Raw genomic sequence first — 115,343 nt, forward strand, 5'->3', positions numbered from 1 at the left:
GCAAAAAGCTTTTGTTTATACTCCTCGTCAATCGTAGTTGGCATGTCTTTTAATGGAACAAATGTATTTTCATTAACCCAACCTGGTGACAAAGCCTTATCAATTGCTTCTACGCTTATATCTAGCAAATCAGCAATTTGTTGTTTTTCTTCCTCTTTTTGTTCAAATCGACCAGGTTGCACACCAACAGAATAGATTGTCGCATTGATTGCAAGTCCATTTTGATTACGATCATAAATTTCCCCACGTTCTGGTGCAGTGGTTTGCACTCCCACTTCTGCTCCATCTTTTAATGACGGAAAAATAAATCCTGGATGCCACTTAATATACCATTTGGTTTCATCTTCTACTTTTTTTTCTGTTAACGCCATTTCTGCTTCGAAGTTAACTTCTCCAGCAATGGTATTCATGCTTACTTCAAGCGGAAAGCTATTCGGTTCTTCCTCTTCTGTAGTCTCTGGTACACGATAAGTAATGGAAATATCTGTTACTTCTAAATCGTTGTATATTTTTTGATAGCGGTCAACAAATACTTCTTTAGGGTACGCTTCTTTATCCCCAATCATTTTGTACATCTCACTGAAGTTTTTTTCTGTCCAATAATCAACATAGTCTTGAATTCGGTCTTCTGCTGTTTCCTCTTCATTAGAACAAGCAACAAGTCCGATAAGTAAGCACAATAAACTTCCTAGTAAAAAAAAGCGCTTCAAACAGTCGTCCCCCTAGTTATCAGAATCAATTGGTTTTGCGTAAATAATGTATCGATCGGGTGCATTTCCAATATAAGAAAATGGATAACAGGTTGTGATGACAAGTTCTTCATCGGGTGCGGTAGATTTAATAATCGACGTATCATCCGCATCCACTATTTTTGATTCGACCATTTCATACGTATAATCTCCATGTGGCAGCTTCATCGTAAAGGTGTCACCAATCTTTACATCACCTAAAGAACGAAATACTGTATCACGATGTCCAGATAAAACAATTTGATCATTTTGCTCTGGATAAGCCGAATCACTATAGTGACCAACCCCTTTTTCTAAATCATCAGGATTTGTTCCTTCGACAATCGCTAACTCGGCATCAATACTAGGAATCTCTAATAAACCAACTGTTTCATTCGTGCTAGGATTAAAATCAATGGGATCAATTGCGGCCTGTTCATTTTTTTTCTCTAACAGTTCGTGTGCTTCAGCTAGACTTTCCTTTTCTGCTGCTTGTGTTTTGAAAAATTGATACCCACCTATAGCTGAAAATACAACACCAACGAGCATAAACAACAAAGCAATTTTTTTCATAATCATCCTCCAAAGACCTAGATTGTATTGTTAACGCTTACTATCATAATAAAAACAAGTTAACATTTGTATATATATAGTTAGATTAACATAAATTATGAAATTGTAATAGCTATTCGATTTGTCTAATTCAAAAAAATATTGGCTTATGCTAATGTTCGAATAAGGTCCTTCTATTTATTAATATATGTGAGTTACAATAGAATAAGCTAATCTATATTACGTGGTAATTGTAATGTGAATACATATTTATCAGCACGGTAGGCTGATGTAACATATTCAAATGGTTTTCCATTGGATAAGTATGTTGTCCGTCTCATATATAAAACAGGATCTCCTTTATTCAAACCAAGGTGTTTTCGTTCATAGGTTGTGGCTAATCCTGATTCAATTTCTTGTGTGCCATGTCCAATTGTAAGCCCCAGTTGTTTTTCAACGTATTGATAAAAAGATACATTTATACTAGTAAACTTTAGTTTGTCAACAAAGGTAGTTGGTGTATAAACGGTTTCTAATGAAATAGGTGCATCATCTGCTAGTCGTAAACGTTCAATCATTAAGACAGGATCGTCTACATGGAGCATAAGCTTTGATGCGATCGTAGGATTTGCATTCGTTTCCTCAAGCTTAATAATTCGATTGGATGGCTGCAACCCACGGGCAAGCATGTCTTCCGTAAAACCGGTTAATCCTTGTAATGTTTGTTCAAACTTTTTTTCTGCAATAAAGGTACCTTTTCCTTTTTTGCGAATAATTAGTCCTTCATTAGCCAGGTTGTTAATTGCCTGTCTGACTGTCATTCGACTGATATCATAAGCTTCTGCGTATGCTCTTTCAGAAGGTAATGCATCACCAGGTAATAATTCTCCTTGATCAATTTGCTCTCGTATTAAATTTTCTAACTGATAATAGATCGGTATTCTAGCATTTTTATTAATCATAAATTTTCCTCTTTCTTTCGTGCTGGTATTTCAATATATTTTTCCCCATCTAAATCAAAGACAACTTGATTACTTGTCATATTAATTATCCATGCTTGAAAATCAGCGACACGTGACATCGTGACTAATACGTGAAAAGTCACATGAGCTAAGTAATCAATCGTTTCAATTCGATATGCTGCATTTCGTAACTCATTTTCTACTTTTCCTAGTAAGGCATAATCAACAGTTAACTTAATTTTTTGCATAAGCTTTCGTTGTACAATACCTGTTTCATTTAATGCGATGGATGTTGTACTCGAATAAGCGCGAATTAAACCACCTGCTCCAAGTTTGATCCCACCAAAATAGCGGGTAACAACAACTGCAGTGTCCTTTAAATCTTTTTTCTTCAATACTTCTAACATAGGAACACCAGCGGTACCACTTGGTTCACCATCGTCATTAGCTTTTTGTATTTGATTTTGTTCTCCAATCATATAAGCAGAACAATTATGTGTTGCATCATGATGTTTTTTCTTTATCTCTTGAATAAACGTCTGTGCTTGTTCTTCGGTTTCTACACGACGTACATAGCCGATAAATCGGGACTTTTGAATAAGTTGTTCTCCCTGACCATGTAGGTTTACTGTAAAGTACTGATCTTTCATAAAAAAACCACCTTCATTCCTATTATATAGATAGCAGACAAAAACGCAATCCATAGTTAAATATGCTATGATAAGAAGACGAAAGGAAACACATCTAGGATGTTTTTATCTATGATAGATAAAGTCCATCATTATAATACAACACCGACAGAAAAACGGCAGATTAACGAACAGATATTAATAGGTGGGATAGAAATGGAATCAGAAAAAAATTTAGATCAAATTATCGATGAAATGATAGAAGCTGTAGAAAATAGTAAAGATGATATCTATTCAATTAGCGAGGAATCACGTCAAGAATACCAAACACTTTCAGATCAGTTAAGTCAATTGCAACAAGAGGTTGTCAGTAATATAAATGAATCAGATCAATTAGAAATCAAAGTAAAACTTTCAAGGAAAAGATTAGCAGAAGTAAGTAACCATTTTGATAAATATAGTGAAGTAGAAATAAAAGAAGCGTATGAGCAAGCACACCAGTTACAAAGTGAACTAAAAATGATGCGAGAAAAGGAAAAGACTTTACGACAGAGACGAGATGATATTGAACGGCGTCTAAAAAAACTTGATCAAACAATAGATAAGGCGAATGGGCTCGTGAGTAAGGTAACGGTTATCTTAAATTATTTAAACGAAGATTTTAAACAAGTAGGGGAAATCATACAAGATGCCAATGAAAAGCAAGCATTTGGGTTGCGTATTATCGAAGCACAAGAGAAAGAACGTCGACGTTTATCAAGAGAAATTCATGATGGTCCTGCTCAAATGTTGGCTAATATTTTACTTCGTTCTGAATTGGTTGACAAAACCTTTAAAGAACTTGGACGAGCAGAAGCATTGAAAGAAATGAAGAGTATGCGTTCCTTAGTCCGCTCTTCGCTTTATGAAGTGAGGAGAATTATTTATGACTTAAGACCGATGGCTTTGGATGATCTTGGATTAGTTCCAACAATAAAAAAGTATGTAGATAACATGGCTGATTACAATCAAATGAATATAGTGTTCTCTTCTGAGGGGCCTTCTGATCGACTACCTTCGAAATATGAAGTAGCTTTATTTCGCTTAATACAAGAAGCAGTGCAAAATGCGGTGAAACATGCCGAAGCAACAACGATCCATGTGAAGCTAGAAGTCAAGCCAATGTGTGTTACTACTAGGATTCAAGACAATGGGAAAGGCTTTGATACAGATGAAAAGAAAAAAAACTCGTTTGGTTTAATAGGAATGCGAGAAAGAGTAGAAATGCTCGATGGGGAACTTTCTATTCAGTCTAAAGAAGAAGAAGGTACAAAGGTGCAGATTCGAATCCCATTAAATGATTAAAAAGTTGTACTACAAATCGACAAGAATCATGTATAATTAGAAAATATACAAATTACTTATAAACTAAACTTTTTTTGTCGATTTATAGGTATTTTTTTCAATGAAATAATTCCATATATTTGTATTTTATGGCTTTATAAAGGAATAACTGATGGAATAGAGAAATAAATGGGAGGAACAAGTATGGCAAAGAAGATCGTTTTAATCGATGACCACATTTTATTTCGTGAAGGAGTTAGGCGAATATTAGAGTTTGAAGAAGAATTTCAGGTGGTAGCTGAAGGAAATGATGGAAATGAAGTGGTACAATTAGTGGAAGAACACAGACCGAACGTGGTTTTAATGGATATCAATATGCCACATACAAACGGGGTAGAAGCAACGCAATCTTTAATCAGTAAATACCCAGATTTAAAAGTAATTATTTTATCGATACATGATGATGAAAATTATGTCACACATGCTTTGAAATCAGGGGCGCAAGGATACTTATTAAAAGAAATGGATTCTGATACATTAATTAATGCTATTAAAATTGTAAGTGAGGGTGGATCTTACTTACATCCTAAAATTACACATAATTTAGTGAAAGAATTTCGTCGTTTAAGTGACTCGCAATCTGGCAAGATAGAACAGATTGAGTATCGAAAGCCATTGCATTTGTTAACTCGTCGAGAATGTGAGGTACTTCAATTACTTGCAGATGGAAAAAGTAATCGTGGGGTTTCTGAAGCATTATTTATTAGTGAAAAAACAGTGAAAAATCATGTAAGTAACATTTTGCAAAAAATGAATGTAAATGATCGAACACAAGCAGTGGTAACAGCAATACGCAATGGTTGGGTTGAAGTAATATTCAAGTCTAAATAATAAAGGGATGCAGCTTGGTTATTTTTTTGGCGAAAAAAGTCAAACATAAATGGTCAAGCTGTATTTTTGAATTACTTTTATCTTGTTTGTGTTTCATTTGTGATATTTCTTCTTTTCTTCTATTTACTACTATGATTTTGTTTGTTTTTTGGTTAGAATAGAAAAGAATATGTAATCATAGGTTTTTGAAAGCTGCATTATTAGATGGTGAAGAAAGGTAAGATAACACTTATGAGAGTAGTTGTAATGACAGATAGTACGGCATATATTCCCGCCGATGTACGAAATAAATTAAATATAGAAATGCTTCCGCTTAACGTTTTAATTGATCAAGCTTCTTATCAAGAAGAAATAGATTTGACTGCTGATGATTTTTACCCCTTAGTGAGAAAGGCGAAAGAACTACCAAAAACCTCACAACCCTCGATTGGTTATATTAAAGATAAATTAGAAAACTTAGCAAATGATTACGATGCCGTAATTTCTATTCATCTTTCAAGTGGCATTAGTGGCACCTATCAAGCATTAATTACCGCTAGTAATATGGTCAAGGGCATTACTGTCTACCCGTTTGATTCAGAAATTAGTTGTATGGCACAAGGTTTTTATGTGCTTGAAGCAGCTGAAATGGTAAAGACAGGAGCAGCCCCAGAGACGATCATGACACGGCTAAATCAGATGCAGAAAGCCATGCGTGGTTACTTTGTAGTCGATGACTTAACGCATCTTCATCGTGGTGGTCGTTTAAATGGTGCACAAGCGATTGTAGGGAGTATGCTTCAAGTCAAACCAGTACTTCATTTTGTGGATAAAAAAATTGTTCCTTTTGAAAAGATTCGCACACAAAAAAAAGCACTTAAAAGAATCGTTTCTTTATTTGACGAAGATGCAAAGACAGGAAAATCAATACGAGCAGCTGTTATTCATGCAAATCGACCACAAGAAGCAGAATCACTAAAAGAAGAACTGGCAGAAAAGTATAATAATGTTGAAATCACAACTAGCTATTTCGGAGCAGTCATCGGCACCCATTTAGGTGAAGGAGCTCTAGGTTTAGTGTGGTATATCAAGTAAATGGGACAGGGGGTCAGACGCCTTGTCCCACTTTTATAAAAAAAGGAGTGTGTTGCTCATTGTTAAAAAACCTTTTTCCACCTGGATCATATAAAATAAAATATGATTTTTCATTTTTACCATCATCGGTGCGGACACCTACACAACACGTAATTGAAGCATCCAATCTCCCATTGCTTTGTCACCAATTAGCTGGAAAGCTACTACTTCGTGAAGAATTACCATTTGATCACCAACAACTTCAGGTTTTGCAACAAAATCACCTCATCCAAGCGATTCCTTCCATTACAACAAAACCAACGCTTTGTAGACGATGTGGAAATACGAAAGCTTCTTTATTTGGTAAGCTTCCTTGTGCGCGATGTCATACCAATCATTTATATTGTCGGAATTGTATTGAAATGGGCCGAGTGTTACAGTGTGCAAATTTATATTATTGGATTGGTCCGAAACCAACTTATATCATTCCAGACAAAGTTTGTACTTGGGAAGGAGAACTAACGGTTGCCCAACAACATGCAGCTGATCGGATGAGTCATATGGTTGAAAAAGGGAATGCAGAATTACTTTGCTGGGCAGTCTGTGGAGCTGGAAAAACTGAAATGCTTTTCCCGGCCATAACAAAAGCAATTCTAGCAGGCAAACGCATTTGTTTAGCTACCCCTCGAGCGGATGTGGTAAGAGAATTACTTCCTCGATTTCAACAAGCTTTTCCCAACATAGAAGTGACTGGACTATATGGAGGAGCTGAAAAAAGTGAAACTCCTTCACAATTAACTATAGCAACCACACACCAACTAATTCGCTTTGCTCGTGCATTTGATGTGGTTATAATAGATGAAATAGATGCCTTTCCATTTCATGCCGACCCACAACTACCATATGTAACTAAAAGAGCTGCCACAGAAAACGCTGCTTTCATTTATCTCACAGCTACACCAAGAAAGGATTTAAAGCGCAGATCCCACAATCGATCCCTACCAACAGTTTTTGTTCCTATCCGTTTCCATGGCCATCCTTTACCTGAACCAAGACTTGTCTTATCCCTTACATTAAAAACAGCATTAGAAAAAAATCAGTTACCGAAAACATTTTGGAGCTGGTATCACCAACGAACGAATCCAGAAAGACAATTGTTGCTCTTTGTTCCAGTTATAAAGCAATTAGAAGCATTACGTTGCATACTACAAGCACAACTACCAATGCAAACAATTGAAGCGGTGTATGCTAATGATTCCGATCGGGAGCTAAAAATAGAATCTTTTCGTAACAGACAATTGTCCATCTTACTCTCCACGACCATTTTAGAGAGAGGGGTAACGTTTCCCTCTGTTGATGTGGTTGTTATTGATGCAGGACATGCTGTGTTTGATCAAGCGGCATTAGTACAAATGGCCGGACGAGCTGGGAGAAGTTCAGCAGACCCAACAGGAGAAGTGATTTTTTTACATGATGGAAAAACAAACGCTATGATTCAAGCAAAGCGAATGATTCAACAAATGAACCGAAAAGCGAGGGATAAGCAATGGAATGTATATGGTGCCAGCAACTAATCTATCCAGAAGTGACATGGTCTACGCTATTTATTCCCGAAAAAATAACCCCACTATGTAAAAATTGTCAAGCAGAATTACAACCCATCGAACGAATAGACTGCTTTGATTGTGGTAGGCAATACAATGAAAAAGCAACAAAAGGGGATGTTCGATGCACTGATTGTCAACGATGGCACCAAGAAAACAAGCATTATTTAACAAGAAACCGCTCCGTTTTTCAGTATAATAAACAAATACAAGCTATGATTACAAAATGGAAATATCGAGGAGACTATAGTCTGATTGAGGCATTCGCTGACCAAATACAGCAATACTTTCAAACGTATTACAACGATTTGGATGAAAATACAATCATTGTCCCCATTCCATTAAGTGATCAACGCCTGCATGAACGTGCTTTCAATCAAGCGGAGGTAATTGCAGAACAACTCCCTTTACCGATCCACCACTTACTTCGTCGCATACATGGAGAAAAACAAGCAAAAAGATCACGGAAAGAACGACTTGCAATCTCTAATCCTTTTCAATTATATCAACCAACCAATCAACCTGTCCTACTTATTGATGATATATACACAACAGGGACAACCCTTCACCATGCAGCACAGATATTAAAACAAGGAGGTTGTCCGACTGTTTACGCTTATACTCTAGCAAGATAATTTCCTACCATCTGCCTATTCACATCAGGCAAAATAAACCGATAGATATGATATAATACACAAATTAGAGGGTAAAGGTGGGAGTACCCATGGGCGAATTAGATAATTGCAAAAACTGTGAGAAATTATTTGTACGAACAACTAGCAGGGTTTGCCCAGATTGTCTTAAAGAAGAAGAAAAAAAGTTTCAAATTGTATATGATTTTTTGAGAAAACGAGTAAATCGTCAAGCAACAGTTCAACAAATAGTCGCAAGTACAGGCGTGGAAGAGGCGTTGATTTTAAAATTTGTTAAGGAAAAACGACTTCGTGCTTCGCAATTTCCTAACTTGGCTTATCCATGTGAAAAATGCGGAAAGCCAATTCAAGACGGAAAATTGTGTGTAGACTGTTCGAAACAGATTACTGACGAATTGGCTTATCAAGAAAATATTGACAAAATTCAAGCACGTAATGAAGAAGAAGAGAGAGCTAAAGCACGTACGTATTTTGCACTTGATCGAATGGATAAAAGGAACTAAACTTTCTAAGAAAAATGACGATATAATAATATAGAGAATATAATCAAATTACCAAACGTAACATGCACATTTGTTTATAGGAAGAACAAAAGAAAGCGGGTGACTGATTGTGAGAATTCAAGGTGCGAATCATTCCAATTTCAATCCCTATCAAAAACAATTTAATAAACAAGCAGAGATCACAACGAAAAGACCTCATTCAGATAAACTCCAGATTTCAGAACAAGCAAAGAAAATGCAAGAGAGTGAACAAATCCAATCACAACGAGAAGCACGTGTGAATGAGATTAAACAGGCAGTTGAAAATGGAACGTATGAAATAGCACCAAAAGAGACAGCAAAAAAAATGCTCAACTTTTGGAACAAAGAATAATGGGTTCGAGAAACAAATAACCCATTTGCTTGCGTGGTAATAAAGCACTGAGAGACATGAAATTGTTACATTTTTTATCGTGGATAAGTTATCGCTTAGCGAAGGAAATACATGTAGACTCCTAGGGGAACAGCACGAGGTGAAGATCCACTCGGTAAAGTGTTTTTTTCTTTACCGAGTTAGCTGCACCCGTGCCCCTGGAAAGCGAAATGTATTTCCGAAGCGAAGATATAGTAACTTCATATCACTACTTTCAACAAGGGGAAGGGAGCATTTTTTGTGCTACTCCAAACAATCCAACGTACATTAGAGCAATTAGTACAACTACATCAAAGCTTGCATGCTGTATCTGTTCAAAAAACAGAAGCATTAAAAGCTGGTGAGATAGATCAGTTACAAGAATTATTAAAGAAAGAAAAAAAACATATAAATGCAATCAACCAAACAGAACAACAACGAATGGAACAGACAAACAAATGGGCTATAGCAAATGGATTAGCAGACGAACCAATAACCGTCACAACGATGCTGGAACACTTACACGGTACAGAAGACGGACAGTCATTAGAGCAAATAACGACAACATTAACGGAAACCTTAGTGAAGCTAAAGCAACAAGAAGCATTAAACCAACAGCTAACACAACAATCACTACAATTCGTTCAGTTATCTATGGATATGATTGCACCAACGATTAATACATTTAATTACGGTAACAAACAACAAGCATCAAACCGATCGGTATTTGATTCAAAAGCATAGGAGGCACACACATGACATCGACGTTTCATGGGTTAGAAGTTGCAAAGCGCGCACTTAGCACACAACAAGCTGCTTTGTATACCACATCACATAATATTTCTAATGCCAATACAGAAGGATATACAAGACAACGCGTGAATTTTGAGCAAGTTACCACATTAACTGGCTCTCGATATACCGAAGGGGTAAAATCTAACATTGGTAAAGGGGTACAAGCTGGCTCAATTCAACGTGTGCGTGATAGTTTTCTAGATGTGCAATATCGAAATGAACATGGCAAACTCGGGTATTACGAGCAAAGAGCAAATGCAATGGATCAAATGGAGACGATCATGAATGAACCATCAGAAGAAGGACTTTCTTTTGCGATGGATCAATTTTATAATGCACTCCAAGATTTATCAGTTAATCCAGAAGATTCAGGTGCGCGCTCCGTTGTTAGTCAACGCGGACAGGCGGTTGCAGATACATTTACATACATATCGAATTCTTTAGAGCAAGTTCGTGGTGACTTGCAAAGTCAATTAGACGTTACTGAGACGGAATTTAACTCACTTGTCGATCAGATAAATAATGTGAACCAACAAATTGGAGAAGTAGAGCCCCATGGTCATGTTCCAAATAATTTGTATGATGAACGTGATCGATTAATTGATCGTTTGTCTTCGATTGCGAATGTTAGTGTGAACTATGTAAAAAGTAGTGGGCAACCAAGTGAAATTGCGGAAGGGAAAGCAACGATCACCTTAAATGGAACTGGTGGGCAGGAAGTGACCTTAGTGGATGGTGAAACACGTGAAGTGAACCATGTAACCATTGGTTATGACGATAATAACAATGTGAAAACATTTTCCTTTTCTGATCCAGATGATGCTACAGGTACGCCAACTGAAATTAACGCGGAAGATTTTACTTCAAAAGGTGAATTGCTTGGATTGGTTGAAATGAATGGTTATGTTAAAAATGATGGTGAAGTAGCTGGAGAGTATACGGACATGTTAAGTGATTTAGATAAAATGGCAGTAGCTTTTGTCAATGAATTTAATCGGGTCCATCAAAATGGCTCCAATATTGCAGATGGCAACAGCTATGATTTCTTTAAAATAGATGAAACTGCTGATCGACCAGCAGCAACCATTAAAGTAACAGATGACATTTTAAATGATAAAAATAAAATTGCTGCTAGCTCAGATGGTTCAAGTGGAGATGGAAGTAATGCCATTGCGTTATCAAATGTTTTCTCTAAACGACAAGAAGATTATCTTGATCCAACTGAAGGTCTTGGAAATAAAGCCTCTGTACAAAGCTTCTATCAATCTATGATTGGTGATATGGGTGTTGTAACCCAGGAAGCAAACCGGATGGTAGATAACGCCACTGTTCTTAGTCAACAAGTACAAGAAAATCGTGATTCGGTTAGTGCGGTATCACTGGATGAAGAAATGACCAATATGATTAAGTTTCAACATGCCTATAACGCCGCGGCACGCAGTATGACTACGGTTGATGAAATGCTTGATCGAATTATTAATAATATGGGACTAGTAGGAAGGTAGTGATGTGATATGCGCGTGACTCAAAGTATGTTGAGTAACAATATGTTACGGAATCTAAGTAATAGTTACAGTAATTTAGATAAGTATATGGATCAACTATCAACCGGTAAGAAAATTAATCGACCATCAGATGATCCCGTTATTGCAATGAAAGGGATGAATTACCGTTCACAAGTATCCTCTGTTGAACAATATGAACGAAATTTAAGTGAAGTCCATAACTGGATGGATAATTCAGATGCTGCATTAGATGAAACCACGCAAGCATTACAACGACTTCGTGAATTAGCTGTACAAGCTAGTAATGGTACCTATGAAGAGGGTCAAAGAAAAAATATTGCCGAAGAGGTAGACCAATTAAAAAACCATCTTGTTGAGATTGCCAATACGAAAGTAAATAACAAGTATATTTTTAATGGAACAAATACCACTGGAACAGAAGACGCGTCTGGAGAAGTTCATCCTCCTGTTAGGACAGATGATAACGGTAATGTAACGACTGTTGCATCTAACAATGATTCCGTAATGATTGAAGTCATTAGCGGAACAAAAATAAAAACAAATATTACACCAGAAAATGTGTTTAATCAGGATTTATTTGATGATATTCAAGCCTTCTCTAATGCATTGAAATCAGATGCATCCGATGAAGCATTAGGTGATCATATTGGAGTGATTGACACTCATATTGATCAAACAGTAAATGAACGAGCTGATTTAGGTGCTAGAATGAACCGAGTAGAATTAATTGAAGACCGACTAGAAAATCAGTCCATTTCTGCGAATAAAATGATGTCTGATAATGAAGATGCAGATTTGGAAGAAGTAATTATTAAGCTAACAACCCAAGAGAGCGTCCATCGTGCAGCTTTAAGTGCTGGTTCACGCGTTATTCAACCCACCTTGTTAGACTTTTTACGTTAATAGTGTTGAAAGAAAGCTTTGTCGTATTTTATCTAGACGACAAGCTTTTTCTCTATGGAAAATAACAGTCATAGAAAGGAGAACAAGCATGCGTTTTCCGCAAATTAGATTACAATCACAAGCTGCCCAATTAGCGATTAAACAAACAGCCGCACAACAAACCATTCGTCAACCGAAAGCGGAGCAAACGATCCAGCAACCGAAAGCGAAGCTAAACATTGAAACGAAGCCATCTAAACTAACAATAGATCAATCAGAAGCATGGGCTGATCTTGGTTTCAAATCAGTAAGACGCGTCACAGCAGAAGCCTTTCAACAAGGAAAAGAAGCTGCAATGGAAGCAACAGCGAGACGGATTCGTCAGGGAGAAGAAATGATGAAAATTGAAAACGGGGGAAATCCGATCGCTTCTCAAGCAATAGAAAATGGTTTTGATCAAATGAAGCGATTTAACATTGGTTGGATTCCATCCTCAGGTTCTGTAAAAGTCAATTATCGACCTGCTGAAGTGGTGATTGATATACAAGCTCAAAAACCAATAATAGAAACAAAAACCAAAGATCCAATGACAACGTATGAGCCTGGTAAAGTAGATGTCACTTTAGCACAGAAAAATAATTTACAGATTGATTTTGATGCTTTAACCTATCGTGGAATAGGTGGTTTTGAAATCCAAATTTAGAAAGGTGAAAAAATGCAAATACAAACGAAATATCATAATATGATTACTGTTAAAGAATCCGATATTCTACATTTTGATCAAGGTGTTCCTGGTTTTTTAGATGAGAAACAATTTGTACTTGTTCCATTAGCGGACACCCTTTTTTTTGTTCTGCAATCGATACAAACAGAAGCACTTGCCTTTATTGTCGTTAACCCGTTTCATTTTACCAAAGCATATGACTTCACTATTGATGAAAACACAATTGAAACATTAGAAATTAAAAAGGCAACCGATGTGCAAGTTTTTGTGATTGTCTCATTAAAAGAAACTTTAGAAGACAGTACTGCAAATCTTCAAGCACCTATAGTCATTCATACAAAGAACAACAAAGCAAAACAATATATTATGAATAGCAAGCAATTCAAGACGAAAGAGAAGATCTTTCTAGCACCATCAACCTCCCAAGCAAAGGAGGATAACCATGCTTGTACTAACACGAAAAATAAATGAAGCGATTCAAATAGGCAATGATATTGAAGTGAAGATCGTTGCGATTGATGGTGACCAGATCAAGTTAGGTATTGATGCACCAAAGCATGTAGATATCCATCGGAAAGAAGTTTTCCTAGAGATCCAACAACAAAACAATGAAGCGGCAACCAGTTCGACAAATGTAATGGATTTATTAAAAAAAATGCCAAAAAAAGATTAAACATTATATTAAATTAGTCGATATTAGTAATGTAACGCTACATAGACCGGAAGGCGGCCGACTTTCGTATATGTAGCAACCCACAAGGATGTGGAAAACTTAATTATTCAAGGAGGAACAAACAAATGAGAATTAATCATAATATTGCTGCATTGAATACGCATCGCCAATTAGGTGCAGCAAATAATGCACAGTCAAATTCTATGGAGAAGTTAGCTTCGGGTCTTCGTATTAATCGTGCTGGAGATGATGCTGCTGGTTTAGCTATTTCTGAAAAAATGCGTGGGCAAATTCGTGGGCTAGATCAAGCTCAAAGTAATGCGCAGGACGGTATTTCTATGATTCAAACTGCTGAAGGTGCTCTAAATGAAACGCACAGTATCTTACAACGTATGCGTGAATTAGCTGTTCAATCTTCCAATGATACTACTACAGGTGATGATAGAAAAGAAATCCAAAAAGAATTTAACCAGTTAGTGGATGAAGTTGATAGAATAGCTGAAAATACTGAATTTAATACTCAAAGTTTGTTAGATGGTACTTTTTCAAATAAGAAAATTCAAATTGGCTCCAATGCAGGTCAGGATATGACTATTGGTATAGCTAACATGAAATCAGATGGCATGGGAACAGCAGGTGCAACTGCTGTCACTAGTACAACAACAACTCTTGATTTTAGTACTAATGGTGTTGATGTAACCATCGGGGATACAACTGTAACTCTTGATCAAGATTATACCGGTAATATTGATGATTTAGCTTCAAAACTAAACACCACTTTTTCTAATACAGAAGGAGTAAGCGTTGAATCAAGTGGGACTGCTGATTTAGTTTTCACTGGAAATGCGTCGTTTACAGTAGCTGCTGCAGATAACGGGGGAACTGGCGGTGCTACAGCTTTTGGTGGAGCGTCACAAGCTTCTAGTGGTTCCACAACTGGATCCACAATTAAATCGTTACAAGACAATTCATTAGATGGCTCAACAGGATTACAATCTCAAGCAAATGCTTCAAGTGCAATAACATCAATTGATAATGCGATAAAAACAGTGTCATCTGAACGTTCTAAGTTAGGTGCATATCAAAACCGTCTAGATCACACTATCAATAATCTTGGTACATCTTCTGAAAACCTAACTGCTGCGGAATCTCGTATCCGTGACGTTGATTATGCTTTAGCTGCTTAGGCAGTGACAAGCACAGTCGTCCTAGCTGGTAACGGCTAGAGATAATTATCGGGTGAATTGCTGGAAACCCCTGAAAGCTTTTCTTGCCACAACGTAGTTGGAAACAGCAAGCGTGATGGTTTAAAAAAAGAGAAGATTGGGCAATCAGCAGCCAAGCTCCTGTGAGGAAACTCTGGAGAAGGTTCAACGACTAGGATAGACCATCTAAGGGCTAAGCTAAAGATGATGAAATCCATAGGGGAAACAATATATCATCAGTATTGTGGATCCGAAGTGCCCGACCCCTTTTAAAATAGATAAGGGTGAAGATATAGTCTGGTCATTTATGAAAGTAAATGTTCGCACGATGGCGAAAGAAATGATGAATCAAACGAAGAATTCAATTCTTGGACAAGCAGCACAAGCAATGTTGGCTCAATCAAATCAAATGCCTCAAGGCGTATTACAACTCTTGAGATAGTTTGGTAGAGGGCGTCTAGCTAGGTAACGAGCTAGAGGATAACTGGGTGAATTGCTGGAACTTCCTAAAGCTTGATCAACCACAACGTAACTGCAAACGGTAGGCGTGATGGTTTGAAAATGATGAAGATGAAACAATGGATAATCAGCAGCCAAGCTCCTGTGAGGAAACTCTGGAGAAGGTTCAACGACTAGAGAATACGGTCTAAGGTGAAAGCTATGACTATGAATCTCGTAGGGCAGCAGAAAGCTGTTCGAAGTGCCCAGCTCCATGATAAATCATGGATGAAGATATAGTCTATTCTATGTTCGAAAGGCATAGCGGCAAAGCAAGCCAACCAACAACCACAAGGAGTTCTACAACTTCTTCGTTAATAACACTTTAAAAAGGACTCTAGCAATTGCTAGAGTCCTTTTAAGTTCATCTTATTTGTTTGAATTATGTTTAGTCAAATAGTCATCTACGTTTATTTTTTATTTTCAGATTCATTGAATAGTTTAAAGCAAAGACTCGTAAGCTGACTAAATGTTAATCCAGTATTCACTTTTAAAAGATGTAATAGATACAATTGTTTTTTTTGTATTACAATCTGATAAGGTGTTTTAACTATATCAGAATGAATATAACTTTTGTTTGACTTATATATTTGTTCGTAAAATAACTCGCATCTAAATAAGCGCCATATTATCTCTAAATTTGTAAGTATACAGTTAATTTCTTTTGTTGGACTAGTTATTATAATTTCATTAGGTAAGTAAATAGTTGATCGTTTAGATGAAGTTGATTTTAACTGAAATGTACGATTTTGAATTATTTTTCTTGTCATTGAAGGTTGTATATATTGTTCTATTAATGATAAAAAGTAAAAGATAGAACTGGCGTCATACAAAATCATGCGGTTTTGTTTATCTTGTTTAAATAGAAGGTTAAATTTTTCTAGAAGTAACATTTGTAAGAATTGTCTTTCCTTTTTTGTAAAGCATTCGGTTGATAGTATAATTTTTCTGGGGAAGTTATTTTCTTGTTTTAACGAACCATCATCTTGATACCACCATGCAAGACTTACTGCATTAAAGTATTTTGAAATATAATCAAGAGGAAGAACCTTCTTTCTATGTTCATACCAAAGTTCTTCAAGGGTATCAATGATAGGTGACGTATGGGATTGAACCATATAAGATTCAGAATAACCTGCTTCTAGCCGTTGGTCTATTGTTTTACGATAAATGGGTTTGCTGAGAGAAAAAAAAGAAACGATTTGTTGGTAGCAATAGAATGTCCAATCTTTATCTTTTGCAGTGTGTGAAAATTGAAATCTTGCCTTACGACCAAATTGTTTTGTAATTGTACCATCCCCTAGTAATTTTCCTATCATTTTCGCATGAAAGTCAGGAGGAAACTGATTCAATAAATACTCATTATTCATTTTGCCTTCACCTCATTCCTATTATAGCAAATGTACGTTCGTATAGGTGTTAAATAGTAATATTATTTATATTAAAGTCATAACAACCTATTAAGTATAAATTTTAATTATTTTTAATCAAGGATCTGTATATCGTAGATTTATTGTGCCTTTGTTACATTTTTCCTCCTAAAGTTATTGGTTCCAATACCATATATACCAGTACAGAAAGATAGAATATTATTATGTTAGACAAATCACGACGTAAATTGGTCACGTCTCTTTTCTATGTTACACTTAATCTATCTATATCATATAAGCGAGGTGAACGGGATGGACATTGCAGCGTTATCCACTGTGATCAGTCAAACAAAGCTCCAACAACAAGCATCTATTCAAGTAATGGATAAGGCGATGGATCAATCGCAAGTGAAAAGTGAAGGCCTCATCAAGATGATGGAGCAGTCTGTATCACCACACTTAGGAAGTAATATTGATACAAAAGCATAATCGAATATGAACACTATCAATTTGGGATAGTGTTTTTTTGTTTTTATCATGGTCCTTATGCCCTATTTCTAGCATGTCAGTTAAAAACCTACTGTTTTTTCTTAAGATCATCACATATGTTTCCGATATTAATAGAAACTACATAATAAAAAGGGGATGGCATGTGCCATGAACGTTGGGGAAATAAAAACAAGTTCCCAATTCCTGCAAAGAAATGAGAACATCACGTTTTCGGCAGCTGCAAGAAATAGGGAAGACACAAACGCTTCTATTGCCTTGTATCAAACTATTAAAGAAAACAGTGAAGGTCAACCAAATCCAGAACAAACAAAGCAGTTAGTTGAACAATTAAATGAATTATTAGATCCGTCATTCACCGATGTGAAATTTGAATTTCATGATAAACTCGAACGTTACTATGTAACGGTCGTTGATCAGAATACCAAAGAAGTAATAAAAGAAATACCACCAAAAAAAATGCTTGATTTATATGCATCGATTGCTGAATCGATCGGTTTAATTGTGGATGAGAAAGCTTAATTTTTGGTAAAGAAAGGAGTAAAAAGATGGCATACAGTGTAAATACCTCGAACAGAATTACGGGCCTAGCTTCTGGGATTGATACGGAATCGATGGTTAAAGAGCTAATGGCAGCTGAACGAAAACCCTTAGACAAAATGGAACAAGATCAGATTTGGACGTCCTGGAGACGGGATGCATACCGCGATATGAATAAATTGTTTTATGATTTAGATCAACAGATTTTAGATATGAAATTACAACGTACATACAATGGCAAAAGCGTTACATCAACTAATGATACGCTTGTGACTGCAACAGCATCAGCTAGCTCTAGTAGTATCTCTCATACGATTGAGGATGTAACGATTGCAACTGCTGCAAGAAATGTTAGTCAGAGTTCCTTGTCTACTGATGCTGGGGACAAAATTGATCCTAGCCAGAGCTTATGGATGAATCAAGGTAAATTTAGTAATGGGATCACTTGGGAAACCGAAACATATACCAATGAAGATATAACAGTAAGTCAAGAGACTGCAACATTTAAGTTGGCTAAAGGAGCATTAAATGAGGCTTCTTTAGGTGGGAAGACCATCGATGTAGCAGATAGTGATGGGAATCTTACCTCCTATGATATTGTTGCTGGTTCTACTGCTGACCTTGATACTGCTACAATTGGTGCGAATCAAGTGTTTGTAAATGTAGACGACGGGACACTCAAATTTGGTTCGAAATTATCCGCAGGTAGCACCATTAAAGGACAGGATTACGACCATCAAGTGATTAATTTTTCTATCACTACGTTTGATCAAGATGGTAATCCAATCAATGATTCTAGTAATGCTGATGGCGATTTTGATTTTTCGTTTGATGGGACAACAACAATGAACCAAATGTTAAACAAAATAACTAATTCTAATGTCGGGGTTTCTGCATTTTATGATGAACATAATGATGTAGTTAGTTTACAGCGAACGGAAACCGGTGATTTAAACAACGGTAATGCAGGCATGGCGTTTAGTGGTTCTTTTTTAACAGATACATTGCAGCTAAATGAAGCCAATGAAATAAAAGGCACAGATGCAACGTTTACGATTGATGGATTAACTACCAAGCGGCATTCTAATACTTTTACGATAAGTGATGTAACCTACACATTAAATAAAAGTTTTAATTCTGAACCGGTTCAAGTTAATGTTCAAAATGATGTGGAGACTTCGTTTGATAAGATAAAATCGTTTGTTGAGAATTATAATACAATGATTGAAAAGGTAAATGAGGCTGTACAAGAAACACGCTATCGTGATTATAAACCATTGACGGATACTCAAAAAAAGGAATTATCCGAAAAGGAAATTGAGTTATGGGAAGAAAAATCAAAAAGTGGCTTACTGAAGGGTGACTCTATTTTAAGCAATGGATTATCTAATATGCGTTCGAATTGGTACGCAAATGTTGATAATAGTAGTAACTTTTCAAGTTTAATAGAAGTTGGCATTACTACTTCTTCCGATTACACTGATCGTGGAAAACTTGAGATAGACGAGGATAAGTTAAAAGCCGCTTTACGTGAAGATCCAGACTCTGTGCATAAACTGTTTTCTAATAATGTAGAAGGATCTGGTCGTGGAATTATGAATCGATTAGAGGATTCGATCGAGGGAACGATTAATCGAGTAGAGGAACGAGCAGGTAAAGCAAGTTCTACCCCACAGCAATATACACTTGGCCGACAATTAGATCAGATGGATGATCAGATATCTGATTTTGAAGACAGGTTGGTGCAGACAGAAAATCGTTATTGGCGTCAGTTTACGCAAATGGAAAAAATGATCCAACAAATGAATTCACAATCAAACTACCTAATGCAACAATTCAGTGGCTAGTAAAATAAGTCTAAAGGAGTGTTTGGTAAGGATGACTTATCAACAATATCAGCAAGCATATAAGAATAATTCTGTTAATACAGCTTCACCTGGTGAATTAACGTTAATGCTGTACAATGGCTGTTTAAAATTTATTAAATATGCTAAAAAGGGAATCGAAGAGAATAATTATGAATTTAAAAATACAAATATCCAGAAAGCACAAAACATTATACGTGAATTAATGGTGACATTAGATCCTAAGGCGGATATTACGGATCAATTAATGCCGTTATATGATTATATTATTCGTATTTTAATGGAAGCAAATATTGAAAATAGGGTTGATCTATTAGATGAAGCCTATGACCTTGTACAAGAATTTCGTGATACATGGAAAGAAGTTTTAAAGCAAACGCGCAAACAAAGTTACGGTCAAGGTGCTCAAGTCTAATGGAACGTATGCAACAGTTATACCGTTTGACGGTTGAATTACTTCAAGTCGTTGATCAAGCAACAAAAGTTAAAAATAGAGAAGAAGAAATGAAAAAAGTGACAGATTTACTAGATCAACGAGAAATACTCTTACAAACAATTAAACACCCGTACACGGAAGAAGAATTAGCTATTGGTAAAAAAATTCTTCCGATGGAGCAAGAAATCGGGCAAAAAATGCAGGCGCTATTTACTCATTTAAAAATAGATATGCGTACAGTAAAAAAGCAAAAGACAACAAATCAGAAATATTCAAATCCATATAAGAATTTGGCGAGTTTTGATGGAACATTCTTAGACAAAAGGAAATAGGTGATGATTTGGTACAATTGAGGGAAGCAGACTATCAGCTGTTACATGAGTATAAGGAAATGCTACTTGTGATAGAAGAAGGTTTTACTTATGTAACAACAAATTTGCGAGAAGAAGCACCGCCGCAAGTACAAGACGTATTTAATGATCTATTAGCAGCATTTCAACGAATTAACACAACACATACTACATTATCAAAGTGTTTTGAAGAAGACGAAGAGTTAGATAGGCTATTGGATGATTACAAAGTGCTTATTACTAACTTAACTGGCTGGTTTGAAATGCATACAAATGTGAAGAAGAAAGAATTACTCGACAAACAAATCATTCCGCAGTTTGTGCAATGGAGAGATAACATGCTAACTTTTATTGAACCATATACGATCCAATAAAGTAGGAAGTGGTTTTCTTACGAATAAAAAGCTCTAACTACATGTATTTGTAATTAGAGCTTTTATTTACATAGTAAAAAAGGCTAAACCAAGGATAGTAAATAAAATCATTAATCCATAAAGTGCGATAGCAATAATCCCGGTTGTAAGCCCAGCAACAGCCATTCCACGACCGCCAAGTTGATGTTGCTTCACTTCTTTAAAAGCTTTGTTAGCTAAAACAATAGCGATAATCCCTAGAATAAAACCAATCCAAGGTACAAGAATAGACAAGATACCTAGAACCATAGAAGCGATTGCTTTTCCACTTGTCTGTGGTGCTTGTTGGAATTGTTGTGGCTCTTCCATAATATACATCCTTTCTATCTCACACGTATTTTACAGTATACCCTTTTAATGGAAACGTGTGTGCTTTAATTTATTTTAAAAAAGAACAAACACTAACATGGATGTTAGCGTTTGTTTATTCTTAATAATACATGCCATTAAAAGTAGCTATGCCAATAATAAATAATAATAGCATAAGGCCATAAATAGCAGTTCCAACAATACCAGTTGTCAATCCTGCTACCGCCATGCCGCGTCCGCCTAGCTGATAGTGAGCAATTTCTTTAAAAGCTTTATTTGCTAAAACAATAGCAATAATACCTAAGACAAATCCAATCCAAGGAATAATAATAGATAAGATACCTAAAACCAAAGAGGCAATTGCTTTTCCACTAGCCTGAGGTGTTGAATTGAAATGTTGTTCTTCCATGAAAACGCCCTTTCTGCAGTAAATATTTTATTCATACCAAGTAATTATTTAGCAATGTACTTACAAATAAAACATAGTCTAAACAAATTCATTTTTTTATTATAACATGTCATTCTTATGTCTATGAATTATAAAATAATTATTTTATCTGCTAAACGTTTAAAAATGTTGGTATGATTGTGTTTTGCTATGAATAAGATTTAACATACATTAGTTATCTATAATTTCGACAAAATTTTTATGTGTTTAAGCAGGAATAAGTACGGGTATTATAGAAATATAGATATAGAAAGGAGGACACTTTTATGAAATATAACATTCGAGGAGAAAATGTTGAGGTTACAGGGGCGATAAAACAATACATCGAGAAAAAAGTAAGTAAGCTAGAACGCTATTTTGATACACCCCCAACATCAGATGTCAATGTAAATTTAAGTGTCTATAATGAGGAGCAACAAATTGAAATAACAATTCCGATGACAAATCTATTACTACGCGCGGAGGAGCAACATGCGGATTTATATGCCGCAATTGATTTAGTAGTAGATAAATTAGAAAGACAGATTCGAAAATATAAAACAAAAGTAAACCGCAAAGCACGTCAACAAGGTGCACCTAAACATATTTTTGCGGAAATGGAAAAAGAAGCAATTCGAGAAAATGAAGAGGACGAGGACAACTTTGAAATTGTAAGAACCAAGCGTTTTGATTTAAAACCAATGGATTCAGAAGAAGCAATTTTACAGATGGACATGTTAGGACATACTTTTTACGTATTTACAAACGCTGAGTCTGGTGACACAAACGTTGTGTACCGTCGCCGCGATGGAAAATACGGTTTGATTGAACCAAGTTAATACATGAATAAAAAGTAGAAGGGTTCCGTTTTGAAACGGAACCTTTTTTATGGAAAGAATGGGTGAATGATTTTTTTGTCAAAAAATCGATCATCGACGACCTTTGGAGATGATCGGCGCTCAAGCAAAAATATCGGCGCTCAAGCAAAAATATCGGCGCTCAAGCAAAAATATCGGCGCTCAAGCAAAAATATCGGCGCTCAAGCAAAAATATCAGCGCTCATTCAAAAATATCGGCGCTCATGTCGCACTAATTCCTTCAAATGATATTCTCTAGCTTTATTTTCACCACGATACTCGAGCTTTAATCCAGTTAGTATTCTCTTAACGGTAGAGGGCGACTGGATGACCAAAAAACGCCTTGCTTCTTCATTCTTTATCGATTCTTTAAATAGCAGTGCATACTCCACGAGTGCTTGTTTATGTGCCATTTTATCCTTTCCCCCGCAGCTTGGACATAGCCATGTTCGCTTCTCGCGCTTCATCATATCTTTTTTACAGATTGTACACCAAACACCGTTACGAATGTGGTGATTTGGTAAAGAATACTTTTCATGTAAATGTAATCGATAGTCGGTGTGATGACTATTTAAAAAATCCGCTAATTTTTTTAGCTCTGCATGCGTGTATTTGTTCTGTTTAACTTGTTTGGTAAGTTGCCTTATATGATTTGGAAGTTGTTCACTTGTGATGATGTTATTATACGATTGGTTAAATTGAAGAATTACTCTTGGATGGGTAAAACAAATGATAGGATGTATAGGAACTTCTGGAAACCCGTGTTGGCGGAGAAAATGTTTCAAATGGAGCATTTGCTCATTAATTTGAAGTTGGGGATTTTGAAATGTTTCACTGATTCCGTCAACAGAACGAATCATTTGTCCAGCTTGATTAAATGTAATACTTCCTTTCATGTTTTTTGCTTCAATAACATAATGTGCGTTGGGTGTTAATAAAAGTGCATCAAGTTGAAATGCGTTATTCGCTGCAGGGAGTCGGAGGCCATATAGTAGAATAGATTCAGAGATTTCAATTAAATGAAAAAAATAATTCAGACTTAATTCACCTTGATAACCAGATTGTTCTTTCCTCAATATATCAGACAAAAATACATGTTGTTCATTTTTTAAAGATAATCTTGGAAGAAGTGCTTCTAATTGCAACAATTTTAAAGGCTTTTTTACTGGTCTGCCTATTTGCATGTATCTACCTCTTTTCTTATTTGAAGATAGCTTTAGTATACATTTTTTGTAAGAGGTAGACAAGACACTGGTGATAAAGATATAACCCCCATCCGAAGCTAATTAATCCCTCAAACAGTAAATAGCCGTTGATCTTAAAGCATATTTAATTGAATGATCTTCACATCAGGCTATTAACCGACTATTCAATCAATTTCTTCACTTGTTCAATTGGTTGTTTGTGACGTGCTTCATGGTATGCTGAAAAAGGACAGCCATTGTTCCAAACACGTTCTAAAACATTTTCTATCGTAAATAAATCTGGTGATAAATTGTTTGTTAGTTCCTCCCAGAACAGAGGAGTAGCAACAGTAGCTTGCTCCGTTTTCCGTGGGGAGTAGGGAGCAATTAAAGTTTTATTTTGACCATGTTGTACGTAATCAAGATAAAGCCGTTTCTTTCTATTTTTCTTTAATCGTTCGGTTGTAAACAAGTCTGGATATTTTCCCTCTAGCAATTGAGCAATTACCTTTGTAAATGCACCTGTTTCTTCACATGTGGTTTTTGTTTTTGAAGATGAGAATTCCATGATGACACAACCTTTACCTGATAGATCAATACAGGGTGAGGATGCAATACCATTCGTTTATGTTACGCACATGGACCAAGACAGTGACTTCTTTTTTACTCATTACCAAGATACTTCGTTTAAGAATCGGTATAAGGAAGTTGATTATGAAGAGGAGTTAAATAGAATGGCTGACTAATATAGTCATTTTGTAATTCACATACGTCATATTTTGAATCTTTTGTGAAGGAAGATTCTTAAATTTCAAGGTAGAAAAATGGAAGAGAAAGTATATCATTAGATGTGGTCAACGGTGCCATCTGCTGCAGAAGATTGATGGCAACTTAAGTATCCAGTAACTTACTATACTTGTTCTTTTTTAATTTTAAGTCTATTACTCCACCTCTTAGTTTAGCGTAAATTTCGATGCAAGAAGATAATTCATCATATCGGTGTGACCGCTTGATAGAATGCAACACTTCCCTTTTTTATGGACGAGGGTATGATGATCTTAACAGGCATTCAATCACTGTTTGTCTTTGCGTTATCGATGCTCATGAAAAATGTATACTTACTAATAATTATATACATTAACGAAGTTGTACTTGCTGCACTAACGGGGTAGAAGATGGGGTAAATTTGATGATGTCCGTAAAGTAATTGGAAGTATCAATAGGTTAACCTATGTTAGCATTCTGATATTTTTAGAATGAACAATATGAAACTATTATAGGAGAGTCTTAAAATGAAAAAGAAAATGAACTATTTAATCTTACTTGTAACGACCATTTTTATAGTGGGTTGTACCAACGTAGAAGATACATCCAATACAGATGGAGAAACAGCTCCACAAGAAGAAACCACATCTAATACAAATGAAAATAGTGAAAAGGAAGAAGATGCCACTACAGTTGTTGATGAACCAGTAGTAGAGGAAACACCAACCGAAACAAATGATGACCTGATTTCAGGATACGAACTAATAGAGCTAGATGGTGGTGATTTAAGCGGGGATCGAGAATCAGGTGTTGTAGTAGACGTAGGGTATGGTGACAGGGAGTACTGGGCATTCACTAATGAGTATGGTCAGTTAGTGAGAGTCGTTGCTGAAGAAATTATTCTGCAAGACGATAGTACAGAAGCAGTCCTATCAACTGGTAGATACTTCTCTGACGAAGCTAAAGTTCCAGGTGTCGAAAGTGATATATTAGATGAGGGTCATGTTATTGCTGACTCTTTAGGAGGGGTATCAAATGCTTATAATATTACACCTCAAGAAAATACACTTAACCGACATGGTGACCAAGCGTACATGGAGAATGCGATACGTAAGGCAGGTGGTGCAACTAATTTTGAAGCAGTCATTTCTTACTCGAATACGGAAACCGTAATCATAGGTCATATCGTCCAATACGAAACGTGAAAGAAAAGATAAATATTAAAATAATCAGTCTAGAAAGTAGAAGATCAACACAGCAACTTGAATTACTTATATAGCAATGAATGCTAAACAAAAAACAGGTTGCTTATTCTACAAGGAAATAGCCAACCTGTTTTGTTTACATGTTCTTTCTAATAATTTTTATTAAACCTAGCAACTAGGTATTAGGACTGGCTGTCTTAATAGTTGGCTATATAAACATTATAAGCAGCAGCATTACACAATTGATCCCACGAACGAGAATCGCCTGTTGTGCGTAAGTCAATCCATTCGGTCGTTGAATTTTCGCGATTGTGATTTGTAATTTCTGCATCCACATCTGTTTGTTCCGTTACTATTCCTAATTCACCTTGAGAATAGCCTCTTAGAGAATATTCTCTAAAACGGGCATATGCAGAACCATCAATCAACTCCGTAATTGAATCGCCTAAAATTGCACTACCCAAAGCTGATACTATAATTCCAACACCTAAGCTAGATGTTACCAAACCAAATAATGCACCTACTATAACTGATACCTTAGTCCCTGTATCAAATTCAATATTATGAGTGTTTCCGTAGGTAGTGGAAGTAATTTCACCATATAAGTAACCATACTCGCCTATACCTGAATTATAGTTGCTATTAAGTAAATCTGATCCTCCCCCAGGATCAACATAATAATTTGGTGAAATTAAATTCATATCATTGTTCTCATCTAAATTATCATCTGTTTTTTTGCTCGACTCAGTAGTAACATAATCTGATACATTGGATTCCGTTACTTCATTATTTGAAATTGTAACCATTTTACCAGAGTTCTTATATTTCGTTGTTTTACTTGTTTCTTCCCCATTTAGGAATGTGGTAACCTCGACAGTATCTTCTTTTTCTACAATTTCAACATCAAGTGGATTTTCGCTATCAGCATTCATTTCATAGTCATAGACATTTTCACCTTCATTATTCTTATATTCTTTTTGTAATTCTAATTCTAAGTTCTTTGGCACATTATCTTCTAAAGAATTCGCGCTAACAGTGAAAGGATGTAATGAAGTAGATAATGTACCTACTACTAGCAATAACGTTAATCCAAATACTTTAAAATTTTTTCTAAAATTAATAGTTTGCATTGTTATTCAACTCCTTTTTTATTTGGTTTTAAACTATCACAAAGTTGGAAATACAAAAACAAAGATTAATAGTAATAGAACTTAATAGATTAGATATATATAGAATCCCCTACTAAAAACTTAACTAATTGAGGAAATTATGCAATTATGCATAAAAAGGAATTAATGTATATAGTCTATTGTTTTATTAAAACCCTTCTGTTACCATTCTTAATATATGGGATGAGCCAGTGTCTTAAGAGAGAATTTTCTAATTTGGAGGGAGATAGATGTGAAAAAAATATTTTTTATTCTTACTGTTACTACTATCTTAGAAATGGTTTTGTTGTTTAGTGTTGGTAATGATTATGAAAACGTCAATAACAATATTGGCTACCTTTTGGCTCTAATTATAGCGTTATTTCTAACACTCTATAACCTTTTCAATTTTAAGAATGTAAAAAAGAAGTTAAAACTAACAAATTTATTTCTAACTACTATTATTGTGTTACTAATCCCTATACTTTTCTTTTTTACTTTACCTGATTTCACCTATACAGAAGCAAAAGAATTAGTTGAAAAAGAGGAGAATGTTCAAGTCATAAATAATGAAGATAATAGGGTTCCTGATACCAGAATTGAAGGTCCGAATGAACAAAGGCATTATATAATACATGCGAAGAATGATGAGGAAATAGTACGATTTATTTTCAATCCTTATGATGGTTCATATCGAACAATTATTTTTGAGGATTAAGATTGCAAACCATTTTCACAAAATGGTTAAACCTTTGTTTAACAAATACAATCTAATTTTTTATTTTACATAAAAATCCTCCATTTCATCTTGGAGGATTTATTAACTGCATGTGAAGTATTTGACGCTTACCTTTATAGTTCTCCTTTAGCTTTGTAATGATCTATCTCCATTTTGGTTTTTTCTGCAAGTTTTTTAAAACCCTGTAAGTTAAAGATGCTATGGGCTTGTTCCCAATACTCAATTCCATCATCTCTCCCCAATATAATACAGTTTCTTCCAAATTGATAATGGAATTCGCCAAATAAAAAAAGAGTTTCATTTTTTTTGCACTTATTAATTCCTTTTAAACAAACTTTGTTAGAATCATTTGCTTGATTTAGGTCAGTTAATACTTTGGCATAGTTATAGAATAATTTTAATTCAATTCTAGGGTTGATAAGATCTTCATCATTACGTGAAACTATATCTATAGCTTGTTTTATGTATTTTTTTGCGTTTTCCAGATCTTTATCAAACCTATACATAATCCCAAGACTGTTCAATATATTTATATCAAGTTCAGAATAAAGTGAGTTATTCACTTCAGACGATAGGTTTGTTTTTAGTGTATTTATAGCTAATTCAGCGTTTTGTAACTTGTGATATTGAACTATACCTTTATGCCACATTAAATATTTTTTATTTTCCCCAGAATTAAACAGTGTATTGTTTTCTTCAATTCTTACTAAATCATATATTGCATCATAATCTCTATTACGTCTTGCAATATCTAGTTGATCTTTAACCTCTTTAATATAATTATAAGTTAGTGTTGTATTCTCGCCTAAAAGATACTCAATATCTACCATTAATTTTTGACTCAATTTCAATAGAATATATGAAGAAGGGATAAATTCATTATTTTCAATTCTACTAATAACGGACTGATCACATATATTATAAGAAAGTGCATGTTGAGACAGCCCTAGCTTCTTTCTATAGTGTTTTATCTTATGACCCAATTGATCCATAATCACACTTCCCTATACATATTATTAATTCTTATTAGCTTTGTATTATGCACAAATGCATAAAAATAGTAAAAAAAACAGATATTTATAAGTATATTAATCTATTTTATGATAGCACACAATTACTTCTTATAATTCAATTTTACAAGATTTATCAAAATGTACATAATGCGATTAAAGGAGCTGAAATGATGATAAAAAAAATTATAATCACACTTACAGTTGCATTATCTATAGTAAGTATAAGTTCAGATGTAATTGTAAAAAGCAAGGACGGAAATGTTTCTTCTAGTCCAGTAACTACATATGATTTACCTGAACAGCATTAAGCAAGTGCTAAGAGATTGAAAACAAAGGACTTATGGGGAGTTGCATAGGTATGTAGTATTTGACACTTACTAATTTAATTATTTCTCTAAAAAAGGTTTAAGCTTTTTTCTTAATCTAGTCAACTGGAAATATATCATTTTATGGTAATTTTAAAAATAATGGAGGGTTTGTTTGTGAAAGAAAATTTTGTTTTATATACAAGGAAATTAGTATTAGCGTTTGCTTTTTCGATTATATTTTTATTAATTGGTACACAAAGTGTCTTTGCCTCTGACATAAGTACAAACGTAGTAGTAGATCCAGGTGGTGGTATGCCGGTTTATCAAGGTACCAGTACCGCAGCAAAGTCTGGTGATATTCTATATACTAATAAATTAACAACCACTTGGTTTACTGGTCATGTTGCTATAGTTGCACCTGACGGATATGTGTATCACACTCCTGGTGCAGGAAATCCTGGAATTAAAAAAATGTCTGTTTATGATTTCATTACTACATATGATGATGTACAGGTTTGGAGAGCAAAGTCTAGCACAAGAGGACAAAATGCAGGTTTTAAAGCTCAATCATTATATGGTAGTTACCGATATGCTGATTATAGTGTTTATACTACTTTGACAGGAGATTTCTATGATCAGTATTGTACTAAATTTGTTTGGCAATCTTACTACTATGGTGCTAATACTAATTTAGATAGTTTATCATTAACAAAGCTTACCGTACCTCCGCATTGGATACTAGACGGATATTATTTAACAAAAATCCACGGTGGTTTATAAGAAACAGAAAAAAGTTTGCAATATTAAGTAACAAGAGGGATACTTATAAATAAGGTTTCAATTCGGAGGTAATTTAATGAAGAAATTAATAATTTGTATCCTATTATTAATTATAACAGTAACTTCAATTGTTTTTATTTCTTCAAGCGATGTACTGTTTCATGATAAAGAGTATCACCAAGAGATTGTCAAAAAAGTTAAGACAAAAATCACAGAAAAATATCCCAATAAAGAAATTATAGAAATTGAACCTGTATTTATGGATAAATTAAAAGGAAAAGATAAGAAATATCAAGTAGCGGTTAAATATGCTGAAAGTAATGAATGGTTTGTTTCTTATTATTTAAAGGATGGAGACTTAATCAAATCTCATTCTTTTAAGTAAAAGATTATATATTAAAAACAGAAAAGTATAATAACCATCTCGAATATGAGGTGGTTTTTTGCTACTATATAAATTCGCAGAACTTGCTTGGTCTTGAACAAAGGTTATGGTCTTTCATTTAAAAAGACAAAGTAAAAATGCGAAGGTCTAGTACCGAAAGCTAGATAAACACGCCTAATTGATGTGTTACTTAGCACGGCTTTTAGTAGATACATAACATCAGTAACTACACTCATACTACCCAACTATCACAGTTTCTACTCCAAATCGATTCGCACTTTTCTGGCTCTGTTTTAAATATACAGAACAATTATTTTTATTATTATCACATAATAAAATTTGATAAAAAATACAGTGAATTCATTAACATATACACGTTGTATCAACGATGAACTATCACTTTTGACTCAAACTATCACACTTTCGGTTCTTAACGATCGCTAACAGCTGTAGAAAACCAGATAGGGGTAACCCCAATCTGGTTAACCCTCTTAGTAATACAAATAATTATAAAGGCCTTTACCTTGCCATTTTCGTTATTAACTATCACACTTTCGACTCCAAATTGATTCGCACTTTTTTGGCTCTGTTTTCTAACTATCTAATATTACATATTATAAGTAAATACCCCGGTTCAATCATTGCATCGGGGGGGAATCCACGTTCTTGTGTGTCAATCATTTAATCGCCCATCTGTCATAATTTCTTTCCTAACTATCACACTTTCGGTCCCAACTATCACAGTTTCGGTGTCTACATATATATATTTCTTCTTTAACTATCACACTTTCTACTCCGATACATCTATCAAAATCTTGGCTCTGTAACATGATAAGTGTATAAATGCTGATAAACTTCCTACTGTAATCGGTATATGCACTTGCAGTCCTTTGCTTCCAGATGTTTTTACAAATGAAATAAGTCCTAATTGATCAAACAATGCTTTTAACAATTGTGCCGCATAAACGGATGTGCTGAAAGCGTCGATACTTGGTGGATCGAGATCAAATACAATTTCATTAGGAAGTTTTTGATCAATATACTGAAAAGGAATGTGATACTCGATCGTTCCATGATTCGCAAGCCAGATTAATCCTTCCACCGAATGACAATGAATGATTGTTCCATTCCCAGTAATAAACGAAGGAGCATAATCTGGGGCGTTTTTTTGGAAAAAAGCCTCGGCATCAACACCATCTGGACAACGGATAATGGTTAACGCCCGGTGTTGTAAAAAAGGGAGCATGTAGGGTGCGATCAAACGAATATAGCGAAGTAGATCTACTTTTTCTAGTCTTGGTTTGGACCATAAACGTTTATGCCGATTGGTTAAATCAACAGTGTGAGGAATCATCACTATGTCTAATTGACTTTTTTCATACGTACATGCTTCAGGTTTTATATCGAAGCGGAATTGACTGAACATTGGCTCACGTAGTGCATCATCTAATACTCCTAAACAATGAATATCGACACATATTGCTGGTGGAAGTAACACAATATCTTTTTCCTTTTTTCCATTTTCTTTAACAAATTGAAGCAGTATGTCAGATTGTTGATCAGTCATTCCATGTTTCCATTTTCCAACAACAAACACACTCTTTTTTCTATAAATCGCTAATGAAAAGTATCCATTTTTTATATTATATTCTGTAATAAATCCGGTAATTGTACGCCAATTTTTTATTTTAAACCAATCATGGTGGTTTTTCCCTGCTTGATAGGTACTATTTGCCTGTTTTGCCAGTATCTACATAAAATAAATGTACATTAACATAGATAAATTATCCAAAAAGCTTTAAATTTACGGTATTTTACAGTTATAGTAAAGTGTACATAAATAAAATGTGTACAAAACTCTCTACCTTATGTACTTTTAATATTGATTTTTCCTTCTAAAGAACCAATAATATCAATTAAATTAGAGTTATCCTGTTCAAAAAAATCATTAAATGGGCATTCGTGAGTTGTAAGACGTTTAAGAACAAATGGTATATCATATTTTTCAACTTTTAAGTTTTTGTTAACTTCATCCCAATATAGTGGAGCAGCCACAGTCGGCCTATCTCGGCCTCTAGTCGAGTATGGGCATATTATTGTTTTTCCTTGTGCGTGTTGAACATAATCAATATAAAGTTTATTTCCCCTGTTTTTCTTTAGTCGTTCTATTGTAAAATCATGAGGGTGTCTTTCTACTAGATATCTTGCAATGAACTCCGTAAATATCCTAGTTTTATCATATGTTAATGATGAATCTTTAATAGGTATATGGATTTGAATACCTTTATTACCAGAAAGTTTCGGATAACTTGCTAGTTTAAATTTATTAAATATTTTTTTCATTTCCATGGCAGCTTTAACCGCTAAATGAAACTCATCTCTATTAGGTGGATCTAAGTCAAAAACGATTTCTAAGGGGTTTTCGCTATTGATTGTTTGAAAAGGAACATGATATTCAATTGCTAGTTGGTTTCCTAACCACAGCAAAGTTGATAAGTCATTACAAATAATATAATTTATATCGTCTTTCTCTACTGTTCTAATAAAATTCGGAGCATAATCAGGACAGTTTTTTTGATAAAATGATCCACCGTAGATTCCATTTGGGTAACGTATTGTCGTTAAGGATCTATCCTCTAAGAATGGCAAAATAAAAGGCGAAACTTGAATTAAGTAAGAAATAAAGTTTTCTTTATTTATAGTCGGACTATCCCATATGATTTTATCCGGATGCGTAATTTGGACTTGAGTATTGTCTAATATTAATCTATCCCAAGTACATTCCTCCCAATTTAATTTCAAATGAAAAGAATGAAATGTTGGATCAATTAGTTGATTCTCTTCTATTGTTTTAAAGTGAATTTCTACACAGATTCCTGGTTCTGTTAGTTTGGTTTTGTTACTAGTTTTAGTATTATGTTTTTTAATAGCCTCAATTAGGGATTCTTTCTCGCTCTTATTAAGTCCTTTAGAAAAAGTACCCATTTGAACAATCGCGTTTTTTCTGATAACACCTACCAAAAAATGCTCACTTTGAGTTTCCATTCCTAAGATAAAGAACAAGCCTCTGTATTTTGTCTTGTTTTTAGGGAATAATTTGTTTAAGTTTTTATCCTTCTGCATACACATCCATCCTTTTTATTCACTCAGTCTGCAATTTTCCGGATCGTGGTCTACAAACGCTTGAATACTAGGTTGTCTTATTGAATGACCTTTAGGCCATTCAATATATTGCACTTTTACTGTTAAAAGAGGTTGAAGCCATTGTATTTTATTTACTCTTTCAGGTTGGTTTGCAAACGGTTTATGATTTGTCCTTAATGGTTCAATTAATTTAGTGAAATTTTGCCATTCAGCTCTTGTAAGCTTCCCTGTTCCAACATGCCCAATGTACAAGAACTGATTATTGTTATCATAAAGTCCAAGTAACATTGAATTTACAATTCCGCCCCGATAAGTAACTCCCCCAATTACCGCAATAAGATCCTTGTAATTTTTTATTTTTCTCCAATCTGAATTTTTACCTTTTATAATATATCGACTATTGAGGTTTTTACTTAAAATCCCTTCTAAGTCGTGTTTTTTTGCAACCTCCAATAAACTGTCGCCATCGCTATTAGAGGGTGCAATTTGTACATGTTCATTGGATTCTATACTATTTAAAAGTAAATCAAGTCTATCCTTTAGTGAATATGAATCGGTTACACTTGGTTGGACAAGTTAGTTAAGGTCAGTTAGACTTGGTTCAAATAAAAAGCCAAGGAGTTTTATAAATGACCAGAAGAACGAGACGAAGCTTTTCAAAAGAATTCAAAGAGCAGATGGTACAATTGCACGCATCTGGTAAACCCCGTACCGAAATTATTAAAGATTATGAATTGACGCCTTCTTCCTTTGATAAGTGGGTTCGTCAGTATCATGATAGTGGGTCGTTTCAGGAAAAAGACAATCGGACACCGGAACAAGAAGAGTTAATCAAACTTCGAAAAGAAAATCAAAAACTGGCCATGGAAAATGATATTTTAAAGCAGGCCGCGCTGATCATGGGACGAAAGTAGATGTGATTCGAAATAACAGTCACAAATACTCGGTATCAGCAATGTGCTCTCGTCTGAAATTGCCCGAAGCACCTACTACTATGAAGCAAAAATTCGTGATAACCAAGAAGAAGAATTAACAACTTTGATTATTGATATCTTTAAACAAAGTCGTAATAATTATGGTCAGAGAAAGATAAAAGTTGAGTTAAAAAAGCATGGTTGGATTGTCTCACGACGTCGAATTGGACGAATTATGAAGGCGCAAGGACTTGTCTCAAAATATACGGTCGCTCAATTTAAACCGTCCAAACCCTCATGTAATGAATCAGAAGTAGGGAATTCACTCAATCGAGCGTTTGACCAGGATCAAGAACTAAAAGTAATTGTAAGTGACTTAACGTATGTGAGAGTCGGACAAAAATGGCATTACATCTGCGTTTTAGTAGATTTATATAATCGTGAAATTATTGGTCACAGTGCAGGACCTCATAAAAGTGCTGCTTTAGTTCAACGTGCCTTTGCATCCGTTCCATACAATCTTCATCACCTTGAATTATTCCACACGGATAGAGGTAGTGAGTTTAAAAACCAACTGATTGACCAAGCGTTAGAAACGTTTGGTATTGAGCGTTCTTTGAGCGAGAAAGGAACGCCGTATGACAACGCCGTTGCAGAAGCTACATTCAAGGCTATCAAAACAGAGTTTGTCAAAGGGGCTTATTTTACTAACCAAGACGAACTTGACCTTGAACTGTTTGATTATGTTCATTGGTTTAATCATATTCGAATTCATGGATCCCTAGATTATTTAACACCTACTGAATACAAGTCGGTTAACCTTTAAAAATGTGTCCAATTTAGTGTTGACATACCAATATTCGTTAATCCATTCATCATTTAAAAAAATAATATCAAAAATCATATAGTAAATTGGAACTTCTTTAGCAATATCATTTACCCGATCCATACGACGTATTCCGTCACGTCTCATTACTTCATGAAAAGATGGTTTACCTTCACTATCAAGTGCGATTACTTCACCATCAAAGATAAACGACTTAGCAGAAGTAAGCGAACTAATATTTTTAAATTCTGGATAAGTATTTGTACGCTCGTTAAGTTTTCTATTGTAAAGTTTAATATCTTGTCCATTAAAGTAAGTTAGAATTCTAACCCCATCCCATTTTATTTGTGAAATCCATTCCGATCCCTGTGGTACTTCTTCTGAAGCAATAGGTTCAAAAGGGATAATAGGGTCTAAATTCATAATAAGAACTCCTTTTTTATGATTTTTAATTCCTTAAAAGACTGTCTAAAAAAGAATCAATATATAATATACCTATATTTATTTTGCCATTTCAATGAACATAAATACGAGTTATTTAGCTTTTTCAAGATTTTTATAACTTAATTTGGTTCTCCATTACTTCGTTTAAAGCAATAAAACTAACCAGATATTTTATGAATTTCTTCTGTATTTAAGGTAATCCTAATTACAGAAGAAATTTATTTTATATACTTTCAGAACCAATCAATCGGAAACTAGAAAGGAGCAAAAAATGAGAAGAATACCCGTATTACTCTTTACGTTTATACTTGTTTTAACAGCTTGTGGAACACAAGAAACTTTAGATAAATCAGAAGTGCTAAATAATGCAAGCAAAGCAGTAGAGACGTTAGACAGTTATACCTTGGATATGGTGCTAAATATCGATGTAATGGGAATGGAAACTACTATGGATCAGGTCAAGTGGATGAATATAGTGAATTGGTAGATGAGCTAATTAAATCGTCGATGGGGGATTTCCCTTTTGATCCCATGATGGAAGAACAAATTCAGAATATTACAGTAAACCATTTAGATCTTGAAGTACGTTTCGATAAAGAAACATTTATTATGGTGTCACAAAATATTAGTGCCGATATTGAAATGGATGGAGAACCTATGAAACTCGATTGAGACTTTGAAATCTTCAATGAAAATGAAGTAGAACCTATTGTCATCCCTGATGAAGTGAAGGAAAATGCGGTCGAAGATTTTACAGGAGATTTATTCGGTTTACAAGATTTAATGACAATTGAAGAAATTCAGGAACAAGTTGAATTTACCATCCCGCAAGTAACCTGACTACCTGAGGGTTGTACTATAGTCGAAAGTTTATATGATGAGAGCATAGGAATGGTGATACCAAATTACGAGGGACACTGAAAATAGTTTTATGTTAAACATCTATCCTTCCGAAGAAGACTATGGGGAAATGTCACCTGATGAAACAACAGAAACTGTTACCATTAATGAAAGTGAAGGTACGTTATCCGATATGGATGATTTTATAATTCTTACTTAGGAACAAAATGGATTATTTGAAATAGTAGGTGGGGGGCCTGACATAAACAGAGATACTTTTATCGGAATAGCTGAAAGTATTCAGTAATTTGACTGTAATGCTTTGGCCCCCTTAATGGTGGCAATTTTCTACTTGGAAAGGAAAGAGTAAAAGTTGTTACTGCAAATAAAACAAAAATAGCCCCTCACCTACTGAAAAATCAGGGTGAGGGGGATATTCTTTGAAGCCTTACCTAGTTGGGGGGAACAGAGGTATCTCCGCCTGAACTCCTTATCGATTAGGACAAGATTGTGTCCAGCATTCTTATTTTTAATGCAACTATATGTTTGTAAATCAAGTATTAGACTCTCTTTTTCTTGCTTACTATATTTATTAAACTAAATGAAAAGATTTGTGTCTTATAGAAAGAACCTATAAGTAGTCATTCTTTACAACTTCTTCATTATAGAGTAATAAAAAATTCACGATAAGAACCAAATATGGTTATTTTTCTTTTTTTATATTACTTATAAAATACTCCAGCTTTGTACATTTTCGGAGCTTCTAAAATTTCACTAGGATATATCCAAGCTTGAGTGTAGTGTCCATAACCATTTTCGGTTATATCTGTCCAAGAACTATAATAGTATGCTTGCCAGACGTATTTCGAACAGTAATTGTTCTCGAAATCATTTAAATCTATATCAAAATCATAAGTTTGAATGTTATTAAAAATACTTTCGGCCGTCTGAGCTGCATCATTAGCACTTAAAGTTCTAGGTCTTAAAATAGTAAACTTATCCCCACTATTATATAAGTTGAAATAAGTCGATATAGAATCTTTTCTTTTTCCATCAGAATCAGGGTAAGAGTGATATATGTAATAGTCTGTGCCTACAATTGCGGTGTGACCAGCAAACCATGTAGACTTACTTTTAGGGGAATGAATGATATCACCTGGTTTAACATCTATATTTGTACCCGGATATTGTGGTGTTACTGGACCCATAGCGAAAACGTTACTTGAGAACACCGTAAAAAGCATTGCGAAGGAAATTGATAACACTGCAAATATTTTTTTCATTAAAACAACTCCTTTTTGAATTTGATGAACTTGTGATATTATTTTTACATAAGCTCTACGTATTTAGGTCAATATTTAATCATCTCTTTTTCCTAAACTTGAACAAGTCATTTTCTGATTAGTAAACTATATGTAATTTTCAAACAAATATTCATAAAAATATTATTAATATATTACTTATCTTAGTGAAAACTTTATGATGAGGAATCTTACAATCTCACCGAAAAGCGGTGAAGATCTTGGGTAAGTTGAAAAATGAAGGATTTATTTTTTGGTCAACTCATTTGTTGTTGTATTATGTGATACTACAACTTAGATAATATTTTCCGAAAATTTGACTAAAATCTAAAGAAACAAGGGAAGGAGTGTGTGTCCATAGAAAAAATTTCGAGTAATATAGTATAGTGAAGTCTGGATAAATCAAGCTATTAATATAATATATTAGTTGATTAGGCATATCATAATACAATTAAAAAGGTTTCATATGTTTATATAAATCTCTCTATCAAGGAGGAAGCAATGAAAAAAATAAGTATTATAGTGGTTATTATCTCATTTACAGTTGTCGCTATTCCGTTTGGAAGCTATTTATATGTTCAATATAAGCTAAATAATTTAGAGGATGACACATATGATTATCTATTAGAGAAGGGATATACAAAAAATGACATTGTAAGTGTTGAGAGCAAAATCAAAAAATTATCCTTATTTACGGCAGAGGTTATTTTTGCAGATGAAACTTATGTTATATATGATTATAAGAAAAATAGTAGTGGAAAAGTAATTCAAATAGGAGTTTCAGAAGATCCGTATGATGGTGATTATCAACAATTTAAACACCTTGAATAAAAATAGTAGTCATACCAAACAATGAGCATCCTCGCTATTTAGTGTTTAGTCTAATGTTTCATAAAACTGTCTATATTAGGTAAAAAAGCTATTAAAATGCCTAAGAGATGATTGAGTGATGATAGATTTTGCAGAGAAGTATAATGTATTCCAATCTGCACTTGAAATACATGAGCCATGGTACGTTTTCTATTATGAACTGGCTAAAGAAGAAAATATATACATTGAATATAGGTCAGGTGCCGAATTTTCAGTCCCAATTGTGGCAAGTCAGGATGTAAAGTTCATGAACTGGAGTTGTTGAAACTTGGAGATCTGAATATAGATCTGACTCTATAAAAAATTAAAAAGAGTTATTTGATCAGTAATTAGTTAGGGCGGTAACAATATGTCTAAGCTTTCCTAGACCCTGGTCATGGAGGCTCTATTCAGGTGCTACTGGTAATGTGATTACAGCCTTTTGATTGAACCAGTTGTGCCATCTTTTTGATCCACCTCTGCCATGGATTTGATCCACATAAGACATAGCTGATCCTCCCTCCTATATAATGAAGGAGCACATGAGTGCAAATTCATTTATAGGAGGTTTTTTTGTGATTAAGTATCGAGAAATCTTAAGGCTTCATTCACAGGAAGTCACGCAAAGGGGGATAGCTTCAAGTAGTGGTCATTCCAGGAATACGATTAGAGATGTACTTCAACGGGCAGAAGAGAAAGATATTCGTTGGCCATTGGAAAGCGACATCACAGATCTAGATTTACAAATGATCTTGTTTCCTGAGAAAAAGATATCGTCCGATCATCGTCGAAAACCGGACGGTGAGTATATTCATAAAGAATTAGCAAAATCAGGGATAACATTGTCTCTCCTATGGGATGAGTATTCCTTACAGTGCAGGGCGAATGATGAAATTCCATACAGCTATCGCCAATTTTGTAGGTTTTACAACGAGTATGCAAGAAAGACAAAAGCAACTATGCGCATTAAAAGAAAACCCGGAGAACAATTGGAAGTGGACTGGGCAGGACAAACCATGTATCTTACAAATAATTTAACAGGGGAAGATATTCCGGTTTATATTTTTGTTTCTGCATTGCCATGTAGTCAATATGCGTATGTGGAAGGATTCTTATCTATGAATGTTGAGAGTTGGATTACAGCACATATTCATGCCTTTGAATTTTATGGGGGAGTTGCAAGGGTTATCGTTCCAGATAATTTAAAGACTGGTGTGACAAGACCTTCACGTACTGATCCAATTATAAATCAAAGCTATCAAGAAATGGCCGAACATTATCAAACTACTATTATTCCGGCACGCGTTTCCAGCCCTAAGGATAAGGCCAGCGTAGAAGGAAATGTCGGTCATATATCAACGTGGATTATTGCTTCTCTTCGCAACGAGAAATTCTTTTCTCTATCAGAGTTAAATAAAGCAATAAAAGAAAAGCTAGATATCGTCAATACAAAACCTTTTCAGAAAAAGAGCGGAAATAGACAGGAAGCATATTTAAATGAAGAAAAGTTCGCATTGATGCCCCTGCCTAATTCACCATATGAGATTGCAAGTTGGGCAAAGACAGTTGTCCAACCTGACTATCATATAAAAGTTGATGGGAATTTTTATTCAGTTCCTTATGATTATATCAAATGCACAGTAGACGTACGAGTAACGAGAAATATAATTGAAGCCTTTTATAAGAATATACGGATTGCTTCTCATAAAAGGTCTACCAAGACAGGTGGAGATCTCATTACCCTTCCTGATCATATGCCTAGAGATCACAGGAAGTATGCAGAATTCGATAAGGAATTTATTCTAGAGTGGGGTGCGACTGCAGGGCCATCTACCTTATTAACAATTGAGAGAATCATAGAATCTTATCCAACAGAAAAACAGGGGCTAAAGTCCACATATGGATTGATGAAGCTTGCGGATAAATTCTCCATCGAACGCATAGAGAAGGCATGTGAAAGAGTATTGTCTTATACGCCAAGACCAAAGCTGAAAAGCATACAGACTGTCTTGAAAACAGGACATGATAAATTACCATTAGAAACAACAAAAACAGAATCTAGCACACGAAGTAACGAGAACGCTTATGGATTCACTCGTGGAGCTAATTATTATGGAGGAAACGATAATGACAACAGATAATACGCTAACGAAGTTAAATGAAATGAGAATGTCTGCGATGGCAGAAACATTTAGAGAGCAGTTAAGGAATACAGATTACCAAGAACTATCTTTTGAGGATCGTTTTGGATTACTGGTCGATATTGAATGGTCAAGAAGACAAAACAATAAGCTCGATCGCCTAATCAAATCAGCTGAATTACGTGACACACAGGCGTGTATCGAAGATATTCAATATCACACGGATAGAAAGCTAGATAAGGCACAAATTTTGCGGTTAGCAACTGGTAATTATATTGAAGAGCATCACAACATTATATTAATGGGTGCCTCAGGAAATTGCAAGACATACTTAGCTTGTGCATTCGGCATAGCTGCGTGTCGTCAATTTTATAAAGTGAAATATATTCGATTACCTGACCTCCTGGATGAATTGGCAATCGCAAGAGGAGAAGGAACATACAGAAAGATAATGAAAAAGTATAAGAATGTAAACTTACTCATCTTAGATGAGTGGCTATTAACTCCGTTAAAAGAGACGGAAGCAAGAGATCTTCTTGAGATCGTAGAAGCACGCCATCAGCATGGTTCCACCATATTTTGTTCTCAATTCGATCCTAGAGGATGGCATGATAAAATTGGCGAAGGTACGCTGGCAGACGCCATTCTAGACAGAATTGTACATAATTCCTATAACATACTGATTGACGGTACAGTCTCCATGAGAGAACGTAACGGATTGGCGGCAACAAAATGATTCCCAAGGAAGTAGAACTTCGTATAGCAAGGTATTTCTTTCACACGTATTTACCTGATGACGTAATGAGGGGTCTGGAAGCGAAGCTATTACCTCCATGTATTTGGATGGATGAAGAGGAATTAGACCATGATGAACTCGTTCGCTGGGCGCTTGAGATTATTGATAAACAACTAGAAGGAAAACGCTTTAAATAAGTTAAACAACCATTGAAATGTTTTAGGTTTCAATGGTTGTTTATAAATATACTCAAACGGAACGGATTGCATCAATAATAATCAATCAATAATACTTTTGGAGTCACTATCTTTATGGTAGTGGCTCACTTCTGTCATTAGTGGATCAATATCTTGTCCGGAGTGGGTCAAAAAGATGGCAGAGGTGGGGCTAACCTATGTCCTTCTTCATAATGGGCTAATAAAAAAATCACACCTTAGATATTGCGTTAATTATTCGGAATATCTTGGTTAATGAATATCAGGATATAGAAGTGAAAATGAGCAGGACAAGTGATGTTAGCAGAAGCTTAAAAGAGCGAACGGACGAAGCTAACGCTTGGGGTGCAGATTTTTATTTATCCTTTCATATTAATTCTTACAATCAATCCGCACATGGATATGAGGATTATATTTTTAATATTTTGCCTGATTCCTCTCGAACAGCGCAATATCGTGACATCATTCATGAAGAAGTTGTAAAAGTAATTAACCTTAAGAACCGTGGAAAGAAGAAGGCTAATTTTCATGTACTAAGAGAATCCCAGATGCCTGCCCTTTTAACTGAAAATGGATCTATTGATAATGATAAGAATGCAGCAAAACTGTCCGAACCCAAATGGCGTCAAGCAGTTGCTCGTGACCATGTGAATGGGCTGCAAAAAGCATTTAATTTGAAGAAAACGATCAAACCCAGATCCATCGGATAATTGTCGATGGTGTTCAAGTTGGAGCATACCAAAAAGAGCAAAATGTATGAATGTAGTAAATCGTTACCTAAATAAAGAAGCGAAAGAAATTGTGGTGGAAAAAGTATGAGCAGAAACCCTATCTAAGTTTCTAAAATTCTAAAAAGGTGATTCCACACAATTTTTCGACTTATGATTAGAAAAACATTAATCAGATAACAACGATTTCCTCTGATAATCGGAATACCCTGCTATTTAATAAAATTAACTCTATGTCACCCAATACCCATGAATGGTATTGGGTGTATTTAATAGGTTAAGTTATTCCACAAGTAATGTTTAAACGGATTGACTACTGTTCTTTAATAAATTGATCCATATATAATCAGACAACTTAGTTATTCATCATTAAATAAATTAGGAAACTCCTTAGAAAGTCCTTGGATTGATTTTTCTTTTGATTTCTTGTTAACATGAGAAAACATTTCTTTAAATTCATTATCGTTTAATGTGATATGTTGATTCGATTTACTATGGAATTCCAACAGGTTATCTTTAATCCCTTTTTCCTCTCGAAGATGTGAAAACCCGCTGGTAATAACTAGGTTTTTATATGAACTTTCGTAGTGTTCAGCACTTTTAGAAACTAACTTTAATTCTTCCTTTTGTCTCTCAACAAGGTCAGGTAGTTCTTCTAAAGAAGCCACCTTTTTCTTTAAGGTCGATAATTCTTGTAATAGTTTACGAAACATTTGTTCAAAGTGATAAAGTTCGTTAACAATCTTTTCTTTGTTATTTTTATGCCGTTCAAATAATTCTTCAATATTAGGAAGATAAACATCCTCTAAAGTTTCATTTGAAGGAAGAATTACAGGCTTATTTAATTCATCAATATAGTAACCAATTCTTCGTTTCCAAGTGTGTCTTCCAATTCCTGTTTCACTTTCAAGGAATTTATATGATAGCTTCTTTCCACGGTATTTATGTTTGATGGAGAGTGCCATTTCCTTTAATTTTTCATCACTAACCTCTCTTGGTCGACCTGATTTTCTTTTGTTATCACTCATCCTTATACCTCCTAATCCAAGCTTCAACTGTTGCTCTTTGATCCATAAACTTTGTTAGTTGGGATGAAACAGAATTAAGCTGTGATTGTCCAGTTTCCTGGTGTTTGAGATTTTGAAAATCATAATACATATTTTCACTTAATGAAAACATCATATCAGTTGTTTCCTTAATATTTCTTTTAATAGATTGTGAATAGTCTGTTAACCAATTAAGTCCTTGTTCTAAGTCATTTATTGCAGGCTTAAAAACATAATACGGTTGACATGCTCTGCATTCTCCACCGCAATTTTCGGGAAAATTCATGTTAGTACAGTAACCGAAATCCACCTTTCTACAATTTGTTAAATTTTTATCTTCATAAATGAGTCCCTTATCATAGAGATATCTAGTGGAGGTTGTCATTTTATTACCTATATTACTTTCAAGACTTTGTTCAAGCTTTTTCTGAGCAAGTAAATAAACCTGTGATTGAACATAATGGTCAACATGAGAATAATAGCTAAATTGTGTTTCCAGATCATCATGACCGGCCATTCTCGCAATCGAAAGCATGTTAAATCCTTGTAAAAACATATTCATCACAGCAAAATGTCTAGTATCTCCGCATGTAATTCGATCTAAAGATTCATCTTGAATAATTTCTTTATAGAAGTCATCGATGATTCGCTGCAAGTACTTATCAATCAATCTATTTTTTTCTCCTTTTCTTTGACGGGAGCTTCCTTTTGGATTTGGTAAAAACTTAACATATAGGTCATAAGGAATTAGATATTCAGTTTCAATTTCAAGGTCATCAATAATTTGTATGTATTTTAATATAGTTTCATAAATTTCTTTATTTATCTGAACTGTATCGGTAACATCAATTTTAAAAGGAGAGTCTGCTCTTTGCTTTTCTCTAGGAAGAGTAATCCAAAAGGTACCATCATCTTTACTTTCAATACAATTCTTCTTAAGCTTAAGGAATTCTACTACTCTCATTGGTAGAACATTTGTTAATTTCCACCAAATCATGAGTGGGTAAAACCGAATGTAATCATTTGAATTCAAAGAGTGGAAATATGTTTCTAAAGATTCATCAAAAGCAACAACATCTGGAAAGTAAGGAAGATCACGATTATTTTTAGGCGGTTTTTTAATTTGATTGCAAATCTTAATAATATTTGAACTCAATGGGTGTTCATAGAATGATAAAAACCTTCTTACATTACCCGCCATTTCATATCCAACAGTTGGGGCTTGCATCACTAAAAGATTTTCTAAGCTAGCTAAATCATTAAATCTATCTGTATTTAATATAACCTTTTTCAAGTCCACTAATATACTATGGCAGGAGTCTATCGCAGTACCCGTCATTCTTTTTAAAAGAATATATGCCTTTAAAGTATTATTTAAGTCCTGATACATCTCAATATCAAATTTAAAAATAATATCCCGATCTTTATTTTCGTTATATATAAGCCAAATTGGTTCACTAAAACTCTCTGCTTTAATTAAAGAATTTTCTTTTAAGAAAGAAAAATATTTTTTTAATTCTTCTTCCGTTATTTTAGTGTGTGTGACAGTCTTGACAGTCTTTAAGGTACTATTTTCCGAAAGTTTCCCTAAGTTTATTTTTACTTCCATGACATTCTACAACCTCTCAATTTAGACTAAAATGGGACTTATTTTCAATACTCGTTTACGAATATCCTTGAGGTCTATAAATTTTTCAATATACTTCTGTCCGTAAACGGAAATTGCTTTGTTTAATATTAATAAGTATTTTTTTAGAAAATGTGAATCTCTTTCAATAATTGTTTCATATTTAGTTGTCTCAATGGATTCAATTAATTGCTCTATTTCCTGATTTGCATGAATTATTGTATAAACTTGCGGAATAAAATATTCACATGAAAAGCAAGATTTAAGATGAGGTTTCTTACAATCAGGGTAGGTTAAACATTGACCGTGTTTATTACGGGATGGCATATCCCCTTTAAAAATAGATCCAATTAACTCCTTTATTTCCGAAGTGGTTAGTTCCTTTAATTTATTTAGGATAGGTTCTCGCCTTTTGTCTACATTTTTTAGAAATGTGGACCATTCTTCCAATTGTTTAGGACTAAATTCTTTTCTTAATTCCTTAATATAGTGTGTTCTAACATCAATTGGTAATTGCGTTTTTGTTTCCTCCAACATCAGTTTAATCAACGTATTGTAAATCCATCCAAAATGACCTCTATTAAACAAATTTAAGGAGACGTTACCAAGAGAACCATCAAAATTTGTTGATTTTACATAGACAGCCGTAGAACTTTCTTTTTCATGTGAGCGTGTAAGCTGTGTATAAGTTAAAGCTAGTTCAGGATCTGGCGAATCATCTACTATACTATTAAAAAGGTAAACCATCGTAGATCGATTCATAACTAAACTTTTAAAATCCTTTAAAGCCTTATTATATTTGAAGAATTCTAGATGTTTCCCGTTCGGTTTACGAGCTTTCAAATTCTTTGTCATCAGCGATTGAAGTAAATATTTATCATTAGCTTGACGTCGATGCAACTCACAAATTGCAAATGCGTTACCAGCAGGTAGAACAAAGTCCATTGGAACAAGAAAAGTAAGCAATGAATTTGTTTTTGAAGTAGAATGACCTCTAGTTTTTAAATAAACTTGGTTTATTATTAGTTGAGCTTGTTCTACAGAAAGTCTATTCTTTAAAAACCATTCAAGTTTGTTAATATTCAAAGTCTCTATTTCAATGTTTGGTAGATCGTTTACAATATCTATTGCTCTCCAACTATCCATTAAGTGCATTATCGTATAGAGCCACATATTAGCGTAATATTGACTTTTTAACGAATTTTCTATATGCCTTTCTACATTTTTAGTGTAGTCAATATATTCTAAATAGGTTTCAGGAGAATATACTTCTTTACCATCATCATCAGGGTTGGGTAAAGGTGAAATAACAAAAGTTTCCTTATCACCCATTCCAAGTACCCTAAAAGTATATTGGAAGAACCAGTTAACTAATTGACGATGACTAAGGGCATATGCTTCATTTGAAACTAATTCTTGAATCATATCATCAGTTAATAAAGAGACATCTTTGGGTAAATTCATAATAATATTTTCAAAACTCTTTTTAGCGCGGGAACATTCTGATTTTATGTAACTAATATGTTTATTCAATGATGAAATTCTAATTGAAATATATTCAACATAATAGTCTTTAGTTTTCACTAAATGTTTAGGCACTTCTATATTTTTAAAATACAAAAGCAAATCATTCAATAAATCAGCTTTATTAAGCCCAAAATCTATATTCGTTTTTTTCTTCTTTTTATTTCGTAGATGTTTGGGGTTAGGAAAGTCTTCTAACTTTTTAAAATCCTCTAAGTCATTTAAAGGGATATAATAAATCTTGCCTTCTTTAACAGCATTAGGGAAATAGCCCTCTTTTACGAATTTACTTACTTTACCCGGATGAGTAATACCTAAATAGCTTGCAGCATCTTTAGTCCTAAAGTATTGGTCTTTTCTTTCCAAGTATAGATTAACTGCTTCTATGCTAACCGCATTGACCTTAGCTCCGTTAGCAATACATTTTAGAGGGTTTCCTAACTTTCCATTATAGATAAGTCTACCAGCCGAATCATGAGTAATATTTAACTCTTGTGCCACTTCTTTGGTTGTTAAGTAACCTTCAGGGATTTGTATATGTTTCCTTGATTTTGTTGTAGTTTTTATTTTTCCTTTCTTTTCTTTTCTTTTTTTTCCTCTTTAGAAGAAAATTCTAAACTTATATCCTCTTCCTTTTGAGATAAAAGCTCTTCTCTTATTTCTTCTATTTCCGTTATATCAAGGTACCAAGTCTTTAACCACTTAATTCCTCTGGATATTTTTTTGTTATTTATCCAATTTCCAATTGTTGATCTACTTACGCCGAGGATATCTTTCGCTTCCTCGACCTTAATATAGTTCTGATTAAGATCATTAATGAATTTTTCGTATTCACGTACAGAACTTTCGGGAATCAGGAAGGTAGTGGTTGGACCAGAAGAAGGACCAATTTTTTTAACTCCCGTAAACCTACCTTGACGAATCCATCTACTAATTTCAATTGGCTCTTCTTTAAAATAATCAGCTAATGTTCTAGTATTGAAATACCCCTTCGGGATAGGGGTTTTTTCAATTTGATTATTGGGATGGGACCAATCATGTTGCTCAAGAAAGCGTTCTAAATTTTCTTTAGATAGTAGGAGGTCCTCGCTTTTTATAGACTTTTGTAAATATTCGTCCTTCATTAAGTCTAGAACTTTTTCTTTGGAAATCCCGAGCTGCTTTGACAAATGCCCTATACTTAACATTTGTTTTTCTTCAACCAATTTGTTTTTAAATGTGATAACATATGACTTAGAAAAGACTAGACTATCATGCCATTCAATAGTAGGAGCAGAAAAGTAGCCTTTTTTTCTCCATTGGTAAAATGTGTGTTCTGAGATATCCAAAAATTCAATAACTTCTTTAAGCATTAAATAATTATTTTTTATATTTTCAACTTGTTTCTCATATTTCAATACGGACTTCTCTGGAATCAGATAGTATCCTGGGGAACCTAAAGGAACGCCAGACTTTTTTACATCTTTAAAACGGTTTTGACGTATCCATAGATTAATCGTGTCCCTCTGAACGTCAAATTTATCAGCCAACATATCTGCTGTGTAATAACCGTCTGGTACACCATTTACTAAAAATGATAGCTCTTTTGAATTAGAAAATTTAAAATCATCTAGTTCTGATTTGTTAATTAAAATGGTTTTGTACTTGGTAGTTGGACATATCTTTAATCGTTTTATTTTTGCCCAATAATAAACTTTTTCTTCAGAAACACCAAGGTATTTGGCTGCTTCTTTTATTGTAAATCTATCCAAAATAACACCTACTTTTTCGAACCTGAAATATCTTCAATAAGACGAGGCATATAATAACCGTGCATATGGTTAATACGTTCTTCTAACTTTTTCCTGAATCGGGTTGTTCTTTTAAGATATATTAAAGAAGATAAAAGGGAGTTATCTCCTCGTGGAACAGCAATTTCGTAAGGATTTTCCGCGTATTCCGCTAACATATTGCTAAAGATTCCTCTTCCAATATGAGTAGACCACTTCGACATACTTAGATGATGGGCTAGCAACTTATCGTCTATATTACTACTATTTCTTAAACAATAAATAAAGTATTTTTTTACCTTTTCAAAATACTGACGATAACTTTTAGCAGACATTGCCTTTCCATCACGATTTACAAATAGAGCACCTGTACCATCAGTACATGTGAAAAGTACCTGATGATCTTCGAAACCAGTTTTGTAAAACAAATATTTGTTGTTTTCTGGTTTTTTTTTACATAATTAGCTCCATTAGTATCCTTTAAATCAGTCCTAAACATATTCTCTTTCAAGTTTATAACAATTGTTCCACCATCTAAGGTATGCCTAATGGAACTTCTTTTTACATTAACAACTTCACCAACTCTTAATCCACCAAAAATTTGTAAATATAAACCCAAGGCTATAGGCTTGGCAACTAAGCAGGTAATTTCAAATAATAGGGGTAAATGTTCAATTGGAAAAGTATGCTCGGTATCTTCATTGGAATGTTTTGGGAAAATAACATTCTTAAATAGGGAAACATGAATTTCTTTACCCTCTGTAGTTGTGTAACTCTCAAAGGCAGTGAAGGGGACATGAGGTAAACAATTTTTTTTTGAGAGGTAACGATAAAATAAAGTTAATGTTCTATCTTTATCCTTAACTGTATTTCTTGCCTTTTCAGCTCTGGTTAAGGAATTAAGGTAACTTTCGCCGTGAGAAATTTTCAAATCTTTTGCCGTGAGAAATTTTCAAATCTTTTATTGAGGTTATTTTCAATTGATGTCGATTATCGATGAGGTAATTTAGAAAAGTTGATAAATTTAGTGCATGCTTACGCTGGGTATTATAAGACGAAAATTTCCAATAAGTAAAAACGAATTCAGTCAATGGATGAACTATATCTTTGTGATCTGTTTTGTTATGTAAGCATAGAAATGCTATCTGCTTTTTTTCATATTTATCATTCTGCTTTTTGCTCCAGTCAATCCAAATGGTTTCTGTTTTAAATTTATAATTTGAACTATTCAGATAATGTAAATTAGAGTTCAATTATTTCATCTCCTTGAAAAAAGTACTTAGTATATTTAAATCATAAAAGAGACAATTTGTACAGGAAAAATTAAAATGAATATATAAGTTATGTAAAAATGCTATAAATTTGTTAGTTGGAATATTGTACAAATTCATTTCTTCGTTATTCTATCGAAATGTTGTCAAATTGAGGATAAACTAGACACATTTTGTACATTTAACAATATGTCCATTAATATGTAGATACTTGCAATAATACCTTCTCCTAAATTTTCAGAAACCAATCGATGTATATTATCTGGTTCTTTACTAGAGGTTACATATCCTAATCGCTCTTTCCATTGGATAGCTTCCGTAAACCCGAGAAGTTGTTTAAACACTTTATCTAATTGTTCTTTTCGTTCTTTGTAAGGCCTATTTCGAAGTGATCTACCTTGTTTTGTCAGTAAATCAAAGCATAGCAAATGTGCTGGTCGTTTCATCGCATGTTTTCTAATTGTTTCAGTTGTACGTAATCTACCTCTTGTTTGGAGTAGTGAAAAATTTGCTTGTATTTTTGTATTTAATATAACTAATTCACCATCAAAGACAATTGGAAGCTCGTTAATTATTAAATGTTCTTTCTTTTTACACCAATCAAAGATTTCTGGAAACTGTAAAGTCAAGTCCGTACCTCTTCGGCCTTTTATCTGAATGTCTTGTTCACTCCAAATTATTTCCGTTCGAAATCCATCATACTTTATCTCATAAAACCAATTTGGACCTAATGGAAGTTGATCGAGCATTTTTGGTTGCATTAAATTCAAGACACTTCACCTCAAGTATAGTCTGAACACTTCCGAATGATTTATTCGTATATCTTAGTGACTCGTAAAAAAATGAGAGCCATTTTTTTATAAAAAACCATTTGCTTCGGCACACTATAAGAAAAGGAGGATCCAGCTATGCACACGATGTGGAAAGGAACGATAAGCTTTGGTCTAGTAAATATACCAGTCAAACTGCATGCAGCGACTGAGAATAAAGATGTTCGATTGCGGCATCTACACAACGAATGTCAAACACCGATTAAACATGAAAAAATTTGTCCTGTGTGTAACCGAGAAGTGAAAAATGAGGAAATTGTCAAAGGTTATGAATATGCAACAAATAAGTTTGTCGTATTAACGGATGAAGAATTAAAAGAAATACAAGAAGTAAATACAGAAAAATCAGTAGAAATCATTGATTTTGTTAAGCTAGAAGAAATCGACCCGATCTATTTTGAAAAAAGTTATTATTTATCACCGAATGATGGTGGTTCGAAGGCATACACGTTGTTGCGGCAAGCATTATCAGAGACAGATAAGATTGGTGTAGCTAAATTGATGATTCGTTCTAAGGAGCAATTAGCAGCTATACGCGTTTATCAAAACACCCTAGTTGTTGAGACCATCCATTATCCAGACGAAGTAAGGAAAGTAACAGATGTGCCAAATATTCCAGAAGAAAGTAGTATTCCTAAAAAAGAACTAGATACAGCAAAAATGTTAATCGACCAGTTGACCATCACTTTTGATCCAGAAAAATATAAAGATAATTATCGCACCGTTTTATTGGAATTAATTGAAGAGAAGAAAAATCAAGGAGAGATTACATCTGTAAAAGAACCATCCAAGCAATTACCTGATAACGTAACCAATCTAATGGATGCATTGGAAGCATCGCTTGATCGAGCAAAAGGAACGAAACCCAAACAAAAGAAACGAAAAACATCTACGCCAAAGCAATCACAACCAAAACGCACCAAAAAGAATGCTTAACACTATGTGATGGTATGAATAAAGAAGTTCTCTCCTACTGTCACAGGAGTCTAAGTTACAAAAAAATAGTATTGTCATAAACCGTCAGAATCGAATGTTAGAAGAGATGATTCTGATGGTTTTTTCATGGTCTTACATACGTTGTTTCTTCTGTTTCTATGCTTGTTTTTACCATATGCTAGTGTTATGATTAAAGATAGTCTAAGCGTGTAGTGTAAGGTAAAAAAAGTGTATTTTATCAATAAGGAGCTCATAAAATGCGTGGATTATTAAAGAAAGTGTTTGACGGGAACCAACGTCAACTGAATCAACTTCAAAAAACAGTAGATCAAATAGAAGCATTAGAAAGTGATTTTGAAAAATTATCTGATGAAGCTTTGACAGCAAAAACGGAAGAATTTAAACAACGTTATCAAGATGGTGAGCAGTTAGATGACTTACTTGTGGAAGCTTATGCCGTTGTCCGTGAAGCAGCGAAACGCGTATTAGATATGCGCCCGTTCCCTGTTCAATTATTAGGTGCTATTGCTTTGCATGATGGTAATATTGCAGAAATGAAGACAGGTGAAGGGAAAACATTAGCTTCCACTATGCCTGCATATTTAAATGCAATATCAGGTAAAGGCGTACACATTATCACAGTTAACGAATACTTAGCTAGCCGTGATGCCGAAGAAATGGGAAAACTTTATGCGTTTTTAGGATTGACTGTCGGTTTAAACAGAAATGATATGTCTAAAGAAGAGAAACGGAATGCTTATTTAGCTGATATCACTTATGGTACAAATAATGAATTCGGCTTTGATTATTTACGTGATAACATGGTGCTTTATAAAGAGCAAATGGTGCAACGTCCTTTGCCATTTGCGATCATTGATGAGGTCGATTCCATTTTAATTGATGAAGCTAGAACGCCATTGATTATTTCTGGTTCAGCAAGAAAATCAGCAAGTTTGTACCAACAAGCGAATTCCTTCGTTCGTACGTTGAAAAATGAAGTGGATTATACCTATGATGAGAAGACAAAAGGGGTACAACTAACAGAAGAAGGCATTAATAAAGCCGAACGATTCTTCAATATTGAAAACTTATTTGACTTAAATCATGTGACATTAACACATCATATTAATCAGGCATTGAAGGCTCATGTAGCAATGCATCGTGATACAGATTATGTCATTGAAGAAGGTCAAGTCGTTATTGTTGACCAATTTACCGGTCGTTTGATGAAAGGTAGAAGGTATAGTGATGGCCTTCATCAAGCCATTGAAGCGAAGGAAGGCCTACAAATTCAAAATGAAAGCATGACACTCGCTTCGATTACATTCCAAAACTTTTTCCGTATGTATGAGAAACTAGCTGGGATGACTGGTACGGCTAAGACAGAAGAAGAAGAATTCAGAAATATTTATAATATGGATGTTATTGCTATACCGACAAATCGTCCGATTGTACGTGATGACAAAGCCGATTTAATTTTCAAAACAATGAATGGTAAATTCCAAGCAGTTGTAGAAGATATTAAACAAAGATATCAAGCGGGACAGCCTGTACTTGTGGGTACAGTAGCAGTCGAAACGTCTGAATTAATTTCTAAGTTGCTGAAAAAAGCTGGCGTAAAACATAATGTATTAAACGCAAAAAACCACTATCGAGAAGCAGAAATTATTGAAAATGCGGGTCAACCAGGTGCTGTAACGATCGCTACAAACATGGCCGGTCGTGGGACAGATATTAAACTCGGCGAAGGTGTGAAAGAGCTAGGTGGTTTAGCTGTTATTGGTACGGAACGTCATGAATCGCGTCGTATTGATAATCAGCTTAGAGGACGTTCTGGGCGTCAAGGTGATCCTGGTGTGACACAATTTTATTTGTCTATGGAAGATGAACTAATGCGTCGCTTTGGTTCTGACAATATGCGTGCAATGATGGATCGATTTGGTATGGATGATGCACAACCAATTGAAAGTAAAGTCGTTTCTCGTGCCGTAGAGTCCGCACAAAAACGTGTAGAAGGTAATAACTTTGATGCACGTAAAACGATCCTTTCTTATGATGATGTATTGCGTCAACAGCGTGAGATCATTTATAAACAGCGTTTTGATGTGATTGATTCGGATAATTTAAGAGAAATCATTGAACAAATGATTCAAACTGTGGTAGAAACGACAGTTCATGCACATACACAAGATGATGATCCGGAAAAATGGGATACGAATGCGATCATAGAATATGTGCATGCAAACTTAGTTGAAGAAAACTATCTGGTAGAAGCTGAATTGAAAGACAAAGAGCCAGATAACATGATTGATCACATTATGACTAAAGTTCGTGAAAAATATGATCAAAAGGAACAAGATCTAACACCAGAACAAATGCGTGAGTTTGAAAAGGTAATCGTCTTACGTACAGTAGATACAAAATGGATGGATCATATTGATCAAATGGATCAACTTCGTCAAGGTATTCATTTACGTGCCTATGGACAAAATGACCCATTGCGTGAGTATCAAATGGAAGGCTTTGCGATGTTTGAGGCAATGATCGAATCCATTAACGAAGAAGTTGCTCGTTATGTGATGAAAGCCCAAGTACGTGAGAATCTAGAACGTCAAGAAGTTGCGAAAAATGCAACAGCCGTTTCTGGAGATGACAGTAAAAAAGAAAAGAAAAAGCAACCTTTCGTTAAAACAGATAATGTTGGTCGAAATGACCCATGCCCATGTGGTAGCGGAAAAAAATATAAACATTGTCATGGGAAATAAGTTTAGAAATAAGACACTTCTAATATTAAGAAGTGTCTTGTCTTTGCAAACGAATGATAAAATAAAAGCTTTTGAGGTGAACACAGAATGGAATTATCAGAGATAAAACAAGAATTAGAAAAAATGGCTAATCGATTAGCGGACTTTAGGGGGTCTCTTTGACTTAGAAGAGAAGCGTACAAGAATCGCCGAATTAGAAGAAGAAATGACTGACCCAGATTTTTGGAATAACCAACAAAATGCTCAAAAAGTAATTAATGAAGTCAACGGATTAAAAGATCTGGTGCATACCTTTGATAGACATGAAGAAACATTGGAAAATTTAGAGGTTTCCTATGAGCTAGTAAAAGAAGAGGACGATCCAGAATTACGTGCAGAACTAGAGCCGGAAGTACAAGCGTTGACAGAAGCATTAAACCAATTTGAACTATTTATGCTTCTTAGTGAACCCTATGATAAAAACAATGCGATTTTAGAATTGCATCCTGGTGCTGGTGGAACAGAGTCACAGGATTGGGCAAGTATGTTACTCAGAATGTATACACGTTGGGCAGAATCAAAGAATTTCAAAGTAGAAACATTAGACTATCTTCCTGGAGATGAAGCTGGGGTTAAAAGTGTGACACTAATGATTAAAGGGCACAATGCATATGGTTACTTAAAGGCGGAAAAAGGGGTACATCGTTTAGTACGAATATCTCCGTTTGATTCTTCAGGTCGACGTCATACGTCATTTGTATCTTGTGAGGTAATGCCTGAATTAGATGATGATATAGATGTGGATATCAATACAGAAGACTTAAAAATCGATACGTATCGTTCAAGTGGTGCTGGTGGTCAGCACGTAAATACAACTGATTCAGCTGTTCGAATTACACACCTACCAACCAACACAGTTGTTACGTGTCAATCGGAACGTTCACAAATAAAAAACCGTGAGCAAGCAATGAAAATGTTAAAAGCAAAGCTATATCAATTAGAATTAGAGAAGCAACGAGAAGAGTTAGATGAAATAAGAGGCGAACAAAAGGAAATTGGTTGGGGAAGCCAAATCCGTTCTTATGTTTTCCATCCTTATTCCATGGTGAAAGACCACCGAACAAATGTGGAGACAGGTAATACACAAGCAGTAATGGATGGGGAAATTGATACGTTCATTGACGCCTATTTACGCTCGTTAATGAATTAATAAAAAGTGTTGTAGATCATAGGGATCTGCAACACTTTTATTTCGTTTGTTACAGACACTTTTTTACTGCAATACAATACAGTGGTAAATACAGTTGTCGTATCTAGTCAAACAATGATATACTCCATAAGGTTGATACAGAACAATAGTAGGAGTGTGTATTTATGATTGCAAAATATCGACGTCAACCTGTTCCAATGGGTTTAGTACATACGATAGAATTTAGTCTAGTCATTATTGGTTCGTTTTTTGTAGCCATTGCGTTTAATTTATTTTTATTACCAAATGAAGTAGCTTCAGGCGGCGTAGCTGGTATTAGTACAATTACGAAATATGTTTTTGATTGGGAGCCCTCAGTTGTTCAATGGGCATTAAATATTCCATTATTCATAGCAGGTGTACTTATTCTTGGCAAAAAATTTGGAGCAAAAACATTAGTAGGGACCATTCTTTTACCGTTTTTTGTATTTTTAACAAGAGAATGGCCCCCGGCAACTCCTGACCCATTATTAGGTTCGATTTTTGGTGGAATGAGTGCAGGACTTGGAATAGGAATTGTCTTCAGGGGAAAGGCATCAACAGGTGGAATTGATCTAGCGGCACAAATATTCCACAAATTTATTCCATTACCTCTAGGAATATGTGTTGCCTTATTTGATGGTATCATTGTTTTGACTGCAACATTTGTCTTCTCAATTGAACAAGGGCTTTATGCATTGATTGGTTTGTTTGTAACAAGTCGTACCATTGATTTTGTACAGGTTGGATTTAATCGTTCTAAAAATGTCATGATTATTACAGAATATGTTCAGCAGGTAAGACAAGCATTATTGGAGGATGTTGACCGTGGTGTAACCGTATGGAATGGTAAAGGTGGTTATACGAGTGAGCAAAAAGAAATAATTATGTGTGTGGTTGCTCAAAATGAATTTAATAAAGTCACACAGATGGTAAAGCGAATTGATCCAAGCGCATTTGTTGTTGCAATGAACGCCAGTGAAGTATTAGGTGAAGGTTTTAAAAAAGATTAATAAGATAGAGAGAAATAACAAAAAATAGACACTTTTTCGTAACAAGTGTCTATTTTTGATTCATAAGAAAGGGTAATTGATTTGAAGAAGAGGATCCCATTTAGAAGGATAATAATAAACGCTATACAACGGAGTAAAGGAATGGATTCGATAGATTCTATTTCTAAACAGTCTGGATTAACTAGAGATAAAAGAAGGTGTCTTATTCGCGATTGTATTAATATCTATAAGCACTAGCGCATGTATTAGCGATCGGTTCATAATAACAATGTTGTTTATATTGTCCTGTCAATGGTTGACCATACCATGTAGGAGGACATGCAGCATATGGATTAAAATACCATAGAGCATACTTAGAAGGGTGTTCCCTCCAATACTTGACCACTTGCCGTGCTAACTTTTTTTCTACCTCTCTTGCTGGGCTATAAAATAAATTTCCTTTTTGTACCGCTTCAAACGAATAATTTCCGCCTTGAACTTGAAAAATAACATCGCGTATCGACCTTACATCCTTAAAATCTAAACAATCAGCTCTTGCTCGATTTACAATCACGTTCCCCACCATAAGCATCCCTAGCCGTCCTTCACCCTCTGCTTCTGCTCTCATCATCCTTGCTATTAAATCAATGTCCTTATTGGTATATGCTACTCTTGCCATTATCATCACCTCTAAAAGAATTGTATGAACAAATTTTATAAAAATGTAAGTTTTTCGTAAGAATTTAATCTAATTGGTACCCCTAACCCACCCTACCGAAGCGGAGTCGATTTCACTCGTGTAGGAAGTATAAAACAGTTAAATTTATGTCACCATTTATGTTTATTCAAAAGAGATTTAATGTGTGTAAAACACTAGTTTCTATTTTAAAAATAGATTTTTGATTTATAGACTTATACCAATATAAATAATCAATGGACATGCGGGTTCAATTTCTCTTTTTTTGTAAAAATTAACAGGGTTTGAAATAAAAATGTAATAAAATTTGTCTAAAAAAAGTGAATTTAGATGTTATAATAAATGTGGCTTTTGATTTTGTAGATAAATATCGAATAGATGACTATTTTGAGAAATAATAGAACAATAACTTTTAAATAAAGGTGATCACATTATGATAGAAATGCAAGGCATATATAAAACATATCCAAATGGTGTAACAGCTCTTAATGGAATTGATGTTTACATTGACCAAGGTGAATTTGTCTATGTAGTTGGACCTAGTGGTGCTGGTAAATCTACATTTATCAAATTAATATTCCAAGAAGTAAAACCCTCAAAAGGTGATATAAAGGTGAATAATTGGGATTTGACAACACTTAAGCAAAAAGAAGTTCCATTTCTTCGAAGAGATATTGGTGTTGTTTATCAGGATTTTAAACTCTTACCGAAATTTACAGTTTACGAGAATATCGCATTTGCACTAGAGGTGTTAGAAGAGACACCGCGTAATATTCGTAAACGTGTCATGGAAGTACTAGACCAAGTAGGGTTAAAAAATAAAGCACGTTTTATTCCTGATGAGCTCTCTGGTGGAGAGCAACAACGTGTCTCTATTGCACGAGCGATTGCAAACCATCCCAAATTATTAATTGCAGATGAACCAACGGGAAATTTAGATCCGGAAACGTCATGGGAAATTATGAAAGTATTAGAAGAAATCAATGCTACTGGTACGACCATTTTAATGGCAACGCACAGTAAAGAAATTGTCAACACGATTAAAAAACGCGTAATCGCAATTGAAGATGGTTTGATTGTACGTGATGAACATCGAGGTGAATATGGCTATGAAGTTTAGAACATTTAAGCGACACTTTCGTGAAGGGTCAAAAAATATTTGGCGAAATAGCTGGATGACTATAGCATCGATTGGTGCGGTAACTACCACACTCATTTTAGTTGGTGCATTTTTAGCGCTGATGCTTAATTTAAATCATGTTGCAGATAATTTAGAAGAAGATGTGCATATCAAGGCATTAGTAGAGCTAACGGCAGATGAAAATGAAATGGAAACTGTTGAAGAGGAAATTAAATCTATACCAGAAGTATCATCAGTAGCGTTTTCTTCTAAAGAAGAAGAATTGAAAAGTTTAGTTGAAAGTATGGGCGATGAAGGTGGTGCTTGGGAACTTTATCAACAAGATAACCCGCTGAATAATGCTTATATTGTAAAAACAGCAGATCCACAAGACACAATGGATATCGCTTCTGAGATTGAGAATATAGACAACATTGAAAAAGTGAATTATGGACAAGATGTGGTTCAAAATCTATTTAAATTTAACGAGTATGCTAGAAACATAGGATTAGTACTAATTTTCGCACTTGTATTTACCGCGATCTTCTTAATTTCTAATACAATAAAAATTACGATTATGGCACGCAGTAAGGAGATTGGAATTATGAAACTGGTAGGTGCGACAAATTGGTTTATTCGTTGGCCATTTTTCGTTGAGGGATTGCTATTAGGTGTGTTAGGAAGTATTTTACCTATTATTATTCTATTAACAGGCTATTATTATTTGGCTAATAGCACGAACGCATTAGACCAATTTAGTTTTGTGACATTGCTAGATTTCAATCCATTTGCATGGCAATTAGCGGCAATTATACTTTTCATTGGTGCAGCAATTGGTGTGTGGGGAAGCGTGATGAGCGTCCGGAAATTCTTAAAAGTATAAGTCTTTTTTAAAAGACTTATACTCTTACATACTATTTTTATACGAATCGATTTAATACGGGGAGGATTATCAAACATGAAAAAAGTTTTTACTTACATAACGGCATTAATTGTCATAATGGGTATTATGCTACCAAGTCTATCAACTGTTACAGCAGAGAGCCTTGCCGATTTAGAGGAAAAATTAGATCAAGTAGAAAAGGATAAAAACAACGCATCTAATAAGAAAAAGTCTACCAAAGAAAAAATTGCTGAAAATGAAACACAACAAGCAGAAACAGCAAATGATATTGATACAATAAATGCACAATTAGATGAAACACAAGCAAAATTAACAAAAAAAGAAAATGAAATTGCAACAACTAATCAACAAATCAATGATAAAGAAAAAGAAATTAAGCAAACAGAAGAACAGATTGAACAACTAAAGGTAGAGATAAAAGAGTTGAAACAAAGAATTGCAGAGCGTGAAAAGTTGTTAAAGAATCGTCTGCGTTCGATTCAACAAAATGGTGGCGATATTAATTATCTAGCTGTATTAATGGGTGCACAAAGTTTTGGTGATTTTATTAATCGTGCTACTGTAGTTACGAAAATTATGGCTCAAGATAAAACGATTATGGAATCCCACCAGCAAGATAAAAAAGATTTAGAAGTAAAGAAAGTCTCCGTAGAAGATAAACAAAAACAATTAAAAGAAGATAAAGAAATATTAGAAAATAGAAAAGAGAATCTAGTAGTTCAAAAGAATGAACTAGATTCATTACAAGCTACATTAGACAGCCAAATAGAACGAAAAAGGACATTAATGGCTGAACTAGAAGAAGAACATGCACATTTAGAAGAATATAGAATGAGTTTAGCAGAGCAACAAGAAACGCTAGCGAATCAACAAGCAGTGATTGAAAGAGCTATAGAAGAAGCGAAGAAAGAAGAATCAGAACAAAATAATAACAACGATGGTGATGATAATGATTCCTCCTTATCCGGTGGAGGAAATGGTTCATTAATTTGGCCAACTACAGGACGAAGATCATCAGATTATGGTTATAGAGATTTTAATGGTGGTGGTTTTCATTATGGACTAGATATTGCAAACAGTGTTGGAACTCCGATAAAAGCTGCTGCAAGTGGGTATGTCACTCGTGCTAATTATTCAAATAGTTACGGAAATGTAGTGTATATCTATCACCCAGATTTAAAAATAACAACGGTCTATGCTCACATGAATCGTTTAAGTGTCTCCTATAATCAACGTGTCAATAAAGGGCAACAAATAGGTACGATGGGTAATACCGGTAACTCTTTTGGTAGTCATTTACATTTTGAAGTACACAAAAATTACTGGAGTTACCATGGCGGAATTGATCCTATGAAATACTTACCTTAATATCTTAGGCATGATTGTCTTTAAAAAGCATACTATAATAAAAAGAAAGGCATCGCACGTTATGTTGTGGTGCCTTTTTGTGGCATACCTGTGATACACTATAATAAAGAAATAAAGATAATTGAGGTGGAATACGTGCAAATGAAAAAAAGTTATCTCGCAATCATGCTTGTTGTAGCATTATTGATCGGGGCTGGTGGTACATATGTAACGATGCAATGGCTTGGATCAGCGGAAATAAATCAAACTGGTGACGGTATCACAAACTTTGCTGATTTATCAGAACAAGATCAAGAAGCGATTATTAATGATGCTAGTAATTCGACCACGTTATCGAAAGTCATGCAAGCATATAGCCTTATTCAAGACAATTATTTAGAAAATGTGGACAAGGATACATTGATCGAGGGTGCAGTTCAAGGAATGCTTAAAACACTAGATGATCCCTATAGTGTTTATATGGATGCAGAAACGGTAAAAGAATTCAATCAACAAATTGAATCTTCTTTTGAGGGGATTGGCGCAGAAGTAAGTATGGTCGACGGAAAAGTTACTATTGTTGCACCGATAAAGGATTCCCCTGCAGAACGTGCTGGATTAAAACCAAATGATCAAATCCTAAAAGTAAACGGAGATAGTGTTGAAGGATTAGATTTATATGAAGCTGTTTCAAAAATTCGAGGGAAGCAAGGAACAACCGTAACCTTAGAAATTGATCGTCCAGGTGTTACTGAACCATTAACGGTTGATCTTGTTCGAGACGATATACCACTAGAAACTGTTTATAGTGAAGTAAAAGAAGTAGAAGGTAAAAAACAGGGGATTATTGAAATTACATCATTCTCTGAAAAAACAGCTGATCGTTTCGAAGAAGAATTAACGTATCTAGAGGATCAAGGCATCCAAGGACTAGTTATTGATGTGAGAGGCAACCCAGGCGGATTACTAACAGCAATAGAAGACATTTTGAAACATTTTGTAACAAAAGATCAACCTTATTTACAAATAGAAAATGGTGATGGCAAGAAAGAACGCCATGTTTCTAGTTTAGAGGAAGGAAAAGAATATCCGATTAGTGTACTTATTAACGAAGGAAGTGCTTCAGCATCAGAGATATTGGCAGTATCACTAAAAGAAGCGGCTAATGCAGAAGTGGTCGGTGTTACAAGCTATGGAAAAGGCACCGTTCAACAAACCATTCCAATGGGAGATGGAAGTACGATTAAGTTAACGCTATATAAATGGTTATCTCCTAAAGGCAATTGGATTCATGAAAAAGGGGTAGAACCAACAATCAAAGTGGAACAACCTGAATATTTTTATGCAAATCCAATTCAAGTAGAAGAAACGTTCACTTATAATGATAGTGATGACAATATTGCTAATGCTCAAGTTATATTGAAAGGTTTAGGTTATGACCCTGGTCGTGAAGATGGTTATTTTAGTGAAAAAACAAAAGTAGCTATAAAAAATTATCAAAAAGACAATAAGTTAAAAGTATCAGGAGAATTAACTAATGAAACAGCTGAAAAACTTCAAACAAGTATTATAGAAAAAATTCGTAGTGGAGAAGATGATTTGCAAAAAGATGCTGCACTTCAATCATTAGTAGATTAAGAATAGATACAAAAATTGATCCACAGTACGATGTGGATCAATTTATTTAGTAAGCAGGAATTTTATTAAAAAGATCGAATATAGGAATAACGTATTAAATAGAAGGCGAGTGGATGAAAATGGATGTATGGTTAATGGAAATAGCTAAAGGAATCGGAAGGTTTTTTTTCAATCCACTTTTTTATTGTTTTTTCATCATAATACTTTTCACTTCATTAAAACGGATAAAAAAAGAACGGAAGATGTTTGGTTCAAAAATATTTGATGTGTTTGATGAAGTTCGGTATACATGGAAATCTTCTTTGCTTTTCAGTTTAATTACTACTATATTAACAGTTGGACTTGGTGTATCATTTACATATACAATTGTAGGTGCATTGTCTGTTATTACGCTTTTATCATTAATAATCAATAGATTTACATGGCTATCTGCTGCATATACCTTTGGATTTTCTTATTTACTTTTATTGTTAACACCATATTATATGGACTATCTCCCTTTCCAAATAGAACGAACAATAGAAAATAACCAATGGGTAATGTTTACTACTTTGATGGGGCTATTTTTATTATATGAGTCGTACATGATGCTGAAAATACAACAAAATGAAACCTTTCCAGAACGCATTAAAGGTACTAGAGGAAAATATATTGGTCAACATCGACTGAAAAAGGCAACACTAATACCACTTGTTACGCTATTACCAATAGGTGAACTTACTCCTCTTACAGAATGGTGGCCAATGATTCCAATAGGTAATCAGCAATTTGGATTAATTTTCTTCCCAGTGGTGATTGGTTTTGAACAAGTTATACGCGGCATGTTACCTAAAAAAGCGTTACATGGCTTAGCTCAATCATTACTCATATTAAGTTTTATTGTAATGGGTACTGCGATTGCCGGTTATTACTTACCAATTTTCACATTGATCAGTGTTGTTATTGCACTTATTGGGCGAGAATGGTTATCCATTCGTTTTAGAATGAAAGATCGTCAAAAAGGTCCCTTTTTCACACCGGAAGAAAACGGATTACGTATTTTATCTGTTATACCAACTACACCAGCCGATGAGATCGGACTACAAGTAGGAGAAAAAATCACAAAAGTAAATGGGCGTAGTGTTCATTCAGAACAGGAGTTTTATGAAGCTTTACAATTAAATTCAGCCCACTGTAAACTGGACGTTTTAGATGAACGTGGAGAAATTAGATTTGTTCAACGCGCATTATACCAAGGCGAGCATTATGAACTTGGAATTATTTTTTGTACACAACCTTCATCTGATTTAGCTGAGGCAAGGTAAAAATGAAACTTGTTGAAAGTGCATTTTTACAATAATTACATTAAATCTTCAAACTTTTATTAGATACTCATGATATACTAAGTAAAGGTCGAAAAAACAACGGTTTAAATAACAGCCAGGGCTTTATCCTCGGCTGTTATTTTATTTTATAAAATATACAGTTTGAAAAAACTTAACTGATTTATAGAAATGTTTACTAAAAATGTTTACTTTGTGACATTTTTCTTATACTATATATATAGAAAGAAGACAGAAGGGAAGGGGATTAAATGGTCACTATACGTGATATAGCCCAAAAGTCTAGTTTTTCCATTGCAACGGTTTCCAGAGTGCTCAACAATGACTCTAGTTTATCTGTTAGTGATGACACTAGAGATAAAATAAAAGCGGTTGCAAAAGAATTGGGATACAAGAAAAAACAGGAAGCTACTCAGCTAACAAAAATCGCTTTCCTATATTGGATATCCAATGAAGAAGAGCTAGAGGATGTTTTTTTTAAAGGCATCAGAACGGAACTTGAAAAGCAAGCAAAACAGCGAAAAATTGAAATCATTCGTTATAATATAAATGAAGGTATTGAAAAGGTAGCTAAGAATACAAATGCATTCATTGCAATAGGGAAATTATCTAACCGAGAAATAAAATACTTAGAACAAATAACACCTCATGGCGTATTTTTAAATTCAAATAGAGATCCTGAAAATTTAGATGCTGTACTCCCCGATTTAAAACGGATGACAGAGTCTATGATTCAATTTTTTGAGCAGGTTGGATACCAACGCATTGGTATGATTAGTGCTAAAGATTATGATGTAGAAACAAATACAGAGCTTCTTGATCTTAGAGAAGCCACGTTTAGAAATTACCAGTGTTCTCGTAATAAGCTTAGAGAAGAGGATATTTTGACTGTTCCAGTAAGTACTGTCAAGAATGGCTATAAAGTGGCGATGAAAGCAATAGAGGAAATGGGTGATAACTTACCTGAAGCTTTTTGTTGTGCAACCGATCCACTAGCAATTGGAGCTCTTCAAGCTTTTAATGAAATGCAAATACCAATTCCGCAAAGAGTTGCATTTTTTAGTATTAATAATATTAATGTAACCAAATACGTTTCTCCGCCATTAACAACATTTCATATCGATATCCCTACTATTTGTGAAACAGGATTGGATCTTTTAGAAGAAAGATTAATAAAAAATAGAACAATAGCGAAGACAGTTTATGTACAAGGTAAACCGATTTTTCGTAAGAGTACTCCAGCAAAAGATTAAAAAACGAGCATTATGCTCGTTTTTTTATTTTAACAAAAACAAGGCTGCTGCTTAGTTCATGATTAGACACCATAAAATAGTAAAAAAATTTAGTAAAATTTAATCTATAAAGCGTTTACATTTTTAATTAACGATGATATAATTTATTTAGTAAAAAATAAATAAAAAAAGGATATGTTTTTAAGTAAACAAATATTTTATTTTAACTAATTTTAAGTAGGGGATTTGCTATAGACTTAGATATTAGCAAAAGAATTGTTTTCAACATTGGTTTAATACATATTTAAATGTTGAAAGGCTGTCAAATCAATGTTTACTAAAAAGACTAATATCCAAATGTTGAAACTTGGAGGTGTTTATTAATATTTTTAACAAATATGATTGATTATGTCGTTTGTTTGTTTTAAAGCACTTTTTTAGCTAAATATCAAAACAGAGGTGATGAATTCATGCGTAAAATAACTTATTTCTTATTTATTCTTTTTTTAGCAATAATACTTTCAGCTTGCTCAGACGATAAGGGTTCAACTAATGGCAGCGCCGAATTAGATATAAAAGATCCAGAAAACTTCGATTTTGAAACAGAAGGTTTGCCCGAATATAACAAGGAAATTGCTGAGTTAGAAGATAGAACTTTAGATGTTTGGTTAGCATCAGACTTTGCTGATCAGCCATCAATCAAGGATGCTGTAGCGCAATTTGAAAGTGTTTATCCAAATGTTGATGTTAATGTTGTAGGTTATCCTTGGGAAGATATATTTGATCAGACCAGAAAAGCTGTAGGTGGTGGAAATCCTCCAGATTTAGTTCATGGTACAGGTATGATTGAAGGTGCTGAAGGCGTGGCAGAACCTCTTGATGACTTATGGAATAAATGGGGCAAAGAGGATGAATTCCTAAAAGGTGCAATTGATTTAGCAAGTTATGAAGGTACAAAGTATGGCGTTCCTATAGAAATAAATACTACTTTTTATTTCTATGATAAGGAAAAATTTGAAGAAGAAAATGTGGAAGTTCCTGAGTCATTTGAAGATTTAAGTAATATATCAAATGAATTAACAACAGATAATCAATATGGCTTTGTAACTGTAGCTAATAGTTGGGCTATCTACGGATTTATTGTTTCACAAGGTGGAAACATTGTAGAAATACATGAGGATGGTTCTACTTCTCCATCACTAAATAATGATCAAGTAGTTAAGATCATTGAAGAATATACGAATATGGCGAAGGAAGATCGTTCATCACCAATCCCTCCTCCGCAAAAAAGACAAGTAGATAACCCAATTGCAATGTTTGGTTCAGGTAGAGCAGCTTCTTTTGTTAGTGGACCTTGGGATTTAAGTTTGCTTAAAGAACAATTTCCAGAGAAATATGAGAACTTAGGAACGGCAATGATACCAGGAAATGGGGAAGGTTCTGTTGCTGGTGGAGGAAGTTTATATGTACCTACTGGCTCAGACGATAAAGAAGCATCATTTGAATTGATGAAATGGTTTGTTTCAGATAAATATGCGATGCGAATGGCAGAAGAAATGGGTAGAACACCTGTAAAGGCTGATTTATATGATTCAGATTTATTTAATGATCCTTTATTGCAACCGTTTATTGAAACTTTAGATAATGCAAAGGCTTTTCCTATTGTTAATCAGGAAGTAGTAGATATTTTCAATAGTGCGATTAGAGACATCTTTGATGGGGATGATGCAGAGACAAGACTAAATCAAGCCCAAAAAGAAGCAAAAGATGCAATAAAACGAGCAGAAGGATAAACAGCATTTACACATCAGTAATTAACAGATCTCCTATTTATTTCTGGAGATCTCTTAATTACTAGTTTTGTAAGAAAAGGGAGGTAAATCTAGTTATGAATAAGTCAACAGCATCGCTTGCATCCAACAATAAAGGAAAATGGAAAGATTATTTCACATCTTATTTATTTGCTTTACCAGCTTTACTCTTTTTATTTGTTTTTATTTTTGTTCCTATATTGTATGTAGGTTATTTAAGTTTTCATAAATATCAATTACCTGGTGAGCCAATATTTATAGGATTAGAGAATTACACCAGGGTCTTACAAGATGAAGTCTTTCTTAAAAGTATTTTCAACACAATCGTTTATACGATTTCCTCGGTGACACTCGCAGTATTACTTGCATTAGTTGTTGCCTACTTACTAAATAGAATGTTTAAAGGGAAGAAATTCTATAAAGTATTCTATTTCTTACCAACCGTTACATCAGAAGTAATTATAGCAATGATCTTCTTCTGGATGTTTGATCATAACTTAGGGGTTATAAATTATACATTAACAGCGCTCGGTATACCTGATCCCCCTGCATGGTTATTAGATCCTTTCTGGGCGATGGTCATCTTAATCATGGTTGGAACATGGCGAGGTGTATCTTATAATATTCCCATTTTATTATCAGCTTTAGAAAGTGTACCTAGATCACTCTATGAAGCTGCTGACTTAGATGGTGCAACAGATTTTCACAAATTCTTTAAGATAAGTATTCCTAGTGTAAAACCAATGATTCTTTATAGTGTTGTAATGGGGATTATCGGGTCGTTTCAAGTAGTAGCTATTGTCGATGTATTAACAGATGGTGGCCCCAAAAATAGTACACTTGTTTCTTTAAAATATATCTGGCAACAAGCCTTTGAATTTAACTATATTGGTTATGGTGCAACATTGTCCTTGGCTTTACTTCCTATATTAATTATCGGTACAGGTTTAGCATTTAAAATATCTGCAAGGGGGGATTAAACGTGGGAAAAAAAATATTGTTCTACATAACGATTACTATCATATTACTACTATTCGTTGTTCCATATTTATGGATGTTTTTAACTAGTTTTAAAACGATACCTGAAGTGATGTCCTATCCACCAAAATTTCTTCCAGGTAGTTTAAATTTAGATAACTTTATTCAAATATTAGAAGGTTCGATTATCCCAAGATCGTTATTAAACTCACTTATTGTTGCAACAGTAGGTGCGTCATTAAATGTTATTTTTGGCTCACTAGCAGCATTTGCTTTTGCTAGATTAGAATTTCCAGGAAGGGATATTCTCTTTAAAATTGTATTAGGAACGATGATGATACCAGCTGGATTATTAGTTGTTCCGTTGTTCTCTATGATGAAAAATGTACCTTTTTTTGGACCAGATGGTTTGTTAGATACGTATCCTGCACTAATTCTTCCTGGTGCAGTAACTGGCTTTGGAATCTTCTTAATCCGCCAATATCTGTATTCGATTCCAAAAGAATTAGATGAACAGGCCCGAATTGATGGATGTAATAAGTTTCAAATTTATTTTAAAATTATTCTCCCACTTTGTAAGCCGGCAATAGTACTTGTTTTTATCTTTAGTTTTTTAAATCATTGGAATGAATATTTATGGCATTTAACAGCAGTTAACTCAGAGAAAATGTTTACATTACAGATTGCATTAAAGACATTCCAAACGCAATATAGTATCAATTGGCCATTGATTATGGCTGGAGCATCTGTAGCAGCCATGCCGATGATTTTACTTTACTTCTTTTTATCGGACACCTTCGAAAAAGGCTTGGGTGGTGTAGGTACAGGAACAAAAGGCTAAATCAAGCATGTTGTTTCGCATGGACTAATGGAAACTTATTACCTGCAGTTTAACTAATCGTTAGGGAATGTTGAAAGGAGATTACATTGACAAACTATAAAAAGCATATACCTATATTAAAAAATGAATCTTGGTGGGGTGGAAATGTAGAAGACGGTATTCAAATGCCTTACCACGTATCTTTTAAAAGAAATCTGTATGGAGATTTGCTATACAACCAAGGCTCACCTCTATTAGTTTCGAACAGAGGAAGGTTTCTTTGGTCAGAAACACCTTTTACATTTTTCGTTGATTCTGCCTTTTTACATGTGGAAGGTAGCTCAGAGCTTATATTTGATGAAGAAAGTGAGAATTTAAAGGAAGCTTATAAAAAGGCATCTCACTTTCATTTTCCGACCGCAAACAAAATGCCGGATGAAACCTTTTTTTCTAAACCTCAATTTAATACTTGGATGGAAATGACGCATGAACCTAGTCAAGAAAAAGTATTAAAGTTTGCTAAGGATATATTAGCTAGAGGTTTCCCTCCAGGTATATTAATGATTGATGATGGTTGGCAAGAAAATTTCGGTGCTTGGAATTTTCATCCTGGTCGTTTTCCTAATCCAAAAGAGATGATTAAGGAACTTAAAGAATTAGGATTTACTGTTATGCTATGGCTCTGTCCATTTGTTAGTCCTGACAGTATTACATTTCGTATGTTAGATGAAGCAGGGTATTTAATTAGAAATAAAGAAAATGAACCTGTAATCAGAAAATGGTGGAACGGTTATAGTGGATTGTTAGATTTATCAAATGATGAAGCGTCAAAATGGATGAAAGATAAAATGGATAAACTTATCAATGGATATGGCATAGATGGATTCAAAATGGATGGTGGTGATCCACAATATTATTTTGAATCAGATGTTTGTAGTAAAGAACTCACACCAAATGATCATAGTTTAGAATGGGCAAAAATAGGTCTGGAATATCCGTATAACGAATATCGCGCCTGTTGGAAGTTAGGTGGCCAACCACTTGTACAAAGACTGAGTGATAAGAGTCATAGCTGGGATGCATTGAATAGTCTCATTCCAAATGCGCTTGCACAAGGATTGATAGGTTATGCATTCATTTGTCCAGATATGATCGGAGGCGGGCAATATGACGATTTACAAAATCCCGACTTTGAATGGGATCAAGAACTATTCGTAAGATATGCACAATGTTCTGCTTTGTTCCCAATGATGCAGTTTTCCACAGCACCTTGGCGTATTCTAGATGAGGAACATGTAAGTTATTGTTTGGATGCAGTAAAGCTTCATGATGAAATGGCGCCACTTATTAATGATCTTGCTCAACATGCTGCTAAAACAGGTGAGCCGATTGTACGACATATGGCTTACGAATTTACCGAGCCTGCATTCTCTCAAATAAAAGATCAATTTATGTTAGGTGACAAACTATTAGTTGCCCCAGTTTTGGAAAAAGGTGCTCGTAAAAGAACAATTGTATTCCCTGCTGGAACGTGGATTGGAGATGATGGTTCTGAAGTAAGTGGCCCGTGCCAGACTGAAGTGGACGTTTCACTTACAAGGCTACCTTATTATAAAAAAATGGTTTGAGTATTAGATAAATGCATGTCCCGCTTATTACTATATTTATTGTTAGGTAGTATGGTTACTAGAAAAGGAGAGTATCATTTGAAGAATTATAAACCTATCTATCATAAAAGTGCGAAGGGAATATTACATGGTGGAGATTATAATCCTGATCAATGGCTTCGTTATCCTGAGATTATAAATGAAGATTTTGATTTAATGCAGAAGGCAAATTGCCAAACATTCACGATCGGCATGTTTAGTTGGAGTCAGCTAGAGCCTGAAGAAGGTGTCTATCATTTGGAATGGCTTGATTCTATTATTAAACGCATTGGTGATATGGAGGGTTCTGTTATTTTAGCAACTCCCAGTGGTGCACGACCTGCCTGGTTATCTAGAAAGTATCCGGAAGTTTTGCGTACAGATGCCCATCGACAGAAGCAATTACATGGTTTGCGTCATAACCACTGCTTTACTTCTCCGGTTTATCGTGAAAAAACGCAGGAATTTAATCGTTTGCTAGCGAATAGATATAAAGATAATCCGACTGTAATTATGTGGCATATTTCAAATGAATATAGTGGTGAGTGTCATTGTGATCTGTGTCAAGAAGCATTTCGGTCGTGGTTACAAAAAAAGTATCAAACACTCGAAGAATTGAACCATGCTTGGTGGACGAACTTCTGGAGTCATCAGTATTCAGATTGGTCTGAAATTGAATCTCCCTCTCCAATAGGGGAGCACATGGTGCACGGAATGAACATAGATTGGAAACGGTTTGTGACAGACCAAACGATTTCTTTTTATGAAAATGAAACCGTACCTTTTCGGGAATTGACACCTGATATTCCGATTACAACCAACTTTATGAGTCGTAATCCTGAAATGCTTCCATTCCATGCATTAGATTATGACAAATTCGCAAAACATGTTGATGTCATCAGCTGGGATTCATACCCCTGCTGGCATCATCCAGCGTTTACAATGGATGAGCTGGCATCACGTGTGAGTTTTGAAAATGATTATTTTCGTTCATTAAAAAACGGTCAATCATTTATGATAATGGAAATGACCCCAAGTCTAGTGAATTGGGTTCCTTATAATAAGATGAAAAAGAAAAATGTGCACGAGCTATCCGCTTTGCAAAATGTTGCAGATGGTTCTGATTCAATCTTGTATTTTCAATGGAGGCAATCAAGAGGTTCATCAGAAAAATTTCATGGAGCTGTGGTTGACCATACCGGAACAGATCAAACAAGGGTTTTTCAAGAAGTTGCTGCACTTGGTGGCAGATTAAATAATTTATCAGAGGTGCCAGGAGCTAGGACAAATACAGAAGTAGCAATTGTCTATGATGTTGAAAATGATTGGCTAATAGAAGATGCACAAGCTTTAGCAAATGAGACGAAAAAATATCCAGAAACCGTCATGGCTCACTATGAAGCTTTCTGGAAGAGGAATATTCCGACAGATGTAATCTCTTTGAACCATGATTTAAAGCAATATAAGTTAATTGTTGCGCCTATGCTGTATAAGATTACAGAAGAACATGCGAAGAAACTAGAAACATTTGTGGAACATGGTGGAACACTCGTCACGACTTACTTTTCGGGACGTGTTAATGAGAACGATTTGACCTATTTAGGCGGATTTCCTGGACCGCTACGTTCTTTGCTAGGTATATGGGCAGAAGAAATAGATACGCTTTATCCAACGGAAGAGTCGGTATTTAAGTATAAAGATGTTCCGTTTAAGGTACATGATTATATAGAGACAATTCATCCAGAAACAGCCGACGTGTTGGCGATGTATGAGGAAGAAAGAACACCTGTCATAACAAAAAATCAGTATGGTACAGGGGCAGCTTTTTACCTCTCTGGTCGAACGGATCGAACATTCCATGAACACTTCTACAAGGAAGTAGTGAAAGATTTACAAATAAAAAGTGATCTTCCAGAACTAGTGATGAATGACGGACATTTTATTCGCATTAGACACCGAAAAAATGAGCGTACTGTGTTCTATTTCTTACAAAATTTCAGTAATGAAAGAAAGAGTGGATATCTTACCATGCCACTAACTGATGCAGAAACAGACGAAGAGATTGTGGGCGAGATTTGTTTTAAGCCATTTGAAACGCGAATATTAAAAGTGAATATGGAATAGAAGTAATTAAATTGAATCTAAATGACAAAGGGGATTCCATTGAGGAATCCCCTTGCTATACATTGGATTAATGATGAAAAAATATATTTTTGGAGGTTAAATGAATATGGTTAAAGATTATGCGAATCATAAGGTACTTCAAAAAAATAGAATGAAAGACCGTGCGCATTTTTTTTCGTATCAGAATGTGGAAGATGCGCTTAACTTTGATAGGGGACTTGCGAAAGGTTTTACGCTATTAAATGGGAAATGGAAGTTTCATTATGCAGAGAGTCCCGAACAAGCACCTGATATATTTTATAAAAAAGAGTATGATGTAAGTAATTGGAATGACATACAGGTTCCATCGAGCTGGCAAATGCATGGTTACGGAAGACCGCATTATACGAATGTTCAGTATCCATTCCCGGTAGATCCACCTTTTGTTCCAACAGAGAATCCAACAGGATCCTATAGACGAGATTTTTATGTAACGCAAGAGATGAAACAAGCGCTTGCCTTTCTCTGTTTTGAAGGGGTAGATAGTGCCTTTTATGTATGGATAAATGGACATTTTGTTGGTTACAGCCAAGCTAGCCGTATGACTGCTGAATTCGATATAACTTCTTTTATTCAAGAAGGAACAAACACTATTGCTGTTCAAGTCTATCAATGGTCAGATGGTAGTTATATAGAAGATCAGGATATGTGGTGGTTAAGTGGTATTTTTAGAGATGTCTACATACATTCCAAATCAAACATACATACGCAAGACTACTTTGTAACAACAAATTTAGATGAAGCATATAAACATGCTGAATTACAAATAACAACAGTAGTCCAAGCACATGAGGATGGTGATCATACCTATTATCTGGATACCCAATTGTTAGATGCGAACTATAATGAACTTGAAGAAGCTAAGCGAACGGTGAATTTGCAATTTAGTGAGTCAAAAGAAGCGGAGTTAACTATTGATATTCCAGTAAACAATCCAAATAAGTGGACTGCAGAAACCCCCTATTTATACTATTTAATAATGACGTTAAAAGATAACGAAGGTAATATTATTGAGGTTATTCCATCAAAAGTTGGTTTTAGGCAGGTAGAACTAAAAGATGGATTAATACAAGTAAACGGTGTACCAATCCTATTTAAGGGTGTTAATCGTCATGATCATCATCCAGACTTAGGTCGGGCAGTTCCGCTAGATTGGATGATAAAAGATATTGAGCTAATGAAGCAACATAATATTAATGCAGTACGGTCAGCTCATTATCCAAATGATCCAGTTTTCTACGATTTGTGTGATGAATACGGCTTATATGTAATCGATGAAGCAGACTTAGAATGTCATGGGTTTGAGCTAATTGGAAAACCGAATCAACTAAGTGATGATCCCGAGTGGGAAGAAGCGTACCTAGATAGAATGAGAAGAATGGTGGAGAGAGATAAGAATCACCCTTCTATTCTGATTTGGTCATTAGGAAATGAATCAGGTTTTGGAAAAAATCACATCAAAATGGCGGAATGGGCAAAGCAAAAAGATCCGACCAGACTTGTTCACTATGAAGGGGAAACACGTTCCATTATGACACAGGACAATAATAATCCAACACGAATGCATGAAGCTGCTGATATGTTCTCAACAATGTATACACCTCATGCATTAATGGAACAATTAGGTAATCGGACGGATTTAGCTCAACCTCATATTTTATGTGAATTTGCTCATGCGATGGGAAATGGTCCTGGCGGTTTTAAAGAGTACATGGATTTATTCTATAAGTATGAACGTCTTCAAGGTGGATTTGTATGGGAATGGCTAGACCACGGAATTCGTCAGTACACAGAATCTGGTGAGGAATACTTTGCTTATGGCGGAAATTTCGATGAGAGGCCTCACGATGGGAATTTTGTAATTGATGGGCTTGTAATGCCAGACCGTACACCATCACCAGCATTGCTCGAGTATAAAAAAGTGATTGAACCAGTCAAGGTTGAACCTGTTGATTTAGAAACAGGCACTGTCCGCATTCATAATATGTATAGTTTTAGTACGTTAGATCATTTACAGCTATCATGGTCACTTGTTTCAGATGGAAAGGTGATAGATAGTGGGTTGGTAGAGATGCCTACTATTAACGCAAAAGAGGCTAAAGAAATCACTATTCCATTTACCTTGCCGAATTTGCAAAAAGCGAATACAGATTACTGGATAAATCTCCAATTCAATCAGGCGTTTGAAACAAAGTGGTCAAAACCAAATCATGAGGTAGCTTGGGCACAGTTTAAGTTACCAATAATCGAAGGTTCAGAAGAAGTATATGATAGAAAAGAGTATTTACCATTGTCTGTATATGAGACGGATAAAAAGCTTGTAATTCATGGTGATTGTTTTGAATTTATCTTCAACCGAACATATGGTGAACTGGAGTCATGGATGCACCAGGGGATTGAATTGATTGAACAAGGCCCCAAATTGAATATTTGGAGAGCGCCAACTGATAATGATAAGCTAGGTATAGAAGAAGAATTTAATGTAAAGAAAGAAGAACAAGAGTGGAGACAACATGGTCTTGACAACATGCAAAAACGTGTTAAATCCGTTACGTTTGAAGTGTCGCCAATCAGAGACAAAGTAGAGGTTCGCGTACAGTCTCGTATCGCTCCACCTGTACTTGGTTGGGGATTTGAAACGACTATCATTTATACTATCTCGAAAAGTGGCTCAATGCAGTTAAAGGTAGACGGAAAAAAACAAGGGAACGTAGTAGGTACATTACCAAAAGTCGGTCTACAAATGAAAGTGAAATCGCAATTGAATCAAGTAGAGTGGTATGGTAGAGGCCCCGGTGAGTCATATGTTGATAGCAAACAAGCAAGTCGATTTGGCATATGGTCAAAGACGGTAGATGAACTCTATACTCCTTATGTCGTTCCTCAAGAAAATGGAAATCGACATCAAGTGAGATGGACATCCTTAACTAACCTTTCAGGAGTGGGATTACTAACTGTAGGTGATCCAAATTTTGATTTTAGTGCGAGTTATTATTCAACTGACACAATAGAAAAGGCAAATCACACGTATGATTTAATGAAGGACAATTTTATTACCTTTAATGTTGATTTTAAACAACAAGGATTAGGATCAGCAAGTTGTGGGCCTGGCGTACTTGAACAATATAAATTAAAAAATGAAGACTTTCATTTCTCAGTAACATTCTGTGCTTTTTCAAAGAGAGCGCATTCACCTGTGCAACTAAGTAAAATGATCTGATTTATGGTGTCTATCACTAAAGGATTTTCCCTATAGTGATAGGCGCTTTTTTGTATGGGCTTTTATAGTTACATGCTAAATAGCTGACATGTACAATTTAAGTGGCATTTTAAAAAGTAATTACCGCATTTTATTTCATCTAACATAAGATCTGAAACTAAATACAACAAATTTATCATCTTTGTTTATATTTCCTGGGAAATAACCGAATGGTTTATTAAATAATGAATAAGGGAATGACACATAACACAATGTAAGCGTGACATTGCAATAATCTAGGTATCTGTTCCTTTTATACATATTAACAATAATGGAAATGAGGTAGAGTCAATGAAACGTGTTGCTGTCATTTTTAATCCTGCAGCAGGAAATGGCGTGTTAGGTAAGTTAGAGGATCAAATAAAAGAAATATTAGAAACAGACTTTTCGGATGTTGTGATATATAAAACAAACCAGCCAGGTCATGGAGCGAATGTAGTTAAAAAACTAGGTAGTCATGTTGATCTAGTAATTGCTGCTGGAGGAGATGGAACCGTACATGAGCTTATTAATGCATTAGCCCCACTACCAGTAAGACCAGCATTTGCAATTATTCCTGGTGGTACAAGTAACGATTTCTCTAGAGAAATTGGGATGTTGCAACAACCGATAAGAGCAACAGAGCAAATTACTGCTAAACAAACAAAGTGGATTGATATAGGACAGAGTGATCAGCATTATTTTTTGAATTTTTGGGGGATTGGACTAATTACACAAGTATCAGAAACAGTTGATTCTAATTCAAAACAAAACATTGGCAGGTTAGCATATTATTTAAAGACCATTCAGTCAATGAATAAAGTGAATGGGTTTCAATTTAAAATAGAGACGGAAAAGGAAACAATAGAAGACGACGCGGTTATGATTATTGTTGGTAATGGGACGTATATTGGTGGTATTCGGGCCCTTTTCCCACAAGGTGACATTCAAGATGGCCTATTTGATGTTTTAATTATTAAGGAGGCATCAGTACAAGCATTTTTATCTATGTTGCAATCAAAAGTAGGAATACAAAATCAGAATATGGAAGAAATTATCCCTTTACAAGAAAATAGAATAAAAATACAAACAACACCAAATCAAAAAATTGACTGTGATGGTGAAAGAAAAAGTGACACACCATCAACGATAAAGGTCTTACCTAAACATATCCAAATGATAATTGGACAGTGAAAGAAGTGTTTTTTCGGAGTAGAAGTCTAATACGAGACTTATATCTTCGTTTATGTTACATACAACTGATAGCTTCTTTTATGAATAACTAAAAAGGTGCCGAAATTATCGACACCTTTTTATTATCTTTCAAAGCTTAGTAATTGGCGTAGTTCTGATTCAGTTAGCTTTGATAGCATTGTTTCACCTGGTTGAATAATTTGATCAACCAACGCTCGTTTTTCTTTTTGTAATTGGTAAATTTTTTCTTCGATTGTTCCTTCAGTAATCAATCGGATCACTTGGACAACGTTTTTTTGACCAATACGATGCGCCCTACCTGCTGCCTGGGCTTCAATCGCAGGATTCCACCACAAATCAAACAGAATAACGGTATCAGCACCAGTTAAATTTAATCCAGTTCCTCCCGCTTTTAATGAAATTAAGAATACATCTTTATCACCTTCATTAAAGGCATCTGCCATATTGACGCGTTCTTCTGCCGGGGTGCTTCCATCTAAGTAAAAGAAGTTATACCCTTCTTGCTCTATTGTTGTAGCAATTATTTGTAACATGCTTGAAAATTGCGAGAAAATTAGCAGACGTTTTCCAGAAGCCCTTAAATCAGTTACTAATTCTCTTAAATGTTCTAACTTACCTGACTTACCATGATAGTTATCTAAAAATAGACTAGGGTGACAACAAATTTGTCGTAAACGGGTAAGTCCAGCTAATATCTCTAATTTTCCTTTCTCAAAGCCCTTTGTTGCAATTGTCTCAGATAGTTGTGTATGCATCTTCTCAATATAGGCCAAATAAACCTGCTTTTGTAATTTAGTTAATTCCGCATACTGTTCTGTCTCTATTTTTTCTGGTAATTCATTTAATACATCTTCCTTTAATCGGCGTAAAATGAACGGTCTAGTAATTGTTGCGATATAATCTGCATCTAACTGTAAAAATTGTTTTTTGGATCCAAGGAAACCAGGTGTTAGTGCTTCAAAAATTGACCATAATTCATCCAATGCATTTTCAATGGGTGTGCCACTTAAGGCAAATCTATTTTTAGCTTTAATTGCCCGAACTGCCTTTGCTGTTAAGGTTAAATGGTTTTTAATTGCTTGCGCTTCATCTAAAATGAGCGCATCAAATGTAACATGTTCATATAATTCGATATCTTTTCGAATCAATGGATAAGAGGTTATCAAAATGTCAGTATCATCTTGTTCTGCCATCAGCTTTTTTCGTTGTTGTTTGGAACCAATCACAATTTTAGATCGAAGTGTTGGTGCGAATTTATCTATTTCTTTTTTCCAATTATACACAAGTGAAGCTGGTGCAATCACTAACGCTTGGTAATTTTCTATCTTTTCTTCTTTTTCACTTAATAGATAACTAATCGTTTGTACAGTCTTACCAAGTCCCATATCATCTGCTAAAATCCCACCAAGTTGATAAAAAGATAGTGTTTTAAACCATTGAAAACCCACGTGCTGATAGTCTCGTAATTCAGCTTTCAATGCGTCTGGTAATGTGAATTTCAGTTGTTCAGGTTGTTTTAATGCTTCAATCAATTGTGTGAATGTTTCATCGTAATGCACTAATTGTTCGTTAAAAACTTCCTCCAATTGAAAGCTTTTTGCTGCTGATACTTGTACATGACCATCTAGAACATCTTGTTTTGAAAGTTGCAATTGTTCTACAAATTTTTGAAAAGAGACAAACGACTCTTTTTCTAAAGAAACCAGTGGTCCATCCGATAGCCTAACATAACGTTTCTTTTCTACAACTGCTTCTAATAATAGTTGAATATCGTCATCAGAAATGCCTTCTATATCAAACGAAACATCCAGCATGCCTAGACGTTTATTTAATCCAATGCTTGTTGTCAGATCTGGTTCTTTTTCACTGTATAATGCTTTACCTGCATGAGTAAAATAAATGGTTGCAATTTCTTGTAATTCTGGTATTTTTTCATGTAAGAAGCGGTACATACTTTCATTATTAAAAAGTTGAAATCTACCATTTAGAAAATAAAAACCTGCATGTTCTAAGAACCGTAAAATGTGTTGTTCTTTTTCAACATCACGTTTGATAATTACATCAAGTCTTTCGTAATTTTCGTAAGGATATAATTTATGTTCACCATAATGAAAAACAACAGTAGCAACTAATACATCGTTTGCTTCATCTAAATAAATTACTGTGTCAAGCGGGTGTTCCTCTAATACTTCCGTTGTCTTATTTGTATAATCAATCGTACCTATCTCAGATAACTGTGGTAACACATGAGATACAAAGGCTTCCATATGTTCTTGTGCAATCCGATGTACATGTTGTGTTCGATAAGGTAATAACGCAAAAATTTGATCAATAATTTGCTGTTGTTCTACGGTTAATGGATAAAAGCAGTTGTCTTTAAACAGTAGACCATATTGTTCGAAATACGTATATTGAAACAGTGATTTCATATTTATTAAAAAACTAGTTTTCCCCTCCATATCAATGGGAAAATGAAGCGGTGGTAAGTGCTCATTGACATCATAATGATTTACCTTTTGCTTTGATGCTGTCATGAAAACATGATGACGTTCACTTATCTTTTTTAGTAGATCTAATGCAAGATTGGGTGCTAGTTTAATTGTACGTTTGTCTGTCATTGGGTAGTCCATCTCAAATAGGCTTTCGTTCTGATAACAAACGGTTAATTGCTGTAAAATATTTAAATCTTGTTGATCAAAATAATGTGTTATCGGTTCGTATGTGAAATTATTAGTGATTGGATAGGGTTGTTCATTTTTTACATGGATTAAAAAAGTACGAATATCTTTAATAATATACGTTTTTGTTGTACCAACTCGCAATTCTATTTCTAAAAAATCCGATTTATTCGCTGAGTGTTTATTTTGACTCACGGTATATTCAATCTGTAATGCTTCTCGCTCTAGAGCGTGTGTTTTCCTTGTTTGATTAAATGTATGAAGTAATCGCAGTGTAAATGGATCACTGGTAGCTTGTTTTTCTATATTTATTTGATTATGCTGAGGTGTTTCTGGTACATGTTGATTTCCACGTTGTCCAATTGCTAGTAAAACAGCTGCAATGTGCTTACAGGTAAAATGTGTATGATATGCTGGGCAATTACATTTTCCTTCTAATTCATCATTCTCAAAGAAAAAAATCCGTACGGTATAATTACTTGCGCCACGTACTTGAGCAGTCCATGTATCAATGGTTTGATTGTAGGTTAAACCAATTACTTTTCCTTTTTTAAAATAATCGTATCCTCTTTTGTAAAACCGTTGTCCGGTAATTTTTATAATATCTTGTTTATCTAAATAAAAGGTTCGCATATGTCATTCCTCACCTTGTGCTAATAAAATAATGATATCCTTCCATTATACCAAAAAAATGTATTTTAGAAACGATACATTGTGTTGTTTTTTAATCTACAGGTGTAGGTAAATAGTCCAAAGGTTAGGTGAAGACTAGTTGACTTTATACGAATAATCATGCTATTTTTACTATCGTATATATCGAAATTTTAAATGAAATGTGATAAAGGAGCTTTATGCCAATGTGAGTGATCCCTTATAACGATTAATAAATTAAACTTTTTAAAAAGAAGGGATTTATCTAATGACTATTTCAGAAGAAGTAAATAAAAGAAAAACATTTGCAATTATTTCACACCCAGATGCAGGGAAAACGACATTAACAGAAAAACTACTGTTATTTGGTAATTTGATCCGATCAGCAGGAACGGTTAAAGGAAAAAAATCAGGTAAGTTTGCTACATCAGACTGGATGGAAATTGAGAAGCAACGTGGTATCTCTGTTACATCTAGTGTGATGAACTTTCCATATAAAGATTATAAAGTAAATATTTTAGATACTCCAGGCCACGAAGACTTTAGTGAAGATACCTATCGTACGTTAACTGCTGTTGATAGTGTTGTGATGATTATTGATGCAACCAAGGGAATTGAAGCACAGACGATTAAATTGTTTAAAGTATGTAAAATGCGTGGCATTCCAATCTTTACTTTCATTAATAAAATGGATCGTGAAGGTCGTGAACCATTAGCATTATTGGAACAAATTGAAGAAGTTTTGAATATTGAAACTTATCCAATGAACTGGCCAGTCGGTATGGGTAAACGTTTTTTAGGTATCTTCGATCGACACCATGAACAATTTGTCCAGTTTAATGGAAATGAAGAAGAAACCTTTATTCCATACGATCAGTTGGGAGATGCAGCTCATGAATCGCTTGTACAAAATCCAACATTTAAAGAAACAGAAGAAGAGCTTGAATTATTAGATGAAGCAGGAGATATGTTTTCATTGGAAGCTGTATTACGTGGAGAGCAGACGCCAGTGTTTTTTGGGAGTGCGTTAGCGCCATTTGGTGTGCAAACATTTTTTGATACGTTTATTGATATGGCACCAAGCCCCAATCCACGTAAATCCACATCAGGTTTAATTCAGCCGGACAAAGAGGAGTTTTCTGGTTTTATTTTTAAAATACAAGCAAATATGAATCCAGCACACCGAGATCGAGTGGCTTTTTTACGTGTTTGTTCTGGAAAATTTGAACGTGGCATGAGTGTAACATTAGAACGCACAGGGAAAACGATTAAGCTTTCACAAACACAACAATTTGTTGCTTCTTCACGAGGTACAATCGAGGAAGCGTACCCTGGCGATATCATCGGTATATATGATCCAAATGCTTATCGTATTGGTGATACCTTAATTCAAGGAAAAGAAATGTTTGCTTATGATGAACTTCCACAGTTTCCGCCTGAATTATTTAAAAAGGTAACTGCAAAAAATGTAATGAAGTCAAAACAGTTCAAAAAAGGAATAGAACAATTAGTTCAAGAGGGTGCAATCCAACTATTTACTGGTTATCCGATGGAAAGTTATATCATTGGAGCAGTTGGAGAATTGCAATATCAAGTCTTTGAACATCGAATGAAAAATGAATACAATGTTGAAGTAGTTTTAGAATCTATGGGAGAGCGTATTCCTAGGTGGTTAGATGAAGAAAAAATAGACACCACTTTGTTTGATGAGCGAAATTTACTAGTTAAAGATCGGGAAGGTTCATTTTTAGTATTATTTAAAAATGATTTTGCGCTACGCTGGTTCCAAGATAAACACAAAGATATCAAGTTGATTGATTTATTTGAAGTAAATCAATACGATCAATCTTACTAAAAACTGCGCAACCTTAGAAAGGCTTGGGAAATTAATTCCTAGGCCTTTTTATGTATGTTAAACAAAAACGAATATCTGTTCGCTTTTTGTTTGATTTGTAGTATAATGTGGTAAACTAGATTAGGTGAAAGAAGAACGGAGGATCGATCATGGCTGAAACCTTTGACTTAGTTTCTAAATATAGTCCTCAAGGGGACCAACCACAAGCGATAAAAGAGTTAGTTAATGGCATTACATCAGGTAGACGAGCCCAAACACTGCTTGGGGCAACCGGTACAGGTAAGACATTTACCATGTCCAATGTAATAAAAGAAGTAAACAAGCCAACATTAGTTATTGCACACAATAAAACACTAGCAGGACAACTATATAGTGAATTCAAAGAATTTTTTCCTAATAATGCTGTAGAGTATTTTGTTAGTTATTATGACTATTATCAGCCAGAAGCTTATGTTCCCTCTACAGATACATTTATTGAAAAAGATGCAAGTATTAATGATGAAATAGATAAATTACGACACTCAGCTACCTCTTCCTTGTTTGAAAGAAATGATGTCCTTATTGTTGCGAGTGTGTCCTGTATATATGGTTTAGGTTCGCCAGAGGAATACCGTAATCAAGTATTATCTGTTCGTGTCGGAATGGAAAAAGATCGGGACGCGTTATTACGCGAATTAGTGGATATTCAGTATGCTCGAAATGATATAGATTTTCAACGAGGTACGTTCCGTGTTCGAGGCGATTCTGTTGAAATCATCCCGGCATCTAGAGAAGAACACTGTGTCCGTGTTGAATTTTTTGGAGACGAAATTGACCGAATCCGTGAAGTGGACGCCTTAACAGGAGAAATTATTGGCGAGCGAGAACATATTGCTATATTTCCAGCTTCTCACTTTGTTACTGGAGAAGAAAAATTAAAAATTGCCATGAAAAATATTGAGAAAGAGTTAGAAGAACAATTGAAATATTTTCATGAAAATGACAAATTATTAGAAGCGCAACGAATTGAACAGCGAACACGTTATGATTTAGAGATGATGGCTGAAATGGGATTTTGTTCAGGCATTGAGAATTATTCCAGACATTTGACATTAAGAGAGCCTGGTTCAACCCCTTATACGCTGATCGATTATTTTCCTGATGATTTTTTAATTGTTGTTGATGAATCCCATGTAACACTGCCACAAGTACGTGGTATGTTTAATGGGGATAAAGCTCGTAAGCAGGTGCTCGTAGATCATGGTTTTCGTTTACCTTCAGCACTTGATAACCGCCCACTCACATTTGAAGAATTTGAGCAAAAGGCGAATCAATTTGTATTTGTATCAGCTACACCAGGACCGTATGAATTAGAACATACACCACAAATGACGGAACAAATTATTAGGCCAACTGGTTTGCTTGATCCAAAAGTAGAAGTAAGACCGATTGATGGCCAAATTGATGATTTAATTGGAGAAATCAATAAACGCATCGAACGAAATGAACGTGTGTTAATTACGACATTAACGAAAAAGATGTCTGAAGATCTAACGGATTACTTAAAAGAGATTGGAATGAAAGTTGCTTATCTGCATTCTGAAATTAAAACATTAGAACGAATAGAAATTATTCGAGATTTACGAGTAGGGAAATATGATGTCCTTATTGGAATTAACTTATTAAGAGAAGGTTTAGATATTCCCGAAGTTTCACTTGTAGCGATACTTGATGCTGATAAAGAAGGATTTCTACGCTCTGATCGCTCTCTCATTCAAACAATGGGACGGGCAGCTCGTAATGAAAATGGCCGAGTTCTCATGTATGCAGATCGTATAACCGATTCGATGCAGCGGGCAATAGAAGAAACAGAAAGACGACGTGAAAAACAACAAGCTTACAACAAGAAACATCAAATTACACCTACAACAATTAAGAAGGATGTACGTGATGTCATTCGAGCAACAATGGCAGCAGAAACAACTGAATCATATGAAGAAACACCTAAACTGAGCAAGATGACGAAGAAAGAAAAAGATAAGATGATCGAACAAATGGAAAAAGAAATGAAACAAGCGGCTCGAGAGTTGAACTTCGAAAAAGCTGCTGAGCTGCGTGATTTAGTATTGGAACTAAAAGCGGAAGGATGACGGTAAATGGTAAAAAAAGCAATAACGATTCAAGGTGCTCGTGCGCATAATCTTAAAAATGTCGACATTGATATCCCGAAAGATAAATTAGTCGTATTGACTGGCCTATCGGGCTCAGGGAAATCGTCGCTGGCATTTGATACGATTTATGCTGAAGGGCAACGAAGATATGTTGAATCTCTTTCTGCTTACGCCCGGCAATTCTTAGGACAAATGGATAAACCAGATGTTGATGCGATTGAAGGCCTGTCACCAGCTATATCTATCGATCAAAAAACCACCAGTAAAAATCCACGGTCAACGGTTGGAACGGTTACAGAAATTTATGATTATATGCGTTTGTTGTTTGCGAGGGTAGGCCACCCTACTTGTCCGAAGCATGGAATCGAAATTACGTCACAAACTGTACAGCAAATGGTAGATCGTATTTTAGAATATCCAGAACGAACAAAACTTCAAATATTAGCACCTGTTATTAGTGGTCGCAAAGGTGAACATTCAAAAGTATTAGAGAACCTAAAGCAAGAAGGGTTTGTTCGCCTGCGTGTTGACGGTGACATGCGAGAAGTTAGTGAAGATATTCAATTAGAGAAGAATAAAAAACATGATATAGAAGTAGTTGTAGACCGAATTGTTGTAAAAGACGGAATTTCTAGTCGATTAACAGATTCATTAGAAACAGCACTTCGTTTAGGGGAAGGTAAAGTAATCGTTGATGTAATTGGTGATCAAGAACTATTGTTTAGTGAACATCACGCATGTCCAATTTGTGGTTTCTCTATTGGTGAGTTAGAACCAAGATTGTTTTCTTTTAATAGTCCTTTTGGAGCTTGTGAACGATGTGATGGGTTAGGAACACAATTAGAAGTTGATGTAGACTTAGTAATTCCTAATAAAGAACTGTCATTAAAAGAAGGAGCAATTATCGCTTGGGAGCCAACAAGTTCACAATATTATCCACAGTTGCTGAAAAGTGTTTGCCAGCATTACGGAATAGATATGGAAGTTCCAGTAAGTCAATTACCTAAAGATCAATTAGAGAAAATATTACATGGAAGTGGAAAAGAACGCATTCATTTTCGATATGAGAACGATTATGGTATGACAAGAGAGAATGATATTCTTTTTGAAGGGGTATTATCTAATATTGCTCGTCGTTATCGGGAAACGTCATCTGACTTTATACGAGAGCAAATGGAAAAATATATGGCACAAAAACATTGCCCGACATGTAAAGGTTATCGTTTGAAGAAAGAGGCGATAGCTGTACAAATTAATGGATACCATATTGGACAAGTGACAGAAAAGTCTGTTACAGAAGCTAATCAATTCATCTCTCAATTGAAGCTTAGTGAAAAGGAACAGCAAATTGCAAAAATGATTGTTAAAGAAATTCAAGACCGACTCACATTTTTGACGAACGTTGGATTGGATTACCTTACGTTATCTCGTGCAGCGGGTACTTTGTCTGGAGGAGAAGCACAACGTATTCGACTGGCAACCCAAATTGGTTCGGCCTTAACAGGGGTCCTATATGTACTTGATGAACCTTCCATTGGCTTGCATCAGCGGGATAATAATCGGTTAATTGCAACGCTACAACAAATGCGAGATTTAGGTAATACGTTAATTGTTGTAGAGCATGATGAGGATACGATGCTTGCAGCGGATTGGTTGATTGATATTGGACCAGGAGCTGGGGAACATGGAGGCTCTATTGTTGCAAGTGGTACGCCAAAGCAAGTCATGAAAAAGAAGCAGTCTTTAACGGGTCAATATCTTTCTGGAAAAAAATTCATTCCGTTACCAACAAATCGTCGTAAACCGGATGGTCGATTTATTGAAGTAATTGGTGCAGAAGAAAATAATTTAAAAAATGTTAATGCTAAGATTCCAATTGGTTTATTTACTACCGTAACAGGTGTATCAGGATCAGGAAAAAGTACATTAATTAATGAGATTTTACAGAAAAGTTTGGCAATGACATTAAATCGTGCAAAGCAAAAGCCAGGTAAGCATAAAACTATTAAAGGTAGCGAATATCTCGAGAAGGTAATTGATATCGATCAGTCACCAATAGGACGAACGCCTCGGTCAAATCCTGCAACATACACAGGGGTTTTTGATGATATTCGAGATGTATTTGCCCAAACAAATGAAGCGAAAATACGTGGCTATAAAAAAGGTAGATTTAGCTTTAATGTAAAAGGTGGACGTTGCGAGGCTTGTCGAGGTGACGGTATTATAAAAATAGAGATGCATTTCTTACCAGATGTTTATGTACCTTGCGAAGTGTGTCATGGTAAAAGATATAACCGTGAAACATTGGAAGTGAAATATAAAGGGAAGAATATTGCTGATATCCTTGATATGACCATTGAAAATGCATTACATTTTTTTGAGAATATCCCTAAAATCAAACGTAAACTACAAACGGTTTATGATGTTGGACTAGGCTATGTACGTCTAGGTCAACCAGCAACAACATTGTCTGGCGGTGAGGCACAACGTGTGAAATTAGCTAGTGAATTACATCGCCGATCTAATGGGAAATCATTATATATTCTAGACGAACCAACAACCGGGCTTCATGTTGATGATATTTATCGGTTATTAGAAGTTTTACAACGCTTGGTAGAAAACGGTGATTCTGTTTTAATCATTGAACATAATTTAGATGTAATTAAAGCGGCCGATTATATTATTGATCTAGGTCCTGAAGGTGGTGACCGTGGTGGTCAAATTGTAGCTGCTGGATCACCAGAAGAAGTAGCCGAAACAGAACAGTCATATACGGGTAATTATCTAAAACCAATATTAGAACGTGATCGAAAGCGAATGAATGAAAAAATAAAAGCAAAAGAAAAAGTGGCTCAATCCTAAAGTAAATGTAGTCATAACACAGCGATTACTAATAATTAGGATCATATAAAACAGTTATGTCGTTGTTTATAACTACCATACTTAAATGAACAACTTATTCTTATTAATAATAAGAATAAGTTGTTCATTTTGACCTAAAAGATAAAATTGAGTACAGTATACAATAGGGAAAAATGAGAGAGGAGTTTAACCAATTGGAAGCCATAGATAAAACAATTGTACAAACAAAATTAAATCAGCTAGCAAATCAAGACGTATATGTGCATATAGAAACAACTAACGGTGCATACGCTAGTCACCATAATGCTGATGCATATAATGTAGGTGTCTTCATGCGCAATGCAACGGTTCGCTATCATCAAGCAAAAATCACTGGTGATCATACTGGCTATCGTGTCGGGTTAAAAACTGATAATGGTTGGGTTTATGCTGAAGGTGTTCGCGAATATGAGATAGATACCTCTGACCGTTTATTGCTAGCGGGGCATGATCGAGAAGGACGATTAATGGTGGCCTTGCAACTTAGTAGAACACCATTTAATGAGTAAGTTGGTATATAAAGGAGTTGGAGAATAAATGGAAAGTCATGTTGTTGTTATCTTCCCTCATCCTGATGATGAAGCATTTGGTGCGGCAGGTACAATCACACACTTTAGAGAACAAGGTGTACCTGTTACTTATTTATGTGGAACATTAGGTGAGATGGGAAGAAATATGGGGAATCCTACTTTTGCTACAAGAGAAAGTTTACCACATTTTCGTAAAGAAGAACTTATTGCAGCTTGTGATGTGTTAGATATTGATCTACATATGCTAGGCTATCGTGATAAAACATTAGAATTTGAATCAAAAGATGAGATAGCTACTAACCTGCTAACATACTTAGAAGCGTTAGAGCCTAGTTTAGTAATTACTCATTATCCAGGTCACGCTGTTCATCCAGATCATAATGCATTTGGGGCGGCAACAATTGAAGCAATAAAACGTATGGAGATTTCTAAACGTCCAAAGGTTTGGGCACAAGCGATTACGAATACTCGCTTTGAAGATTTAGGACAACCAGATGTTTCATTAGATATCACACCTTACTTCACAAAGAAGTTCGAAACTATTTTAGCACATCAATCTCAAGCAGCGGGTGTACTAGGAGATATGGATCCGTCAATCGAAAAATTAGCCGATATTATAAAAACAAAGTTGTCGACTGAACAGTTCTATACTTGGCATTTTTAATTGAAAGTACAATGTTAGCGCCTTTCAAATTTTCTATTATTTTATGAATTCAAAGTGTTTAACGAAATAAAAAATGAGGAATATAATTGATAAATGAGTTAATGGATAGATTTATCAATTAGAGCATAACATAATAGATGAAAAGGAGGATATACGATGAAAAAAAAGCTGTATCGTTCAAGTAAAAATAAAATGGTATCAGGTGTAATAGGTGGAATTGCAGAATATTTTAATGTGGATGCAACGATATTGCGATTAATTTTTGTTGTTGCACTTCCATTTACAGCATTTTTCCCATTAGTTTTTGTATATATCGCAGCAGCAATCATTATGCCAATTGATAATGGTGTATCATAATGACGCGTTGGTTTGTGTCTTTATTATTAAATGCACTTGCATTGACACTGGTTTCACAGCTTTTTGATGCCTTTTATATAGAAGGGGTTGGAACAGCGTTATTTGCAAGTGTCATTTTATCTGTTCTAAATGTGATCGTAAAGCCTATTTTAGTTGTATTAACATTACCAATTACTATTGTGTCACTCGGTCTTTTTTTATTTGTTATCAATGCAATCACATTAATGCTTTCACAAGCATTGATAGGTGATTCATTTGTTATTGATGGCTTCGGAATTGCGGTACTTGCTGCAATTGTATTATCACTAATTAATTTAATTCTCAATCGATTAATTAAAGATCGTATTACTTGAGTTAAGGTTGGATAAAAATTTTAAGCTTTATTAAAAAAAGTACCCTATAGAGTAGCTCTTTAAAAGCTACCTACAGGGTACTTTTGTGTATAATAATGTTAATTCAGTTATTCCATCTGCATAGCTTGAATTTCTATAAGGCTCGTTTTTAAGTTATACTGTGGAAAAGTAGGAAAAAAAGGAGCAACTAAAAGAATGAGTCACCCATTTCTTCAATTTTCTTTTCAAACAAATCCAGATGATCATCACTCTATTTTTTTTGGAAATCCAATAGATGTATATCAATCTACAGACATTAATCAGGTGATCCCTATATTAAAAAAAGTAGAGAAAGCAATAAATGATGGATATTATGCTGCTGGTTTCGTGTCTTATGAAGCTGCCCCCGCTTTCGATCATAACTATAAGGTCGTTTGTACAAAAAGCGATTTTCCGTTAATTTATTTCGCAATATTTAATGAACCCGAACCAAATAAATCGTGCGCTTTTACTGAAAGTGAATCTTATCATGTTTCTGATTGGTCATTTATTTCTAATTACAAACAATATGATAAAGGGATTAAAGCAATTAAACGTGCAATTAAAAATGGGGATACATATCAAGTTAATTACACGACGCAAATGGAAGCAGATTTTTCTGGTGATCCTTATACGTTATATCAACAACTAAAGTACAATCAAAAAGCAGGTTATAGTGCATATATGGAATTGGATAACTACCAAATATTATCTGCTTCCCCTGAACTTTTCTTTCAAGTACAGAATGGAAAAATAATAACGAAACCGATGAAAGGCACTTCGCGTAGAGGACGTTTTTTTCAAGAAGATGAGTGTTTAAAACAACAATTATATGAATCAGAAAAAGAACGAGCGGAAAATCTAATGATTGTAGATTTACTCCGAAATGATTTAGGGAAAATAGCTAAACTCGGATCTGTAAAAGTTACGAAACAATTGGAAATTGAGTCGTATCCAACTGTTCATCAAATGACTTCTACAATAACCGCTGATCTAAATACACATCGTATAATTGATTGGTTTCAAGCATTATTTCCTTGTGGATCCATAACAGGTGCTCCAAAAATGAAAACAATGGAATATATTGCTGCACTTGAACAGAATCCTAGAGGGGTGTATTGTGGTGCGATTGGTTATTTCACTCCTAAACAGGAGGCAATTTTTAATGTTCCCATTCGAACCGTTGTGATAGATAAAAGAACTAAAAAAGCAACTTATGGCGTTGGAAGTGGTGTAACATGGGACTCTAAAGTGAAAAATGAGTATGAAGAATTGAAAACGAAAGCGAAATTATTGACTGAAAAAAGGTCAGCATTTCAATTAATTGAAACCATATTATTAGAGCAAGGGAGTTACCCATTAGAAGCTTATCATGTCAAACGATTAGCTGAGTCTGCAAAGTATTTTAATATTCCCTTTTCGAAAGAGAAGGTAAACAAAACATTAGAAAAAATAAAACATCAGCTAGATGTGGGGAAATATAAAGTAAGACTTCTATTAGATTTGAATGGTGAACTGCATAAGTCCGTAGAAGAATTAAGTAATACACCAGAATCTGTTGAATGTGAATTAGCTAGCTATCCCATAGATAAAACAAATGTATTCCATTATCATAAAACAACGAACCGTTCGATTTATCAAGAACATGTAACAAATAATCCATCTATATTCTCTGTATTACTTTGGAATGATCAAGAGGAAATTACAGAATTCACATTCGGGAATGTCGTCGTTGAGCTGGATGGTCAACTATTCACACCACCTTTATCTGCTGGTTTATTGCCTGGAACATACCGAGACTATTTATTAGAACATCACATGATTAAAGAACGTACGATTACAAAGAAAGAAGTCATGGCGGCTTGCAATGTTTGGTTCATTAACAGTCTAAGAGGATGGATTTCAGTCCAACTAAAATAATTGATTCACTATTAAATTGGTGATTGTACAAACAAAAAGTGCTACAATAAACATACATCTTGTTACAAAAGGTAATAAGTTGATGGCATGATGGAGGGATGAATTTGACTAAAATTTATACACAAGATTTATTAGATCAGTTTAAGTTAGAAGTAGTTGCTGGTAGTAACGGCGTTAATAGAGAAATTGTTATGAGTGATATTTCACGTCCTGGAATTGAAATGACAGGTTATTTTCGTTACTATCCAAAGAAACGATTACAATTATTAGGGAAGACAGAACTTTCTTATTATAAAGATTTGAATTCTGAGGAACGGGCTGACCGTGCAAAAAAAATGTGTACCCCAGTAACACCAGGGATTGTAGTTTCAAGAGGTATGGATATTCCGGATGAGCTTATACAAGCATGTGATAAAGCAGATGTGCCATTACTAAGATCGCCATATAAAACAACACGCGTTGTCAGTCGATTAACAAACTTTTTAGAAGCAAAATTTGCACCATTTACAGCAATGCACGGTGTATTAGTTGATATATATGGTGTTGGTGTACTCATTACAGGGCAAAGTGGCGTAGGTAAAAGTGAAACGGCACTTGAGTTAGTAAAAAGAGGGCATCGTCTGGTAGCAGATGATAGTGTTGAGATTAGACAAGAAGATTATGATCGTTTAATTGGTTCTTCACCACCATTGATAGAACATTTATTAGAAATTCGTGGCTTAGGTATTATTAATGTAATGACATTATTTGGGGCAGGATCTGTCCGTTCATACAAAAAGATATCTTACGTTATTAATTTAGAATCATGGGATGAACAAAAACAATATGATCGCCTAGGTTTAGAAGAAGAAACAATGAAAATTATTGATGTAGAAGTACCCAAGGCAACATTACCTGTACGACCGGGACGAAATTTGGCGGTTATTATTGAAGTAGCAGCGATGAATTTTCGTTTGAAACAAATGGGTGTGAATGCTGCCGAGGAGTTTTCTACTCGATTAACTACGATGATAGATAATGAAAAAAGTAATTTAGGTATTGATTACGATTTGGAATAGGGAAGGGAGTTAGCTATTTTGTTATTTCAAGTATCACCACCAATTGATCGTGTGTTTTTAGAACTTGGTCCACTAACTATTTATTGGTATGCGGTTATCATTGTTAGTGGTGTTTTTATTGGTTTGTGGTTAGCGACAAGAGAGACAGATCGGTTGGGGTTAGAAAAAGACTTATTTACAGATTTAATTATGTTTGCCTTACCAATAGCAATTATTTCTGCTCGTTTTTATTATGTCGCGTTTGAATGGGAAAGATATCAAGGTGGTCCATGGTGGGATGTGTTTGCCATATGGGAAGGTGGCATCGCTATTCATGGAGCACTGATAGGATCAGTTATAACGGCTATTATTTTTGCACGAGTAAAAAGGGTATCATTTTGGCAACTTGCTGATATTGCAGCACCTAGTCTCATTTTAGGTCAAGCAATTGGACGATGGGGTAACTTTATCAATCAGGAAGCGCATGGTGGAGTTGTATCTGACGCATTTTTCAATAATTTTATGCAATACTTACCTGATTTTATTGTAAATCAGATGTACATAGATGGTGCATATTATCATCCCACATTCTTATATGAATCGGTCTGGAATATATTGATCTTTAGTTTACTTTTAGTTCTACGTAAAAAAGTGAATCCTAGAAGAGGTGAATTATTCTTAACTTATGTGATTGGTTATTCTGTTGGAAGGTATTTTATCGAGGGTATGCGTACGGATAGTTTATATATCATCGGTTCATTACGAACAGCCCAAGTAATTTCGATTGTTTTAGTTGTTGTATGTATAGGTATAATGATTTATCGTAGAAAAACAAATATGGCAAACCGCAGATATAGTGGAAAAAAGATATAATGGAGATTAGATAGTGAATGGAATAATAAAAAGAGGGACAAGACAAGGTTTACAGGTAACGTGGACGTTAAGTAAAGTTATTTTTCCTATTACTGTGTTTGTAACGATTCTGCAATATACACCAGTGTTAGATTGGCTGGTACAGTTAGTTACACCATTAATGAATAGTTTGGGATTATCGGGTGAAGCTGCAATACCGCTTGTTTTAGGAAATACACTTAATTTATATGCCGGTATTGCAGCGATTATATCGTTTGATTTTACGGTTAAGGAAGTCTTTACTCTAGCGATTATGTTGTCTTTTTCGCATAATTTAATCATTGAGTCTTCGGTGGCAACTCGCGTCGGTATTAAATGGCCGGTTATTGTTAGTGTACGAATAGTACTTGCAATCATTTCAGCATGGATGATACAGCTAGTTTGGGATGGTGGCAATCAATTAGCACAATATGGATTAATTTCAAAGGAAATGCAAGCGCCAGAAGGTTGGTTGGCAATTGGTATAGAAGGTTTCCAAACTGCGTTCATTAGTGTATTGCAACTAGGCGTAATTGTCATTCCATTAATGGTTGTTTTGCAATTTTTTCGTGAATTAGGTTGGATGGAGCGAATCTCTAAAACTTTGGCTCCATGTACGCGTGTGCTTGGAATGGAAAAGAAAGCTTCCATGACATTAGTTGCGGGGCTTTTTATTGGATTAGCCTACGGGACAGGTGTCATGGTGCAAGCAGTAAAAGAAGATGGCGTTTCAAAAAAAGATATGTACCTAGCTTTTATTTTTTTAGTATCTTGTCATGCGGTAGTCGAAGATACACTGATCTTTATTCCACTGGGTATACCTGTTTGGCCACTCTTATTGATTCGTCTAGTTACAGCAATTATTTTAACAGCAACAATCGGATATATTTGGAATAGAAAACAATTAACAAATAGGAAGGAAGTCATCAAGCATGAGCATACGTACGATTCTTTTTGATTTAGATGGAACATTAATTGACACGAATGAATTAATTATCGCATCGTTCACACATACGTTAGAAAAGCATACAGGGAAAAAGTATCAACGAGAAGATATTCTTCCTTTCATTGGTCCGCCATTGTACGATAGTCTTCACCAAGTCGATCCTGATCATGTGGAAGCGATGATAACTACTTATCGTACACACAATATCGAAAATCATGAAAAATATGTGGTAGCTTATCCAACGGTGGTAGAAACGATGAGAACATTAAAAGACAAAGGTTACCAGTTGGGAATTGTTACAACCAAGATACGTGATACAGCTGAATTAGGATTAAAAATAACTGGTTTATATGAACTATTTGAATGTGTTATTGGCTTGGATGATGTAACGAACGCTAAACCACATCCGGAACCAATTATAAAAGCTTTAACAGAACTTGATGCTAGTCCACAACATGCGTTAATGGTAGGAGACAACTATCATGATATTGAATCTGGACAAAACGCTGGGGTAAAAACAGCAGGAGTTGCTTGGTCGATTAAAGGAGAAGCCGCTTTAGCTGACTATCAACCAGATTATATGCTTAAGGAAATGAAGGATTTATTAACTATTCTTGAGGTGTAACCCATGCGAAATACAGAGCGTTACAAAGTAGAGGGTGCAAATTCCTTATGGCATGTGTATAAAACAGTCCCTTTTGTAAAAGTAATAAAAAACTTTATTGTTATACAACTTGCAAGGTATACTCCTTTTCTAACGGTGAAAAATTGGCTGTATAAAAATTTTCTAAGAATGAACGTTGGAGATGAAACGGCCTTTGCATTAATGGTTATGCTAGATATTATGTTTCCAGAACGAATTTCAGTTGGAAGAAATACAGTGATTGGATATAATACAACGATTCTAGCACATGAATACTTAATCAAAGAATACCGATTAGGTGATGTTATTATTGGCAATGAAGTAATGATAGGTGCTAACAGTACGGTGTTGCCTGGTGTCACAATAGGTGATGGCGCAATTGTATCGGCAGGAACAATTGTACATAAAGATGTACCAGCCGGTGCATTCGTTGCAGGAAATCCAATGCGCATTGTTTATACAGCCGAGCAAATGCAGGAACGAATCAAACAAGATGATTTTTTCAACAATAGTAATCAGCAGGTTTGATATTGTATGAATGCAAAATAGGAATAGATAACAGCACAAGGGGTTGTAAAGGGATGGGGTTCTCAAATATTCATCGAGATAAAATAACTGAGATGCTCTCAAAAGAGATATTTGACGTATTAGTAATTGGTGGTGGCATAACCGGTGCAGGGGTTGCTTTGGATGCGACTGCTAGGGGGATGAAAACGGCAGTTGTAGAAATGCAGGATTTTGCTGCAGGTACATCTAGTCGCTCGACTAAATTAATTCATGGTGGTCTGCGCTATCTTCAGCATGGAGAAGTTAAAATGGTCGCAGAAGTTGGTAGAGAGAGAGCAATTTTATTTGAAAATGGCCCACACATTACGAAACCGGAAAATATGTTATTACCAATTTATCAAGATGGCACATTGAATAAATGGAGTACACGAATTGGATTAACGATGTATGATCGCTTAGCGGGTGTTCAAAAAAAAGAACGGCATAAAATGCTTACTAAAAAAGCAGTGCTAGCGAAAGAACCGTTGGTTTCTAATAAAGGTTTAATTGGAGCGGGGGATTATATAGAATACAAAACGGATGATGCCCGATTAACAATTGAAGTAATGAAAAAAGCGGTACAGCTAGGTGCAACGGCATTAAATTATATGAAAGTTGTGCAATTCATATATGATGAACAGCGCAAAGTTATTGGTGCGGAAATAGAAGATCAAATCAATGGTGAAAATTATACGGTTTATGCAAATAAAATTGTTAATGCAACAGGTCCATGGCTCGATTCTGTTCAGGATTTAGATTATTCTAAAAAAGATAAAGCACTTTTTTTGACAAAGGGCGTACATCTTGTTTTTGATCAAAGTAGATTCCCATTAAAACAAGCGATATATTTTGATCATATCGATGGTAGAATGATTTTTGCCATACCACGAGAAAACAAAACGTATGTGGGTACCACGGACACACCATATCATGAAGATACTGCTAACCCTTCAGTGACTAAAGAAGATTGTCACTATCTATTGGAGGCAATAAATCAAATTTTTCCTTCGTTACATCTTACGTTAGTTGATATTGAATCGAGTTGGGCAGGAGTTAGGCCATTAATTACGGAGAAAGGGAAAGATCCTAGTGAAATTTCTCGTAAAGATGAGATCTTGTATGCAGAATCAGGACTCATTTCCATAGCAGGTGGTAAACTTACCGCTTATCGAAAAATGGCTGAAAAGGTTGTTGATAAAATTGCTAGACAACTGAAACATGAGAAAGGAATTCTGTATTCCCCATCTGAAACCAAATTGATTCCCATTGCTGGAGGAGAAGTAGGTGGATCAGCAGGATTTGCCGAGTTTAAACAACGACAGTTAAAGCGAGCTAATATCAATATAGATGATTGTGTAAAAGGATTGTATATTGATCGTTATGGAAAAAATGTAGAAAAGATTTGGCAGAATTATTATAGTTATTATCAAGAAGCACAGCATTTTGAAGTGGAACCACTTGTTTTTGCAGAGTTAATCTATGCATTAGAAGAGGAATGCATTTATATGCCACTAGATTTTTTTATGAGACGTACAGGAGATCTTTTTTTTAACTTGGAATCCGTTGAACGAAATGGAGCAGGTGTATTAGCCTATTTAGAAAAGAAACTTCACTGGAATCGTGATGAAACGGCATATTATAAAAGGGAATTAACGCTTGCTTGTCAGAAACCATTTTATTCATAATTAAAGACAAATCAATTTTTTAAGAAATTTACACAAAATATCATTCAATGAAGAAGTTCGCTAAGTAATTAAGCGAGCTTTTTATTGTATATCAGTTTTGCTATTAATCTTATAGGAACATAGTCAAATATGTGATATACTTCAAACGATACGATAGGTCCTTTCAAGGGGGAGACATATGAGTATAATGAAAAAAAACAAAAAACAATCAACTGTAGATAATGTCATTCCTTTTATTCCAGAGGGCGATTTTTATTTTTCTAAAGGTGTTCATGCTTTTCAAAAAAGAAAATTTGATATTGCTTTGAAATGGTTTAAAAAAGCGACAGAAGCTGATCCAACAGAGCCGTTGTATCCGTGCCAAATGTCGATTATTTATACAGAGATTGGTGCCTATCATGCTGCCAATCAAATTCTAACAGAAGTTATTGAAAAACAAGGAGAAGATTATTTAGATTGCTATTATCTAATTGCCAATAATTATGCACACCTTGGTTTGTTGCATGATGCACAAAAATACGCAACCATTTATTTAGAAAAAGATCCTGAAGGCGAATTTAAAGAAGAAACAGAAGAGTTACTCAGCGTTTTACAATTAAGTGAAGATGACGATTGGTTGGATGATGAAGACGAATTATTAATGTATCAGGAGACCGCTTTTCACCATTTGGAACGAAAAGATTGGCAAAAAGCGTTACCATTATTACAAGAAATGATGACATTATTTCCTGATCATATGACCGCCAAGCATGAATATGCATATGCATTATTCTTCTCTGGTGATCGTAGGGATGCAATAAATTTAGAAGAAGCATGGTTAAACAAACACCCCGCTTCTATCTTTAGTCTTACAAATTTAATCATGTTTTACTATGAACAAAATGATCAAACAAAAGTTGACCAATTAAAACATTCATTAGTTAACATCTTCCCAATCCATGAGCAGCAAAAGTTACGTTTAGCCATAGCATTTGCTCATATAGGTTGTGATGAACTCGCATATTCACGATTTCTTTCTTTGTCTAAAAAAAGTTTAAGAGGACACATTAATTATTACAGGTATTTTTCCAAGGTAGCCTATCAAGTCGGGGATGAAAAACGAGCGCAACGTTTATGGGAAGAAGGTGTAATGCTCTATTCGGTTTTAAAAACAGAGCAAGCTCCTTGGCAACAGACAAAATAATGTGTAAGTATATGTGAGCATATTATTGGACGATTATATGTAAAAATACGATAATGGGTATAGTAATTATTTCGATTAAGCACACAAAAAATTGCACATTAATACTTATAAAATATGTGTGTTAACGCAATTGATAACTTCCTATTTTATCAAAAAGGGAAATGAGGCTTTACTTTAATTTGAAAGGATGAACAAATCATGGCTGAAGAAAGAATTTATGATGTGATTATTGCAGGAGCAGGACCAGCTGGAATGACAGCAGCTGTTTATACCTCTCGTGCTAACTTAGATACATTAATGCTCGAGCGAGGAATTCCAGGAGGACAAATGGCTAATACGGAAGACGTGGAAAATTATCCTGGCTATGAAAGTATCTTAGGTCCAGATTTGTCCAACAAAATGTTTGAACACTCAAAGAAATTTGGTGCAGAATATGCTTATGGAGACATCAAAGAGGTTATTGATGGAAAAGAGTATAAGACTGTAGTTACAGGTTCTAAGGAATATAAGACTAGATCACTTATTATTACAACCGGAGCGCAATACAAAAAACTTGGCGTACCTGGTGAGGAAGAGTTAAGCGGTCGAGGTGTATCCTATTGTGCAGTTTGTGATGGTGCTTTTTTCAAAGATAAAGAGTTACTGGTTATTGGTGGCGGAGATTCAGCAGTAGAAGAAGGTGTTTATTTAACACGCTTTGCTAGTAAAGTGACTATTGTCCATCGTCGTGACGAACTTCGTGCACAAAAGATTCTTCAAGATCGCGCATTTGATAATGAGAAAGTTGACTTTATTTGGGATACAATCGTCAAACAAATTAATGAAAAAGATGGAAAAGTTGGTAGCTTAACTTTGTTAAATAAAAAAACGGGTGAAGAGTATGAACATCCAGCAGATGGAACATTTATCTATATTGGAATGATTCCTTTAAGCGAGCCATTTAAATCACTTGGTGTAACGAATGAAGAAGGTTACATCCCAACAAATGAGCAAATGGAAACATCTATTCCAGGTGTTTTTGCTGCTGGGGATATTCGTGATAAGGAACTTCGTCAAATTGTTACAGCAACAGGAGATGGAAGTATTGCAGCACAATCAGCACAATCTTATATTGAAGAGTTAAAAGAATCGTTGAAAGCTGTTCAGTAGATTGTAATAAGATGCAATTAGAAAGTAACTGGATCTTAATGCTCCTGTAACACGTACGAAACAAAAATAGGGTACAATATAAATAACTAATTGACCCCCTTTTTAATAAATATTCGCACAGGTGATTTCGCCTGTGTATTTTTTTTGGGGTTTTACAAAGGACATAGCGTGTTATTTTATTTTGAACGGTGAGGTATGCACAGTGGAAAAAAAGTAATGAATAATCATGTTAGATTGATAAGCTTGGATATAGTATAATAAATACATATTGTTTAGAAAAGAGTGAGTAATATTGCAACGTGTTACGAATTGCATTTTAAAACACCAAAACCATATATTACTGTTACAAAAACCCAGTAAGGGCTGGTATGCGATGCCTGGGGGGAAGATGGAACAAGGAGAAAATATTAAAGAATCTGTCATTCGTGAATTTAAAGAGGAAACAGGCTTGTATTTAATGGAACCGAAATTACGCGGTGTTTTTACAATGGTAAAAAAAGAACAATATTCGCTTGAAAAGGAATGGATGATGTACACCTTCTTTTGCGATTGCTTTGAAGGTGAATTATTAGAGCAATCGAAAGAGGGGAAGTTGAAATGGATTCCAGTTGAAGAAGTATCTAATTTACCAACAGCACCAAGTGATAAATTTATCCATCAGCATCTATTGCACCGACAGGCGATATTATATGGTACATTTGAATATGGAGCGGATTATCAATTAACTGATTATAGATTTAATTAATCCGTTAAAAGGGGAGTCACTATGTCAACAAAACAGGAAACAAAACTAGTTATCATTACTGGAATGTCAGGTGCAGGTAAGACGGTGGCAGTACAAAGCTTTGAAGATTTAGGCTATTACTGTGTCGATAACTTACCCCCTGCCTTACTACCTAAATTTTTAGAATTAATGAAAGATGCTAGTAATAACATTCATCAAGTAGCACTAGTGATTGACTTACGTGGAAGGGAATTCTTTGATACATTATTTGATGCACTAGATCATCTGGGGAATGCGGACTGGTTAGAAGAGCAAATTTTATTTCTAGATGCCCAAGACGAAACGTTAGTATCACGTTATAAAGAAACAAGACGCTCACATCCGCTTGCTCAAGATGGACTTCCGTTAAATGGGATTTTACAAGAGCGAAAGATGCTTGATGAGTTAAGAGGGCGTGCCCAACATTTCATTAATACAACCAATTTGAAACCTAAAGAACTTCGAGAGAAAATTGTTGAAAAATATGGTGAATCAGAACAAGAGATTTTTTCTATTCATGCTTTATCCTTTGGCTTTAAATATGGACTACCAATTGATGCAGACTTAGTGTTTGATGTTCGATTTTTGCCAAATCCGCATTATGTCGAACAATTACAACCATTAACTGGTTTAAATTCAGAAGTATCATCATATGTTTTAAAATGGACAGACACACAAAAATTCTTAGATAAGATAACCGATTTGTTGTCGTTTATACTTCCACAGTACAAAAGGGAAGGTAAAAGTCAACTTGTTATTGCAATTGGTTGTACTGGAGGACAACATCGCTCCATAACGATTGCAGAATATCTTAAAAATTATTTTTCTGGTCAGTACGTTACACATGCAACGCACAGAGACATTGATAAAAGAAAGGGTCATTAATCACAATGGATAAAGAGAAAAATATTGTTGTGTTAGGTGGAGGAACTGGAATGCCGGTGCTTTTGCGTGGATTGAAAGAATATCCAGTTAATTTATCGGCTATTGTTACGGTGGCAGATGACGGTGGAAGTTCTGGTCGATTGCGGTCAGAAATGTCCATTCCTGCGCCTGGGGATATACGTAATGTAATTGCTGCTATGTCTGAAGTAGAACCCATGCTATTAAAATTATTTCAACATCGTTTTCAAAATGGTAATGGCTTATCGGGACATTCGATGGGTAATTTGTTACTAGCAGCTATGACTTCAGTTACTGGTGATTTTTACAATGGAATTAAAGAAATATCTCGTGTGTTAAATGTAAAAGGTAATATTTATCCAATTGCCAATCAAAATATGTTTCTACATGCAGAAATGGAAGATGGCGAAATAGTTGCAGGAGAGTCAAATATTCCACTTTCAAACAAAATAATTAAACGTGTCTTTCTGCAACCAGATCCTGTCTTGCCATTACCAGATGCAATCCATGCGATTGGCGAAGCTGATTTAGTCGTAATTGCTCCAGGCAGTTTGTATACTTCGACAATGCCTAATTTGGTAGTACCCGAAATTGGAGATGCTCTACGTCAAACAAAAGGTAAAGTAGTTTATGTTTGTAATGTTATGACGCAAGCTGGTGAAACGACAAATTATACTGCAGCAGATCATATTCAAGCGATAGAGGACCATGTTGGCACAGGTTGTATTGATTCTATTTTAGTACACAACAAACCAATAGAGGATGAATACCGTAAAAAATATGCGGAAGAAAACGCAGCACCAGTTATTTATGATACGGATCGTTTAATTCAAATGAGTTTGGAGATCATTGAAGCAAATATCATTGATCATTCCAAAAAAATGCTCCGTCATGATACCGGAAAAGTAGCAAAGTTGCTTTATTCTTTGGTATGATAATAGGATTAGAAGTAAGACGAAGACGGGAAGGTGAAAAACATGTCTTTTGCATCCGAAATAAAAAAAGAGTTGACCCAAATTGAGAACAAGAATTGTTGTGCTGAGGCAGAACTCGCAGCATTAATTCGGATGAACGGCGCAATCTCGTTGTCAAGGCAAGAATATGTATTGGATGTTCAAACAGAGAACGCAGCCATTGCTCGTCGAATTTATACGATCTTAAAATCGTTATACAATTATCCAGTAAAGTTACTTGTTCGAAAAAAGATGAAATTGAAAAAAAATAATGTTTATATTGTACGTATCATGGAAGGTGCTCGTAAAATATTAGCAGACTTAAAGATTCTGGAAGAACCGTTCTCATTAATTCGTACGATTTCACCAAAGTATTTACAAAAGAAATGTTGTAAACGTGCTTATTTGCGAGGGGCTTTTCTTGCAGGAGGGTCTGTTAATAATCCAGAGACATCTTCTTATCATTTAGAAATTGCCAATTCTTATCAAGAACACAACGATTCATTATGTGAGTTGATGAATTCGTTTCATTTGCATGCAAGAAAGTTAGAACGAAGAAGTGGCTATATTTCTTACATTAAAGAAGCAGAAAAAATAACAGAGTTCTTTAATTATATTGGTGCACACCATGCTCTCTTGAAATTTGAGGACGTTCGTATCATGCGTGATATGCGTAATTCAGTTAATCGTCTTGTTAATTGCGAAACAGCTAATCTAAATAAAACAATTGGTGCAGCTTTTCGCCAAGTAGACAATATCAAATTTATTGAACGTACGGTTGGCTTAGAAGCTTTACCTGATAAATTACAAGAGATTGCAAAATTACGTGTCCAACACCAAGATGTTTCCTTAAAAGAGTTAGGCGAGCTAATTAGTGGAGGAAAGATAAGTAAGTCAGGTATTAATCATCGTTTAAAAAAGATTGATCAATTTGCAGAGCAACTAAGAAGGGAACAACCTATTCAACAAGGATAAGAAATTTGAGACACAGGATAACCTGGGTCTCTTTTGCTTATAAAAAGGCTACAATACCAATGTAAGAATAATAAAAAACCTAAATCCTGTTAAAAGATTTAGGCTAGCGCGCCCGGAGGGATTCGAACCCCCGACTCATGGTACCGGAAACCATTGCTCTATCCCCTGAGCTACGGGCGCATATTCTATTCTAATGTAAGCAAACAAGCACTATTATAACGGATTTCAATCATTAATTCAATTGTTAATTATTTTATGAAAAATAGTTACTATTTCAGGATTATTATTCTTTTCAATAAGTTATTCAATCATTCAGCTTAAATCTCTATAAATTTATTATAAAATCCATTCATAAATTGATTTTTTATCTGTTATAATAGTGAGTAAGGTTTATTTTACCAACGACATGGGTACGATACAATTAGTAATAGTAAAATAAAGATCAACATGATATGTGTTTTGTTTGACCTTTATTGACCATTTAGGTACTATATACATAGTGACCATATTCATGGATTAAGTGATGATTTTAAAGGAGGAATTTCCAATGAATTTAATACCAACAGTAATTGAACAAACAAACCGTGGAGAACGTGCATATGATATTTATTCTCGCCTGTTAAAAGATCGTATTATTATGCTAGGTAGTGCTATTGATGATAATGTAGCAAATAGTATTGTTGCACAACTCCTTTTCTTAGAAGCAGAAAGCCCAGATAAAGATATTTCTATCTACATTAATTCACCAGGTGGTTCAATCACCGCAGGAATGGCTATTTACGATACAATGCAGTTTATTAAACCAAATGTATCTACTATTTGTGTAGGAATGGCAGCGTCAATGGGTGCCTTCTTGCTAGCAGCTGGTGCACCTGGAAAACGTTATGCTTTACCAAACAGTGAGGTAATGATTCACCAACCATTAGGCGGAACACAAGGGCAAGCTTCTGATATTCAAATTCATGCAAATCGAATTCTTGAAATGCGCCAGAAGCTAAATCAAATCCTTTCAGATCGTACGGGACAACCGATTGAAGTTATTGAAAAAGATACAGATCGTGATAACTTCATGATTGCACAGAAAGCAAAAGAATATGGTTTAATTGATAAAGTGTTAGAGAAAAAACCGACTGAATAATATAAAATAAAAAAAACAGGGCTTGTATGTATGATAGCCCTGTTTTTTTAATGATTAATCTGTAATTACCTTTTCCGCTTCTAAAAATGTAGATAACGTCTCGATGGCTTGTTGATCATCATTGCCGTTAGCAATTAAATGAATGGTGGAATGTTTTTTGATACTAAGACCTAATAATCCCATAATACTTTTTGCATTTACTCGCCTATTTCCTTTTTCAATAAAAATCTCTGATGCAAATGCATTTGCTTTTTGTACAAATAGTGTAGCAGGTTCAGCTTCTAACCCTGGTGTAACACCAACTAATACCTCTTTTTCTACCATTACCTTTATCTCCTCTCTAATAAAAAAGATAAAACATATAACACTCTTAGCTTATGAGTGGTATAACTAAATTATAACAGAAAACGCTTACATAAACATTATAAAAAAGTAAAAATTTTAAAGTTTTAGGTATAGTTCACTAATAATTTAGGAACAATTAAATAAAGAGATGAATGAAGAAAGGTGAGTCATCATGGACAAACAAAACATTCAGGTAGAACTTGATAACATAAGTCATATGTTGCAACATACACAACAAAACGTCATGGAAGCACAAGGTGAAAAAGAACAATTAAACAGTTCCATTTTACAACTAAAAGAGATAGAGAGTCAGCTTGAAAAAATAAAGTTAAATCAAGAGATGGAGTCTAACCCTCAATTTCAACAAGCCTTTGAACAATTACATGATCTTAGAAGGAATATCAATCATTACCTTCAATAAATCTAAAAGAGCAAAGCTAGTGTCGATGACGCTAACTTTGCTTTTTTTATTCTTATTTATCGTTTCATAAGACAGAAAATTTTTTAATCATGGGCTGTATAAATATTTCATATTATATTTGTAAGATTGATTATGCTAAACTATATGTGTTAGAAAAATGGTAAGAGGGAGTGGTAGCTTGTATATAGATAACTTAAATAATTTAGAATTATATAGCACTCTTTCATTAAAATTGGTAGAAGATCGAATGCTAATTAATGCTGATTTTCGTAAAGATTTTGTGAAAGAAAACAAACTTATTCAACCTTTCTTTTATGTAACCATTTATGCGCGTGGCGGTAAAAGGATTAAGCTTATCGATGAGGGCACAGCAAAAATATACAATTTATCTAAATCAAACTTTTCGCAAGCTACTTACCAGCAACTAATCAAATTTGCTATGAAGTATTCTAAACAATTTAAGCATATAGTTGATTGAACCTCAGTGGTCGCTATCACATACTTTTTAATCATCTACACATAATAATGTTGGAGGTGATTTATTTTGAGTAAAAATAAAAAAAAGCAAACGGCAAGTCTTAGTGATGAACAAGCAATTAGAGAGACATTGCCGACACATTTTGATCATGAGTTTGCAAATGAGCCATTAACAGTTAATGAAAAGAAAAATAATAAAAAAACAAAAAAAAGACAATAGAAAAAATTTGTATAAATTAATTTATTAAACAATTAAATCATGTGAAAAATCAGTAAAGTGATTTATAAAATAACTATTTGTTCAATACACTAAAGGTGATTCTGGATTTTTCACTATTTGCAAGGGAACGCATAATGTAATATAACTAAATCATCACATCAATAGGAGGCGTATGTATGGCATTAAGTAATGAATTGGATTTTAATGAGCTGAATAAAAAAATACAACAACAAGAACAGACAATTGCTCAATTGGTTTCAATTATTGCAACATCTAATCGACGGTTAGATGAGTTAGAGAAAAAGCAAATTATAATGGAGCGTTCTGTTTCATCCTCATGCTCCACTTCATCTTATTTTGCTTAACAATATAATACATACGTCTTCGAACAAGCATCATTTGTCCCCTAAATGATGCTTGTTTTAATCTAATAAGCAGAAAAAGATTTTGTTTTATTATGATTAGGTTTATAATGAGATGAAACTTATTTCGTTTTTTTACATAACCGATTTAATTATAAAGAGAAAATCGAAGGGTATTGACGAATGTGTAAATGAAGCAAATTGAATTTGGGGGTGAGTGAATGAAATACATTTATTGGGTATTAATTTCACTTCTTATTATATGGGAAATGAACGCACTTCAGGATATTTTTGGATTTCATCGTTTTTGGCAATATACATCTAATATTTTCTTGATAGGATATTTTGCTTATCTTTTACAGATAAAAATATCACTAATACTATTTAAACAAAAATATCATCTTTTTAGAAACTAACAGATAAAATCTCAATAAAATATTCCATTCTTTGGGTGGACAGTTTAAATAAAATACTGTTACTTTAAAGGAAGGATATTTTTTTTGGGGAATTTAAAATGCATATATATTCCTGTTTTCAACCAACTTTATGTACTTTTTAGATATAAAAGTGTAACATTGATTAAGAATTTGTTTTTGTGTTTAGACATATTTTTAGATGAAATAGGGTACTGTAAAAGTGCTGGTGTTTATAGTTTAAAAAAGTATCTAAGGTGGAGGGATGATGGAATGACATTTGGTCAATCAAAAACGAGAAAAGTAGTTATTATTGGTGCAGGTTTTGTTGGATCAAGTTATGCTTATGCATTAGTCAATCAAGGAATTGTTAATGAATTAGTATTGATTGATCTAAATAAAGAACGTGCTGAAGGTGAAGCTCGTGATTTAAACCATGGTATGCCATTTGGTTTCCCAATGAGAATTCGCTCAGGCGACTATGAAGAGTGTAAAAATGCAGATTTAGTTGTTATTACAGCAGGGGCAAATCAAGCTCCTGGAGAAACGCGGTTAGATCTAGCTAATAAAAACACAAAAATTATGCAAGGTATTGTTAACAGTATTATGAGTAATGGATTTAATGGAATTCTTCTTGTTGCAACCAATCCAGTGGATATTCTTAGCCATGTAGCATTAGAAGCATCAGGTTTACCAAAAGAACGTGTCATAGGTTCTGGAACGATACTTGATACAGCAAGATTTCGCTATTTGTTAAGTGAATTTTATCAAGTGGATTCTCGCAATGTGCAAGCATATATAATAGGTGAGCATGGTGATTCAGAGCTACCAGTGTGGAGTCATGTCCAAATTGGAGGCGTGCCGTTAGAAGATTATGGTAATATAGAAGATGTTGAGAAAGATAAAGATATGAAACGTCTTTTTGAAAATGTGCGTGATGCAGCATATCATATTATCGAAAGAAAAGGTGCAACTTATTATGGTATTGGTCTTGGACTTGCGAGACTAACACGCGCTATCTTATACAATGAAAATTCAATTGTTACCGTTTCGACTTTATTTGAAGGACATTATGGTATAGAAAATGCTTATTTAGGTATTCCTGCTATTGTCAATGAATATGGAGTAAGAGAAATAGTACAACTTGATCTCAGTAAAAAGGAATTACAGCAGCTCCAAGATTCTGCAACAATTTTAAAAGAAATGACGGAAAAAGTATTACCAAATGCGTAAAGCGTCAAAAGTAACTTATTCAATGAAATATCCGAACGATTCAAATGATTCATCGGATATTTCATTTTCTACTATTGTTATTGATTAGTGTTTAGTGAACACTAATTCATTCAATTATTGAAAACAAAAGAAATTAGTTGAGGAAAATATGTACATCTGCTACAATAAGGGCTGTAGAGTTTTTTTGCTGTAAGCGGGACGTAAAATGACTAGAAGGGACGTTTTAATCCCAATAGATTTTTGAAAAGGAGTTAAAACATGAAGAATTGGATCGACGTTCAAAAGAAATTGTTCCCTGACTTAGTTGACGTTATGCAGCGAAGGTATAAAATTCTACACTTTATTCATGTATTAGAGCCAATTGGTCGTCGCAGCTTAGCAGAGCATGTTCATATGAAAGAGCGTATTGTTCGAAGTGAAATTGATTTTCTAAATAGTCAAGCATTACTTGAAGTAACAACAAAAGGTATGAAGGTTACAAGCTCTGGGCATCAAGTGTTACAGAAATTGGAAACGTTTATGAGTGATCTTTTTGGTTTCGATGTGTTAGAAAAACAAATTAAGGACACATTAAATCTAGAGCATGTTTTAATTATCCCTGGAAACAGTGATGAAGATCATTGGGTAAAGCAGGAATTAGGTAAAGCTACAGTTGATTATTTGAAAACAATATTGCAATCTAATCAAACAATTGCTGTAACAGGCGGTACAACAATGGCGGCTGTAGCAGAGATGATGCGTCCCTCAAATGATGTGAGTGGTTGTTTATTTGTTCCTGCACGTGGTGGACTTGGTGAACGAGTGGAAAACCAAGCGAATACGATTTGTGCCGAAATGGCAAAGAAAATAAATGGTGAGTATCGCTTGCTTTACGTACCTGATCCATTAAGTGAAGATACATACCAATCCATCATAGAAGAACCTTCTGTTAAAGAAATTTTACAGATTATTCGTCAAGCAAATATTGTTGTTCATGGTATTGGTAATGCAGTTACCATGGCAAAGCGTCGAAAAGCTTCTAATGATGTTTTACATAAGATTCAATTGGGTAATGCGGTTAGTGAGGCTTTTGGTTATTACTTCAGTGATAATGGAGAAGTAATTCATAAAGTTCGAACAGTAGGAATGCAATTAGAAGATTTGTCTAAAATAAGAGATGTCATTGCAGTAGCAGGTGGCAAAACAAAAGCAAAGGCAATTCATTCTTATTGCAAGCAGGGAAAAAGTAATGTGCTTATTACAGATGAAGCTGCAGCAAAAGAGTTAATAAAGGGTTTTTCCCTTTAAATATAATATACAATATACAAGGAGGAACAAAGAATGACTGTAAAAGTAGGTATTAATGGTTTTGGTCGTATTGGCCGTTTAGCATTTCGTCGTATCCAAGAAGTAGAAGGTATTGAAGTGGTAGCTATCAATGACTTAACAGATGCTGATATGCTAGCTCATTTATTAAAATATGATACTACACAAGGACCTTTTAAAGGTGATGTAGCTGTTAATGATGGTTATTTCACTGTTAATGGCAAAGATGTAAAAATTCTTTCTAACCGTAATCCTGAAGAATTACCTTGGGGAGATTTAGGTGTAGAAATCGTACTAGAATGTACAGGCTTCTTTGCTACAAAAGAAAAAGCTGAACTACATCTTAAAGGTGGAGCAAAACGTGTTGTAATTTCTGCGCCAGGCGGAAACGATGTTCCAACAGTAGTATTTAATGTGAACCACGATATCCTTAAAGGTGATGAAACAGTAATTTCTGCTGCTTCATGTACAACAAACTGCCTAGCACCAATGGCTCAAGTTCTTAACGATGAGTTTGGTGTTGTAGAAGGGTTAATGACAACTATTCACGCTTATACCGGTGACCAAAATACACTCGATGCACCTCATGCAAAAGGTGACTATCGTCGTGCGCGTTCAGCAGCTGCTAACGTTGTACCAAACACAACTGGTGCTGCTAAGGCAATCGGTTTAGTAATTCCTGAACTTAAAGGTAAATTAGATGGTGCTGCACAACGTGTACCAGTACCAACAGGTTCATTAACTGAGTTAGTTTCTGTATTAGACAAAAATGTAACAGTTGAAGAAGTAAATGCAGCAATGGAAAAAGGAGCAAACGAATCATATGGTTACAACGAAGATATGATTGTTTCTTCTGATATTGTAGGAAGTACATTTGGTTCCATCTTTGATGCTACACAAACAAAAGTAATGGACGTTGATGGTAAACAATTAGTGAAAACTGTTGCTTGGTATGACAATGAAATGTCTTACACTGCACAACTTGTTCGTACGTTAGAATACTTCGCTAAATTATAATCAATAAACGAATATTGCTTAGATCCTAATTAAGAAGATCGAAAAGCGGGAAGCCTTCGCGCTTCCCGTTTTCTATTTATACACTTTAAGAAGATGCTCAAAAAGTATATTCTTTTTTAAAATAGAAACTCGATTTACTTATAGTACAAACAAAGCGTAAACCTTAGTTTTTTTGAAAAAATGGAGGATTATAAAATGGCAAAAAAAATTGTGACAGACTTAGATGTTAAAGGAAAAAAAGTCTTAGTCAGAGCTGATTTTAACGTACCTATGAAAGACAATAACATTACAAACGACAATCGTATTGTACAAGCGTTACCTACAATTAAACATTTAGTTGATCAAGGTGCAAAAGTAGTTGTTTTCTCGCATTTAGGTAAAGTGAAAGAAGAAGCTGACAAAGAGGGAAAATCTTTAAAACCAGTTGCTGCTCGTTTAGGTGAACTATTAGGCAAAGAAGTTACCTTTGTTCCTGAAACACGTGGCGAAAAATTAGAAAATGCAATTGATGCATTACAAAATGGTGATGTGCTTGTATTTGAAAATACACGTTTTGAAGATATTGATGGTAAAAAGGAAAGTAAAAATGATCCTGAATTAGGTAAGTATTGGGCTAGTTTGGGTGATGTATTTGTCAATGATGCATTTGGTACCGCACATCGTTCTCATGCGTCTAATGTGGGAATTGCATCGAATATCGAAACAGCTGCAGGATTCTTAATGGAAAAAGAAATCAGATTTATTGGTGGAGCAGTTGACAATCCAAAACGTCCTTTTGTAGCCATTTTAGGTGGAGCAAAAGTTAGCGATAAGATTGGTGTAATTGAAAATCTACTTGAAAAAGCAGATAAGGTCCTTATTGGTGGTGGAATGGCTTATACATTCTTCAAAGCACAAGGAAAAGAAATTGGAAAATCATTACTTGAAGCTGATAAAGTTGATTTAGCAAAAGATCTACTTGAAAGAGCAAACGGTAAAATCGTTTTACCAGTAGATACAAAAGCTGCAGATGATTTTTCTAATGATGCAAACATTTCAGTTGTATCTTCTGATGCGATCCCTGCTGAACTAGAAGGTTTGGATATCGGGCCGGAAACAATCAAGTTATTTGAAAAAGAATTGCAAGGCGCACATACAGTGGTATGGAATGGTCCAATGGGTGTATTCGAAATGCCAAACTTCGCTGTTGGAACTGTAGGTGTATGTGAAGCAATTGCTTCATTAGAGGAAGCAACAACTATTATTGGTGGTGGAGACTCTGCTGCAGCTGCAATGGATCTAGGTTATGCAGATAGATTTTCTCATATTTCTACTGGTGGTGGTGCTTCACTAGAATATCTTGAAGGTAAAGAATTACCAGGCTTAGCATCAATAAATGATAAATAATATTTGAGCAGCAAATAACAGAGAGGGAGCATATTATGCGTAAAAAAGTAATTGCAGGAAACTGGAAAATGAATAAAGTATCAGCTGAAGCAGAACAATTTGTAGCTGATACAAAAAACAAAGTACCAAGTTCTGATAAAGTGGAAGCTGTTGTATGTGCACCTTTTCCATATCTACAAACACTTGTAAAAGAGAGTGCTGGTACTGATTTAGCAATCGCAGCACAAAATATGCACTTTGAAGATAATGGTGCGTTTACTGGTGAAGTAAGTCCAGTAATGCTAAAAGATATTGGTGTAACTTATGTCGTATTAGGCCATTCAGAACGTCGTGAATATTTTGCCGAGACAGATGAAACAGTTAACAAAAAAACGCATGCAGCATTTAACCATGGCCTAACTCCAATTGTTTGTGTAGGGGAAACGCTAGAGCAACGTGAAAGCAATCAAACAATGGATTTAGTTGCAGACCAAGTAAAAAAAGCATTGGCTGATCTTTCAGAAGACCAAGTTAAAGCTACTATTATTGCTTATGAGCCAATTTGGGCGATTGGAACAGGAAAAACTGCTACTTCAGAACAAGCAAATGAAGTATGTACCCATATTCGCAAAGTGGTTGCAGAAGCTGTATCAACTGAAGCTGGTGAGGCTATCCGTATCCAATATGGCGGTAGTGTAAAACCAGCAAATGTCGATGAACTTTTAGCGCAATCAGACATTGATGGTGCATTAGTAGGCGGTGCAAGCTTAGAGGCTGATTCTTTCTTGAAATTAGTGGAGGCTGGTGCAAAATGAGTCAAGATAAATTAGCAGCACTAATTATACTTGACGGATATGCGATCCGTGATGAATTAAAAGGAAATGCGGTAAAGCTAGCAAAAACACCCAACTTTGATCGTTTATGGAATCAATTTCCTCATAATCAGTTAACAGCTTGTGGAGAAGCAGTAGGATTACCAGAAGGCCAAATGGGTAACTCAGAAGTAGGTCACTTAAATATTGGTGCTGGACGTATTGTCTATCAAAGTTTAACACGCGTAAACTTATCTATTCGTGAAGGTGATTTCTTTGAGAACCAAATAATCATTAATGCAATGAATCATGCTAAAGAAAATGATAAAGCGTTACATGTGTTCGGATTATTATCTGATGGTGGCGTACACAGTCATATTGAACACCTATATGCTGTTTTAAAATTAGCTTCTGAAAAAGGCTTGAAAAAGGTGTATGTGCATGGATTTTTAGATGGACGAGATGTTGGTCAAAAATCAGCAAAAAAATACATCAAAGCTGCACAAGAAACGATGGATAAATACGGTGTTGGGGAATTTGCAACTATTTCTGGTCGTTATTACTCCATGGACCGAGATAAGCGTTGGGATCGTGTGAAGAAGTCATATGATGCCATGGTTTATGGAGAAGGACCAAAATATACAGATCCTTTAGAAATTGTGGAAGATTCTTATGCCAATGAAATTTATGATGAGTTCGTTATTCCTTCGGTTATAACAGATGAAAGTGGCCAGCCTAAAGCAACCATTGAAGATAATGATTCAATTATTTTCTATAATTTTCGTCCAGACCGTGCAATACAGATCTCTCGTACATTTGCAAATGAAGATTTTCGCGATTTTGATCGAGGAGACAAAGCGCCAAAAGACATCAAATTTGTCTGCTTAACACAGTTTAGTGAGACCGTTGATGGCATGGTTGCATATGAACCAGTAAATCTTGATAACACACTTGGAGAAGTATTGTCCCAAAATGATTTAAACCAATTACGCATTGCAGAGACAGAGAAATATCCACACGTAACTTTCTTTATGAGTGGTGGACGTGAAAAAGAATTTCCTGGCGAGAAGAGAATCTTAATTGATTCACCAAAAGTAGCAACCTATGATCTAAAACCTGAAATGAGTGCCTATGAGGTTACTGACGCACTATTAACGGAATTAGATGAGGGGAATCAAAATGCGATCCTTCTGAATTTCGCTAACCCTGATATGGTTGGACATTCAGGTATGCTAGAACCAACCATAAAAGCAATTGAGACGGTTGATGAATGCTTAGGTAAAATTGTTGATAAAATACTTGAAAAAGGTGGTCAAGCTATCATTACGGCTGACCATGGTAACTCTGATGAAGTTACTACATTGGAAGGTAAACCAATGACTGCTCATACAACCAATCCTGTTCCTGTCATTGTAACAAAAGAAGGAATTGAATTGCGTGATGGTGGTATCCTAGGTGACCTGGCTCCAACAATGTTAGATTTATTAGAAGTAGCCAAGCCAAAAGAAATGACAGGTCATTCACTAATAAAGAAATAATAAATTTTAAAAGGAAAAAGGAGAGTTAAACATTATGCCATATATTACAGACGTTTATGCACGCGAAGTATTAGATTCTCGTGGTAACCCAACAGTAGAAGTAGAAGTTTATACAGAATCAGGAGCTTTCGGATCAGCACTAGTACCAAGTGGTGCTTCTACTGGTGAGCATGAAGCAGTAGAATTACGCGATGGTGATAAAGATCGTTACCTAGGTAAAGGTGTATTGAAAGCAGTAGAAAACGTGAACGAAGTAATTGCTCCAGAATTACTAGGACTAGATGTAACTCGTCAAGTTGTTATTGATCAATTATTGATTGAAATTGACGGTACAGAAAATAAAGGTAAGTTGGGCGCTAACGCAATTCTTGGTGTTTCAATGGCAGTAGCACACGCTGCAGCAGATCACCTAGGTATGCCATTGTACACTTACTTAGGTGGATTCAATGCGACTACATTACCAACACCAATGATGAACATCTTAAATGGTGGGGAGCATGCAGATAATAACGTAGATATTCAAGAATTCATGATTATGCCTGTAGGTGCACCAACATTCCGTGAAGCATTACGTATGGGTGCTGAAATCTTCCATAACTTGAAAAAAGTACTTGGATCAAAAGGCTACAATACTGGTGTAGGTGATGAAGGTGGATTTGCTCCTAACTTGAAATCAAATGAAGAAGCACTTTCAACAATCATCGAAGCAATTGAAGCTGCTGGATATAAGCCAGGCGAAGAAGTAAAACTAGCAATGGATGTAGCTTCTTCTGAATTCTATGAAGATGGTAAGTACAACCTTAAAGGTGAAGGTGTTGTACGTACTTCTGCAGAAATGGCCGACTGGTACGAAGAAATGGTTGACAAATATCCAATTATTTCTATTGAAGATGGTCTTGATGAGAACGATTGGGAAGGACACAAAATGCTTCAAGAACGTATTGGCGATCGCGTTCAATTAGTTGGTGATGATTTGTTTGTTACTAATACTAAACGTCTTGCACAAGGTATTGAGCAAGGTGTAGGTAACTCAATCCTAGTTAAAGTAAATCAAATTGGTACACTAACTGAAACATTTGAAGCAATTGAAATGGCGAAACGTGCTGGTTACACAGCTGTTATCTCACACCGTTCAGGTGAAACAGAAGATGCAACAATTGCTGATATTGCTGTTGCAACAAACGCTGGTCAAATCAAAACAGGTGCACCTTCTCGTACAGATCGTGTAGCTAAATACAACCAATTACTTCGCATTGAAGATGAATTAGTTGGTACAGCAAAATATGCTGGAAAAAATGCATTTTACAACCTTAACAAGTAAAGAATAGCTAAAGAGGATGTAAGCCAATTACGGCTTACATCCTCTTTTTTTTTTTATTGACAATTATTATAGGATTGTGTAGGATAGAAAACGCGAATGATAATCTTTATCAATTGTAAATATAAAATGGAGGATAATACTATGATAAAAAAAATAAGTTTTTTACTAAGCGTTTTAATCTTCTTTACACTTACAGCTTGTGGAACTAATGAAGATACAACAGAAAAAGATGATGGTTCAACAAATAATAATACTACTAATGCGGAAGCAATTACTATTAAAGATGCATACGATGAAACGACATTTGAACAAGTACCTGAACGCGTTGTTGTGTTAGAATGGGTGTATGCAGAAGATCTTTTAGCGCTAGATCTACAACCAGTAGGAATGGCAGGTATTGATAATTATCATAAGTGGGTTAACATCCAACCTGAATTATCTGAAGATGTAGTCGATGTAGGAACCCGTCAAGAACCAAATTTAGAAGCAATTGCTTCCTTAAATCCCGATGTGATTATTACAGCTGGGTTCCGTCATGAAGCAATTATGGATAGTCTAGAAGGCATTGCACCTACTTTAGCTTTCAACCCTTATCCAGGAGAAGGCGAAGGAAATCAATATGAAGAAATGACAACAACATTTAATAAATTAGCGAAATTATTCAATAAACAAGACAAAGCAGAACAAGTACTTGGTAACATGAAAAATACCTTTGCAGAAACAGAACAAACGATAGCTGATGCTAACATTAACAATAAATCGTTTGTCTTATCCCAAGCTTTTAGTTCTGATAATAATCCAGTTATTCGTTTGTTCAAAGATAATGCGATGGCAGTGCAAATAATGGAACAAATCGGATTAGAAAACGCCTATGAATCAGAAGGCTTCCAATTATATGGATTTGATCAGGTGAGTGTAGAAGTGCTTCAGAATTTCCAAGATGCAAACTTTTTCTACATTGTACAAGAAAGCGACAATATCTTTACGAATCAATTAGCCGATAATCCGGCGTGGGAAAATTTAAAATTTGTAAAAGAAGGTAATACGTATCCATTACCCGGCGATACATGGACATTTGGTGGACCACTTTCAGCAGAAGTATTTGCTGAACAAGTGAAAGAATTATTAATTAAATAAAAATTGAGATGTGATCGTATGAAAAATACAGCAATAACTAATGGACTAAAAACGGCTCT

Annotated in this window: 111 protein-coding genes, 1 tRNA gene and 3 pseudogenes (2 of these 115 cut by a window edge); 88 read left to right on the top strand and 27 right to left on the bottom strand. The window is 34.8% G+C overall.

Features of this window, described 5'->3' with window-relative positions:
• From BN1058_RS03050 to BN1058_RS03065, 4 genes are all read right to left on the bottom strand, one after another.
• Nucleotides 1-710, bottom strand: the 5' end (the start) of a protein-coding gene (locus BN1058_RS03050; RefSeq protein ID WP_090852690.1) for a penicillin-binding transpeptidase domain-containing protein. The gene continues 1,291 nt to the left of window position 1, outside the view; only the first 710 of its 2,001 coding nucleotides appear in the window; it begins with the start codon at nt 708-710; its stop codon lies beyond the left edge, outside the window.
• 12 nt (nt 711-722) lie between these two features.
• Nucleotides 723-1,301 carry a class D sortase gene (locus BN1058_RS03055; RefSeq protein ID WP_090852693.1) on the bottom strand — a complete coding sequence of 193 codons (579 nt, stop codon included), beginning with the start codon at nt 1,299-1,301 and terminating at the stop codon, nt 723-725.
• Between the two features lie 209 nt (nt 1,302-1,510).
• Nucleotides 1,511-2,242: a GntR family transcriptional regulator gene (locus tag BN1058_RS03060; protein ID WP_090852696.1), complete on the bottom strand. Its 732-nt coding sequence runs from the start codon at nt 2,240-2,242 to the stop codon at nt 1,511-1,513.
• On the bottom strand, nt 2,239-2,892 hold the full coding sequence (locus BN1058_RS03065; RefSeq protein ID WP_090852698.1) for a YigZ family protein: 654 nt from the start codon (nt 2,890-2,892) through the stop codon (nt 2,239-2,241). The genes BN1058_RS03060 and BN1058_RS03065 overlap by 4 nt, the downstream gene beginning before the upstream one ends.
• Nucleotides 2,893-3,003: 111 nt before the next feature.
• On the opposite strand from BN1058_RS03065, the gene BN1058_RS03070 reads away from it, so the two are divergent.
• The 15 genes and pseudogenes from BN1058_RS03070 to BN1058_RS03140 form a co-directional block, all read left to right on the top strand.
• Nucleotides 3,004-4,215: a sensor histidine kinase gene (locus BN1058_RS03070; RefSeq protein WP_369688240.1), complete on the top strand. Its 1,212-nt coding sequence runs from the start codon at nt 3,004-3,006 to the stop codon at nt 4,213-4,215.
• Nucleotides 4,216-4,398: 183 nt separating this feature from the next.
• A complete protein-coding gene (locus tag BN1058_RS03075) occupies nt 4,399-5,085 on the top strand; it encodes a response regulator (protein WP_090852701.1) in 687 nt (228 codons plus the stop codon).
• A gap of 231 nt (nt 5,086-5,316) precedes the next feature.
• Nucleotides 5,317-6,159 carry a DegV family protein gene (locus tag BN1058_RS03080; RefSeq protein WP_090852703.1) on the top strand — a complete coding sequence of 281 codons (843 nt, stop codon included), beginning with the start codon at nt 5,317-5,319 and terminating at the stop codon, nt 6,157-6,159.
• Between the two features lie 59 nt (nt 6,160-6,218).
• Nucleotides 6,219-7,712, top strand: coding sequence for an ATP-dependent helicase ComFA (locus tag BN1058_RS03085; protein WP_255306967.1), 1,494 nt, complete (start codon nt 6,219-6,221; stop codon nt 7,710-7,712).
• Nucleotides 7,685-8,377: a ComF family protein gene (locus tag BN1058_RS03090; RefSeq protein WP_090852706.1), complete on the top strand. Its 693-nt coding sequence runs from the start codon at nt 7,685-7,687 to the stop codon at nt 8,375-8,377. Before BN1058_RS03085 ends, BN1058_RS03090 begins: the two co-directional genes overlap by 28 nt.
• Before the next feature lie 89 nt (nt 8,378-8,466).
• Nucleotides 8,467-8,898 (top strand): TIGR03826 family flagellar region protein, encoded by a 432-nt coding sequence (locus tag BN1058_RS03095; RefSeq protein WP_090852709.1) that lies wholly within the window; start codon nt 8,467-8,469, stop codon nt 8,896-8,898.
• 109 nt (nt 8,899-9,007) lie between these two features.
• The gene (flgM, locus tag BN1058_RS03100; protein WP_090852712.1) at nt 9,008-9,271 is read left to right on the top strand and encodes a flagellar biosynthesis anti-sigma factor FlgM; all 264 of its coding nucleotides are present in this window, start codon (nt 9,008-9,010) and stop codon (nt 9,269-9,271) included.
• Between the two features lie 279 nt (nt 9,272-9,550).
• Nucleotides 9,551-10,033 carry a flagellar protein FlgN gene (locus tag BN1058_RS03105; protein WP_090852715.1) on the top strand — a complete coding sequence of 161 codons (483 nt, stop codon included), beginning with the start codon at nt 9,551-9,553 and terminating at the stop codon, nt 10,031-10,033.
• An 11-nt stretch (nt 10,034-10,044) separates the two neighbouring features.
• A complete protein-coding gene (gene flgK, locus BN1058_RS03110) occupies nt 10,045-11,589 on the top strand; it encodes a flagellar hook-associated protein FlgK (RefSeq protein WP_090852718.1) in 1,545 nt (514 codons plus the stop codon).
• 9 nt (nt 11,590-11,598) lie between these two features.
• Complete coding sequence (gene flgL / locus BN1058_RS03115) at nt 11,599-12,513, top strand: flagellar hook-associated protein FlgL (RefSeq protein WP_090852721.1); 915 nt, start codon at nt 11,599-11,601, stop codon at nt 12,511-12,513.
• A gap of 88 nt (nt 12,514-12,601) precedes the next feature.
• Nucleotides 12,602-13,195, top strand: coding sequence for a DUF6470 family protein (locus BN1058_RS03120; protein ID WP_090852724.1), 594 nt, complete (start codon nt 12,602-12,604; stop codon nt 13,193-13,195).
• A gap of 12 nt (nt 13,196-13,207) precedes the next feature.
• The gene (gene fliW, locus BN1058_RS03125; RefSeq protein ID WP_090852727.1) at nt 13,208-13,687 is read left to right on the top strand and encodes a flagellar assembly protein FliW; all 480 of its coding nucleotides are present in this window, start codon (nt 13,208-13,210) and stop codon (nt 13,685-13,687) included.
• Complete coding sequence (gene csrA / locus BN1058_RS03130; RefSeq protein WP_090852730.1) at nt 13,659-13,889, top strand: carbon storage regulator CsrA; 231 nt, start codon at nt 13,659-13,661, stop codon at nt 13,887-13,889. Before fliW ends, csrA begins: the two co-directional genes overlap by 29 nt.
• A 125-nt stretch (nt 13,890-14,014) precedes the next feature.
• Nucleotides 14,015-15,076 carry a flagellin N-terminal helical domain-containing protein gene (locus tag BN1058_RS14560; RefSeq protein WP_090852733.1) on the top strand — a complete coding sequence of 354 codons (1,062 nt, stop codon included), beginning with the start codon at nt 14,015-14,017 and terminating at the stop codon, nt 15,074-15,076.
• A 346-nt stretch (nt 15,077-15,422) separates the two neighbouring features.
• Nucleotides 15,423-15,536, top strand: a pseudogene (locus BN1058_RS03140) (flagellin); the annotation flags it as partial.
• 466 nt (nt 15,537-16,002) lie between these two features.
• On the opposite strand, the gene BN1058_RS03145 reads toward BN1058_RS03140, so the two are convergent.
• Entirely contained in the window at nt 16,003-16,962 is a 960-nt protein-coding gene (locus tag BN1058_RS03145) for a hypothetical protein (RefSeq protein WP_090852736.1), read from the bottom strand.
• Nucleotides 16,963-17,274: 312 nt separating this feature from the next.
• Here BN1058_RS03145 and BN1058_RS03150 point away from each other — a divergent pair, with 312 nt between their 5' ends.
• The 6 genes from BN1058_RS03150 (at nt 17,275) to BN1058_RS03175 (ending at nt 21,034) form a co-directional block, all read left to right on the top strand.
• Nucleotides 17,275-17,451, top strand: a complete 177-nt coding sequence (locus BN1058_RS03150; protein ID WP_090852739.1) for a YjfB family protein — start codon at nt 17,275-17,277, stop codon at nt 17,449-17,451.
• A gap of 168 nt (nt 17,452-17,619) precedes the next feature.
• Nucleotides 17,620-17,991: a flagellar protein FlaG gene (gene flaG, locus BN1058_RS03155; RefSeq protein WP_090852742.1), complete on the top strand. Its 372-nt coding sequence runs from the start codon at nt 17,620-17,622 to the stop codon at nt 17,989-17,991.
• A gap of 26 nt (nt 17,992-18,017) precedes the next feature.
• The gene (gene fliD / locus BN1058_RS03160) at nt 18,018-19,856 is read left to right on the top strand and encodes a flagellar filament capping protein FliD (RefSeq protein ID WP_090852744.1); all 1,839 of its coding nucleotides are present in this window, start codon (nt 18,018-18,020) and stop codon (nt 19,854-19,856) included.
• A 31-nt stretch (nt 19,857-19,887) separates the two neighbouring features.
• The gene (gene fliS, locus BN1058_RS03165) at nt 19,888-20,289 is read left to right on the top strand and encodes a flagellar export chaperone FliS (RefSeq protein WP_090852749.1); all 402 of its coding nucleotides are present in this window, start codon (nt 19,888-19,890) and stop codon (nt 20,287-20,289) included.
• Nucleotides 20,289-20,642, top strand: coding sequence for a flagellar protein FliT (locus BN1058_RS03170; protein WP_090852752.1), 354 nt, complete (start codon nt 20,289-20,291; stop codon nt 20,640-20,642). Before fliS ends, BN1058_RS03170 begins: the two co-directional genes overlap by 1 nt.
• A gap of 8 nt (nt 20,643-20,650) precedes the next feature.
• On the top strand, nt 20,651-21,034 hold the full coding sequence (locus BN1058_RS03175) for a DUF8042 domain-containing protein (RefSeq protein WP_090852755.1): 384 nt from the start codon (nt 20,651-20,653) through the stop codon (nt 21,032-21,034).
• A gap of 66 nt (nt 21,035-21,100) precedes the next feature.
• On the opposite strand, the gene BN1058_RS03180 is transcribed toward BN1058_RS03175, so the two are convergent.
• Entirely contained in the window at nt 21,101-21,382 is a 282-nt protein-coding gene (locus BN1058_RS03180; protein ID WP_176694431.1) for a DUF4190 domain-containing protein, read from the bottom strand.
• 121 nt (nt 21,383-21,503) lie between these two features.
• Nucleotides 21,504-21,791 carry a DUF4190 domain-containing protein gene (locus tag BN1058_RS03185; RefSeq protein ID WP_090852760.1) on the bottom strand — a complete coding sequence of 96 codons (288 nt, stop codon included), beginning with the start codon at nt 21,789-21,791 and terminating at the stop codon, nt 21,504-21,506.
• Between the two features lie 305 nt (nt 21,792-22,096).
• On the opposite strand from BN1058_RS03185, the gene raiA reads away from it, so the two are divergent.
• Nucleotides 22,097-22,648 (top strand): ribosome hibernation-promoting factor, HPF/YfiA family, encoded by a 552-nt coding sequence (gene raiA, locus BN1058_RS03190; protein WP_090852763.1) that lies wholly within the window; start codon nt 22,097-22,099, stop codon nt 22,646-22,648.
• 224 nt (nt 22,649-22,872) lie between these two features.
• Here the strand turns inward: raiA and BN1058_RS03195 are convergent, their stop codons facing one another.
• Nucleotides 22,873-23,850, bottom strand: coding sequence for a nuclease-related domain-containing protein (locus tag BN1058_RS03195; RefSeq protein ID WP_090852765.1), 978 nt, complete (start codon nt 23,848-23,850; stop codon nt 22,873-22,875).
• A 181-nt stretch (nt 23,851-24,031) separates the two neighbouring features.
• On the bottom strand, nt 24,032-24,418 hold the full coding sequence (locus BN1058_RS03200; RefSeq protein WP_090852769.1) for a non-homologous end-joining DNA ligase LigD: 387 nt from the start codon (nt 24,416-24,418) through the stop codon (nt 24,032-24,034).
• Between BN1058_RS03200 and BN1058_RS03205 the strand changes: the two genes are divergently transcribed.
• Complete coding sequence (locus BN1058_RS03205) at nt 24,417-24,596, top strand: hypothetical protein (RefSeq protein WP_090852772.1); 180 nt, start codon at nt 24,417-24,419, stop codon at nt 24,594-24,596. The two genes, BN1058_RS03200 and BN1058_RS03205, sit on opposite strands and share 2 nt — an antisense overlap.
• 546 nt (nt 24,597-25,142) lie before the next feature.
• Nucleotides 25,143-25,784, top strand: a pseudogene (locus tag BN1058_RS03210) (DNA/RNA non-specific endonuclease); the annotation flags it as partial.
• A 233-nt stretch (nt 25,785-26,017) separates the two neighbouring features.
• Here BN1058_RS03210 and BN1058_RS03215 read toward each other — a convergent pair.
• The gene (locus BN1058_RS03215) at nt 26,018-26,950 is read right to left on the bottom strand and encodes a hypothetical protein (RefSeq protein ID WP_090852775.1); all 933 of its coding nucleotides are present in this window, start codon (nt 26,948-26,950) and stop codon (nt 26,018-26,020) included.
• 271 nt (nt 26,951-27,221) lie between these two features.
• On the opposite strand from BN1058_RS03215, the gene BN1058_RS03220 reads away from it, so the two are divergent.
• Complete coding sequence (locus tag BN1058_RS03220; protein WP_090852778.1) at nt 27,222-27,686, top strand: hypothetical protein; 465 nt, start codon at nt 27,222-27,224, stop codon at nt 27,684-27,686.
• A gap of 134 nt (nt 27,687-27,820) precedes the next feature.
• Here the strand turns inward: BN1058_RS03220 and BN1058_RS03225 are convergent, their stop codons facing one another.
• Complete coding sequence (locus tag BN1058_RS03225) at nt 27,821-28,699, bottom strand: helix-turn-helix domain-containing protein (RefSeq protein ID WP_090852781.1); 879 nt, start codon at nt 28,697-28,699, stop codon at nt 27,821-27,823.
• Nucleotides 28,700-28,887: 188 nt separating this feature from the next.
• Here BN1058_RS03225 and BN1058_RS14270 point away from each other — a divergent pair, with 188 nt between their 5' ends.
• The 3 genes from BN1058_RS14270 to BN1058_RS03235 all read left to right on the top strand — a co-directional run bounded on the left by BN1058_RS14270 (nt 28,888) and on the right by BN1058_RS03235 (nt 30,193).
• Nucleotides 28,888-29,028 carry a hypothetical protein gene (locus BN1058_RS14270; RefSeq protein ID WP_176694432.1) on the top strand — a complete coding sequence of 47 codons (141 nt, stop codon included), beginning with the start codon at nt 28,888-28,890 and terminating at the stop codon, nt 29,026-29,028.
• A 174-nt stretch (nt 29,029-29,202) separates the two neighbouring features.
• Nucleotides 29,203-29,808, top strand: a complete 606-nt coding sequence (locus BN1058_RS03230; protein WP_090852783.1) for a C40 family peptidase — start codon at nt 29,203-29,205, stop codon at nt 29,806-29,808.
• Nucleotides 29,809-29,884: 76 nt separating this feature from the next.
• Nucleotides 29,885-30,193 carry a hypothetical protein gene (locus tag BN1058_RS03235; protein ID WP_090852786.1) on the top strand — a complete coding sequence of 103 codons (309 nt, stop codon included), beginning with the start codon at nt 29,885-29,887 and terminating at the stop codon, nt 30,191-30,193.
• Nucleotides 30,194-30,983: 790 nt separating this feature from the next.
• On the opposite strand, the gene BN1058_RS03240 is transcribed toward BN1058_RS03235, so the two are convergent.
• From BN1058_RS03240 to BN1058_RS03250, 3 genes are all read right to left on the bottom strand, one after another.
• Nucleotides 30,984-31,760 carry a non-homologous end-joining DNA ligase LigD gene (locus BN1058_RS03240; protein WP_141652107.1) on the bottom strand — a complete coding sequence of 259 codons (777 nt, stop codon included), beginning with the start codon at nt 31,758-31,760 and terminating at the stop codon, nt 30,984-30,986.
• 299 nt (nt 31,761-32,059) lie between these two features.
• Nucleotides 32,060-33,316, bottom strand: coding sequence for a DNA ligase D (ligD, locus tag BN1058_RS03245; RefSeq protein ID WP_090852792.1), 1,257 nt, complete (start codon nt 33,314-33,316; stop codon nt 32,060-32,062).
• Nucleotides 33,317-33,331: 15 nt separating this feature from the next.
• The gene (locus tag BN1058_RS03250; RefSeq protein ID WP_255306968.1) at nt 33,332-33,790 is read right to left on the bottom strand and encodes an ATP dependent DNA ligase; all 459 of its coding nucleotides are present in this window, start codon (nt 33,788-33,790) and stop codon (nt 33,332-33,334) included.
• A 176-nt stretch (nt 33,791-33,966) separates the two neighbouring features.
• Here BN1058_RS03250 and BN1058_RS03255 point away from each other — a divergent pair.
• Nucleotides 33,967-35,077, top strand: a pseudogene (locus tag BN1058_RS03255) (IS3 family transposase).
• On the opposite strand, the gene BN1058_RS03260 reads toward BN1058_RS03255, so the two are convergent.
• Complete coding sequence (locus tag BN1058_RS03260) at nt 35,042-35,500, bottom strand: ATP-dependent DNA ligase (RefSeq protein WP_090852797.1); 459 nt, start codon at nt 35,498-35,500, stop codon at nt 35,042-35,044. The pseudogene BN1058_RS03255 and the gene BN1058_RS03260 overlap by 36 nt on opposite strands.
• Nucleotides 35,501-35,792: 292 nt before the next feature.
• Here BN1058_RS03260 and BN1058_RS03265 point away from each other — a divergent pair, with 292 nt between their 5' ends.
• The 3 genes from BN1058_RS03265 (at nt 35,793) to BN1058_RS14465 (ending at nt 36,581) form a co-directional block, all read left to right on the top strand.
• The gene (locus BN1058_RS03265; protein ID WP_090852800.1) at nt 35,793-36,008 is read left to right on the top strand and encodes a hypothetical protein; all 216 of its coding nucleotides are present in this window, start codon (nt 35,793-35,795) and stop codon (nt 36,006-36,008) included.
• Nucleotides 35,984-36,193, top strand: a complete 210-nt coding sequence (locus tag BN1058_RS03270) for a DUF6612 family protein (protein ID WP_141652108.1) — start codon at nt 35,984-35,986, stop codon at nt 36,191-36,193. Before BN1058_RS03265 ends, BN1058_RS03270 begins: the two co-directional genes overlap by 25 nt.
• A gap of 259 nt (nt 36,194-36,452) precedes the next feature.
• Nucleotides 36,453-36,581, top strand: coding sequence for a hypothetical protein (locus BN1058_RS14465; RefSeq protein ID WP_255306969.1), 129 nt, complete (start codon nt 36,453-36,455; stop codon nt 36,579-36,581).
• Nucleotides 36,582-37,083: 502 nt separating this feature from the next.
• Here BN1058_RS14465 and BN1058_RS03275 read toward each other — a convergent pair.
• Nucleotides 37,084-37,644 carry a C40 family peptidase gene (locus tag BN1058_RS03275; protein ID WP_090852806.1) on the bottom strand — a complete coding sequence of 187 codons (561 nt, stop codon included), beginning with the start codon at nt 37,642-37,644 and terminating at the stop codon, nt 37,084-37,086.
• A gap of 519 nt (nt 37,645-38,163) precedes the next feature.
• Here BN1058_RS03275 and BN1058_RS03280 point away from each other — a divergent pair.
• The 5 genes from BN1058_RS03280 to BN1058_RS03305 all read left to right on the top strand — a co-directional run bounded on the left by BN1058_RS03280 (nt 38,164) and on the right by BN1058_RS03305 (nt 42,313).
• The gene (locus BN1058_RS03280) at nt 38,164-38,493 is read left to right on the top strand and encodes a DUF3139 domain-containing protein (protein ID WP_090852811.1); all 330 of its coding nucleotides are present in this window, start codon (nt 38,164-38,166) and stop codon (nt 38,491-38,493) included.
• Between the two features lie 593 nt (nt 38,494-39,086).
• Nucleotides 39,087-40,652 carry an IS21 family transposase gene (istA, locus tag BN1058_RS03290; RefSeq protein WP_090852818.1) on the top strand — a complete coding sequence of 522 codons (1,566 nt, stop codon included), beginning with the start codon at nt 39,087-39,089 and terminating at the stop codon, nt 40,650-40,652.
• Nucleotides 40,639-41,388 carry an IS21-like element helper ATPase IstB gene (gene istB, locus BN1058_RS03295; protein ID WP_090852821.1) on the top strand — a complete coding sequence of 250 codons (750 nt, stop codon included), beginning with the start codon at nt 40,639-40,641 and terminating at the stop codon, nt 41,386-41,388. The genes istA and istB overlap by 14 nt, the downstream gene beginning before the upstream one ends.
• Complete coding sequence (locus BN1058_RS03300; protein WP_090852822.1) at nt 41,385-41,585, top strand: hypothetical protein; 201 nt, start codon at nt 41,385-41,387, stop codon at nt 41,583-41,585. Before istB ends, BN1058_RS03300 begins: the two co-directional genes overlap by 4 nt.
• Nucleotides 41,586-41,851: 266 nt before the next feature.
• The gene (locus tag BN1058_RS03305) at nt 41,852-42,313 is read left to right on the top strand and encodes an N-acetylmuramoyl-L-alanine amidase (protein WP_304362514.1); all 462 of its coding nucleotides are present in this window, start codon (nt 41,852-41,854) and stop codon (nt 42,311-42,313) included.
• Nucleotides 42,314-42,690: 377 nt separating this feature from the next.
• Here the strand turns inward: BN1058_RS03305 and BN1058_RS03310 are convergent, their stop codons facing one another.
• From BN1058_RS03310 to BN1058_RS03345, 7 genes are all read right to left on the bottom strand, one after another.
• Complete coding sequence (locus tag BN1058_RS03310; protein ID WP_090852828.1) at nt 42,691-43,359, bottom strand: hypothetical protein; 669 nt, start codon at nt 43,357-43,359, stop codon at nt 42,691-42,693.
• Entirely contained in the window at nt 43,352-44,986 is a 1,635-nt protein-coding gene (locus BN1058_RS03315; protein WP_090852831.1) for a tyrosine-type recombinase/integrase, read from the bottom strand. Before BN1058_RS03315 ends, BN1058_RS03310 begins: the two co-directional genes overlap by 8 nt.
• A gap of 21 nt (nt 44,987-45,007) precedes the next feature.
• Nucleotides 45,008-47,029, bottom strand: coding sequence for a helix-turn-helix domain-containing protein (locus BN1058_RS03320; RefSeq protein ID WP_090852834.1), 2,022 nt, complete (start codon nt 47,027-47,029; stop codon nt 45,008-45,010).
• Nucleotides 47,030-47,091: 62 nt separating this feature from the next.
• Nucleotides 47,092-48,279 (bottom strand): helix-turn-helix domain-containing protein, encoded by a 1,188-nt coding sequence (locus BN1058_RS03325; protein ID WP_141652110.1) that lies wholly within the window; start codon nt 48,277-48,279, stop codon nt 47,092-47,094.
• Nucleotides 48,280-48,287: 8 nt separating this feature from the next.
• Nucleotides 48,288-48,632, bottom strand: a complete 345-nt coding sequence (locus tag BN1058_RS03330; protein WP_090852840.1) for a hypothetical protein — start codon at nt 48,630-48,632, stop codon at nt 48,288-48,290.
• A gap of 17 nt (nt 48,633-48,649) precedes the next feature.
• Nucleotides 48,650-49,228: a hypothetical protein gene (locus BN1058_RS03335; RefSeq protein WP_090852843.1), complete on the bottom strand. Its 579-nt coding sequence runs from the start codon at nt 49,226-49,228 to the stop codon at nt 48,650-48,652.
• 486 nt (nt 49,229-49,714) lie between these two features.
• Complete coding sequence (locus BN1058_RS03345) at nt 49,715-50,329, bottom strand: ATP-dependent DNA ligase (protein WP_255307038.1); 615 nt, start codon at nt 50,327-50,329, stop codon at nt 49,715-49,717.
• A 147-nt stretch (nt 50,330-50,476) separates the two neighbouring features.
• Here BN1058_RS03345 and BN1058_RS03350 point away from each other — a divergent pair, with 147 nt between their 5' ends.
• The 4 genes from BN1058_RS03350 to BN1058_RS03365 all read left to right on the top strand — a co-directional run bounded on the left by BN1058_RS03350 (nt 50,477) and on the right by BN1058_RS03365 (nt 56,319).
• Nucleotides 50,477-51,334, top strand: a complete 858-nt coding sequence (locus BN1058_RS03350; protein ID WP_090852853.1) for a non-homologous end joining protein Ku — start codon at nt 50,477-50,479, stop codon at nt 51,332-51,334.
• Nucleotides 51,335-51,591: 257 nt separating this feature from the next.
• On the top strand, nt 51,592-54,099 hold the full coding sequence (gene secA, locus BN1058_RS03355) for a preprotein translocase subunit SecA (protein WP_090852856.1): 2,508 nt from the start codon (nt 51,592-51,594) through the stop codon (nt 54,097-54,099).
• 87 nt (nt 54,100-54,186) lie between these two features.
• Nucleotides 54,187-55,288 (top strand): peptide chain release factor 2 gene (gene prfB / locus BN1058_RS03360; protein WP_141652111.1). Its coding sequence is split into 2 segments (ribosomal slippage): nt 54,187-54,258 and nt 54,260-55,288, totalling 1,101 coding nucleotides; the frame shifts between segments, so codons are not numbered across the junction.
• Nucleotides 55,289-55,452: 164 nt separating this feature from the next.
• The gene (locus tag BN1058_RS03365) at nt 55,453-56,319 is read left to right on the top strand and encodes a YitT family protein (protein WP_090852860.1); all 867 of its coding nucleotides are present in this window, start codon (nt 55,453-55,455) and stop codon (nt 56,317-56,319) included.
• A gap of 217 nt (nt 56,320-56,536) precedes the next feature.
• On the opposite strand, the gene BN1058_RS03370 is transcribed toward BN1058_RS03365, so the two are convergent.
• Complete coding sequence (locus BN1058_RS03370; protein ID WP_090852863.1) at nt 56,537-56,977, bottom strand: cell wall hydrolase; 441 nt, start codon at nt 56,975-56,977, stop codon at nt 56,537-56,539.
• Nucleotides 56,978-57,428: 451 nt separating this feature from the next.
• Here BN1058_RS03370 and ftsE point away from each other — a divergent pair, with 451 nt between their 5' ends.
• The 13 genes from ftsE to BN1058_RS03435 all read left to right on the top strand — a co-directional run bounded on the left by ftsE (nt 57,429) and on the right by BN1058_RS03435 (nt 76,408).
• Entirely contained in the window at nt 57,429-58,115 is a 687-nt protein-coding gene (gene ftsE / locus BN1058_RS03375; protein ID WP_090852866.1) for a cell division ATP-binding protein FtsE, read from the top strand.
• On the top strand, nt 58,105-58,998 hold the full coding sequence (ftsX, locus tag BN1058_RS03380) for a permease-like cell division protein FtsX (protein ID WP_090852869.1): 894 nt from the start codon (nt 58,105-58,107) through the stop codon (nt 58,996-58,998). The genes ftsE and ftsX overlap by 11 nt, the downstream gene beginning before the upstream one ends.
• Before the next feature lie 75 nt (nt 58,999-59,073).
• Nucleotides 59,074-60,387 (top strand): murein hydrolase activator EnvC family protein, encoded by a 1,314-nt coding sequence (locus tag BN1058_RS03385; protein ID WP_090852872.1) that lies wholly within the window; start codon nt 59,074-59,076, stop codon nt 60,385-60,387.
• Nucleotides 60,388-60,528: 141 nt separating this feature from the next.
• A complete protein-coding gene (locus tag BN1058_RS03390) occupies nt 60,529-62,004 on the top strand; it encodes a S41 family peptidase (protein ID WP_090855939.1) in 1,476 nt (491 codons plus the stop codon).
• A gap of 113 nt (nt 62,005-62,117) precedes the next feature.
• Complete coding sequence (locus BN1058_RS03395; protein WP_255306971.1) at nt 62,118-63,308, top strand: PDZ domain-containing protein; 1,191 nt, start codon at nt 62,118-62,120, stop codon at nt 63,306-63,308.
• Between the two features lie 269 nt (nt 63,309-63,577).
• Nucleotides 63,578-64,579 (top strand): LacI family DNA-binding transcriptional regulator, encoded by a 1,002-nt coding sequence (locus BN1058_RS03400; RefSeq protein ID WP_090852875.1) that lies wholly within the window; start codon nt 63,578-63,580, stop codon nt 64,577-64,579.
• Between the two features lie 449 nt (nt 64,580-65,028).
• Nucleotides 65,029-66,351, top strand: coding sequence for a sugar ABC transporter substrate-binding protein (locus BN1058_RS03405; RefSeq protein WP_090852878.1), 1,323 nt, complete (start codon nt 65,029-65,031; stop codon nt 66,349-66,351).
• A 95-nt stretch (nt 66,352-66,446) separates the two neighbouring features.
• Nucleotides 66,447-67,349: a carbohydrate ABC transporter permease gene (locus tag BN1058_RS03410; RefSeq protein ID WP_090852881.1), complete on the top strand. Its 903-nt coding sequence runs from the start codon at nt 66,447-66,449 to the stop codon at nt 67,347-67,349.
• 2 nt (nt 67,350-67,351) lie between these two features.
• Nucleotides 67,352-68,188: a carbohydrate ABC transporter permease gene (locus BN1058_RS03415; RefSeq protein ID WP_090852884.1), complete on the top strand. Its 837-nt coding sequence runs from the start codon at nt 67,352-67,354 to the stop codon at nt 68,186-68,188.
• Nucleotides 68,189-68,274: 86 nt separating this feature from the next.
• On the top strand, nt 68,275-69,795 hold the full coding sequence (locus BN1058_RS03420) for a glycoside hydrolase family 31 protein (protein WP_255306972.1): 1,521 nt from the start codon (nt 68,275-68,277) through the stop codon (nt 69,793-69,795).
• Between the two features lie 78 nt (nt 69,796-69,873).
• Nucleotides 69,874-71,937: a beta-galactosidase gene (locus BN1058_RS03425; protein WP_255306973.1), complete on the top strand. Its 2,064-nt coding sequence runs from the start codon at nt 69,874-69,876 to the stop codon at nt 71,935-71,937.
• A 106-nt stretch (nt 71,938-72,043) separates the two neighbouring features.
• Entirely contained in the window at nt 72,044-75,196 is a 3,153-nt protein-coding gene (locus BN1058_RS03430; protein WP_369688241.1) for a beta-galactosidase, LacZ type, read from the top strand.
• A 330-nt stretch (nt 75,197-75,526) separates the two neighbouring features.
• Entirely contained in the window at nt 75,527-76,408 is an 882-nt protein-coding gene (locus BN1058_RS03435; RefSeq protein ID WP_090852893.1) for a diacylglycerol/lipid kinase family protein, read from the top strand.
• 122 nt (nt 76,409-76,530) lie between these two features.
• Here BN1058_RS03435 and BN1058_RS03440 read toward each other — a convergent pair whose 3' ends face one another.
• On the bottom strand, nt 76,531-79,740 hold the full coding sequence (locus BN1058_RS03440; protein ID WP_090852896.1) for a DEAD/DEAH box helicase: 3,210 nt from the start codon (nt 79,738-79,740) through the stop codon (nt 76,531-76,533).
• A 286-nt stretch (nt 79,741-80,026) separates the two neighbouring features.
• Between BN1058_RS03440 and BN1058_RS03445 the strand changes: the two genes are divergently transcribed.
• The 20 genes from BN1058_RS03445 to whiA all read left to right on the top strand — a co-directional run bounded on the left by BN1058_RS03445 (nt 80,027) and on the right by whiA (nt 102,180).
• Entirely contained in the window at nt 80,027-81,613 is a 1,587-nt protein-coding gene (locus tag BN1058_RS03445) for a peptide chain release factor 3 (protein WP_090852899.1), read from the top strand.
• Between the two features lie 149 nt (nt 81,614-81,762).
• A complete protein-coding gene (gene uvrB / locus BN1058_RS03450) occupies nt 81,763-83,742 on the top strand; it encodes an excinuclease ABC subunit UvrB (protein WP_090852902.1) in 1,980 nt (659 codons plus the stop codon).
• A 6-nt stretch (nt 83,743-83,748) separates the two neighbouring features.
• A complete protein-coding gene (uvrA, locus tag BN1058_RS03455) occupies nt 83,749-86,625 on the top strand; it encodes an excinuclease ABC subunit UvrA (protein WP_090852905.1) in 2,877 nt (958 codons plus the stop codon).
• Between the two features lie 194 nt (nt 86,626-86,819).
• On the top strand, nt 86,820-87,173 hold the full coding sequence (locus BN1058_RS03460; RefSeq protein WP_090852908.1) for a YojF family protein: 354 nt from the start codon (nt 86,820-86,822) through the stop codon (nt 87,171-87,173).
• 28 nt (nt 87,174-87,201) lie between these two features.
• Complete coding sequence (bshB2, locus tag BN1058_RS03465) at nt 87,202-87,858, top strand: bacillithiol biosynthesis deacetylase BshB2 (protein WP_090852911.1); 657 nt, start codon at nt 87,202-87,204, stop codon at nt 87,856-87,858.
• Nucleotides 87,859-88,014: 156 nt separating this feature from the next.
• Nucleotides 88,015-88,215, top strand: coding sequence for a PspC domain-containing protein (locus BN1058_RS03470; RefSeq protein WP_090852914.1), 201 nt, complete (start codon nt 88,015-88,017; stop codon nt 88,213-88,215).
• Nucleotides 88,212-88,568, top strand: a complete 357-nt coding sequence (locus BN1058_RS03475; protein WP_090852917.1) for a phage holin family protein — start codon at nt 88,212-88,214, stop codon at nt 88,566-88,568. The genes BN1058_RS03470 and BN1058_RS03475 overlap by 4 nt, the downstream gene beginning before the upstream one ends.
• Before the next feature lie 195 nt (nt 88,569-88,763).
• A complete protein-coding gene (gene pabB / locus BN1058_RS03480; RefSeq protein ID WP_090852920.1) occupies nt 88,764-90,506 on the top strand; it encodes an aminodeoxychorismate synthase component I in 1,743 nt (580 codons plus the stop codon).
• A 104-nt stretch (nt 90,507-90,610) separates the two neighbouring features.
• On the top strand, nt 90,611-91,564 hold the full coding sequence (hprK, locus tag BN1058_RS03485) for an HPr(Ser) kinase/phosphatase (RefSeq protein ID WP_176694434.1): 954 nt from the start codon (nt 90,611-90,613) through the stop codon (nt 91,562-91,564).
• A gap of 18 nt (nt 91,565-91,582) precedes the next feature.
• Entirely contained in the window at nt 91,583-92,416 is an 834-nt protein-coding gene (lgt, locus tag BN1058_RS03490) for a prolipoprotein diacylglyceryl transferase (RefSeq protein WP_090852927.1), read from the top strand.
• Nucleotides 92,417-92,429: 13 nt separating this feature from the next.
• Entirely contained in the window at nt 92,430-93,392 is a 963-nt protein-coding gene (locus BN1058_RS03495) for a nucleoside recognition domain-containing protein (RefSeq protein ID WP_090852930.1), read from the top strand.
• Nucleotides 93,367-94,005: a pyrophosphatase PpaX gene (gene ppaX, locus BN1058_RS03500; RefSeq protein ID WP_090852933.1), complete on the top strand. Its 639-nt coding sequence runs from the start codon at nt 93,367-93,369 to the stop codon at nt 94,003-94,005. The genes BN1058_RS03495 and ppaX overlap by 26 nt, the downstream gene beginning before the upstream one ends.
• Before the next feature lie 3 nt (nt 94,006-94,008).
• Complete coding sequence (locus tag BN1058_RS03505) at nt 94,009-94,551, top strand: acyltransferase (protein ID WP_090852936.1); 543 nt, start codon at nt 94,009-94,011, stop codon at nt 94,549-94,551.
• 53 nt (nt 94,552-94,604) lie between these two features.
• A complete protein-coding gene (locus BN1058_RS03510) occupies nt 94,605-96,254 on the top strand; it encodes a glycerol-3-phosphate dehydrogenase/oxidase (protein WP_090852939.1) in 1,650 nt (549 codons plus the stop codon).
• A 178-nt stretch (nt 96,255-96,432) separates the two neighbouring features.
• On the top strand, nt 96,433-97,437 hold the full coding sequence (locus BN1058_RS03515; protein WP_369688242.1) for a tetratricopeptide repeat protein: 1,005 nt from the start codon (nt 96,433-96,435) through the stop codon (nt 97,435-97,437).
• Between the two features lie 198 nt (nt 97,438-97,635).
• Nucleotides 97,636-98,586: a thioredoxin-disulfide reductase gene (trxB, locus tag BN1058_RS03520; RefSeq protein ID WP_090852942.1), complete on the top strand. Its 951-nt coding sequence runs from the start codon at nt 97,636-97,638 to the stop codon at nt 98,584-98,586.
• Nucleotides 98,587-98,878: 292 nt separating this feature from the next.
• Entirely contained in the window at nt 98,879-99,331 is a 453-nt protein-coding gene (locus BN1058_RS03525; protein WP_090852945.1) for an 8-oxo-dGTP diphosphatase, read from the top strand.
• A 21-nt stretch (nt 99,332-99,352) separates the two neighbouring features.
• A complete protein-coding gene (gene rapZ / locus BN1058_RS03530; protein ID WP_090852948.1) occupies nt 99,353-100,234 on the top strand; it encodes an RNase adapter RapZ in 882 nt (293 codons plus the stop codon).
• A 5-nt stretch (nt 100,235-100,239) separates the two neighbouring features.
• Nucleotides 100,240-101,187 carry a gluconeogenesis factor YvcK family protein gene (gene yvcK, locus BN1058_RS03535; protein WP_090852951.1) on the top strand — a complete coding sequence of 316 codons (948 nt, stop codon included), beginning with the start codon at nt 100,240-100,242 and terminating at the stop codon, nt 101,185-101,187.
• Nucleotides 101,188-101,229: 42 nt separating this feature from the next.
• Nucleotides 101,230-102,180 (top strand): DNA-binding protein WhiA, encoded by a 951-nt coding sequence (whiA, locus tag BN1058_RS03540; protein ID WP_090852955.1) that lies wholly within the window; start codon nt 101,230-101,232, stop codon nt 102,178-102,180.
• A gap of 107 nt (nt 102,181-102,287) precedes the next feature.
• On the opposite strand, the gene BN1058_RS03545 is transcribed toward whiA, so the two are convergent.
• Nucleotides 102,288-102,360, bottom strand: a tRNA-Arg gene (locus BN1058_RS03545).
• A 367-nt stretch (nt 102,361-102,727) separates the two neighbouring features.
• On the opposite strand from BN1058_RS03545, the gene clpP reads away from it, so the two are divergent.
• Entirely contained in the window at nt 102,728-103,318 is a 591-nt protein-coding gene (gene clpP / locus BN1058_RS03550) for an ATP-dependent Clp endopeptidase proteolytic subunit ClpP (protein ID WP_090852958.1), read from the top strand.
• Nucleotides 103,319-103,372: 54 nt separating this feature from the next.
• Here the strand turns inward: clpP and BN1058_RS03555 are convergent, their stop codons facing one another.
• Nucleotides 103,373-103,642: an HPr family phosphocarrier protein gene (locus BN1058_RS03555; protein WP_090852961.1), complete on the bottom strand. Its 270-nt coding sequence runs from the start codon at nt 103,640-103,642 to the stop codon at nt 103,373-103,375.
• A gap of 193 nt (nt 103,643-103,835) precedes the next feature.
• Here BN1058_RS03555 and BN1058_RS03560 point away from each other — a divergent pair, with 193 nt between their 5' ends.
• The 13 genes from BN1058_RS03560 to BN1058_RS03625 all read left to right on the top strand — a co-directional run.
• Complete coding sequence (locus BN1058_RS03560; RefSeq protein ID WP_090852964.1) at nt 103,836-104,084, top strand: hypothetical protein; 249 nt, start codon at nt 103,836-103,838, stop codon at nt 104,082-104,084.
• A 178-nt stretch (nt 104,085-104,262) separates the two neighbouring features.
• A complete protein-coding gene (locus BN1058_RS03565) occupies nt 104,263-104,562 on the top strand; it encodes a hypothetical protein (protein ID WP_090852967.1) in 300 nt (99 codons plus the stop codon).
• A gap of 66 nt (nt 104,563-104,628) precedes the next feature.
• Nucleotides 104,629-104,781, top strand: coding sequence for a small acid-soluble spore protein O (sspO, locus tag BN1058_RS03570; protein WP_090852970.1), 153 nt, complete (start codon nt 104,629-104,631; stop codon nt 104,779-104,781).
• 176 nt (nt 104,782-104,957) lie between these two features.
• Nucleotides 104,958-105,146 carry a hypothetical protein gene (locus BN1058_RS03575; RefSeq protein ID WP_090852974.1) on the top strand — a complete coding sequence of 63 codons (189 nt, stop codon included), beginning with the start codon at nt 104,958-104,960 and terminating at the stop codon, nt 105,144-105,146.
• Between the two features lie 683 nt (nt 105,147-105,829).
• Complete coding sequence (locus BN1058_RS03585; RefSeq protein WP_090852980.1) at nt 105,830-106,789, top strand: L-lactate dehydrogenase; 960 nt, start codon at nt 105,830-105,832, stop codon at nt 106,787-106,789.
• Between the two features lie 258 nt (nt 106,790-107,047).
• Entirely contained in the window at nt 107,048-108,076 is a 1,029-nt protein-coding gene (locus tag BN1058_RS03590) for a sugar-binding transcriptional regulator (RefSeq protein ID WP_090852983.1), read from the top strand.
• Nucleotides 108,077-108,109: 33 nt separating this feature from the next.
• Nucleotides 108,110-109,111: a type I glyceraldehyde-3-phosphate dehydrogenase gene (gap, locus tag BN1058_RS03595; protein ID WP_090852986.1), complete on the top strand. Its 1,002-nt coding sequence runs from the start codon at nt 108,110-108,112 to the stop codon at nt 109,109-109,111.
• A 195-nt stretch (nt 109,112-109,306) separates the two neighbouring features.
• Complete coding sequence (gene pgk / locus BN1058_RS03600) at nt 109,307-110,497, top strand: phosphoglycerate kinase (RefSeq protein WP_090852990.1); 1,191 nt, start codon at nt 109,307-109,309, stop codon at nt 110,495-110,497.
• A gap of 35 nt (nt 110,498-110,532) precedes the next feature.
• Nucleotides 110,533-111,291: a triose-phosphate isomerase gene (gene tpiA, locus BN1058_RS03605; protein ID WP_090852993.1), complete on the top strand. Its 759-nt coding sequence runs from the start codon at nt 110,533-110,535 to the stop codon at nt 111,289-111,291.
• A complete protein-coding gene (gene gpmI / locus BN1058_RS03610; RefSeq protein ID WP_090852995.1) occupies nt 111,288-112,826 on the top strand; it encodes a 2,3-bisphosphoglycerate-independent phosphoglycerate mutase in 1,539 nt (512 codons plus the stop codon). The genes tpiA and gpmI overlap by 4 nt, the downstream gene beginning before the upstream one ends.
• A 34-nt stretch (nt 112,827-112,860) precedes the next feature.
• The gene (gene eno, locus BN1058_RS03615) at nt 112,861-114,147 is read left to right on the top strand and encodes a phosphopyruvate hydratase (RefSeq protein ID WP_090852997.1); all 1,287 of its coding nucleotides are present in this window, start codon (nt 112,861-112,863) and stop codon (nt 114,145-114,147) included.
• A 141-nt stretch (nt 114,148-114,288) separates the two neighbouring features.
• Nucleotides 114,289-115,284 carry an ABC transporter substrate-binding protein gene (locus BN1058_RS03620; RefSeq protein ID WP_176694435.1) on the top strand — a complete coding sequence of 332 codons (996 nt, stop codon included), beginning with the start codon at nt 114,289-114,291 and terminating at the stop codon, nt 115,282-115,284.
• Between the two features lie 18 nt (nt 115,285-115,302).
• A protein-coding gene (locus BN1058_RS03625; protein WP_090852999.1) for an iron ABC transporter permease crosses the window boundary here: on the top strand, nt 115,303-115,343 show its start. Its footprint extends 2,005 nt past the window's final position; the window shows 41 of its 2,046 coding nt (coding positions 1-41); the start codon lies at nt 115,303-115,305; its stop codon lies beyond the right edge, outside the window.

The sequence above is a fragment of the Paraliobacillus sp. PM-2 genome (assembly GCF_001368815.1).
GTDB lineage: Bacteria > Bacillota > Bacilli > Bacillales > Amphibacillaceae > Paraliobacillus.

Coding starts and splice junctions, on each gene's coding strand:
- BN1058_RS14270 (WP_176694432.1), top strand. CDS start 28,888: ATGATGATAAAAAAAATTATAATCACACTTACAGTTGCATTATCTATA.
- BN1058_RS03400 (WP_090852875.1), top strand. CDS start 63,578: ATGGTCACTATACGTGATATAGCCCAAAAGTCTAGTTTTTCCATTGCA.
- BN1058_RS03090 (WP_090852706.1), top strand. CDS start 7,685: ATGGAATGTATATGGTGCCAGCAACTAATCTATCCAGAAGTGACATGG.
- BN1058_RS03170 (WP_090852752.1), top strand. CDS start 20,289: ATGGAACGTATGCAACAGTTATACCGTTTGACGGTTGAATTACTTCAA.
- BN1058_RS03510 (WP_090852939.1), top strand. CDS start 94,605: ATGGGGTTCTCAAATATTCATCGAGATAAAATAACTGAGATGCTCTCA.
- BN1058_RS03070 (WP_369688240.1), top strand. CDS start 3,004: ATGATAGATAAAGTCCATCATTATAATACAACACCGACAGAAAAACGG.
- BN1058_RS03350 (WP_090852853.1), top strand. CDS start 50,477: ATGCACACGATGTGGAAAGGAACGATAAGCTTTGGTCTAGTAAATATA.
- BN1058_RS14465 (WP_255306969.1), top strand. CDS start 36,453: ATGTTAAACATCTATCCTTCCGAAGAAGACTATGGGGAAATGTCACCT.
- BN1058_RS14560 (WP_090852733.1), top strand. CDS start 14,015: ATGAGAATTAATCATAATATTGCTGCATTGAATACGCATCGCCAATTA.
- BN1058_RS03410 (WP_090852881.1), top strand. CDS start 66,447: ATGAATAAGTCAACAGCATCGCTTGCATCCAACAATAAAGGAAAATGG.
- fliS (WP_090852749.1), top strand. CDS start 19,888: ATGACTTATCAACAATATCAGCAAGCATATAAGAATAATTCTGTTAAT.
- BN1058_RS03555 (WP_090852961.1), bottom strand. CDS start 103,642: ATGGTAGAAAAAGAGGTATTAGTTGGTGTTACACCAGGGTTAGAAGCT.
- BN1058_RS03080 (WP_090852703.1), top strand. CDS start 5,317: ATGAGAGTAGTTGTAATGACAGATAGTACGGCATATATTCCCGCCGAT.
- BN1058_RS03390 (WP_090855939.1), top strand. CDS start 60,529: ATGAAAAAAAGTTATCTCGCAATCATGCTTGTTGTAGCATTATTGATC.
- BN1058_RS03215 (WP_090852775.1), bottom strand. CDS start 26,950: ATGCAAACTATTAATTTTAGAAAAAATTTTAAAGTATTTGGATTAACG.
- eno (WP_090852997.1), top strand. CDS start 112,861: ATGCCATATATTACAGACGTTTATGCACGCGAAGTATTAGATTCTCGT.
- BN1058_RS03265 (WP_090852800.1), top strand. CDS start 35,793: ATGAGAAGAATACCCGTATTACTCTTTACGTTTATACTTGTTTTAACA.
- BN1058_RS03075 (WP_090852701.1), top strand. CDS start 4,399: ATGGCAAAGAAGATCGTTTTAATCGATGACCACATTTTATTTCGTGAA.
- secA (WP_090852856.1), top strand. CDS start 51,592: ATGCGTGGATTATTAAAGAAAGTGTTTGACGGGAACCAACGTCAACTG.
- BN1058_RS03405 (WP_090852878.1), top strand. CDS start 65,029: ATGCGTAAAATAACTTATTTCTTATTTATTCTTTTTTTAGCAATAATA.
- BN1058_RS03280 (WP_090852811.1), top strand. CDS start 38,164: ATGAAAAAAATAAGTATTATAGTGGTTATTATCTCATTTACAGTTGTC.
- rapZ (WP_090852948.1), top strand. CDS start 99,353: ATGTCAACAAAACAGGAAACAAAACTAGTTATCATTACTGGAATGTCA.
- BN1058_RS03505 (WP_090852936.1), top strand. CDS start 94,009: ATGCGAAATACAGAGCGTTACAAAGTAGAGGGTGCAAATTCCTTATGG.
- BN1058_RS03200 (WP_090852769.1), bottom strand. CDS start 24,418: ATGGAATTCTCATCTTCAAAAACAAAAACCACATGTGAAGAAACAGGT.
- gap (WP_090852986.1), top strand. CDS start 108,110: ATGACTGTAAAAGTAGGTATTAATGGTTTTGGTCGTATTGGCCGTTTA.
- BN1058_RS03055 (WP_090852693.1), bottom strand. CDS start 1,301: ATGAAAAAAATTGCTTTGTTGTTTATGCTCGTTGGTGTTGTATTTTCA.
- BN1058_RS03445 (WP_090852899.1), top strand. CDS start 80,027: ATGACTATTTCAGAAGAAGTAAATAAAAGAAAAACATTTGCAATTATT.
- pabB (WP_090852920.1), top strand. CDS start 88,764: ATGAGTCACCCATTTCTTCAATTTTCTTTTCAAACAAATCCAGATGAT.
- BN1058_RS03590 (WP_090852983.1), top strand. CDS start 107,048: ATGAAGAATTGGATCGACGTTCAAAAGAAATTGTTCCCTGACTTAGTT.
- BN1058_RS03205 (WP_090852772.1), top strand. CDS start 24,417: ATGATGACACAACCTTTACCTGATAGATCAATACAGGGTGAGGATGCA.
- BN1058_RS03315 (WP_090852831.1), bottom strand. CDS start 44,986: ATGGAAGTAAAAATAAACTTAGGGAAACTTTCGGAAAATAGTACCTTA.
- BN1058_RS03235 (WP_090852786.1), top strand. CDS start 29,885: ATGAAGAAATTAATAATTTGTATCCTATTATTAATTATAACAGTAACT.
- flgK (WP_090852718.1), top strand. CDS start 10,045: ATGACATCGACGTTTCATGGGTTAGAAGTTGCAAAGCGCGCACTTAGC.
- clpP (WP_090852958.1), top strand. CDS start 102,728: ATGAATTTAATACCAACAGTAATTGAACAAACAAACCGTGGAGAACGT.
- istB (WP_090852821.1), top strand. CDS start 40,639: ATGACAACAGATAATACGCTAACGAAGTTAAATGAAATGAGAATGTCT.
- ppaX (WP_090852933.1), top strand. CDS start 93,367: ATGAGCATACGTACGATTCTTTTTGATTTAGATGGAACATTAATTGAC.
- BN1058_RS03065 (WP_090852698.1), bottom strand. CDS start 2,892: ATGAAAGATCAGTACTTTACAGTAAACCTACATGGTCAGGGAGAACAA.
- BN1058_RS03225 (WP_090852781.1), bottom strand. CDS start 28,699: ATGGATCAATTGGGTCATAAGATAAAACACTATAGAAAGAAGCTAGGG.
- BN1058_RS03470 (WP_090852914.1), top strand. CDS start 88,015: ATGAAAAAAAAGCTGTATCGTTCAAGTAAAAATAAAATGGTATCAGGT.
- BN1058_RS03310 (WP_090852828.1), bottom strand. CDS start 43,359: ATGAGTGATAACAAAAGAAAATCAGGTCGACCAAGAGAGGTTAGTGAT.
- BN1058_RS03275 (WP_090852806.1), bottom strand. CDS start 37,644: ATGAAAAAAATATTTGCAGTGTTATCAATTTCCTTCGCAATGCTTTTT.
- BN1058_RS03585 (WP_090852980.1), top strand. CDS start 105,830: ATGACATTTGGTCAATCAAAAACGAGAAAAGTAGTTATTATTGGTGCA.
- BN1058_RS03195 (WP_090852765.1), bottom strand. CDS start 23,850: ATGCAAATAGGCAGACCAGTAAAAAAGCCTTTAAAATTGTTGCAATTA.
- fliW (WP_090852727.1), top strand. CDS start 13,208: ATGCAAATACAAACGAAATATCATAATATGATTACTGTTAAAGAATCC.
- uvrB (WP_090852902.1), top strand. CDS start 81,763: ATGGCTGAAACCTTTGACTTAGTTTCTAAATATAGTCCTCAAGGGGAC.
- tpiA (WP_090852993.1), top strand. CDS start 110,533: ATGCGTAAAAAAGTAATTGCAGGAAACTGGAAAATGAATAAAGTATCA.
- BN1058_RS03560 (WP_090852964.1), top strand. CDS start 103,836: ATGGACAAACAAAACATTCAGGTAGAACTTGATAACATAAGTCATATG.
- uvrA (WP_090852905.1), top strand. CDS start 83,749: ATGGTAAAAAAAGCAATAACGATTCAAGGTGCTCGTGCGCATAATCTT.
- BN1058_RS03440 (WP_090852896.1), bottom strand. CDS start 79,740: ATGCGAACCTTTTATTTAGATAAACAAGATATTATAAAAATTACCGGA.
- flgL (WP_090852721.1), top strand. CDS start 11,599: ATGCGCGTGACTCAAAGTATGTTGAGTAACAATATGTTACGGAATCTA.
- BN1058_RS03240 (WP_141652107.1), bottom strand. CDS start 31,760: ATGACTGATCAACAATCTGACATACTGCTTCAATTTGTTAAAGAAAAT.
- BN1058_RS03330 (WP_090852840.1), bottom strand. CDS start 48,632: ATGTCTGCTAAAAGTTATCGTCAGTATTTTGAAAAGGTAAAAAAATAC.
- BN1058_RS03060 (WP_090852696.1), bottom strand. CDS start 2,242: ATGATTAATAAAAATGCTAGAATACCGATCTATTATCAGTTAGAAAAT.
- BN1058_RS03395 (WP_255306971.1), top strand. CDS start 62,118: ATGAAAATGGATGTATGGTTAATGGAAATAGCTAAAGGAATCGGAAGG.
- whiA (WP_090852955.1), top strand. CDS start 101,230: ATGTCTTTTGCATCCGAAATAAAAAAAGAGTTGACCCAAATTGAGAAC.
- pgk (WP_090852990.1), top strand. CDS start 109,307: ATGGCAAAAAAAATTGTGACAGACTTAGATGTTAAAGGAAAAAAAGTC.
- ftsE (WP_090852866.1), top strand. CDS start 57,429: ATGATAGAAATGCAAGGCATATATAAAACATATCCAAATGGTGTAACA.
- BN1058_RS03185 (WP_090852760.1), bottom strand. CDS start 21,791: ATGGAAGAACAACATTTCAATTCAACACCTCAGGCTAGTGGAAAAGCA.
- BN1058_RS03095 (WP_090852709.1), top strand. CDS start 8,467: ATGGGCGAATTAGATAATTGCAAAAACTGTGAGAAATTATTTGTACGA.
- ligD (WP_090852792.1), bottom strand. CDS start 33,316: ATGCAGAAGGATAAAAACTTAAACAAATTATTCCCTAAAAACAAGACA.
- BN1058_RS03620 (WP_176694435.1), top strand. CDS start 114,289: ATGATAAAAAAAATAAGTTTTTTACTAAGCGTTTTAATCTTCTTTACA.
- BN1058_RS03180 (WP_176694431.1), bottom strand. CDS start 21,382: ATGGAAGAGCCACAACAATTCCAACAAGCACCACAGACAAGTGGAAAA.
- BN1058_RS03260 (WP_090852797.1), bottom strand. CDS start 35,500: ATGAATTTAGACCCTATTATCCCTTTTGAACCTATTGCTTCAGAAGAA.
- BN1058_RS03575 (WP_090852974.1), top strand. CDS start 104,958: ATGGCATTAAGTAATGAATTGGATTTTAATGAGCTGAATAAAAAAATA.
- BN1058_RS03345 (WP_255307038.1), bottom strand. CDS start 50,329: ATGCAACCAAAAATGCTCGATCAACTTCCATTAGGTCCAAATTGGTTT.
- BN1058_RS03300 (WP_090852822.1), top strand. CDS start 41,385: ATGATTCCCAAGGAAGTAGAACTTCGTATAGCAAGGTATTTCTTTCAC.
- BN1058_RS03150 (WP_090852739.1), top strand. CDS start 17,275: ATGGACATTGCAGCGTTATCCACTGTGATCAGTCAAACAAAGCTCCAA.
- ftsX (WP_090852869.1), top strand. CDS start 58,105: ATGAAGTTTAGAACATTTAAGCGACACTTTCGTGAAGGGTCAAAAAAT.
- fliD (WP_090852744.1), top strand. CDS start 18,018: ATGGCATACAGTGTAAATACCTCGAACAGAATTACGGGCCTAGCTTCT.
- csrA (WP_090852730.1), top strand. CDS start 13,659: ATGCTTGTACTAACACGAAAAATAAATGAAGCGATTCAAATAGGCAAT.
- BN1058_RS03120 (WP_090852724.1), top strand. CDS start 12,602: ATGCGTTTTCCGCAAATTAGATTACAATCACAAGCTGCCCAATTAGCG.
- BN1058_RS03370 (WP_090852863.1), bottom strand. CDS start 56,977: ATGGCAAGAGTAGCATATACCAATAAGGACATTGATTTAATAGCAAGG.
- BN1058_RS03145 (WP_090852736.1), bottom strand. CDS start 16,962: ATGAATAATGAGTATTTATTGAATCAGTTTCCTCCTGACTTTCATGCG.
- trxB (WP_090852942.1), top strand. CDS start 97,636: ATGGCTGAAGAAAGAATTTATGATGTGATTATTGCAGGAGCAGGACCA.
- BN1058_RS03385 (WP_090852872.1), top strand. CDS start 59,074: ATGAAAAAAGTTTTTACTTACATAACGGCATTAATTGTCATAATGGGT.
- flaG (WP_090852742.1), top strand. CDS start 17,620: ATGAACGTTGGGGAAATAAAAACAAGTTCCCAATTCCTGCAAAGAAAT.
- gpmI (WP_090852995.1), top strand. CDS start 111,288: ATGAGTCAAGATAAATTAGCAGCACTAATTATACTTGACGGATATGCG.
- raiA (WP_090852763.1), top strand. CDS start 22,097: ATGAAATATAACATTCGAGGAGAAAATGTTGAGGTTACAGGGGCGATA.
- bshB2 (WP_090852911.1), top strand. CDS start 87,202: ATGGAAAGTCATGTTGTTGTTATCTTCCCTCATCCTGATGATGAAGCA.
- BN1058_RS03435 (WP_090852893.1), top strand. CDS start 75,527: ATGAAACGTGTTGCTGTCATTTTTAATCCTGCAGCAGGAAATGGCGTG.
- BN1058_RS03515 (WP_369688242.1), top strand. CDS start 96,433: ATGAGTATAATGAAAAAAAACAAAAAACAATCAACTGTAGATAATGTC.
- BN1058_RS03430 (WP_369688241.1), top strand. CDS start 72,044: ATGGTTAAAGATTATGCGAATCATAAGGTACTTCAAAAAAATAGAATG.
- BN1058_RS03365 (WP_090852860.1), top strand. CDS start 55,453: ATGATTGCAAAATATCGACGTCAACCTGTTCCAATGGGTTTAGTACAT.
- yvcK (WP_090852951.1), top strand. CDS start 100,240: ATGGATAAAGAGAAAAATATTGTTGTGTTAGGTGGAGGAACTGGAATG.